This window comes from Rhizobium sp. WYJ-E13 (assembly GCF_018987265.1).
Classification (GTDB): Bacteria; Pseudomonadota; Alphaproteobacteria; order Rhizobiales; family Rhizobiaceae; genus Rhizobium.
In genome coordinates this window covers 1,036,995-1,152,025 of record NZ_CP076854.1, presented here as the reverse complement: position 1 = coordinate 1,152,025, position 115,031 = coordinate 1,036,995, and the positions used below count along the sequence as shown (strand labels likewise).

Here is a 115,031-nt window from a genome sequence, read left to right as displayed (position 1 = left end):
CGACGACGCGCTGAATCGGCGTGGCCGTGATAATGCCGAAGAGCCGCTGGCCTGCCTGATGATCGATATCGATCATTTCAAGCGCTTCAACGACCAGTTCGGCCACGATGCCGGTGACTTGGTCATGCAATATGTCGGGCAAATCTTGCGAAGTGCCGCGGCCGAATACGGCAACGCATTTCGTTTCGGCGGTGAGGAATTCACGATCCTGCTGCCTGACCACAGCGAAGAGGACGGATTCCGATTCGCCGAGATGCTGCGTGCGCAGATCGGCGCAGCCGCGCTCTCCCACTCAGGTCACATTCTCGGCGCCGTGTCGGTGTCGATCGGTGTGGCAGTGTCACCTGGGGAAGGTACTGTCGATACATTGGTAAGCCGCGCCGATGCGGCTCTTTTGGATGCCAAGGCCAAAGGCCGTAATCGAACGGTGCTGGCAAGCAGCCTTAGCAGGCCGGCGCAGGAAACGCTGCGCGCCTGATGCCTGCAAGCAGGAAGTCAGTTGATTAATTGCCGACTGCGCCATGAGGCGCAAGTTCGCTGATCTCGCGGATCGCGCCGTAATCGCGCTCATGGGCGGAGCGGAAACGGCTTTCCTTGCGCCCCGTCAGATCACGATGGTAGCGGTCGGTCATGCCATCGGCATAGGTGCCGGTATCGGCGTCGAAGTCTTCATTCGACCGCTTGATCGAGAAAAATTTGAACATCTTCAGGCTCCTCCACAGCGTGTCTTCAACACTCGGACGTGTCGTTCTGTTCCTTCTCTCAAATGATTATAATGAAAAAATTAACCATGTTTAAACAAACGGCATATGTTTGGGCGCATGCCACCTGATTGCTTAAGATTTTCATGCTTGATGTAAAAGCAGCGCCAGCAATTGTTGCAGTGAAACGCCGCCCAGCGGCCGGCCCTCATGCGATATGACTGTGGCGGAGGAGACGTTGCCGCGCGACATTTCCCGCAATGCTCCTTCGAGATCCATATCTTCGGCAAGTCGCAGCTGGCTTTCGACCGAGATCTGTTTCGCGACGGCACCGATCTTGATGACCCGACCGCGATTGACCTCCTTGACGAAGGCAGCGATGTAATCGTTGGCCGGGTTGAGGACGATCTCAGCCGCCGAACCCTGCTGGATGACTTCACCGTCGCGCAGGATGGCGATTTTCTCCCCGAGCCGGAGAGCTTCGTCGAGATCGTGGGTGATGAAGACGACCGTTTTCTTCAGGTCCTTCTGTAGATCGAGGAGGACGGTCTGCATGTCGACACGGATCAGCGGATCGAGCGCCGAATAGGCCTCGTCCATCAGCAGGATTTCGGCATCATTGGTGAGCGCCCGCGCCAGGCCGACGCGCTGCTGCATGCCACCGGAAAGCTGGTTCGGATAGTGCCCATCAAAGCCCTCCAGACCAACACGCTTGATCCAGGCATTGGCCCGTTCCTCACGCTCCGCCTTTGCGACGCCCTGGATTTCCAGACCATAGACGGTGTTCTGCAGAACGTTGCGATGCGGCAGCAGGCCGAAGCGCTGGAAGACCATGGCAGTCTTCCGGCGGCGGAATTCGCGAAGCTGCAGGGCGTCCATGCGACAGACATCCTCGCCGCCATAGAGCACTTCCCCCGACGTCGGGTCGATCAGCCGGTTGATATGGCGGATCAGCGTTGACTTGCCGGAGCCGGAAAGGCCCATGATGACGGTGATCCTGCCGCCGGGGATGGTGATGTTGATATCTTTCAGACCCAGAACATGGCCATGTTCTCTGTTGAGCTCGGTCTTCGACATGCCGTTGCTGACCGCTTCCACATAGTCGCCGCCGCGCGGGCCGAAGATCTTGAAGAGGCTCCGGATTTCAATCGAATTGCTAGCCATGCACGATCTCCCGGTGCTTCTGGAGCCGCAGCCCATAGGCCTGACTGATGCGGTCAAAGATGATGGCAATGCCGACGATGGCGAGACCGTTGAAGACGCCGAGGGTGAAGTACTGGTTGGAGATAGCCTTGAGAACCGGTTGGCCGAGCCCCTGAACGCCGATCATCGAGGCGATGACCACCATGGCGAGCGCCATCATGATCGTCTGGTTGATGCCGGCCATGATGGTCGGCAGCGCCAGTGGCAGCTGGACGTTGCGAAGTTTCTGCCAGCTCGATGAACCGAAGGCATCGGCCGCCTCCAGCACATTCTCATCGACCATGCGGATACCAAGATTGGTGAGACGGATCATCGGTGGCAAGGCATAAATGACGACGGCAATGACGCCGGGCACTCGGCCGATGCCCAGAAGCATGACGACGGGGATCAGGTAGACGAAGCTCGGCATCGTCTGCATGACGTCGAGAATGGGGTTGACGATCCTCTGCATCGTATTCGACCGCGCCATCAGGATGCCGAGGGGCAGGCCGATCACGATAGAGAGCACAGTGCAGACGAAGATCATCGACACGGTCTTCATCGTATCCTGCCACATGTCGAAATAGCCGATGACAACAAGCGTCAGCACACAGCCGATGACCACCTTCCAGTTGCGGCTGGCAAACCAGGCAATGGCAGCAAAGACGATCAGCACGATTGGCCAGGGCGTGCCGGTCAGCAACCGTTCTGCCCAGATAAGAAAACTTTGCAGCGGGCTGAAGGCAGCCTCGATGCTGTCGCCGTAGGCGCGGGTGAAAGCGCGAAACCCTTCGTCGACGCTCTTCTTCAGCGCGCGCAGCGTCTCGTCGTTCATGGTCGGAAATTTCCAGAGCCAATCCATATCGGTTCCCCAAAATAGATAGTGGCGGCGGCCGATTGTTGTTTTGGCCGTCGCGCCGAAGGATTGTCTGGGCAGCGATAAGCTGCCCATGTCATGTCCGAATGATTAGAGCGAAGCCTTGATCTTTTCGGCGGCTTCCGGCGAGACCCAGTCCTTCCAGAGGGGCTCGTTGTTCTTCAGGAAGTATTTGGCGCCGTCTTCACCGGTTGCTTGGTTGTCGGTCATCCAGGCGATCAGCTTGTTGACGGTGTCATTGGTCCAGGCGCGCTTCTTGAGGTAATCAATGGCCGGGCCGCCGCGATCGGCGAAGGTCTTGCTGATCAGCGTCTGCACGTCGTCGGACGGCCAGGCATTCGGCTTGGGATCGGCGCAATCGGCATCCGAGGTGCAGCGCTTCCATTCGGCTGCGTCGTATTCCGTTCCGTATCCTAGCTTGACCATCTCGTATTTGCCGAGCAGCGAGGTCGGTGCCCAATAATAGCCGACCCAAGCCTGCTTGCCCTCGTAGGCCTTGGCGATCGAGCCATCGAGGCCCGCGGCAGAACCGGTATCAACGAGCGTAAAGCCCGCTTTCTCAGCATCATAGGCCTTGAAGAGCTGTGCGGTGACGACAGTGCCACCCCAGCCCTGCGGGCCGTTGAAGACGGCGCCCTTGCTCTTGTCTTCCGGCGCCGGGAAGAGTTCTGGATGTTTCAGGAGGTCCGGAATGGTCTTGATGTCGGGATGAGCGTCGGCGATGTATTTGGGGATCCACCAGCCCTGTATTGCGCCGTCCGAGAGGATCTTGGCGCCCTCGACGACCTTGCCGCCTTCAAGGCCGCGCTTGACCAGTTCCGGCTGCAGGCTGACCCAGGCTTCCGGTGCAACGTCCGGCTCTCCCTTTTCCGCCATGGAGGTCAGCGTCGGGACGGTATCGCCGCTGACGATTTCCGCCGTGCAGCCATAACCTTCCTCGAGGATTAACTTATCGAGGCTCGCAGCCACTTCTGCCGACTGCCAGTTCATGCTTGCGATGGTGATATTGCCGCAATCGGCGGCAGAAGCGCTGCCGCCCGCGAGCATGGCGCCAGCTGTGAGAATGGTGGATGCCAAAAGTACTTTCATTTTTTTGTTCCCTCTGGTCGCGGTGCATCCTGAACCCGGGCGCCGGCGGCACCGCGCGCCGACCCCTGCATTGAGCCTGCTTTAGGGCTGCAACGGCCATTCTGTTTACGTCAAAAAATGGCGCATTAGAGCCTTCTTTCAATGCTGTCTTAAATACGGCGTCGCTGACGGCACGGTGGTCAGACGTGATCGCGCTGTGGTTGTTTCCGCGGCGGCGTCATGTCATTCGGCTGAACGGCGGGTCGCGCCTATCGATCGTCGAAAACGAGCGCATCAATCGCTGTCCCCATTCACGGGTCAACTTTTCACAAGGCGATTTTCAATCATTTCCAGGAACGAAGGATGCGCTTGTCAGAAGTTGGATACTAATATATTACTTATTTGGTCGGGCTGCAGGGAGGCGGTTGTCGGTGGTTTCGGATGCTCGATTTTCGAATCTTGCCGGTGAAGGAACGCGATGAATTCGCCAACCGGAATCATGCGCAAAAAGCGCTCTCTTCAAGGCGTCACCGTACTTTCGCATCAGCGCGCAGCCGCACCGCGAGCGGCCACGCTGGTCTACAATGCGCTTCTCGATGACATCGTGTCGTTGCGCCGCAAGCCGATGGAGTTGTTGAACGAGAAGGAGCTCGAAGCGCAGTTCGGCGTCAGTCGCACACCGATCCGCGAGGCGATCATCCGCCTTTCCGATGACGGTCTGGTTGACGTCTTCCCGCAGTCGGGTACGTTTGTTTCCCGTATTCCGCGCCGGGCGCTTTGCGAAGCGATGCTCGTGCGCAAGGCGCTAGAGGATACAACGGTTTCGATCGCGGTCGAGAAAATGACGCCGGCGGGTCTCAGGGCGCTGGAACGCAATCTTGCCGATCTCGACGCCTGTCACCGCGAAGGTGATGTCGCGACCTTCCATGTCATCGACAATGATTTCCACCAGCTCATCAGCAATATCGCCGGCTTTCCCGGCATCTGGACGATCATCCAGCAAGTCAAGGTTCACAGTGATCGCTATCGCCTGCTGACGCTGCCGCAGCAGGGCCGTCTGAAGCGCGTCATCGAGGAACATGCCGCCGTCATCGATTGCATGCGAGCGGGCGACAAGGCCGGTGCGAAGGCGGCCATGGAATTCCATCTCGGCAACCTCCTGCGCGAAGTCGAAAAGGCCGAGATGCTCGACCCCGCTTATTTCATTGAGGATGCCCCGTCGATGGCGGCATCCGGAGGAGAGAAGGATCATTCCAATGCAGATTGACGTACGGCACGCCTCCCATCCCGAAGCGGTGCGCGGTTTCGATACGGAAACGCTGCGGCGTCACTTTCTGGTCGAGACGGTGTTTATATCAGGCGAAATCAGGCTCACCTATTCACACTATGACCGCATGGTCATCGGCGGTGCAGCGCCGCTCGGCGCGGCCCTGGCGCTGACGGCGCCGAAGGCCATCGGCCAGGAGACGTTTCTGGCGGAGCGCGAACTTGGCGTGCTGAACGTCGGTCATGCGGGCCGTATCGTCGTTGACGGCAGGGCCTGCGAACTGGCGAAATATGATTGCCTCTATATCGGCAGGGGCGCCGTCGATGTCAGCTTCGAAAGTGCTGATGCCGGCAATTGCGCGAAATTCTACCTCGTGTCGACGCCCGCCCATGCAAGCCACCCGACCGTGCTCCTGACGCGCGACAAGGCGCGGCATCTGACGCCGGGCGAGGCGGCGACCGCCAACAAGCGTTCGATCTACCAGTATATTCATCCGGAAGTCTGCCAGTCGTGCCAGCTCACGATGGGCTTCACCAGCCTGGAGACCGGCAGCATCTGGAATACGATGCCGAGCCATACGCATGACCGGCGCATGGAGGCCTATCTCTATTTCGACCTCGAAGCCGATCAGCGTGTCTTCCATTTCATGGGCGAACCGCGTCAGACGCGCCACATGCTCGTTGCCAACGAGCAGGCGATCATCTCGCCGCCCTGGTCGATCCATTCGGGTGCGGGCACCAAGAACTACAGCTTCATCTGGGCGATGGCCGGCGACAACAAGAGCTTCACCGACATGGACCATATCGCAATCGGCGATCTGAGGTGATGGCGATGCAGGCTCTTTTCGATCTCTCTGGCAAGATCGCCGTGGTCACCGGCGCCAATACCGGCATCGGGCAGGGGATCGCCGTCGCACTGGCTGAGGCCGGTGCGTCGATCGTCGCCGTCGGCCGTTCGTCGATGGATGAGACGGAAGCACTGGTGGCAGGCGCCGGCACGAAATTCCACGTGATCAAGGCCGATCTCGGCACGATCGAACCGGTCAAGCTGATCGTCGCGGAGGCGCTGGAGCGCTTTGGTGGTCTCGATATCCTCGTCAACAATGCCGGCATCATCCGCCGCGCCGACGCGATCGATTTCACCGAGGAAGACTGGGACGCGGTGATGAATGTCAACCTGAAGACGGCCTTCTTTCTGTCTCAGGCGGCGGCCCGTCACATGCTTGAAAAGGGTCGCGGCAAGATCATCAACATCGCTTCGCTGCTCTCCTTCCAGGGCGGCATCCGCATTCCGTCCTACACGGCCTCGAAGAGCGGCCTTGCGGGGCTGACGCGGCTGCTCGCCTGCGAATGGGCGGGCAAGGGCGTCAACGTCAACGCCATCGCGCCCGGCTATTTCGTCACCAACAACACGACGGCGCTGCGCGAAGATGCCGATCGCAATGCGAGCATCCTTGCCCGCATTCCGGCGGGGCGCTGGGGTGAGCCAGGGGATATCGGCGGTGCATCTGTGTTCCTGGCTTCGTCAGCATCCGACTACGTGCATGGCGCCGTGCTGCCGGTCGACGGTGGCTGGCTAGCGCGCTGACGCAATAGCATGCCTGTTCCGGCCAATAGCGGCGTCTTGGAGCGCCGGTCACGATAATCCCAATCTTATCGCCGCGGTCTCCCAGGTCGCGGCGTTCGTTTTGGTGCACAACAAATCCGGGCTGTGTTGCATATCTCTGCCAGCAAAAACGTTGACGATTTATCGATAATTTCTTAGTGATGTCGGAAACGATTGGCGGAGGCGATTTTGTCGGGCATTGCGGCTGGTAGTTGGGACTTCTGGATCGATCGTGGCGGCACCTTCACGGATGTCGTCGGGCGTGACCCATCGGGCGCGCTTCACGCTCGAAAAGTGCTCTCCGAAAACCTCGAAGCCTATCGTGATGCCGCCGTCCACGGCATCAGGCAGCATCTGGGTCTCACGGCCGGCGAAGCGATACCGGCCGGACTGATCGGCGAGGTGCGCATGGGAACCACGGTCGCCACCAATGCGCTATTGGAGCGCAAGGGTGAACGCCTCGCGCTGATCACCACAAAGGGTTTCCGCGACGCGCTGCGCATCGGCTACCAGGAGCGCAAGAACATCTTCGCGACGGAGATCATAAAGCCGGAAGCGCTTTATCAGGATGTGGTCGAGCTCGACGAACGCGTGCTGGCGGACGGTACGGTCGAGCTTCATCTCGATGAAGCATCGACGGAAGCGGCACTGCGCGATCTGCGCACCAAGGGCTATCGCGCTGTCGCCATCGTTTTCATGCATGCCTATAAATATCCGGAGCATGAGGCAGCAGCGGCGCGCATTGCCCGCGCCATCGGTTTCGAGCAGGTTTCCGTCAGTCATGAGGTCTCGCCGCTGATCAAGCTGGTCGGCCGGGGCGATACGACCGTTGTCGATGCCTATCTTTCTCCGGTGCTCGGTCGCTATGTGCGCCAGGTTTCGGATGAGCTCGATGTAGCGCACACCGGCGCGCGCGTCATGTTCATGATGTCCTCCGGCGGTCTGACGGCGGCCGACATGTTTCAGGGCAAGGACGCTATCCTGTCCGGCCCGGCCGGCGGTGTCGTTGGTCTTGCCAAGACCGGTGAGCAGGCAGGTTTCGGCCATGTCATCGGCTTTGATATGGGCGGCACCTCGACGGACGTTGCGCATTTCGACGGCGAATATGAGCGCGCTTTCGAAACGGAAGTCGCCGGCGTGCGCGTTCGCGCGCCGATGATGCTTATTCATACGGTCGCGGCAGGCGGTGGTTCGATCCTGCATTTCGACGGCGGCCGCTTCCGTGTCGGACCGGATTCCGCCGGCGCCTATCCGGGACCGGCCTGTTATCGCAACGGCGGACCGCTTGCGGTCACCGATGCCAATGTCATGGCGGGCAAACTGTTGCCGGAGTTTTTCCCGGCGATCTTCGGCCCGAACCAGGACCAGCCTCTCGATGCCGAGACGGTGCGGCAGAAATTTGCCGAACTGGCCACCGAGATCGGCGATGGGCGCAGCCCCGAAGAGGTGGCGGATGGTTTCATCCGCATCGCCGTTGCCAATATGGTCGAGGCGATCAAGAAGATTTCCGTCCAGCGCGGTTATGACGTCACGCGTTACGCATTAAACTGTTTTGGCGGCGCTGGCGGCCAGCATGCCTGCCTTGTGGCAGATGCGCTCGGCATGAAGAGCATTCTGCTGCACCCGATGTCGGGGCTGCTGTCAGCCTATGGCATGGGGCTTGCCGATATCCGCTCCACCCGCCAGAAGGCGCTCGGCGTGCCGCTTGATGAGGCGGCACCTGCTGCGATCGTTGCACTCGGACGCGAGTTGCAGGGCGAATGCCTGCCGGAACTGGTGGCGCAGGGCGTGGATGCCGAGAAGATCAAGACGGTGGTTCGCGCCCATATCCGTTATGCCGGCACCGATACGCTGCTCGCGGTCGAGGCGCTGTTTCCACAAGGGGACGATGCGGCCCGGCTTCGTCAGGAATTCGAGGTGCTGCACAAGCGCCGCTTCGGTTTCGTTGCGGAGGATAAACCGCTGGTCGTTGAAGCGGCCGAGGTCGAATGCATCGGCGGTGCGGCCGCTGAGATCGATGTCGAGCGTGGCGAGGCGGGCCGTGGCGAAGCCTCGGCCATCCGCCATACCCGCTTCCATTCGCAGGGCGAGAGCCATAATGCGGCAGTCGTTCTGCGCGACAGTATTATCCCCGGCCAGACGGTGACAGGCCCCGCGATCATCATCGAGCCGAACCAGACGACCGTCGTGGAAGATGGCTGGCAGGCGAAGTTGACGGCACGTGATCATATCGTGCTGACGCGTATCGAGGCCCTGCCGGAGCGCACGGCGATCGGCACCAAGGCCGATCCGGTCATGCTCGAGATCTTCAACAATCTCTTCATGTCGATTGCCGAGCAGATGGGTGTGACGCTGCAGAACACGGCCTATTCCGTCAACATCAAGGAGCGGCTCGATTTCTCCTGCGCGGTCTTCGATGCGGACGGCAATCTCGTCGCCAATGCACCGCATATGCCGGTGCATCTCGGCTCCATGGATGCGTCGGTCGCGACTGCCATCCGTGAAAACCCGGTCATTCATCCGGGCGATGTTTTCCTGATCAATGCGCCCTATAATGGCGGAACGCATCTGCCTGACCTCACCGTCTGCACGCCTGTCTTCGACGATGCCGGTGCACGCATCCGCTTCTGGGTGGCGAGCCGTGGCCATCACGCCGATATCGGCGGTATTTCGCCCGGCTCGATGTCACCGCTTGCGACCCATATCGAGGAAGAAGGCGTCTATATCGACAATTTCAAGCTGCTCGATCGTGGTCGTTTCCGGGAAGGCGCCCTTGCCGATCTCCTCACCGGCGCACGCTATCCGGTGCGTACGCTGGCGCAGAATGTCAATGATCTGAAGGCGCAGGTCGCTGCCAACGAAAAAGGCGTGGCCGAGCTTAAAAAGATGATCGGGTACTTCGGCGAGGATGTGGTCGATGCCTACATGGGCCATGTGCAGGATAACGCCGCCGAGAGCGTGCGCCGCGTGCTCGACCGGCTGCCGGACGGCGAATTTTCCTATGAGATGGATCAGGGCTGCAAGATCGTCGTCAAGATCGCCATCGATCGCAAGAAGCGCGAGGCAACGGTCGACTTTACCGGCACGTCGGCGCAGCGGCCCGACAATTTCAATGCGCCGGCACCGGTCACGCGGGCTGCCGTACTTTATGTCTTCCGCGTGCTGGTCGAGGCGGATATTCCGATGAATGCCGGCTGCCTGCGGCCGATCCGTATCGTTATCCCCGAAGGTACGATGCTGACGCCGGCCTATCCCGCAGCGGTCGTCGCCGGCAATGTCGAGGTCAGTCAGGCCGTTACAAACTGCCTGATCGGTGCGGTAGGCGCCATGGCCGCGGCGCAAGGGACGATGAACAACCTGACCTTCGGCAACGACATCTACCAATATTACGAGACCATCTGCTCTGGTGCCCCCGCCGGCCCCGGCTTCAATGGTGCGGACGCGGTGCACACGCATATGACCAATTCGCGTCTGACCGATCCTGAAATCCTGGAGAGCCGTTTCCCGGTCGTGCTCGAAGATTTCCACATCCGTCCGAATTCCGGTGGTCGCGGCCAGTGGCATGCCGGCAACGGCACGCAGCGCACGATCCGCACGCTCGAGAAGCTCGAATTTGCCGTTCTCTCCGGCCATCGCCGTGTCGCACCTTTCGGCTCGAAGGGCGGCGAGCCCGGACAGACCGGTCGCAACTATGTTCGTCGCAACGACGGTACGATCGATGAACTGAGCGGTGCTGCTCATACAGTGCTGGAAGCGGGCGAAGCCTTTACGGTCGTGACCCCGACAGGCGGCGGATACGGGCCACCCGATGCCTGAAGCGTGATCAGTTAAAATGATTTAGAATCAATGCAATAGAGCCGCGTTCCTAAATGTCGAACGCATGTAGGAACGGGGCAGGAGAAACGACGGCAGAATAGAGAAATCTTAGCGATAATTTGTTGACAAATTATCGCTTCCGGCTAACCTGCTTAACGTACTTCAGTTCTGAGATGAGAGAGTTCATTGGATAAACCGAAGGAACGAAAAGCCCCCCGCGAATTGATCGTGTCGTCCGCCCATCTGGCGCTCGGCAGTTCTCCGGCCCTCTCCGAACTTGAATACGGATCCATCCTTTTTTCTCACGCTTTCAATCGCTGGATGGTGCGATGCATGGCTGCAGCCGGGGTGCCGAGCCTGTCGCCGGTGGAAATCCTCATCATCCATTCCGTCCGTCATCGCGGCCGGCCGAAGACGCTTTCCGATCTCTGTCTCGTGCTCGATATTGAGGATACGCATATCGCCAATTACGCGGTGAAGAAGCTCGATGCGGCTGGGCTCGTCAAGACCGGAAAATCCGGAAAGGAAAAGGTGATCCAGGTCACCGACAAGGGCCTGGAGGCGCTGACACGCTATTCCGATATCCGCGAGCGTCTGCTGGTGGAGGCGACCAAGCTCTCAGGCCTTTCACAGGATGAACTCTCCGACATTGCCTCCCATCTGAGAGCCCTGTCGGGATATTACGAGCAGGCAGCGAGGTCAGCGGCAACCTTATGAGTAGATCGACCGAGAGCAACAGCGCTTCCGCTTCCGCCATTCTCTCGGTTCGCTCACTGTCCGTCGACTTCAGGTCCGGCCAGTTTCGGGCCGTCAAATCGCTGAGTTTCGATGTCAGGCCAGGCAAGACGCTCGCCATTGTCGGTGAATCCGGCTCGGGGAAGTCGGTAACGTCGAGGGCCATCATGCGCCTCACCGATTTTTCCGGCGGCCGCATCAGCGGCGGCGAGATCCTCTTCCAGAGCCGCAACGGGCCGGTCGATCTGGTGACCGCGAGCCCCGACCGCATCCGGCAGATCCGGGGAGGGGAGATCGCCATGATCTTCCAGGAGCCGATGACCTCGCTCGATCCGGTTTTTTCGATCGGCGACCAGATTGTCGAAGCCATCCTCCTGCATCAGAAGACCACGCGCGCTGAGGCCAACCGTATCGCGCGGGACATGCTGGAGAAGGTTCGCATTCCCGACGCCGATGCGATGATGAAACGTTATCCGCATCAGCTCTCCGGCGGCATGCGCCAGCGCGTGATGATTGCCATGGCGTTGTCCTGCCGTCCCAAGCTGCTGATCGCCGACGAGCCAACGACTGCGCTTGACGTGACAATCCAGGCGCAGATCCTCAATACAATCCGCGAACTGCAGCGTGAGCTCGGCATGGCCGTGATCTTCATCACCCATGACATGGGTGTTGTTGCCGAGATGGCTGATGACGTGATCGTGCTGCGCCATGGCGAAAAGCTGGAGGATGCCCCGGTCCGGGCGCTGTTTTCCAATCCGCAGCATCCTTACACGCAAGCCCTGCTTGCGGCCGTGCCGCGTCTCGGCAGTATGTCGGGCAAGGCGCCGCCGAATAGTGAGGCACTGGAAGCGGCCCGCTTCGACAGCAAGTTGCCGCTGCTGCAGGTCGATGGTCTGACGGCGCGCTTTGCTGCGCGCAGAAGCCTGTTCGGCCGCCTGACGCATCGCATCCATGCGGTTGAAGGCATTTCCTTCGAGATTGCCGCCGGTGAGACGCTGGCACTTGTCGGCGAATCCGGCAGCGGCAAATCGACGACCGGCCGCATGCTGCAGCAGATCATGGAGCCGACTGGCGGCAAGATCCGCTTCCGTGGTCGCGATGTCGCCGAAATGGATCCGCGCGAGAAGCGTTCCCTGCTGCAGAGGATCCAGTATATTTTCCAGGATCCTTACGCGGCACTTGATCCACGCCAGCGGGTAGCTGCCAGCATCGCCGAGCCTATGATCGTGCACAAATTGCAGCCGAACAAGGCAGCGGTCGAGGCTCGCACGCTCGCCCTGCTCGATCGCGTCGGCCTGCCGCGCGAATACAGAACGCGTTTTCCGCATGAACTCTCTGGTGGCCAGCGCCAACGTGTCTGCATCGCCCGTGCGCTCGCCAGCGATCCGGAACTGATCATAGCGGATGAATCGGTCTCCGCGCTCGACGTTTCGATCCAGGCACAGATCCTCGATCTGCTTCTGGAGCTGCAGCGGGAGCGTGGGCTTTCCTATCTCTTCATCACCCATGACATGGCTGTGGTCGAGAAAATCAGCCACCGCGTCGCGGTCATGTATCTCGGCCAGATCGTCGAGATCGGCTCCCGGCAGGAAATCTTCGAGAACCCGCAGCATCCCTATACGCGCAAGCTGCTGTCGGCCATTCCTGTCCCCGATCCCGATCGCAACATCGACACCACGCTTCTGACCGGCGCGATACCGAGCCCGGTTCGGAAAATCGGCGATGAACCGGCGCTTCTGCAGTACAGCCGATTCTCGTCCTCCCACTTCGTTGCGGCCGAGCCGCAGAAGCTGTCCGAAACCATCCCATAGGACAGGCCGCACCAGAACAGTCACCGAAAAAGAAAAATGGGGAACTGAAAATGCGATATAAAAATCTCTTTCTTGCCGCCGCAATGTCGGTCCTGCCGCTTGCTGCAACCATCAATGCCGCCCACGCTGCCGGAACACTGACCGTCGCGCTCGAACGCGATGACGGCAGCTGGGATCCGATCGATACGTTCACGCTGACCTGGGGCCGTATCGGCAGCAATATTTTTGACGGTCTCGTCCAGCGCAGCACGGACCTGAAGCTGCAGCCCGGCCTCGCCACAGCCTGGGAATTCCTTGACGACAACAAGCGCATCCGTTTCACGCTGCGCAAGGGCGTGAAATTCCACGACGGTGAGGACTTCAACGCCGCAGCCGTCAAGTTCACCTTCGACCGTCTCCTCGGGCCGGAAGGTGCCAAGGGGCCACAGCAGGCCAATTACACCTCGATCGGCGAGGTCAAGGTCATCGACGATTACACCGTCGATTTCATCCTGAAGAGCCCCGATCCGGTACTGATCACCAAGCTTGCCGGTTATGGCGGCATGATCGTGCCGCCGAAATATATCCAGGAGAAGGGTGACGAATATTTCAACCTGCATCCGGTCGGCACCGGCCCGTTCAAATTCGCCGACTACAAGCCGAAGATCAGCCTGACGCTGGAAGCCAACGCCGATTACTGGGGCGGCGCACCGAAGCTGTCTGGCCTCGTCTACCGCTTCATTTCCGAAGCCGCGACCCAGGTCTCCGAGCTGCAGTCGGGTGGCATCGATATTGCAACGCTCGTGCCGATCAGCCTGATCGATACGATCAAGGGTGATCCCAAGCTGGAAGTGGAAAGCATCACCGGTCCTGACGTCGCCATGCTGCGCTTCAACAATACCGACGGTATCACCAAGGATCCGGCGGTGCGCAAGGCGCTGATCCAGGCGGTCGACCGCGAGGCTATCATCGAGCAGATCCTGCAGGGTAATGGCAACCCGATTGCAAGCCTTCAGAGCTCGCTGTCGCTTGGCTATGATCCCAATCTGAAGCCGATACCCTTTGATCCCGCAGCCGCAAAGGCAGCCCTCGACAAGGCTGGCGTGAAACCCGGCACCAGCCTGGAGCTTTCCTTCGTCGGCACCGACGCGACCTTCCGCGAAGTGTCCCAGACGGTCGCCGCCTATCTTCAGGCCGTCGGCATCAATGCCTCGCTGAAGTCCTATGAGACCAACGTCTATTACACCGATATCATCGCGCACGGCAAAACCGGTTCACTCTACCAGTTCCAGTGGGGCGGCTGGACCTTCGACTTCGACAATACGGCCTATCTGCTCTATCACAGCGGCCAGTTCTGGAATCCCTACATCAAGGACGCCAAGCTGGATCAACTGCTCGAAGCGCAGCGCTCGACCTATAATGTCGATGAGCGCAAGAAGATCCTGGGCGAGGTCGCAGCTTATGCAGCCGACCAGGCCTTCGAGATGCCCCTCTACAACGGCAATACGCTCTACGCGATCAACAAGCGCGTGAAGAACCTGGCGCCGACCCCGGACGTGCGTTTCCGCTTTGTAGACGTATCGGTCGACTAAACAACCCCGCTCGACTGCCTGTCTTGCGGCAGGCAGCCATTTCCTCCGCAGGGTCACGCCATGCCAGCCTATATTGCCAAACGCCTCTTGCAGGCACTTTTCGTCGTGATCGTCGTCACGCTACTCGTTTCCTATGCGATCCGGCTGTCCGGTGATCCGACAGCCATGCTCGTCAGCGGCGGCGCTGCCGTCACCGAGCAGGATCTGCAGAATATTCGTGTCGGCCTTGGTCTCGACCAACCGTTCCACATGCAATATTTGAATTTCATCTCCGGCGTCATCAAAGGCGACTTCGGCAAGAGCTTCTTCGGTGGCACGCCGGTCTGGAGCCTGATTGCGCAGGCCTTGCCGGCAACGCTGCTCTTGTCCTTCCTGTCGCTCATCCTGTCCTTCGTCATTTCGATCCCGCTCGGCATTCATGCTGCGGTCAAGTCGGGCTCGTGGGCGGATCAGATCGTCCGCATCCTGTCGCTCGTCGGGCTATCATTCCCGAATTTCTGGCTGGCGATCATGCTGGTGCTGATCTTCTCAATCAAGCTGGAATGGCTGCCGTCCAGCGGCTTCCTGGCCTATTCGGGCCTGATTCTACCCTGCCTGACGCTGGCGCTCATCCTCTCGGCGGTCAATGTGCGCATCGTGCGCTCGGCCATGCTCGAGACCCTGTCGGCACAATTCATTCTCGTCTCCCGCGCCAAGGGGCTCAAGGACAGGGTCGTGCTCTACAAGCACGCACTGCGCAACTGCCTCATTCCGCTGCTCACCTTCGTCGGTCTGCAATTCGGTGATCTGCTCGGCGGGGTGGTTATCGTCGAGCGCGTCTTCAATTGGCCGGGCATGGGCAGCCTTGCCTTCGATGCCATCTCGTCGCGCGACTATCCCGTGCTGCAAGGCACGATCACCGTGCTGGCGCTGCTGATCGTGCTGACCAACCTGGTGATCGACATTGCCTATGGCATCATCGATCCGCGCATCGGGAGGAAGTGAGCCATGGTATCCTCTCAGACAAAGTCCCGATCCCTCTTCCGCCATACGCCGCTGGAACTCATCCTCGGCATCCTGCTCACCGCCGGGATGGTTCTGCTTGTCGTCTTCTCCGATGTGATATTCGGAACCAAGGCGGACATGATGGATCTTCGCGCCCGACTGTTGCCGCCATTCGTCAGCCTCAATCATATTTTCGGTACCGATCCCCTCGGCCGCGACGTGCTGGCGCGCATTGCCGCCGGCGGCAAGATTTCTCTGATCGTCGGATTACTGTCGGTCACCGGCGCGACCATCGTCGGCACGATCGCCGGGCTGATTGCCGGCTATTTTCGCGGCGTCGCCGACATGATCCTCATGCGCATTGCCGACGTGCAGCTGGCCATGCCTTTCATGCTGATGGCGCTGACCTTCATCGCCATCGTCGGGCCGGGCCTGCCGATCCTCATTTCGCTGATGATCATCGCCCAGTGGGTGCAATATGCCCGTCTGGTGCGCGGCCTCGTGCTCTCCCTGCGCGATCGCGAATTCATCCAGTCGGCGCGAGCGATCGGCGTCGGTCGCATGCGGATCATTCTCGTACATATCCTGCCGAACATCATCGGCCCTATCATCGTGCTGATGACGCTGAACGTCGCCAACAACATCCTGCTGGAAAGCAGCCTGACCTTTGTCGGCCTCGGCGTCGACGCCTCCATTCCAAGCTGGGGCGGTATGCTCGCTGACGGGCGCACCTATGTGCAGTCGGCATGGTGGGTCAGCGTCTTCCCGGGCTTTGCCATCATGTTCACCGTTCTCGGGCTCAATCTGCTCGGTGACTGGCTTCGTGACTATCTCGATCCGACGAGGGAAAAATGAGCACTATTCTCGATCTCGACGTTCCGCGCACGCTCGACGTGCTTGTTTCCGAGCTGATCGCCAATCCGCCGGGCATCCCGGTTGAAGCGTGGGTCTTCGACGATGCGCCCTCGCGGCAGGCTGCAGAAGAAAAGCTGGCCGCCGTCGGCATTACGGCGCGCATCCGCAGCTCCTACAAGCCGCTCGTCTATTTCTTCCTTGAGGAATTGCATATCGCGTCTCTTGCCAAGGTGGAGATCGGTTATCCCGTTCATTCTGCCGCCGACCCGCAACGCTTCCTGATCGAGGCCTATCCGCTGGCGGCTCTCGTTGGCGATGCCAAAATTGCCTTTCACGCCAACACGCTCGATCTCACCTACGATGTCACGCTGACCACCAAGGCGGGAGAGATGAAGACCTATACAGTCTTTGCCCCCAACGTCGTGGAGGATGACCATGTCGGCAGGCCGGTGCTGCGCTGCTGCGGCTGGCATAGAGGCGAACGGTTGAAGACTGATTTCGAGACGATGTTCCTGGCGGCCGTCGATGCCGTCAAGCAGCAGACATGGGGGCGCAAGCAACCCTATTTCGACCGGCTGCGCATTGCAGTCGACCTGCCGGCCAGGGATCTCGATCTCGATTTCTGCAGCGAGAGCATCAGCCTGCGCGAAGCCATGCATGAAGACCTGTTCTTCAGTCTGCGCGAATGCCTGGATGCCGAAATGGGCGCGATGGCGGGGCAGGGCGGCGCAAGACCAGGCCAGGTCGTTCCCGATATCAGCGGCACCGACGGCAATCCACGCATCGTCATGACCGTCGAGGACTTCGGCGAGCACGAGGAGACCGCAGGCGAGGATATCGATATCGCCACGGCAACGAGGCCCCTTAAGATCGGTCAGATCCGCCGCGAACTCGCGAAGATCGAAGGCGAGCCGATCAAGGCCATTTCGCGTGAGGGGCGTGAAGTGCTCGGCCGCTACCACAAGGGGCCGGGACCGGCCGTGCTCATCTCCTCGGGCCAGCATGCCAATGAGACCAGCGGTCCGGTCGGGGCGTTGCGCGCCGCGCAAATGCTCGCTGCTGATCCCAGCCAGCACTTTGCCATCGTTCCGGTGGAGAATGTCGATGGATATGAGCTGCATCAGCGACTGATCGTCGAGAACCCCTTCCATATGCATCACGCTGCCCGCTACACAGCCTTCGGTGACGACCTCTCTTTCACCGTTCCGCCGCCGATCTACGAGCGCGAGGCACGCGGCAAGGCCCTTGAGCTGTCATCCGCCAAGCTGCATCTCAATCTGCACGGCTATCCCTCCCATGAGTGGACCCGGCCTATGTCGGGCTACCTGCCGCGCGGCTTCGAACTCTGGACCATCCCTAAAGGCTTCTTCCTGATTGTCTGCACTCATCCGGGCTGGGAGGCGATCGGCGAGACGATCCTTGAAGAGGTGACCAAACGTCTTGCCGAGGACAAGAGCCTCGTCGAATTCAATGCCAGGCAGATCGATTGCGTCCGCCTCCACATGCCGAATGCTCCCTTCGAGGTGCGCTACGGCATTCCGGTTCTCAAGCAGGTCGGTTCGCTCTATCAGGCTCCGGTAACGATCATCACCGAAGCGACCGACGAGACGGTTTACGAGCAGGTCTTCGTCGATTGCCACGAGGCGCAGACGCGCACCGTGCTCTATGCCGTTGAGGTCTATCGCCGATTGGCGGCCAACAGCGATTTTCCGTCGGTGTGACGGGAAGCGGAGTGGTCTAGAGAACTGCCGCAGGGGATGGCCTGCGGTAAGCATCGAGTGCGGCCTCGATACCGAGCGCGATCTGCAGCAGTTTCCCGTCGCTACCGATCGGGCCGGTCAATTGCAGTCCAAGCGGCAGATGCCCGTCCATGCCTGATGGCAGGCTGAGGGATGGCTGACCGGTCATGTTGGCGAAGCCGCTGGAGAGCATTTCGCCTTCCTCGCCGTCCTCGGTGAATTCCGGATCCGTAATCGGCGCGGGGAAGGGTACGCTCGGTCCGAGAAGCACGTCGATGTCGCTGAATATCGCTTCGACGGCATTGCGAAGCTTGACGCGGAATTCCTGTGCTCTGATGTAATCCACCGCCTTCGCTTCGAAACCAGCCTCCACCTGCGATCGCGTGCGTGGCGCATACCCCGCAGGATTTTCGGCGTGGAGCGGAGCGTGGATGACGGAGGCCTCGGGCAGGATGATCCGGCGCAGTTCCGAATTGGCGAGCGTAAGCTCCGGAATGTCGATGCGCTTGACGACTGCCCCCGCTGTCTCGAGCCGCTCGAGTGTTTCGGCGAGATTGGCGGCGACTGCCGGCGTCAGCTCGGGACTGTCGCAATGGAATTGCACCGCGCCGATTCTGACGCCTTGCAGCGAAGGCGCAGAAAGTGGAAATGCCTTGCCGGCCAGCACTTCGAGCAACAGCGCCGTATCCGTAACGTTGCGCGCCAGAGGGCCAGCATGATCGAGGCTCCAGGAGAGCGGGAAGACGCCGTTAAGAGGCACCAGTCCGAATGTCGGCTTCAGTCCGACGATGCCGCAATAGGAGGCGGGGATGCGGATCGAGCCGCCCGTATCCGTGCCGATCGCAAGCGGCAGTATGCCGGCGGCGACGAGAGCGGCCGAGCCACCGCTGGAGCCGCCGGACGTGCGCCCGACATCATGGGGATTGTTCGTCTGGCCGACGTCAGGATGGGCAATGCCATAGGCATATTCGAGCAGGTTGGACTTGCAGAGGATGATCGCACCAGCCTCCCGCAGCCACTGCACCAGCAGGCTGTCCTCGCTTGCCATGGCAGGTGGCCGCACCCTGCTGCCATAGCCGGTCGGAGCGCCCTTGACCTCGATCAGATCCTTGATGGCGACCGGAATGCCGTGCAACGCTCCGCGATCCCTGCCGGACCGCAGCTCCTCGCCTGCCTGTTCGGCGTTTGCATGCGCCGTCTCATCCAGTCTCTGCGCGACGGCATTCAGGGCAGGTTCCAGCCTCTCCAGCCGTTGAATGCTGGCACGTACGACATCGACAGGGGAAAGCGAACCGTTTCTATAGGCTCGCCCAAGCTCGGCTACGCTCATGAATGCGATTTCGTCCGCCGTCATCACCGCCTCCGTCATCGGAATACTCCGCCGCACGTCGAGCGGCGGAGTATGATCGCAAATCCGCAATTTGTCAGTTCTTGACCGTGTCTTCCAGGAAGAAGCGGCCAAGCGGGTTCTGGTAGAAGTTGTCGATGTTCTTGCGAGCCACATTGATATAGGGGCTATAGTAGAGGTCGATCCAGTTGACGTCGTCCTTCGCCATCTTCTGCAGGTCGATGTACATTTGCTCGCGCTTCTTCGGATCGAGTTCCAGGCGGGCCTTGGCGACCAGCTCTTTCACCGCCTCGTTCTTGTAGTTGGTCGAGTAGTTGTTGTTGGAGTCATGGCCGAGCACGAAGGTCGTCTTCTGGTCCGGGTCGAGAATGTCGTTCGTCCAGTAGTTGACGGAGATGTCGTAGTCGCCGGCAACGGTCATGTCCCATTCCTGGCTGGGGTCGACCTTCTGCAAATTGGCAGTGATGCCGGCCTTGGCGAGCTGCTGCTGCACCAGCACGGCCGTCTGCTCATCCACTTCGTCACCGGCGCGGATCAGGTAGTTCAATGTTAGATTGGAAACGCCGGCATCGGCCAGCATCTGCTTGGCCTCTTTCGGATCATAAGGGCGCTGCAGATTGTCGGCGTAGTGGTAGAGGGCACCCTTCGGAATGTAGGAATTGGCGACCGTGCCCTGGCCGAAGGTGACGGCCTCGACGATTGCCTTCTTGTCGATCGCCAGGTCGAGGGCCTGGCGCACTTCCTTCTTGCCGAGATCGCCATGCGCATGGTTGATCAGGAGATGATCTTCACGCGTCGAAGGATCGATCAGCACGTTGAGGTTTGCATCCTTCTTCAGCTCCTCGACGCGCGAGAAGGGCACGAAGATGGCCGCATCGAGCTGGCCAGCCTGCACGTTCAGCATGCGGGTATTGTCGTCAGGCACCGAGATCCACTCGACCCCATCGAGTTTCACCCGGTCCGCCTGCCAGAAATTCGGGTTCTTCTTCAGGATGATACGGTCGCCGCGACGCCATTCCTCGACGGTAAAGGCACCCGACGCGACCGGCTTTTCGCCATAGGCGTCCGCGCCCATAGTTTCCATGCCGGCCTTGGAGATGACGGAGGCATTCGGCAGGGCCAGCGTCGACAGGAAGGGCGCGGAGGGGTTCTTGAGCTTGATTGTCAGCGTATGCGGGTCAGTGGCGACAGCCGTATCGATCACCTTGTAGGAATCACTCCAGAGCGAGCCCTCGTCATTGCGGATGCGCAGCAGGCTATAGGCGGCGTCTTCGGCCGTCAGCGGCGAACCGTCGGAGAATTTTGCGTCGCGGATCTTGAAAACATAGGTCAGGCCGTCGTCGGAGACCGTCCAGCTTTCGGCAAGGCCGGGCTCCAGCTTGGTTCCGGTCTTGTCGACGCGGATCAGTACGTCATAGACGTTGGAGAAGACCCAGTTGTCGATGTTCTGCGCCGTCTTGATCGGATCGAATGTGGTTGAATCCTCGCGGCGGCCGATGGTAAGCACGCCGGCGGCCTCGGCGTAAGATGCGCTGAGTGTCAGGCCTGCAAGAAGCGCTGCAAGCCCGATTGATTTCCATCTGGTGATCATGTTCGTTCCCTTCGTTGTTATGGCATGCGTTTAACGGGTAGAGCCGACATCGACTGCAGTTCGTCTTCCGGGCCCGCTCCTGCGAGAAGCGGCTTGTCCGGATCGATGTCGGGGATGGCGGCAATCAGCGCCGCGGTATAGGGGTGCTTCGGTCGAGCGAAAACCTCATCCGAACGGCCTTCCTCGACGATCTCGCCGCGATACATGACGACGACGCGTTCGCAGAGATTGCGCACGATCGCGAGATCATGGGCGATGAACATCAGCGTCAGGTTCATCTTCGCGGTCAGTTCGCGGAAAAGCGCGATGATCTGTGCCTGGATGGTCACGTCGAGGGCTGCGACGCATTCGTCTGCAATGATGAGCTTCGGATCGACGGCGAGCGCCCGGGCGATGCCGGCACGCTGACATTGGCCGCCGCTCATGCTGCGAGGCCTGCGGTTGGCGAATTCCCGCTCCAACCCGACGAGATCGAGCAGTTCGCCGATCCGAGCCGGAATGGCAGATGCTGGAACCTTGCCTTGCACCTTCAGCACTTCGGCAAGCATCTGGCCGATGGTGAGCCGCGGATTGAGAGCGTTATAGGGATCCTGGAAGACCATGGCCGTCTCGCGCCGCAGCTTTGCGAGGCCGGCTGCCCGTTGCTGTGCAAGATCGATGCCGTCGAAAGAGACATGGCCAGAAGAAATCGGGGTCAGGCCGAGGACGGCGCGTGCGAGCGTGCTCTTGCCGCTGCCGGATTCGCCGACAATGCCGATGGTCTCACCCGGCATGACCTGAAGGCTGACGCCGGAAACCGCACTTACCGTCTTCGTGCTACCCTTAAAGAGACTGCCACCGGCCTTGAACCGCACATGGAGGTCGTCGATTTCGAGGAGAGGTTTGGCCGATGCGGCGGGAGGGGCGACTTCCGCAACGGGTACAGTCATCTCATCCGGCATGGAAGGATGGCTGTTGATCAGATTGATCGTATAGGGGTCCTGAGGCCGCGAGAGGATCGCGCGCTTCGGTCCCTGTTCGAGCAGCCTGCCGCTGTGCATGACCGCGATGCGGTCGCAGGTCTGCGCGACGATGCCGAGGTCATGGGTGATGAGGATGATCGACAGGCCGCGCTTGTCGCGGATCTCCAGCAAGAGCTTCAGGATCTGTGCCTGGATGGTTACGTCGAGCGCCGTTGTCGGCTCGTCGGCAATCAGGATTTTCGGATTGCAGGAGAGGGCCACGCCGATCATCGCGCGTTGGCGCATACCGCCCGAAAATTCGTGCGGATAGCTGTCATACTGGCGCATGGGATCGGGAAAGCCGACCTGCGTCAGGATCTCGATGGCGGCGGCCCGCGCTTCCTTCGCTCCCAGGTCCTGGTGATAGCGGATGCCCTCGGAAATCTGGTCGCCGATGCGCATGACCGGGTCGAGATGGCTTGTCGGGTTCTGGAAGATCATGCCGATCTCGCCGCCACGGACATCGAGCATCTCGGCATCGCTTGCCGTCGTCAGGTCGCGTCCTTCAAGCAGGACGGTGCCGCCCTCGATCTTGATCAGCGAGGAGGGCAGCAGCCGGACGAGCGAACGGCAGAGCAGGCTCTTGCCCGACCCGCTCTCGCCGACGAGGCCGAGGATTTCGCCCTTGGCGAGATCCAAGGAAACATGATCGATCAGCGTGCGCACACCACCATCAAGATGAACCTTGACCGTCAGATCGCGGACGGAAAGCACTGATGCACTCATTCGTGAACTCCGAGAAGTTCGCCGAGCGCATCACCCAGCATGCTGAAACCGAAGGCAAGGCAGACGATGGAGAGGCCGGGGAAAAGCGTGATCCACCAGGCCGTGGTGATGAAGCTCTGCCCTTCCGCGACCATGACGCCCCATTCGGCAAGCGGCGGCTGCACACCGAGGCCGAGATAGCTGACCGCTGCGCCGCTGAGCAGCACCAGCGTGGCGTCCGACATGGAAAAGACGATGGAGCCGGCAATCGCATTCGGCAGCAGATGGCGGAACATGATGCGGGTGCGGCTGAAGCCGAGACTGACGGCTGCGACCGCGTAGTCGCTGCTCTTCAGAACCAGCATCTGCGCGCGGATGAGACGCGCATAGGAGACCCAGCCGACCAAAGCGATGGCGATATAAAAGCTGCCGAGGCCCGGGCCGAGAATGGCGATGATCGACAGCATCAGCACGAGGAACGGGAAGGCGAGAATGATATCGACGAGGCGCATGAAAATCGCATCGACGAGGCCGCCGAAGAAGCCGGCGATCGTGCCGACGGTCGTGCCGATCAGGAAAGGGAAGAGGACGCCGATGACGGCGATCTGCAGATCGATGCGGGCGCCCCAGATGACGCGGGACAGGATGTCACGGCCGAAATTATCCGTGCCGAAGAGATGGGCGAGTGACGGTCCCTGCAGTCGGGCATCGGCATTCTGCAGGATCGGATCATAGGGAGCCACCAGTGGAGCCGCTATCGCCAGAAGCAGGAAGAACAGCAGAATGGCCGAGCCGAACACGAGCGTCAGCCGGCGGCCGAGGAAACGGCGCCAGGCGACCGGATGGGGAGCAATGGCTTCGACACTCATAGCTTCACCCTCGGATCAACAGCGACGGTGACGATGTCGGCGATGAAATTGACGAGTACGGTGGCGCAGGCAAATGTCATGGCAACGCCCTGCACGACCATGTAATCCCGCGAGAAGATGGCGCGTACCAGCAACTGCCCCATGCCGGGCAGGGCAAAGACGCTTTCGACGACGACCGTGCCGCCGATCAGCCAGCCGATGTTGACGGCGAGAAGATTGATGGTCGGTACGAGCGAATTCGGCAGCACGTGACGCCAGAAAACGATGCTCTCAGGCATGCCGCGTGCGCGCGCCGCCGTCGCCACATCGGATTTCAAGGATTCGATCATGGCGGAGCGCAGGCTGCGGGTGAGAACCGTCGACAGCGACAATGCCACTGTCAGGCTTGGCAGCATGAGATGGGAGAGCTTGTCGCCCAGTGTCGTGCCGTAGCCGGAGACCGGCAGGATGCCGAGTTCCACGCTGAAGAGAATGATCAGCATCAGGCCGAGCCAGAAGGGCGGAAAGCCAATCCCGAAAGTGGAGACGATACGCACCGCATGATCCGGCGCCCGGCCGGAATTGCGCGCGGCAATCGCCGCCATCGGCACGGCGATCAGGATCGACAGAATGACGCTGGTCAGCACCAGCGCGATCGTCGGCTCGATGCGGGTTGCGATCAGCGGCAGCACATCGATCTTGTAGAGGATCGACTTGCCCATCTCGCCATTTGCGAGGTTCTTGAGGAAGTAGAAATATTGCAGCCACATCGGCTGATCGAGGCCATATTGGGCTCGGATATTGGCAAGTGCGGTCGGTGTGGCGCGCGTGCCGAGAATATTGCGGGCGGGATCACCGGGGATCAGCCGCACCAGAATGAAGGTGATGACACTGATGCCGAAGATAACGGGCAGAAACTGAACCGGCCGGGTCAGTATGAACTTATAACGATGCATGGCGGCGCTCGCCCCCCTGTCTTCGTCGGGTACCGATCACCTTACCCTGCATCAGCTTGCCCTGTGCCGCGATAGAAAATCGACCAGCGCCGGATAATAATCATGCGGATTTTCATAGAAGGGCATGTGGCTGGCATTGGCGAAGACCTTGAGTTCGACGTTCGGCAAGGCAAGCTTCATCCGCAGCGCGCAGGCCGGTGTCAGTTCGTCATGCTCGCCAGTCGTGATCAGCACCGGCGTCGTCACACGCGGCAGGTCGGGAATCCGGTTCCAGTCCTTCAGATTGCCGATATAGAGGAACTCGTTCGGCCCCTGCATGGTCTCGTACGGACCCATGTTCCAGTCGTCCAGCGAGCGACGCACGGGGGCCGGCCATTCCGGCAAACGGCAGACATGACGGTAATTGAGAATCGTCACCGCCGCCAGATATTCCGGATGATTGTAGGTGCCCTGCGCCTCGTGTTTCTGCATCATCGCCACCGTCTCCGGACCGAGGGCCGCGCGCAGCCGCTCCAGTTCGGAAATCAGATGCGGCATGTCGGCGACAGTGTCTTCGAGAATTAGCGTCTGCAGGTTTTCCGGATAGGTCAGCGCATAGTCGATCGCCAGCCACCCGCCCCAGGAATGACCAAGCATATGCACTTTGCCGAGGCCGAGCGCCTTGCGCACCGTCTCCGTCTCCTCGACATAGCGGCCGATGGTCCAAAGCGATCGGTCCGTAGGCCGGTCGGAGGCGCCGGTGCCGAGCTGATCGAAAGCCACCACGCGGTAGCCCTTATCGATTAGGCAGGAATGAGCCTCACGCAGGTAGTCGCAGGGCAGGCCGGGTCCGCCATTCAGGCATAAAACGGTCTCGCTGCCGCTTCCAAAGCTGTAGGCGACCACCTTATAGCCGTCGACTTCGATTTTATGTCGCGCCTCGGGCTCGATTTCACGCCACATAGACCACTCCGGCAAAAGATTTCGCTTGCTCAATAATTGGGCATGGCTAAATTTTTACCTTAAACCTCAGCCTTCGCCAGCTATAAGAAGTGATAGGGTGTGGAACCACCGACCGGGAGCCTGCCATGATTGACGAAATCGGAACGATCAGACGGCAATTCGCCATCCATCAGACCCTTGATGGCCGTATCGATCAGGTTTTCGAAGCGATGAAAGAGATCGGCTTCGAGGCCCTGATCTACGACTACACGCCGGTGCCTTACGACCTTGACGGCGGGATCATGGTCCCTTCGCTCTTGAAGCTGCGCAATATTTCCGAGGACATGAGGGAATACTGGTTTGATCGCGGCTATTTCCGCATTGATCCCGTACAGCAAGTGGCGTTGCGCACCTCAGCCCCTTTCTTCTGGAATTACGACAGGGATGCAGACACACTCATCAACCGTTTCATGAGCGACGATACGGTGCCGGTGACGCGCTATCTCAGCGAGCGCGACATGTCGACGGGTGTGACTGTCCCCGTCCATATGCCCCGCGGCGACTACGCGACCGTGACCGGCATTCGCTTCGGCGCCAACAGCGATTTCGAGCGTCATGCGCTGCGCTACATTGCCGATTTCAACCTGCTGGCCCACGTCTTCCACGAGGCTGCCTATTCGCTTTTCGATGCCAAGGCGCTGAGCGTCGGGAAGATCCGCCTGACGGAGCGGGAGCGCGAGTGTCTGCGCCATTCCGCCGATGGCCTTTCGGCCAAGGAGATTTCCCGCATCATCGACCGCTCGGTGCCGACCGTCGTCATGCATCTCAATGCCGCAGCCAAGAAGCTCGGCGCCCGCAACCGCACACAGGCCGTGGTGCGCGCCACGCATTACCGTCTGCTGGAAGATCGGCCATCCTATAACTTCTGATAGCTGCCTTTACCGTCTCGGCGACGCTATGGTTTTTCATCGTTGCATTTAGGATGGAGAGACTTGTGGCCGCAGTTCCGACGAAGGAAGCCTATCTGCCATTTCGCGAATACCAGACATGGTATCGCATCACCGGTTCACTGGATTCTCAAAAACTGCCGCTTGTCGTTGCCCATGGCGGCCCCGGCTGCACGCATGACTACGTCGATTCCCTCAAGGGCATCGCCGAGCTCGACGGCCGGGCGATCATTCATTACGATCAGCTCGGCAACGGTAACTCCACGCGGCTGCCTGAAAAGGGACCGGATTTCTGGACGCCGGCGCTCTTTCTCGAAGAGCTCGACGCGCTGCTGAACCATCTCGGCATTCAGAACCGCTACGCTTTCCTCGGCCAGTCCTGGGGCGGCATGCTCGGTGCCGAACATGCCGTGCGCCAGCCGAAAGGCCTGAAGGCGCTCGTCATCGCCAATTCGCCGGCCAACATGCACACCTGGGTGGCGGAGGCAAACCGCCTGCGCGAGGAGCTGCCGCAGGACGTGCAGGATACGCTGCTGAGGCATGAGGAAGCCGGCACCATCACCGATCCCGAATATATCGCCGCCTCGCGTGTCTTCTACGATCGGCATGTCTGCCGCGTCGTCCCTTGGCCGCCGGAGGTCGCGCGCACCTTCGCGATCATGGACGAAGACAATACCGTCTATCGCAACATGAACGGCCCGACCGAATTCCATGTCATCGGCACGATGAAGGACTGGACGATCGAGGATCGCCTGCCGCTCATCGAGGCGCCAACGCTTTTGATCTCCGGCAAATATGATGAGGCGACGCCGCTGGTCGTCAAACCCTATGTCGATCGCGTCAAGGGCTGCGAATGGGTGCTCTTCGAGCAATCCAGCCACATGCCGCATGTCGAGGAAAAGGAGCTTTGCCTTGACGTCGTCTCGGCCTTCTTAAGCAGGCACGATTGATCGCTCAGCGGCCTGCGCCGTTGGCGCTGCCCGCATCTTCTTCACCGCTCGAACGGCTCGCCGAGTGAGGCGACGCCGTTGAGCTTCAGCAGTCGGCGATCTGCCGAAATGATGCCGAGCACGATGATCGTTACCAGGTAGGGCAGGCAGGCCAGCAGTTGCGAGGGCACATCAAGCCCGGTTGCCTGGGCAGCAAGCCCCATTAGCGATACGGCACCGAAGAGGCAAGCTCCGAGGAAGATCCGGCCGGTCAGCCAGGTTCCGAAGACGACGAGCGCAATGGCGATCCAGCCGCGGCCGGCGATCATTCCATCCGCCCAGAGCGGCGTATAGATCGTCGATGCATAGGCGCCGGCAAAGCCCGCCATCATGCCGCCGAATGCCACCGCGGCGAAACGAACGGTGATAACAGGATAACCGATGGCGTGGGCGGCTTTCGGGTTTTCGCCGACGGCGCGAATGACCAGTCCAACCTTGCTATAGGCAAAACTCGCCCAGATCGCGACGGTCACCAAGAGCGAAAGCCAGACGACGATATCCTGGGTGAAGAGGCCGCCGATGACGGGAATGTCCGAAAGGCCGGGGATGGATATCTTCGGCAATGCCTTGACCGTCAGGCTTTCATAGCTCTTGCCGAACAGCGCCGACAGACCCTGGCCGAGAATGCCGATCGCAAGCCCTGTCGCGACCTGGTTTGCGTTGAAGCCAAGGATGATCCCCGCAAAGATCAGCGACAGCAGGATGCCACCGAGCCCGGCCGCGAGGAACGCGAGAATGTGGCCGCCGCCATGATATACGATGATGAAGGCGATGACGGCGCCGAATGCCATCAAGCCCTCCACACCGAGATTAAGCACTCCGGCGCGTTCGACCACCAATTCGCCGAGTGCTGCCAGCAGAAAGGGTGCCGCGGCTGCCAGCATGCCGGCCAGGATGAACTCGATGGCATTCATGTCGGGCTCCTGATGGCGGTCTGCCGCCAGACAAGGCGGTAGCGTACAAAGGCGATGGCGATGAGGTAAATGAGAAGCAGGCTGCCCTGGAAGACGCGGACGGCGGCGATCGGCAGGTTGGCGGACACCATGGCATTGTCACCGCCAATGTAAAGGGCGGCCATGACGACCGAGGAGATGACGATGCCGATCGGATGCAGGCCTCCGAGATAGGCGACGATGATCGCCGCATAACCGTAACCTGTCGAGATCGAGCGCTGCAGCTGGCCGAGCGGGCCTGCAACTTCGGCTGCACCCGCAAGACCAGCGGCCGCGCCACCGATCAGCAGCGAAAGCCAGATCGCCCAACCCTCTTTGAAGCCGGCATAGCTTGCCGCACGCGGCGCCAGCCCACCGACCTGCAATTTATAGCCGCTGAAACTCTTCTGCATGAAGACCCATGCGGCGATCGACAGCAGAACGGCAAGGATCAGCGAGACGTTGACGCGCGTTCCCTCTATCAGGATCGGCACCATGGCATCGTATTGGAACATGACCGACTGCGGGAAATTGAAGCCGTTTGGATCCTTCCAGGGGCCGAGAAGCAGATAGTTGAGAAGCTGCGTCGCGACGAAGCTTAGCATCAGCGAGACGAGGATTTCATTGGCGTTGAGCCGGACGCGCCAGAAGGCGGTGAGGGATGCCCAGAGCGCGCCGCCTATCGTCCCGAGCAGCAGCATTGCCGGCCAGATCCACTGTCCGGCGGCCTCAGGCCACCAGATCGGAATGGCGGAGGCAAAGATCGCCCCGAGCACGAATTGCCCTTCAGCGCCGATGTTGAAAACCTTGGCGCGGAACCCGATCGCCAGCCCTTGCGCGATGAGCAGCAGCGGTCCGGTCTTCAAAAGCACTTCGGAGAAGGACGCCCAGGAGAAGAAGGGCTCGATCAGCATCGCATAGATGACCGCGGCTGGATCGCGCCCCATGACGATATAGAGGCTGAGATTGAGAGTAATGGTAACAATCAGCGCGATCGGCGGGGCAAGCAGGGCGGCGGCAAGCGAGGCGCGCTCGCGGCGCACCAGTATGATGGGCAGGGCCGCGAAAAAGGGTCTGCTCATGCGGGGGCCTTCTCGCGCTGTAACTGTGCTCCGATCATGTATCGGCCGATCTCCTCGGGTTTGGTGTCGCGCGTGACGAGCGGCGGGCTCAGCGTGCCGTGATGCAGGACCTGTATGAAATCGCTGAGCTCGAACAGTTCCTCGAGCTCCTCGGAAATGACGAGGATCGCCATGCCTTCATTGCGAAGGGTGATGAGCCGCTTGCGGATCGCCGAGGCCGCACCAATATCGACGCCCCAGGTGGGCTGGGCGAGGAAAAGAAGCTTTGGCGCCAGCATGATTTCGCGCCCGACGATGAATTTCTGCAGGTTGCCGCCGGAAAGCGAACCGGCTTCCGCTTCGGGACCGCGCGTGCGCACGTCATAATCCCGGATACAGTTATTGGTGAAGTCGATCGCCTGCGCCTTATCGAGAAGGCCGCGCTTGACGAGGTTCAAGGGGTGGGCCGTCAGCAGGCTGTTGAGGGTGAGCGACATTTCGGGAACCGCACCGTGCCCGAGCCGATCCTCCGGAACGAAGGCGAAGCCCAGCTGACGACGCGCAGCAGAATCGAGCGTGCCAACATCCTTGCCCATCATGAAAATCTGGTCGCGTTGAACTCGCGGCAGGATGGTTTCGCCCGAAATCAGCCCCGCGAGTTCGCTCTGACCATTTCCCGAAATTCCAGCAATGCCGAGGATCTGGCCGGCGCGCACGGTCAAGCTGACATTGTCGAGCGGCACGGCGAAAGGATCGTCCGGCCTATAATTGAGGCCGATAAGCTCCAGACGCTTCTCTCCTTCGATCAATGGCAGTGCCGCCATGGGCTCTGGCATGTCACGGCCGATCATCATGCGCGCAAGCTCGTGAGCGTCATGTTCGCGCGGATCGACATGGCCGGTCACGCGCCCGCCGCGCAGGATCGTCGCGCGGTCGCAAAGCGACTGGATTTCCTCCAGCTTGTGAGAGATGAAGAGGATGGAGACGCCGCCGTCACGCAGCCGGCGCAAGGTCTCGAACAGCTTCTCCACGGCCTGCGGCGGCAGCACCGATGTCGGCTCGTCGAGGATCAGCAGTTTCGGGTCGGTCATCAGGCATCGGATGATCTCCACCCGTTGCCGTTCGCCGACTGAAAGCGAATGCACATCTGCGAGCGGATCAACTTCGAGGCCGAATTCATTCCCGAGGTTGCGAATGCGCTCCGCAAGCTCGCGCTTGTTGCCGGACACGATAAGCCGGATGTTCTCGACGACCGTCAGGCTTTCGAACAGCGAGAAGTGCTGAAAGACCATGCCGATGCCGGCACGCCTTGCCTCTGCGGGAGAGGCAAGGCTGAGGTTCTGCCCGTTCCTGGCGACGGTCCCGCTGTCCGGCTGTTCAACGCCGTAGATCAGCTTCATCAGGGTCGATTTGCCAGCCCCGTTTTCTCCGAGGATGGCATGGATCGAGCGGGGAGCGACGTCGAGGTCGATCTGCTGGTTGGCATGGACCTGGCCGTAGCTCTTGGAAATGCCGCGCAGCGACAGGAGCGGGCTCACCATGGTTTACTTCGGCAACGGCGTCGTGACACCCTTGACGTGCCAATCCATCGCGACGATCTGGGCGTCCGTCAGCGTCGCACCCGAAGCAGCACCTTCGCTGCCGTCGGCCTTGGTGATTGGGCCGGTGAAGGGCGAGAAGCTGCCATCGGCGATCTTGGCTTCCACTTCCTTGATCTTCGTCATCGCATCGGCCGGGATGGCCGGGTTCCAATCGACGACCTCGACCACCTTGTCGGCAACGCCGAGGAATGTGTTGGCGCCCTTGAAAGTGCCGGCGAGATGGGCATCGACCGAAGCCTTGAAGAAGGGCGACCAGTCGGTGGCAACGCAGCCGAGATAGGTCTTTTCGGCATATTTCTTCATCGAGGAATTGAGGTTGAAGGCATAGACACCGGCCTCCTCGCAGGCGGAAATCACCGAAGGCGTATCCTGCGCATTCGAGAAGATCACATCGCAGCCCTGCGCAATCAGCGCTTTGGCGGCTTCCTGCTCCTTTGCCGGATCGAACCAGGAATTGACCCAGACGACCGACACTTCGATGTCAGGCTTGACGGACTGTGCGCCGAGCGTGAAGGCGTTGATTGAGGTAATCAGTTCGGGAATGGCGAAGGCCGAAACCGAGCCGAGCTTGCCGGACTTGGACAAGGCTGCTGCGGCCATGCCGAGCAGATAGGTTCCCTGGAAATATTTGGCGGCGAAGGGTGAGAAGTTCGGCGCGACCTGGAAGCCGGAGGCATGCAGGACCGTTACCTTCGGATTGCGACGGGCGATCTGCAGCGCACCGTTCTGATAGCCGAAGGAGCCGGCGATCAGGAAATGGTTTCCGTCGGCAACCGTCTTGTTCATGATGCGGTCCGCATCCGGTCCTTCGGCGATGTTTTCGAGGATGGTGACCTTCACCTTGTCGCCATAGGCGGCCTTGATGGGATCGAGGCCGGCGGCAAGGGCATGGCCCCAGCCGACGTCGCCGATTGGGGAGGGAACGACGAGGGCGATGCCGAGCGGTTCGTCGGCCGCAAGTGCGGAGCGGCCGGCAAAGGCCGTGGCAAGGCCGGCGGCAGCCGCGCTCTTCATCAGTGTTCTGCGGGTCAGATTGTTGGACATGTCAGTTCCCCTCTTTGGTTGTTCAGAATTCCACAGTCGCGAGCGCGGCTTCGGCGTCCGCGAAAAGCTTGAATTCGTCGAGGCCGGCGAATTCACCGGCCTGCCAGACGATCCGTCCATTGATCATGGTGAGATCGGTCGGCATGCCGATGCCGACCTTGGCGATCAGGCTCAGCGGGTCATGCCGCGTGCCGACATAGTCCATCCGCCGCGTATCGATTGCAAAGAGGTCGGCGGCCATGCCGGGGGCAAGGCGCCCGATATCGCTGCGGCCTAGAAGGCTTGCGCCACCCGCCGTCGCATAGTTTAGAAAGTCGATGGGTGCCGGGACCGGATGGGCACGCGTCGATGCTGTCAGGCATTGCAGCATGTAGGCGGAATGGATGCAGTGCATGAGGTTCGAATTGTCATTCGAGGCAGCGCCATCGCAGCCGAGCCCGATACGCAGGCCAAAGGCGGACATTGCCGGAATATCGGTCACCTCTGCGCCGACAAGATAGACCGGCTCGGGGCAATGGGAGACACCCGTGCCGCTTGCCGCCATCGTTCGCAATTCGTCGTGTGTCAGCTCCCAGCAATGGGCATAGAAGGCGTCGGGGCCCGCAAAACCGAGTTCGGTGCAATAGTCGACCGTGCGCATGCCGTGCCGTGCCTCGATCACGGGGCTTTCGCCCTCGCCGACATGCGTGTGCATCTGCACGCCGCGATCGCGGGCCAGTGCGACCGATTCAACGAAGGTTTCGCGATAACAATTGACTGGCTGGCAAGGCGCGACGACCACCTGCCGCATGCTGAAGGAACCGGCATCGTGGTAGCTGTCGATCAGCCGGGCGCAATCGGCGATGAACTCATCGGTCGATTCCAGCATGGCATCCGGGATCGTCGAGCCCTCGGATTTCGGCAGCGTATTGCCGCCACGCCCCGCGTGGAAACGCATGCCAAGAAGCTCGGCCGCCTCGAACTGGCGATCGATCAGGCGCTTGCCGGCGTGCCGGGGAAAGCAATATTGATGATCGAAGGCCGTGGTGCAGCCATGCTTGATCATCTCGGCCATGGCCGTGACTGACGAATGGTAGAAGCAATCCTCAGTTAGCCGCGAGAAGATCGGGTAGATCCGATCAAGCCATTCGATGACCGACAGCTTCGTCCAGTCGAGATCGGCCCGGTTGCGCACGAAGCACTGGAAGAAGTGATGGTGCGTGTTGACGAGCCCCGGATAGACGAACCAGCCGGTCGCGTCCTGGACGATCGTGCCGGCGGGCAGTGTTTCGGCCGGCAGGTTTTCTCCGATCGCCTGGATCGCCGGACCATCAGTGAGCAGATCGACATTCCGACGTACGGCCGGGCCACTGCCCTCGTCGACGATGACGGCTGCACAATTTTTCAGGAGGTAGCCGGCCATCTCACCTCTCCTCCTTCGCGGGATGAGGATCAGGTTTCAGCTCGTGCAACCTGTGAATGCCGGGCATTTCGATGAAACCGTCGATGCTGCGGATGGCACGCAGCCAGAGCCGGATCGTTGGGTATGGATCGAGCGAGATGCCGCCATCGGGCGCGAGCGCCACATAGGGGAAGCAGGCGATATCGGCGATCGTGGCGCGGTTCGACGCTAGGAAGCGCATGCCGCGAAGCTGCTGTTCGAAGAGACCGGCTTCCAGCTCGCGCAGCGCCGAGATGCCCTGCGCCTGCAGGATCTCGATATTGCCGGGGCGCAGAAGCATTTCATGCAGTCGCGCACCGCCGAGATTGGCCGTCAGCCGATGCGAGAAGGAGAGCCACTGCTGCACCCGCGCCGTCTCTTCAGGCGTGCTACTGCCCAGCCATTCCGGCGCGCTTCCGGCGGCGAGATAGGCGAGAATCGCGGAGGATTCCGTCAGGACGAGATCGCCGTCCTCAAGGATCGGAAGCGAACCTGCCGGGTTGAGCGCCAGGAGTTCTGGTCCGCGATGTTCCGCGCCGGGATGAAAATCGACCGGTCGGATATCCAGCTTGATGCCGAGGATCGCCGCCATCAGGCGGATCTTGTAGCAGCTCGGCGAGAGAATGTAGTCGTAGAGCTTCATTGCGCGACCAGCTGTGCACCATAGGTATAGTTGTGACGCTTCAGCCAGCGCCGGTAAGCAACCGATGTGAGATCGGCCCGGGTCGGGATTTCCATGCCGGGATCGAGCGGCAGCAGGGCTGGGATCTGGTTTTCAAGGATCGAGCGATCCTGCAGGAAAATCATCTGTTGAAAATGGATGAGGTCTGTCATGGGCGTTTCGTCATCGAAAAGGGCCATCCATGGCCATACGTCACAGAGGTCCTCCGCAAGCGGCTGGACGAAGAGGGTAATGACATCCCATTCGCCTGGCCGGGGAGGGCAGGTCTTGTAGAGCACTGAGCAGGTCGGTGCTGGCACGCGGTACATATATTCGGTGGTAATGCCGCCAGTTGCCGACTTGGCTGCCTGCGGCTGGTAGAATTTCACCTGCGTCGCCCAGACCTCATCCTCATCTTCGCGGATTTCTACCTTGTAGTTTTCGACCTCCGTATGCGGCTCGGCGCCGAGGATGTCGGTATGGACGAAGGGGAAATGGGCAATGTCGAGGAAGTTCTCCACCGCCCGTAGCGGCGAGCAGCGCACCCGCACCACGCCGACATCGACAAAACGGCGGCCGGGCTGATCCGCCTCGGGAATAGCAAAAAGCTCCTTGACGGGATTGCCGAGGGAAGACCAGACGTGGCCGTAGCGAACACGGACAGGGAGTGGGCGTCCGTCGCCGGATGTTACCCGCGCCGATCCGTCCTGCGCGCGTGCCACCTCGATCGGTTCGCCCATCAGCGCGGTCTTGTTTCCCGTCTCGGTGAGCCGGCTGAAAAGGCCGACCGGATACCATTCGTCGATCATCGCGCCGGCCTTCATCATGCAGCTTCCTTCTGGCGTGCTTCCGCCCGGCGGCGCAAAGCTTCGGCAATGCGGGACGCGGCAACCCGATCCTCAATGCTGCGACTTTGCTCGATCATGACATGAACCAGCGTGCGATCCCCCTGTGGCGTCGGCAACAGCCGGACCCATGGATATTCCGCGACGTTGATAAGTCCGTCTGCATTCGCCTTTGCGCCGGCCACAGCTTCGATTTCCGCGATGCCGGCCTCGGCCGTCAGCGAGCGCAACGGAATAAGGTTGCCCAGGCGCGGCGGCTGCGATGTCGGCTTGCCAGCAGCGACCCAGATGACGCCATCCAATTCTTCGACTGTCTGGACGGCGACGCGGATCGTTTCTGGCGGCACGAGGTCGGGATGGGCCGGGATGCGAACGCATCCCCCCGCCGGAGAGTAGCTCCAGCCATGATAGATGCAGGAGAGCGTCTCGCCACGCACGAAGCCGTGGGACAATCGCATCCCGCGATGCGGACAGCGATCCGACGATGCCGATGCGCGCCCCGATTGACTGCGCCAAAGGGCTATCGATCCTGCTGGCGTTAAGGCCGGTATGACGGTTGCCGGCGGCAGATCAGCAGAAAGGGCGACAGGCGTCCAGGAGCCGGCCGTATCAGATGGCATAACTTTCAGTTCCTCAATTTTACCAATACTTTAGCGCCGCTGGCCGCGCACTGTTGCCGAGCTCGCGACCTCAGTTGTCTGAGGCTTGCATAAAAAAATCGCATTAGCAACAATGATTAAATTAAAGGCAACAGATCAATGTTGCCGCATTACGGTGCATCGGCCGGATCTACAATCTTGCGCTGAATCTCGTCCACCCAGACATCGATCGGGCCAAGCGAACATCCCATTTCAAGCATGTCGATCAGTTCGACAGGTCCCGCGACCTCAAGTTCGATTCGGTCGGCCCCGGTGTAAAAGAAATCCTGGGACAGTCCGAGCTTGTCAGCATGGCGACGGATCCACGGGACGAATGAGGCAGAATTGACATCGCCTAGGATCGTCATCCGCTCGCGCAACTCCCCCTGCCGTGCCTGCATCATTGAATTATCCATCCTTCAGTCTGCGATGACAGCATAGCGGCTCGGCACGTTTGTGAAAGGGGCATGCGAAGCCAAACGGTCTTATGGCCCTCATGAGCTCGTGGATAATTGGAACGGCAAACAGTGATATCACACGCGACGCAGGCTACGTCGGTAACTATGGTGGCCGGCAATAGAAAGATGCAGAACAAAGGACATGAACATGACGACCACTTCCTGGCAGACAGATCCACTCGTTTGGGGTTCCGGACAGCGCGCTTTCGAGGCATTCCTGGAGCCGACCTGCCCCTATTCCGTCAGGACGTTCAACAAGCTGGACAGGCTTCTGGAGCAAGCCGGCGAGAACAGGATCACAGTGAAAATCCGCCTGCAGTCGCAGCCCTGGCATATGTATTCCGGCGTGGTCGTGCGCTGCATCCTCGCCGCGTCGACCTTGAGCGGTGGCAAGGAAACGGCAAAGAAGGTCATGGCGGCCGTTGCTGCCCATCGCGAAGAATTCGAGTTCGAGCGGCATGCCGGCGGTGCCAATATGGATGTCACGCCGAACCAGATCATCGAACGCCTGGAACGCTACAGCGGTGTCGAGCTGAAAGACGCTTTCGCGATGCCTGATCTCGACCGCGAGATCAAATGGCACTGCAAATATGCGCGTCAGAACGGCATTCATGTCTCGCCGACATTCATGATCGACGGGCTGGTGCGGCCAGACATGAGCAGTGGCGACGAGGTTGAAGCCTGGGTCAAGCTGCTGGTCGGCTGATTCCTGCCTCAGGCGGTGAGGTCTACGACCTTGCGCTTGAGATCGTTGACATAGGCGGAGACGGAAAGGTCTTCGCCTGTCGCATCCGCCAGCAATTGGCTGGCGCTCTTCGAGCGTCCGTATTGATGAACATGGTCATTGAGCCAGGTTTTCAGCGGCAGGTAATCGCCATTCTCCAACCCGCGTTCGATGGCCGTCTCCTTGCAGGCCGCTGCGAAGAACTGCGACGACATGATGTTGCCGATCGTATAAGTCGGGAAAGAGCCGACCATGCCGGATGACCAGTGGACATCCTGCAGGACGCCGAGCGTATCGTTTGGCACATCGAGCCCAAGATAGGCCTTCACCTTGTCGCGCCAGATGCCAGGCAGATCGGCAACCCGAACTTCGCCTGATATCAGACCCGCTTCGATCTCCGAACGCAGCATGATGTGCAGATCATAGGTCAACTCGTCGGCTTCCACACGAATGAAGCCGGGCCGGGCAGCATTGACGGCCCGCCAGAAATCCTCCGGCGTGACATCGCTAAGCTGGTCGGGGAAGGTCTTTTGCAGATCGGCGAAATTCAGCTCCCAAAAGCGGCGGGAGCGGCCGACGCGGTTTTCCCAAAGGCGCGATTGGGATTCATGCGTGCCGAAGCTCGTGCCGCCGACGGCATAGAGATTGACGAAATCCGTGGTGAATGTCGAACGGCTGAAAGCGTCGGAAATACCCTGCTCGTAGATGCCGTGGCCCGCTTCATGCCACACGGCGAAGAGGCCGCCGGGCAGCCAGGTTTCGCGGAACCGGCCGGTGATGCGCACATCGGATCGTGTGAAGGAAATCTCGAAGGGATGAACCGTGTCGTCGAGACGGCCGCGGTTGAAATCATAGCCGAAACGGGCGGAGATCAGGCTTGAAAATGCCCGCTGCTTGTCGACCGGGTAGGCCCGATCGAGAATTTCCGCGCGGACATTGGCTTCTTTCGCCTGGGCGAGCAACGGCAGCAGGCCGTCGCGCAGCTCACCATAGAGCCTGCGCAGCCGCGACCAGTTCATGCCCGGTTCGTAGGTTGCAACCAGCGCGTCGTAGGGATGCTCCCTATAGCCGATGGCAGCGGCGATCTCGCGCTGCATTTCCATCGTGCGTTCGAGGAACGGCGCGAAAGCGGCAAAATCATTGGCGGCGCGCGCGCTGCTCCAGGCCGCCTGGGCGACGGTTTTCAGCTCCGCCGCAGCGCTGACGAGGGAGGCGGGAATGCGTGAGAGGGTGTCGATCGCCTCTGCTGCCTTTTCGAGCGCGAGCTTACGGCGGTCACCGACATCGATCCCTGATAGTTCCGACCGCGCGCCTTCGATGGCGCGTTGAAGTTTGTCACTCGTCGCAAGATCGCGCGCGAGCCCGGCGAGTGTGGCAATCTGCTTGCCGCGTGCATCGACACCGCCTGGCGGCATCATGGTGCGCGCATCCCAGGTAAGCAGGTTTACGGCGCAGAGGATGTCGTTGATCTTGGCGATCTCGTTTTCAAAAGCGGCAAAACTCATGGTTCTCTGATCCTCTTAGCGCACAGGTGCCCCGAAATCCTCAAGGTGGCAGGCCGCGAGCTGGCCATGGCCACGCGGCGTCAGAAGCGGCCGCTCTATCCTGCAACGATCGAAGGCATGCGGGCAGCGGCTGGCAAAGGCGCATCCCGGCGGAACTTCGAGCGGGCTCGGCAATTCGCCGCGCGCTGCGATCGTTCGGCTGCGGCGAGACGGATCGAGCTCCGGTGCCGCGTCGAGCAGCGCCTTGGAATAGGGGTGACGCGGGGCGGTGAAGAGGCCTTCCGACGTGTTCACCTCAACCACCTGGCCGAGATACATGACCGCGACTCGATGCGAGATATGGCGAACCAGCCGCAGGTCGTGGGCGACGAAAATGACGGTCAGATGCAATTGTTCCTGCAGTTGCAGGAGTAGATTGACGACCTGGGCCTGCACCGAAACATCGAGCGCCGAGACCAGTTCGTCAGCGACGATGACATTGGGCTCGACGGCGAGCGCTCTCGCAATGCCGATGCGTTGGCGCTGGCCACCGGAGAATTCATGCGGATAGCGGCCTGCCGCATCCTGCGGCAGGCGAACGAGCTCCAAGAGTTCCGCAATCCGATGGGGGATTTCGACCTTGGCCCGCATTTTGTGAACGGAGAGCGCCTCGCCGAGAATCTGCGAAACGGTCATGCGCGGGTTGAGCGAGCCGTAGGGATCCTGGAAGATCATCTGCACCCGCCTGTTGAAGGCGCGCCGCTCGCCGCCGCGAAACCGGCCGATATCCTTGCCTTCGAAGCGGATTGCCCCGCCATCCGGCTCGTGCAGGCGCACCAGACACCGCGCGAGGGTGGACTTGCCGCAGCCGGATTCGCCGACGATGCCAAGCGTTTCGCCGCGATGAATTTCGAGCGTCACGTCGCGAAGCGCATGCACGGCGAGCTGCGGTATTCCCTGCAGTCGTCGCGTCAGGGAGTGCGGGCCGGCAAAGCGTTTCGAGATGCCGTCGATCGAAAGAATGGGAATATTCGCGTTCAAATGATCGCCTCCGCCTTGGCTACGAGCTCATGGTGGAAACAAGCAACCATCCGCGCCTCGGAGGTGATGGACACTAGTGGCGGCCGCTCTCCCAGACAGTGTTCGGTTGCAAATTTGCAGCGCGGGTGGAAGGCGCATCCCACCGGCAGATTGGTGAGGCTCGGCGGTGTGCCCTCGATCGATTGCAGCACAGTGCGGGATGCGCCTGAGCGCGGCACCGAACCGAGCAAGCCCCGCGTATAAGGATGGCGCGGCTTGCTGAAGACATCAGTCACCTTTCCGGTCTCGACGATGCGGCCGGCATACATGACCGCCATGCGATCACAGGTGGCGGCGACCACGCCGAGATCGTGGGTCACGAGCACGACGCTCATCGACAGCCGGTCGCGCAGGTCGAGCAGCAATTTCAGGATCTGATCCTGGATCGTGACGTCGAGTGCGGTCGTCGGCTCGTCGGCAAGCAGGAGTTTCGGCGAACAGGCGAGCGCGATGGCGATCATCGCGCGCTGGCGCATGCCGCCGGAAAACTGGTGCGGATATTCCTGCAGTCGTCTCTCGGCGGCCGGAATGCCGACGATGTTCATCAGTTCCAAGGCGCGCGCCTTGCGCTCCCTGGCATTCAGCGTCGTATGGGCGGCGAGGTTCTCCTCGATCTGCACGCCGACCGGCAGGACAGGGTTCAGCGCCGTCATCGGTTCCTGGAAGATCATCGCGATCTCGCGGCCGCGAACCCTGCGGAGTTCTTCCGCCGTCATGACGACGAGATCGCGACCGCGCCATTCGACACGGCCGCTGACATGTCCTGGTTCGCGGACCAACCGCATGATGGAGCGCAGCGTCACACTCTTGCCGGAGCCGGATTCGCCGACAAGGCCGACGACTTCGCCCGGCGCAACGTCGAAATCGACATCGGCAGCTGCAATTGCCTGCCCGTGGGGCGTATCGAAGGTTGTCGTCAGGCCGCGCACGATCAGCCCGCCATTTTCGCTTGGCATGCCCGTCATCGTCTGACCCTCAACAATTCGGCAACACCGTCACCTGCCAGGCTGAAGCCGAGGCCGGTGATGACGATTGCGACACCCGGAAAGACCGAGATCCACCAGGCGGTATTCATGAAATTCTTGCCGTCGGCGATCTGCACGCCCCATTCGGCGGCCGGCGGCTGGGCGCCGAGACCGAGATAACCGAGGCTGGAACCGAGCAGAATGGCGAGCGCCATATCGGTCATCCAGTAGACGATCGCCGGCGTGATCGCATTCGGCAGCAGGTGACGGAAGATGATGCGCAGCGGCGCATAACCCATCACCTTGCCGGCATCGGCATAATCGAGCCGCTTTTGCACCTTGATTTCGGCAGCAACCAGCCGCGCATAGAAGACCCAGCCGACGACGCTGACGGCGACATACATGTTGCCGAGGCCGGGGCCGAGCACGGAGACGATGGCGATGACCAGCACCAGGAAGGGGAAGGTGATCGTGGCATCGACGATACGGCCGAAGATCGCCTCCCAGAAACCGCCGACATAGCCGACGAAGGCGCCGACTAGCGTACCGAAGATGAAGGGGCCGATCGTCGCGAAGATCGCGATCTGCATGTCGATCGTATAGGCATGGATGACGCGCGAGAGCACATCGCGACCGAAACTGTCGGTGCCGAAGGGATGCGCCCAACTCGGTGGCTTCAGCAGTGCATTGTAGTCGAAGGCTGTCGGATCATAGGGGGCAAAGAGCGACGGCCAGATCGCGACGATGAGGCTGAGGCCGAGAATAATGCCGCCCGAACTCAGCGAACGAGGCAGCGTGCGCCAACGGGACGCGTGACGCGCGGCCCTGGTGGCGAGACCGGTCATCGGGCAATCCTCGGATCAAGCCAGGCCTGCACGATATCGGTGACCAGAAAGGTCAGCGAGACGAGGACAGCAAGCACGATGGTCAGCCCCTGGAGAACCGGATAGTCGCGGCCATAAATGCTATCGATCAACAGGCGGCCGGCGCCGGGGACGGCAAAGACGGTTTCGGTGATGACGGCGCCACCGAAGAGCGTGCCCGTCTGCAGGCCGAACAATGTGACGGTCGAAATCAGCGCGTTGCGCAGAATGTGGCGCATGAGGATGACGCGCGAGCGCAGGCCCTTGGCGATGGCGAAATCCACATATTCGGCATTCATAACGCCAATGATGGAGGAGCGGAGATTGCGCATCAGCACGGCGGCAAAGCTCAGTGCCAGGGTCAGCGCCGGCAGAAAAAGATGGTAGATGCGGTCACCAAACGTATCGCCATAACCGCCGACGGGGAAGATCTTCAGCTGCGCCGCAAAAACGGTCAGTAGCACGATGCCGACATAGAAGACCGGCATCGACAGCCCGACCTGGAACGTACCGCGAATGATGCTGTCAGGAAGCTGTTCCCGCTTCAGCGCAGCGACGAAGGCGAGCGGCACGGCAAGAACCAAAGCAATAAGCGCTGACATGACCGTCAACATCAGCGTGACCGGCAGGCGCTGCAGGATCAGCGACATGACAGGCACTTTGAGGCCGATGGAATTGCCGAGGTCGCCGGTCAGGATACGCTCGACATAATAGAGGAATTGCACGGGGACAGGCCGATCGAGGCCAAGCTGGTGATTGATGCGCTCGACATCGGCATCGATGGCGCGGTCGCCAAGCATGGCGCTGGCGGGATCGCCGGGCAGCAGGCGCACGAGAACGAAGGTGACGATGAGGATGAAAATCACCGTCGGGATCATCTGCAGCACGCGGCGGATTATGAAATTGAAAAGGGGCAACAGCCGCTCCCGATCTTCCTCCAGCGCGCCGTGCGTCCATTTGGACGCACTAAGGACGCACTAACTCTTTTGAATCTACGCATCAGGCTTTCCGAAAATCGGTCCCGAATTTCGGGCCGATGCTGTAGTCGAAAAAGGCCGCGGGCCTTGGTAAGAGGCCCGCGCAGCAGGCTGGGTCACGTATTACTTGTCTTTCCAGGTCTTGGCGAAAATGTTGTTGCCAAGCGGGATCTGCAGGAAGCCGTGGACCTTCTTGCTGAGAGCAACCGGGTAGGGCGTCTCATAGAGCGGCACGGTCGGGCCTTCGGTGTTATAGATTTCCTGCATCTTCGCATATTGCTCAGCGCGCTTCTTTGGATCCATTTCCTTCTGGGAGTCTTCGAAGAGCTTGTCTGCCTCGTCGTTCTTCCAGCCGCTGTGCAGCGCATCGATCGTCTTGGAATAGACGAAATAGGAGGTGATCTCGTTTGGATCGGCGATATCGTCGGTCCAGGCGGCGTTGCGCATCACGAAGGTGCCGTCGCGATATTGCTGGGTGCGGGTCGGGTTATCGACCTGCTGCAGCTCGAGCTTGATGCCGATCTGCGCCCACATCTGCTGCAGGGCGGTCGAGATGCCGACCTCGTCCTGATTGCCGGCGAGCACGAGGATGCTGGTCGAGAAGCCGTTCTCGAATCCGGCTTCCTTCATCAGGCTCTTCGCCTTTTCCAGGTCGTAGGGATAGAGCGGCTTGTCGCCGACATGCAGCGGCGTTGCCGACGACATGTAGGACGTCTGCGGTGTGCCGACGCCGTGGGTGACGATCTGGATGATCGCATCCTTGTTGACGGCATAGTTCATCGCCTGGCGGACCTTGGCGTTGGACAGAGGATTGTCCTTGCCGCCAAGCTGCGGACGGACATTCAGCGTAATGTATTCGACGCGTGTCGATGGGTAGAGTTCCATATTGAGACTACCGGACGACTTCAGTTCGTCGACACGGGCATAGGGAATGAACTCGGCGCCATCGATCTCACCGGATGTGAGCTTCAGGATGCGGGTCGCATCGTCGGGGATCAGCTCGAAGTCTAGACCGTCCAGATAGGGCAGTGGTTTGCCGTCCTCGCCCTTGCCCCAGTAATATTCGTTGCGCACCAGCTTCATGCTGGAGCCGCGGTCCCAGGACTTCAGCACGAAGGGGCCGGAACCAACAGGATGTTCCGCAAAAGCCTTGGCCTTTTCCTCGTCGGTCGCGCCCGGCGATGCTTCAAAGGCTTTTTCCGGCAGGATGCCGGTATTGAAGACGGTCAAGGCCGCAAGAATGGCCGGATCCGGATGCTTGAGCTTGATCGTAACGGTCTTGTCGCCTTCCGTCGTCACGTCGTCGATGGATTCGATCATGAAGCCCCAGATGCCGTTGTCTTTCTTGGAGGCGCGCTTCAGCGACCAGGCGACGTCGCCGGGGGTGATCGGAGAACCATCGGAGAATTTGATGCCGTCGCGCAGGGTCAGCGTTACGCTTTTGCCGTCGTCGGCCACCTTGTAGTCGCTGGCGAGGCCAGGCTGTACGCCCTTGCCATCATCGGTCGGCAGGAGCAGAGTGTCGTAGAGATTGGACAGGATCCAGATATCGACGTTGGCGTCGTTCAGCACGGGATCCAGGAAAAGGCTGTCGGCATAGCGACCGTAGACCAGTGTGCCGCCCCGCTCCAGGGCGAATGCTGAAACACTGGTGCCGAGTAAAACTGCAGCGGCCACGGCCGCACGAGCGATCGTCCTCATATCATTCCCCTTTTTATGCATATTAAGTGTTATTATTGACTATAACGATTTCACGCAGAAAAAAGCCTGTCAACTGATTTTTGTCCAAGCCTACTGAGACGCTTGACTTGTCAATGCGCCATTTTCGCGATAACCGTTATATCCATCTATAACAGATAGCGCTGAACGGGTTTCATGGATTTCTTCGTCGACCGGGAGTTGCCGGTGCCTCTGCGCACGCAGCTTCAGGGCCTTATCGAATATGGCATCGCCTGCGGCGAGTTGGCGCCTGGGGAAGCCCTTCCATCGGTGCGGGAACTGGCCGAGAAGGTGGGCGTCGCCCCGATGACGGTCAGCCAGGTCTATTCCGACTTGAAGGCGGCTGGCCTGATCGACACGCGTCCGGGCTCCGGCACGTTCGTCAGCGACAGCCATCAGGCGCGGCTCGCAGGGCGGGCAGATGTGAGCGAGTTGCATCGGCAGATCGACCACCTGATCGATGAGAGCCGCCGCTTGGGTATTCGTTCGTCAGACCTTGTCTCCCTCGTTAATGCTCGGGCCTTTTATCGTGACAGTATCGGTCCACGGCTGCGCATCGTTATGATCGGCATCTTTCAGGATGCGACTGCCAGCTATGCCAAGTTCATCGCGGCCCGCCTCGGTCGCGATGTGACGGTCGAACCGATGACGGTCTCCTCGATCGAGCGCAACCCTGCCGCCATGGCGCGCGCCAATTCCGCCGATCTTGCCATCACCTTCGCCAATCGCCACCGCGAGGTCGCGACCCTTGTGCCGAATACCAAGGTGGTGACAATCAGCTTCACGCCATCGGAGGAGACGCGCAGGGCACTTGCCTCGCTCGACTCGCTGGCCTCGATCGCCGTCGTCTCGCGCTTTCCGGATTTCCTGCCGATCATGAAGAGCGGCGTGCAGCGCTTTGCGCCGCATGTCAGCGAAATTACCGCAACCACGCTCGAGGCGCCGGGGCTGGAGACACTCCTCGCCAATGTCTCCGTGGTGATCTACGCATCGGGCGCGGAAAGCGTGACCGATCTTCTTCCCGAGGGCATGCAGGCAATCGAATACCGCCATGCGCCAGATACAGCCGACATCGAAAGAGTGATCGTACCGATCATTCGTGCTGCCGGCGTTGTTTCGCAGGCAGACGACACATCCAAACGAGACGCTATCGACGCAAAGGTCTAGGAAAGGCAGACGAGATGAGAGTATCTGGCTCAAACTGGCAGCAGATCGAAACCTATCTGAAAACCGATGACCGGGCGATCCTGCCCCTCGGCAGCACCGAGCAGCATGCCGGCCTGTCGCTTTCGGTCGACTCCATCCTGTCGGAGAAGGTCGCCGCCGACGCCGCCGCGCCGCTCGGCATTCCGGTCTTTCCGGTCGTTGCCTATGGCATCACGCCCTATTTCCTCTCCTACCCCGGCACGATCAGCATCCGCCAGGAGACCTATATCAGCTTGATTCGCGATATCCTCGACGGCTTGAGGCGGCAGGGCTTCCGCCGCATCCTCATCGTCAACGGCCATGGCGGCAACCAGCCAGCCGGCAGCATGGCGATCGAATGGATGGCGGATAACCCAGACACGGCGGTGAAGTTCCACAATTGGTGGAATGCGCCGAAAACCCACGCCAAGGTCCAGGAGATCGACACCATTGCCTCGCACGCTTCCTGGATGGAGAACTTCCCCTGGACACGTCTTGAGGGTGTCAAACAGCCGACCCAGCAGAAGCCGATGATCGATCTTGCCCGCATGCGGGTCATGTCGCCGGATGCCGTCAAAGCCTATCTCGGAGACGGCAATTTCGGCGGCTACTACGAGCGACCCGATGAGGAAATGCAGGCAATCTGGGATGTGGCGGTCGACGAAACCCGTGCGCTGCTCGAGGGAGGCTGGGCATGAGCGAACCGATCCTGATCTGGGGTGCCGGTGCGATCGGCGGTACGCTGGGTGCTGCCTTCATCCGGGCCGGCAACGAGGTGATCTTCGTCGACAGCGTTAGGGAACATGTCGATGCCATCAACGAGAAGGGCCTGCAGATCGTCGGTCCGATCTTCGAGGATGTCCTCAGGGCCAGGGCCTATCTGCCGGAAGACCTCGAAGGCACCTATGCGCGCACCTTCCTCTGCGTGAAGGCGCATCATACGGAAGCCGCAACACATATGCTTGTCGAGCATCTCGCCTCGGACGGATATGTCGTCTCGGCGCAGAACGGTCTCAATGAGCGCGTCATCTCCCGCATTGTCGGTGAGAACCGCGTGATTGGCTGCTTCGTGAATTTTGGAGCCGACTATCTCGAACCTGGCGTCGTGCAATATAGCGGCCGGGGCGCCGTCGTTATCGGCGAACTGGACGGGCGGTTTACAGATCGCGCCGAGGGAATCTACGACCTGATGAAGCAGTTCGAGCCGAAAGCTCTGATCACCAACAACATCTGGGGCTTCCTGTGGGGCAAGCTCATCTATGGCGCGCTGCTCTTCGGAACTGCACTTACCAATGACAGCATTGCCGACGTTCTCGACAATCCGACCGCGCGGCCGGTTTTGCGCAAGCTGGCATTGGAAGTGGCGACTGTCGCCGCCATCAACAATATCAAGCCGGAGGCTTTCGACGGCTTCGATCCGGCAGCCTTTGGACCGCTGGCGACGCCGGAGCAGACGAACAAGTCCTTCGACGACATGTCCGTCCACAATCGCAAATCGGTCAAGTCGCATTCCGGCATCTGGCGCGATCTCGCGGTTCGCAAACGCAAGACAGAGGTCGACGCGCAGGTGCTGCCGGTCGTGGAGATCGGCAGGGAATCGCGCGTTCCGACCCCACTTGCCGCTCGCCTCATCACCATGATCCACGAGATCGAAGACGATAAGCGCCCGCTCGCCATGGCCAATATCGAAGAGCTTGCGAGGGTCGCATGAACATCTCCTTTGACGGAAAGGTCGTCGTCGTCACTGGCGCTGCCCACGGCTTTGGTCGGGCGATATCAGAGGCTTTTGCAAGCCGCGGCGCGCGGGTTCATGCCTGCGATGTCAATGTGGCTGGGCTCGAGGAAACGGTGAAGCTCTGTGGAGCAAAGACCACGGCCCACGTACTCGATGTCGGCAACCGCACCGATGTGCTGGCGCTGGTGCCGACCTTCGGCGAGGTCGATATCCTCGTCAACAATGCCGGCGGCGTGCGCGGTCAGGTTGGGCGGCCGATCGAGGAGATTTCAGAAAGCGACTGGCAGACGATCTTCGATGTTAATCTGTCCGGCGCCTTCTTCATGGCACAGGCGGTTGCCCCCGTCATGAAGAAACGCAAGACCGGGCGCATCGTCAATATCTCGAGCGGCGCCGGCCTCGGCATCTCGCTGACCGGCATCCAGGCCTATGCCAGCGCCAAGGCCGGCCAGATCGGGCTGACGCGCCAGCTCGCCCATGAGCTCGGCCCCTGGGGCATCACGGTCAACAATGTCGCTCCCGGTTTCGTTCGCTCCAACCCGACCACCGAGCGCCAGTGGGATGCGATGGGAGAGGAAGGACAGGCGCGGCTTCTGCAGAACATCGCATTGAAACGTCTCGGCCGGCCTGACGATATCGCCGCCATGGTCATGTTCTTCGCTTCCGATTATGCCGGCTGGATCTCCGGCCAGGTCATCAGCGTGGACGGCGGTAAATGAGCGTCGAGACCTATCTGGAGGAGAATTATCCGGCGGCGCTTGATGATCTCAAGGCTTTTTGCCGGATACCGAGCGTCAGCACCGACCCGGCCTTTGCCGAGGGCATCCGCCAGGCCGCGGCCTTCGTGGCGGATCGTCTGCGCAGGGCTGGTTTTGCCGCCGTTGAAACGCTTGATACCGGCGGGCACCGTGCCATCTATGGCGAAATTCTCTCCGATCCCACACTGCCGACCTATCTCGTTTATGGCCATTACGACGTCCAGCCGCCCGATCCGCTTGAGAAGTGGGAGACGCCGCCTTTCGAGCCAGATGAGCGCGATGGCAGGCTCTATGCCCGCGGCGTGTCCGACGACAAGGGGCCGCTGCTGATCCCGATCCTTGTCGCCGAAGCCTTCATGCGCGTCGAAGGCCGTTTGCCCGTCAATCTGAAGGTACTGATCGAGGGCGAGGAGGAATCCGGCAGCCCCCATTTTGCGCCGACGCTGGAGAAATACCGCGACAAGCTCCGCTGCGACCTCGTGCTTTCGGCCGATGGTGCCATGTGGCGTCCGGACAAGCCGTCGATCACGGTGGCGAGCCGTGGCCTCGTGGCCCTCGATGTCACCATAACCGGTGCCGCCAAGGACCTGCATTCCGGTCGCCACGGCGGCAGTGCGCCCAACCCGATCGCAGCACTTGCGGGCCTGCTCGCTTCCATGCACGGCCCGGATGGTCGCGTCAGCGTCGGGGGTTTTCTGGATGGCGCGACACCTCCCGATCCGAAGATCATCACGGCAATCGAGGCATCGCAATTCGACAGCGCTGCCTATTACCGGGAGATCGGTGTGTCCGGCGGCGATCCGATCGATAGCGGTCGCGAATTGCTGATCCGGCAATGGCTGGAGCCGACACTGGAGTTCAACGGCATTTGGGGCGGATACCAGGCCAAGGGGACCAAGACGGTCATTCCGAATACGGCGAGCGCCAAGATCACCTGTCGCCTCATTGCCGGACAAAAACCGGATACCGTGATTGCGGCGATTGTCCGCCATTTGCAGCAGCGTTTGCCAAAGGGCTTTCAGCTTGAGGTTCATCGTCACGGGCCGGGCAGCGAGGCGGATTTCGTTGATCCTGATCTGCCGGCCTTGAAAATTTCCGAAGAGGTCCTCGGCGACTTGCTCGGCGAAAAGCCGCTGCGGGTCGCCATGGGCGCCACGGTCCCGATCGGTAGTGCCTTTCGCCAGCATCTCGGCTGCGCCTCGATCTTCTTCTCCTTTTCCACCGCTGACGAGGATTATCACGCGCCCAACGAATTCTTGCGGCTCGGGAATTTCAAGCTCGGCATGCGGGCCTGGACAATGTTGCTGAGGCGACTTGCCGCCTCCGCCTGAGGAGAATCACAACGACGCCGGCGCAAACGGCGCTTTTCATGGAGGAATGCTCGATGACCGCCTTGCCCGCCCTGCGCACCGGAAAGCCCCGCTCGGAATTCGGCCATGTCCGCGTGACGAAAGAGCTCGAAATTCCCTTCGCTGTTATCGAAGGAGCCGAGGAGGGACCGTGCCTGCTCGTCACCGCCGGCGTGCATGGTTCGGAATTCTGCTCGATCGAGGCGGCTGTCCGGCTGATGAAAACGCGGCCGGAAGAGATCAAGGGCACACTTGTCGTTCTGCCTATCCTGAACGTTGAAGCCTTCCAGCGGCGCAACATCTATATCGTGCCGCAGGACGGCAAAAACCTGAACCGCATGTTTCCTGGCAAGCCTGATGGAACGACCAGCGAACAGCTGGCGCATTGGCTGGTGACGGAAGTGTTTTCGAAGGCCGATGCCTATATCGATTGCCATGGCGGCGACCTGGACGAGAGCCTTGCACCATTCACCATTTTCCCCGCCGCTTGCGAGAAGTCGAAAGCGCTTGCGGCTGCCTTCGGCATCAAGGTTGCTGTTGCAGCCGGCGGCTCCGGCTATACGGTCGATGCATCCCACAAGCTCGGCATTCCAAGCATCCTGCCCGAGGTCAGCGGTAACGGCCTGTGGGGCGAGGCGACCGTGGCACAGATGACAGACGGCATTCGACGTGTCATGCAGCATATTGGCATGCTGCCGGGTAAAGCGCCGGTAACATCGCTTGATGTCGTCACCATGTGGGTTCCCACTGCGCCGGTAACCGGGCTCTGGTATCCAAAAAAGGATCTCGGTGAGCCTGTGGCAGTTGGCGAATTGCTGGGCGAGATCAAGAGTGTTTTCGGCGAGGCGCTGGCGAGCATCCACTCCGAGAAGACGGGCTTCATCCTTTATCGGCTGACGAGCCTGTCAGTAAACGAGAAGGAAGCCTTGCTTGGTGTCGGCACGCCGGCATGAGTTTCGTTCAAGAGAATCTGAATACGCCTCTGACGGAGATCGCAGCAGCAGACATCATCCAGGAGCTTGCCCCAACGGGTCGGTTGCGTCTCGGCATCGTCGTTGCACCCGCTGCGTCGGCCTTTTTTGCCGTGATGGAGAATGGCAGTCATCGCGGCGTGACCGTCGATATCGGTTGGGCGCTTGCTGCGACGCTCGGCCTTGACGCGGAGATTGTTGCTTTCCCGAATTCCGGCGCCTGCACCGAGGCGCTCGAAGCCGGTGCAATCGATGTCAGCTTCATGCCGGTCGACGACGAGAGGCGCAAACGTGTTGCCTTCGGTCCGGCCTATTACATCATCGAGAGCACCTATCTCGTCACCGCTGCATCCGGCATCGCGAGCCTGGCCGAGGTCGACCGCGCCGATGTGCGCGTCGTCGGCATTGCCAACACCACGACGATCCGAAGTGCTGCCCGTTCGCTGACGGTAATCAGACCGGAACCGGTGGAAACGGTCGCTGAAGGCGTCAATCGTTTGCTGGAGTGCCGAGCGGATGCTCTGGCCCTTTCACGCGACGCCTTCCGCTCGCTGCTGCCGCAACTGCCGGGCGCGCGGGTCCTCGATGGTGGCTTTCAACAGACAGGCATCGCCATCGCGACAGGCAAGGACAAGCCGGCTGGACTGGCCTTGCTGACCGAATTCATGGAACGGGCGAAGGCATCCGGTCTCGTGCGCAGCGCGCTGGATGCTGCCGGTTTTGCCGATGAGCCGATGGCGCCGCCTCATGCCTGAGCGGATGGCCGTTGGCCGCGTTGAGATTGCGAGCCTACGCGCTCAGCGCTTGTTCGTACGGGGCCGTATTCCTGCGTCCGCTCTTGCGTTCTCCGGCGGCAGTTCCCAGCCGAAGACGCTACGTCCGCCGAAGGTGGAGGATTGCTGGAATTCGCCGGCGACAATTTCTTTGAGATCAGGACCGGTGGCGTAACGCTCCATGCTGCGTGACTGCTCGTCGAGCCGGCGTAGTGCCTGTAATTCCTCTTCGCGACCGAGTTTCCCCCTCATCACGGCTGATTTCATGACGTTGATCGTCTCGTCATAGACCTTGAGCGGTACGGGGAAGGGATACCTGTCCTTGCCGCCGTGGGCGATGGAAAAACGGGCGGGATCGGAAAATCGGCAGGGCGCGCCATGCACGACTTCGGCGACGAGGGCCAGCGCCTTGACCGTACGGGCGCCAACGCCTGGTACGAGAAGCAGGTCCTCGAAATCGACCGGTCCGCGATCGGCAGCTGCGGCAAGGTTGCCGTGCAGACGCCTCATGTTGACGTCGCTTTCGCGCACGTCGTGATGGGCGGGCATGATGAGATGGGGCAGCATCGGCTGTTCGACTGGCTCCGGCGCGGGCGCAGGATCGGCGGCCAGGGCAAGGGCTGCCGCCTCACGGACAATGCGGTCTGGCCCAAGCGCTACGAGAAGATCGAGTTGGTCATGTCGGGATTTTTCCGCCCGCCGGTCGGCGAGATTGACGATCTCGCCCTGCGATCGGCCTTCGATCGCCGCGTGCGGGGAATTGACGAAGCTCTCCAGTCCTTCCGAGAGCCAGTGATATCGCCGTGCCTGGCGCTTGTCGCCGTTCATGCCCTGCTGGACGATCACCCAATGCCCGTCATCGGCAACGATGAAGCCGTGCAGATAGAGATCGAAACCGTCCTGCACCGCCGCGCTGTCCACCTTGGCGACCAGGCGACTTGTCTTTGCAAGGCCGGCACCGTCAAGGCCGGTGCGATCGCCGATCGCCATCAGTTCGTCCGGCGTCTTGCGCGATTGCGCACCGCGCCCGCCGCAGACATGCAGGCCGAGTTCTTTCGATAGTGGCTTTAGTCCGCGCTTCAGTGCGCCGAGCACGCTGGTCGTGATGCCAGAAGAATGCCAGTCCATGCCCATGACGGCGCCGAAGGACTGGAACCAGAAGGGATGGGCGAGCCGTTGCAGAAACTCGTCACGCCCGTAATGGTGAACGATCGCCTCGGTAATCAGCACGCCGAGCGTGGTCATGCGGTTGCCCAGCCATGGTGGCACGCGCCCTCCGTGAAGGGGGAGGTCGGCGCTGCCCGCTCTTTGCGACATGCTTCCTCTTTCTGCTGGCGATCTGTTACGACGGATCCGATCACCCGATAAAACAGCTATCCGTCAAAATCGGGGCGATGGCAATAAATTCCTATCCGTTGCGGGTGCCTTCCGGAAATTGCGGCCGAGGGGATCGCGTCGCACGGGCAGGAACGTCCCACCGTCGCAAAACAAGCGCAAAAAAGCGCATTTTTTTGAGCCCGTCACGGAACCCGAGCCGGCATTGCCGATTTCTATGTGGGGCAGGAATGTGAGATCGCGTGATGAAGTCGCTTGTTGCATCATCCATTGGTCTGGCGGTGCTTGGTGCCATTCTGATTGGCGGCTTTGCTTCCTATGCCTTGCGTGATTCGGAACCACATCACTTCGCCAATCTCGACGCGCCGCTCTGGACGACGACACCGATGCGCGTCGACCCCAGGGCTCAAAATTACGAGCGCCTTCCGCCGCAGCAGGGCGTTGTCGACAATAACCAATCCTTGAAACCTGCCAATTTGGTTGGCGTATTGGCCATTGCGCCACCTGACGCAACCGTGACAGGGGCGATTGAGCCGCCGAAGCAGGAATGGACGGCCGATAGCCGCCATCTCAGCCTATGCCGGCAGCGCTACCGGTCCTACAACGTCACTGACAATACGTACCAGCCTTTTGACGGTGGCCCCCGAAAACCTTGCGTGACGGCTGAAAGGAAGCTTTCCAGGGCAGCCGGAAGCCGATACGAGGTCCGACCCACATATTTCATGGGACGCCGCCCGCTATGATTCCTATCGCGCTTCGGACAATACCTATCGGCCGTTCAGCGGGCCGAGACGCCAGCGCATTTATCCCGTTGTTTGACGGACATGGATGATAAGGCCGCTTTCTTCTGCAGCGACCGTCGCTCATCTTGATCAGAGAGCCGGGACCAAAGTCCTATCCGCCTTGGTACCTATGTCTGACCGTCTTGCAATTTCGGAGCAAGCGGTCAATCTCATTCCTGTTTTCAAGTTGACACTCAAGGAAAAACGACAAGGCTAGGGACTATGGTGATCTCCAAGCGCAATTTCCTGAAAGGCTGCGGCGCGAGTGTTCTTGCCGTTGTGCCGCTGAAGGTCGATGTGGCGGGTTCATTTCCTTCGTTGGCCAGTCCGACCGCATTCGCAAAGAACGAAAATGGCAACGGCGGAGGGAATGGAAACGGCAACGGCGGGAATGGTGGGGGAAATGGAAACGGCAGTGGCGGAGGGAATGGCAACGGCGGCAATAGCGGGGGGAATGGAAATGGTAATGGCGGCAGCGGTGGGGGTAATGGTAACGGAAATTCGGGCGGCAACGGCAGCGGGAACAGCCGATCTAGCTCGAATGGAGCCGGTCGTGCGGATCGTGTGCCCTCAACACCAGGCGTACGCGCGACCGAAGATACGGATGGCTCGATCGATGTCCGGCATACGAATGGAATAACCGAAACTCTTCGTGCAGGACGCTACATCATGAAGGACTCGAAAGGCCGCACGATCATCAATAGGCGGGCGACATCGGCTGACAGCACGCGGCTCGCGCGCCTGCTGCGTTAGCGTTTTTCGCGCCACCGCAAGGCAGCTTCCGTCCTGTTCGTGACGCCGAGCTTTGTCAGGATCTGGGTCATATGATGCTTGACCGTTTTCTCCTGTAGATCGAGACGCAGGCCGATGTGTTTGTTTGAGAGACCTTGGGCAACAAGGTCCATCACCTCGCGCTCCCGAGGGGTGAGCGTGTCTCTGTCGGATGCCTGCCCGCTCAATGAATATTCCATGACCTTCGCCGACATCGCCGGGGAGACGTAGCGGGCTCCCTTGAAGACGGTGCGGATCGCTTCCGCCAGACCGCGGGAACCAACACCTTTGAGAATGTAACCTTTCGCTCCGCGTTGGAGCGCTTCGACGAGCGTATCGACTTCCTCGGAGGCCGTCAGCATGAGGATTTTGGTATCCGGGCTTATGGAAAGGATCTCCTCGATCACCGAAAGCCCGTCTCCGGGCATCGACACATCGAGGAGCAGCACGTCCGGATGGGCATCGGCAGCGATCATTGCGGCGTCGGATGTATTGGCGCCTTCTCCGACAACGGCAAAGTCACTGACCTCGGAGAGACTGCGGGTCACCCCCTCGCGAAACAGGGGATGATCGTCTACGACGGCGACCTTGATGGATGTCATCCTATTCCTCCACTTCCATAGGCGCGAAAGTCATGATGACAGTCGTTCCGCCTTCGCCGGTCTTTATGTTGAATTCCCCGCCAAGGCTATCGATCCGTTCCTTGAGCCCCGCAAGGCCGAGGCTCGCCGGCCTCACCTGCGTTGGATCAAAACCCTCGCCGCGATCGCTGACTTCGACGCGGACGGCGCCGCCTTTCGATGTTGCCCTGACGGCCTGCTCGACACCGCCGCCATGTCGATAGGCATTGTTGAGCGCCTCTTGAATGAAACGGTAAATACAAATCTTGAGAGCGGGAGCAAGTTCCGGATCGTCCTCATCGATTGTGGTATCGACGGTCGTGTTGGTCTTCTGCTGATGGGCCTCGACAACGCGTTTTACGATTTCCGTAATCGAAGCCTTTTCGATTTGCGGCAGCACCAGTCCCTTGCAGATATCCCGGATTTCCTTCATCGCCTCGGCAAGGCTCGAGCGGATCCAGGCAAGTTCCTCCTCGCGTACCTCCGGCGCGGTGCCGGCATCGACCAGCAGGTCACTGTCGAGACGCAACGAAGCATAAGCGATGTGCTGGGCAGGCCCGTCATGCAGATCGGCGCCTATGCTGCGCAAATATGTTTCGTTCAAGGCCGCAGCGCGCTGCGAGGACAGTTGAAGCCGGCGTTGCAGGCCGCGATTTTCGGCGAGGAGTGCGGAAAGTTGATCCACTCGGGCCTTTAGCGCTTCGCGCTGAACCTCGATCGTATGGCTGCCGCGAAAGACGACAATGGAAAGAGCGAGGAAGAAGATCGTAGTCAAGCCGGCCACGGCCAGCCAGCTCCGGAGCCGCGCCCGTGCGAGGCTGTCTTCTAGCCCTTCGGCCGTCTCGTAGAATTCAAGGACGGCGACAGCCTCCCCCGACCAAGGCTGCAAAACAGGATTGTAAATTTCCATGAGCGCTTTGCCGAGATTGCGCTCCTCGGCGCTTTCGGGGTCGCTTGGGACTTCGTAACGTGCGACCAGCGAGCCCGCAAACGCCTGAGCGAGCTTGGCATTGACCGGAAACGTCTTCCCCACGAGTTCCTTTTGATTGGAGTAGAGGATCGTGCCGTCACTGCGCCACAGCTTGAACGATACGAGACGGCGGCCAAGCGCGCCCTGTCCGAGCGTTTCGTCGAGTGCTCGGGCGCTTGCCTCATCAAGCAGCGATTCCTTCTGCATGTCCGGAAGTAAGGGCGCGACGACGCTATCGACGTAGAGCGCTGTCGCCGCGCCCGAATTGTGAATGACGGCGTCCTCGATGAGATGGGTGACGATGAGCCCGATGACGAACATTGCGCCAAGGGCAACAAGCCCTCCCATGATGAGGAATTGGGAGGCGAGGGAGCGGGCATTCCAGCGTATGGGCCAGTTCATTTCCAACCTGAATTGCGATGGTCCATTCAAACTACCGCATTGGCCGGACTTTTCCAGTTCACCTGACCTCGATGAGGTCGGTGCCCTGGACTGTGGTGGTCAACTGGCTCGGCTCGCCCGACATAGCCATGCCGAAGACATAGAGCATGGCGGCAAGGAAGATGACGAGCGCTAACAAGGATGCGTTCCAGGCACTGGAAATTTCTGGAATCTCATTCCTGTCGTCCATGATTGAACTCCTCTTTCGATGCCAAACGGGTGGGGAGACGGTGCGTTCCGGATCTCGGACTTCAGTCCGAGTGTCATCGGACAAAGGTCCGAAGCGGTTCCGACTGAAGTCCGAGATCAGGAACAGTGAGGAATGCAGGTCGTTCGTCTGGCAGCGGTCAAGCAGGCCGCATTGACACCAAAGGAGGAAAAAATGCTCTCGAAGCTTTTCATAGGCACGGCAATGGCCGCGTCTCTTATGTCGGGCGCGGCACTTGCCCAATCTTCGACCGTCAATGGAGCCGCTGGTGGCGCCGTTACCGGCGCGATCGTTGGCGGCCCGGTCGGCGCCGCAGTTGGTGGTGTAACCGGTGCTATTATCGGCACGGCCATCGATCCGCCGCCGCAGAAAGTTGTGACCTATGTTCGCGAGGCTCCGGCTCCGGAGGCCCGCGTGGTTGTCAAGGAAAAGATCGTTGTCGGTCAGCCCCTTCCGCAAACCGTTGTCGTAACACCCGTTCCCGATAATCCGAAATATGCCTATGCGGTCGTCAACGATGAACGTGTCATCGTCGAGCCGTCTTCCCGTAAGGTGATCCAGGTTCTCAACTGACCAGGCACCGGGCGCGGCAAATGCCGCGTCCCGTTCAATCCAGGCACAGGCGTTAAAGTCGCCGCCCAAATGGCGGCGATGGTCTTGTGCGACTTGCAACCACAGAGAGATTGTCATGAAAACCAAGACGATTGCCGTCCTGATGACGGCATTGTCGATTGGCGTTTCGCCCGTCGGCATCATTTCCGCTTCGGCTCAGGATGCACCGATCCTGCCCAAGAAGGGTGCGGCGCAGAATGGCGCCCCATCCGGTGGCGAAACACAGCAACAGCCAGATTCGGATGCGACAACCGGCGGCAGTTCTTCCGGTTCGGATACGGGTGGTGGTGCAACGACCGGTCAGCAGCCTTCCAGCGGTGCTGGATCGTCAACCGGAGGAACCCCGGGTCAATCGACCGCTGAGCCGCAGGTTAAGCCACAATCGGGTACGTCTGAGGGCGCTTCGCAGACTGGCAATGCGAAGAATTCGAGCGGCGCGGATGCCTCAGGCGGACAAAGCTCGAACGGCGCGAAGGCCCCAAAAACGGGCCAGTCTCCGACGGATACGCGAAACTCAAGTGGCAATCAGCCTTCCGGTTCTTCGAACACAAATGCTTCGCAAAAGTCAGGCAGCGGCGCAACACCGACCGATGGTTCGGCAGATACCAAGCCGAACGACAAAACGACGGTCAACAGCAAAGCCAATAGCACCACCAAGGCCGAAACAAACAATACCGCCAATGTGAACATCTCGGTCGAGCAGCAGACGGAGATCCACCAGGTGGTCAAGGAAGTCCATGTCGAGCCGGTCCGCGAGACCGACTTTACCGTGTCGGTGGGGACAACCATTCCGAAGAAGATCAGGCTTGAGCCGCTTCCGCCGCGGATCGTGGAGATTGTGCCGCAATATGAGGCCTACCGCTTCTTCGTTCTCGCGGATGGCCGGATCGTCATCGTCGATCCGAATAGCTACACGATCGTCTACATCATCTCGGCCTGACCGTTGGCCATCCCGGCGGCGACATCGTCGTCGGGTTGAGGGAGGTTACCAATGATCTACCCCTGGAAAGATCCAGCGGCTTTGCAATGCGTGTCATCGCGATCTTGTTTGCGATGGCAGGACTTATTACGGCGCTCGTGGTCTGGGACAATCGGGACGACCATCACACCGCTCGAATATGGGGTCCTCCGCAAGGCGACGTGAATGTCTCCGACAACGGCTGCCAAATGCCAGCATCAATTGGTGCGCGACCTGGCAACATCCAGGCGCGCCCATAGCACAGCATGGTTATCACCGTGACGAGGCTTGCCAGGGCGAAAGTTTTCCAAAGACATTAGCGATAGCAGATAGCGAGGCAGCGCGTATGCGCAGCAGTCTTTGCCGCCGGAGGGCATCGACACGTGTGCCCGGCGCTTTCGTCAGAGCCGCACGGGCAGCCCTGACAGGGTCCACTAGACTGGCAGCAATCTCCGGCAAGGCATCCACTTCCGCTTCGAGGCGTTCGAGATAGGCATTCAGTCCATCCGCAGCGGCCTGCCGCAAGCGGCGGGTCGGAGCGTTGCGAAGTCTGCGCGTCGCCCAGCGCAGATGTTCCTCGGCGTGCCGGTGCAGCGCCTGCGGATGCTTGTAGGCCCTGTGGTCGCCAAGCATGTCGGCGACAAACGCCACTTCTCCGAGTTCGCCGCAGCGCCACCAAAGCTCCATATCCTGCAGATACTGCCAGGCCGGGTCCCAGCGGCCGGCCTTGAAGAACACGTCCGTGCGGATGGTCGCACCCGGCATCGCGACCATATTGTTGAGCAGCAGCAGTTCCCGAAACGCCTCGCCGCTGTTGCTGTAACTCCACCCGAAGCGGTGGCCGGGGATGGGGTCTCCCTCATAGGTGATCTGCCGGAAACGGCCGTGGATCAGGGCAGGGTGGCGCATTGCCGCGCGCCCGATGGCGCGCAACGCCCCCGGCGCGAGACGGTCGTCGGCATGCAGGGTGACGAGGTAATCCGCATTCGCGCCGGCAGTATAGGCGCGGTTCCAGTTGTCCGTGCGCGGCACAGTGTCCCTGTGCAGGGCCGGCTTCAGCAGTGGAGATGAGTAGGAAGCGATCATTTCCCGACTGCCGTCCGTGGAGCCGTTGTCACAGACATGCACCTCGAAATCCGGATAATCCTGCGCCAGAGCACTGTCGAGCGCTTCGGCAAGTGTCTCAGCATTGTTGAAGCAGGGTATGATAACGGCGAGAGAGGGTAATTTGCTCGATGTCCCAGCTGTCATGATGAACTCCCATCCGGTTTGCTAGGTCCCTGATCCACCGCGAACGCATGTCGAGCGGATCTTTGGCAAGGCTCCGATGGCTCCTTTCAAAGCGGAACGGCGCCAGTATTTTCCTCATCTTTGACGCTAGCCGGCGAGGGCCGCGTCTGCGATCTTGACATCGAACACGTCACGCGCCGGCAGCGCCCGGACATCGAAACCGTGTGCGACGACGCCGTTCAGCATCGGGCACACAAAAAGCAGGCCGTTATGCGCGAGGCTCGCCCGGTTCTGCAGGCTATGCGCCAGAGCCAGATGAAAAACGGCGACGTTGCGGAAGGCATAGACGCCTGCCGATGCATTGTCGGAAATAACGATCTTCTCCCTCGCTTCCAGCATACGGCCATCATCTCCAAGCCTGATATAGCTGTATTGCGGATGGCGGGAGCCAAATGTGAGCGCCAAGCCGCCGAGATTGGGATCGGCGGCAAAGATTGCAGCAATGTCAGCATCGCTGTCGAAGATGATGTCGCAGAGATCGACGACGACGGGTGCATCCGGAAACGCGACAAGTGCGGCACCGGCCGCAGCGCTCCAGGCCGCACCGCCGCTCATTTCTGACAGCCACACGATCCGCGCGGTCGGATAGCGCGTCAGTAATGTTTCCCGCGCATAGCGCCGCGATCCGGGCTGATCCCGCAGCACGAAAACAGGAACTGCTGCTGTGGTCCACCACGAGCGCGCTTCCAGCGTGGCGCCAAGCAATGTCGTCTTTCCAACCGGTATTTCCGCCTTCACCGAGCTGTCAGGCCGTTCAAAATCATTCCCGGCCATGGGAATGATGATGTTCAGCGGTGCTGTCGCCCCCGGTCTGATGCCGACGTCACGCATAGGCAGGCTCGCGGCCCTGCAGGTACTCCGCGAGATCCTCAGGCGTGCCAAGCCCATGCATGTTCCTGACATCGATCTCGTAGACACCGATGCGTGCGCCGTTGCGGATGGCGTAATTGTAGACGGGGCAGACATAGAACTCGTTGTTGGTGCGATCATTGTGCACCATCATGTCGAGCGCACCTTTCATGAAGTCGCCGGCGCGGCGGAAGAAGTAGATGCCGACTGTCGCCAGTTCGGAGATCGGCTGCTTTTCGGCAACTCTAAGCACGAAACCCGCCGCATCGGTTTCGGCGAAGGACCATTTCGGATCGCGCTTCGGATCGCGGAAAACGAGGATCGATCCGTCGAGATCGCGCGCCATACAGTCGTCGATGAAATCGACGATACGCATATCCACGACCTGGTCGGAATTGGCGATGAGAAGCGGAGCCTCTTCGTCGAGTTGCTGGCGCGCCAGAAGAACGGTGCAGGCCGTGCCCTCGGTCAACTGGTCGACCGAGACGATGCCGACACCCTGCGAGCGCAGGTCCGCCACCGCGTCCGCCTGGCTCTCCAGATGCTCGCGCAGCAGCAGGACTGTCGGCTGTCCGCCCGGCGGCAAGGTGTTTTCCAGCACATGCTGGATCATCGGCCGGCCAAGCACGTCGATGAACGGTTTCGGACGCGTGAAGCCAACCTTGGCAAAGCGGCTGCCGCGACCGGCAGCGGGCACCACCAATTGCACCGGCGGATTGGCGTGTGCGGCCGACAGGCGACGTACGCCGTTCACCTCGAAATTCTCGATCATCTTCGGATTGTAGAAGCTGTGATAACGGTCGGCAGCGATACTCTCGGAGACAACACGGCCGCCATCGAGGATCACTTCATTCAGCGCGGAGCTCACAAAATAGCGGCCTTCGACGGTGACGCCATGCCGCAACGCGGCAGTCGCCGCTTTAAAGAAAATCTGAGCCTCGCGGAAATAGTAGAATCCGGCGATTGCCTTGTTGCTGATCACTTCCTTCTCGGAGGTGCGGTTCACGAGACCGTCGTCGCCAAGCGTCGCGTAGGACCAACGCGGGTGGATCGTCTCGAAGGTGATGACACCGGCATCTGCATCGGCTGCCTCAAATTCTGCAATCACGGATGCAAGGCGGGTGTCGATAATCTGGTCGCTGTTTGCGATGACCAGTGGCTCGGTGGGATCGATCCTGTCAACTGCCATCAGACAGGTGCAGAGCGCACCGGCTGTCGGGCCTTTCAACGTCACCACTTCAGAGCGGCCATTGGTGCTAAGGTCGAAAATCCGCTCGTAGGAATATTTGACCGCGTCCTGCTGATCGACGACGAAAAGGAAATGCGTATCGCCGCCGAGCGACTTCATGTTCTCTATGGCCCACAGGATCATCGGCTTTCCGGCCACTTCGATGAGCGGGCGCGGATAAGCATAGTCTTCCGGGCTGAAATGGGGGCTTGCGCCCGTGGTGGGGAACAGGACGATCATGCCATCACCTCCGATACACGCTTGATCTCCGATACGATCCGGCCGTGGATGACGTCGGCCGGTGTGCCGATCTGCATGACGTAAGCTCCGCTGTCGCGTGCGGCTTTCAGGCCATATTCGTTGTCCTCAAGGATCAGGCACTCATCCGGCCTCAGGCCGAAGCGCTCCATTGTCGTCACATACATTTCCGGATCCGGCTTGGCGCGGGTGACGTCCTCGTTGGAGACGATGAGGTCGATATATTCCATCAATCCGGCGCGCCGCATCATGGATTCGATCGTGACACGGATCGAATTCGAGCAGACGGCGATCTTGTAGCCGTCATGCTTGAGGCGGCTCAACGCGTACTGATGAGCAAACACCGGCTTGCAGCGGGTGTAGATCAGCTCCATCGTATAGTCCTGCTTCAACTCGTGGATCAGCTCGTTGAGCCCCTTCGGCAGGCCATTGGAACGGGAGAGGATCTCCAGCTTGCGACGGGTCGGCAGGCCATCGAACGTGGTCAGATGCGCCTGGCGATCGATCGGCATGCCGAAAAGATCGAGCGCCCGGTTCAGCGCTTCGTAGTGCCATTCCTTGGCATCGATCAGCACGCCATCCATGTCGAACAAAACAGCACGGATCATGTGACTTCCTCCTCAACCATCCAAGCAAAACTCTGCTCGGCTGCATCGGGCAGATCGGTGCAGATCATCAGCCGCTCAAGTGGAACACCGCTCTTCGCAGCCTGTCGCAATGCGCCAGACCAGGCGGCCCAGACCGCCTCATACGGGCGCTTGTGCAGCTCCGGCGAGACCATCGCGACATATTTGCCGTGTCTGAGATCATCGATCGCCCGTTCGATAGAGGCCGGCTTCTCGGTGAAGGAATCCACCCAGACACCCTGGCAGCGTTCGTAGAAGGACGGATAGAGCTCGACCTCGCTGAAGCGAGTGAAGACAGGGATATCGCTATCGAGATAAGGCCTGAGATCGGGAACGGAGGCATCGAAAACGAAGGAGCGTTTCGTCACGCCATATTGTTCCAGCATCGGCACGAGAACCGGGCAGAGACCGTCCGCCTTGATATTGATGGCCAGCCGTCCAGGGGCGCCATTTTTCGCATAGCACTCAAGAACACGCTCGAAAGGCAGCGCTCCGGTTGTGGGAGGATCGTGTGAAATAACCAGTTCGCCATTCAGATCCCGGACATCAAGTTCAACACCGTGTCCGGCTGCAAATGCCTTCTCGAATGCCCCTAAGCTATTCCGCTCATGGGGCGCCTGCCACCAGCCACGATGTGCGAGTATCATCATGATCATGCCCTTCCGGCCCTATCGGCCAGTAAACGATTTTGGGTCGCTGCAAACAGCCGGATAAAATCCATGCATCTGCCGACCAATCTTCATATGCATGATTGTAATTTCATTTTAACTATGCAGAAGTGAGTATAAGTCGTCAACATAGAATATACGCCAAAGTTGTTACTTTGGTAACACATGCAAAGCGCGTAGAAATAAGAAAATTAACCCGGTTTTAACTAAAAAGAACATGTGACCATGGGCACATCTAGTGTTGCGTCAACTGCAGTTTCCGGAGAGGGTGAAGATCACAAGGCACGCAGTGCGTCTACGTCACGGGATGCACTGTGGGTTTCGGGCGCGCGCCTTGTAAGCCAGCTCTGCGGCATCGGCACGTTGCTGGTCGCCGCTCGCGTCCTTTCACCGGCCGAGGTCGGTATTTTTGCCATGGTCTCCTCGACCGTATTGCTGCAATCAAAGATTGCGGAAGCCGGATGGAGCGAATACGTTATCGCTGCGCCGCACGATAGGGAACTGCCTGGTACGGTTCTCTATTGTGCGCTTGCAAGCGGGCTCACCTTCACCATCCTCGGCTTCCTCGGGCTTGCCATTTCCCTTATTTGGCTGCAGCCCAGCGGATCGATTTTCCTCACCCTTCTGCTGCTGATGGCCACAATCGTTCCCGGCACCTTCATCATCTGCCAAAGCGGCGTGCTGGTGAGGGAGCGGCGGCTCCGTGAACTTGCCTGCTACCAGGCGGTTTCGGAATTTTCGGGCCTTCTCGTGACCGCCGGAGGGTTGTTGCTCGGCTGGGGCATCGTCGCGCTTGCGGCAGGACGATGTTGCGTCGTGCTCGTTGCGCTTCTGATATCCACGGGCTTTGCGCGCTGGCTTCCGCGCTTCGAATTCAAGCTCACCACTGCCCGCGCGGCGCTGGCTTACTCCACGCGGCTGCTGGCATCGCGCCTGATGCAATTTGCGCAAAGTTACGGCGCGGAGTTCCTGATCGTCTTCTTCATTGGCGCGACGGAAGTCGGCCTCTACAGAATGGCAAGCCGCATCGTCGGCGCCGTCACCGAGCTGATCTCCGAACCCGTGCGGATGCTGGCATGGAGCTACTTCTCCCGCCAGCAGGGTGAAGCAGGCGGCGGTGTGGAAGGCCTCAGCCGTCTGACGGGATTGATCATGGCTGCGACGGCTTTCGCAGCGCTTCCGGTCTTCGTGGGTCTCGCCGTGATATCGAAACAGCTCGTCAGCGTGCTGCTCGGCGCGCAATGGCTCGCAGCGGCGCCGGTCCTCATCCTGTTGGCCGCCGCGCGTGGCATTGCCGTCATCCAGATGCTCAACGAGCCTGTGCTCAGCATCATCGGCCGGGTTGCCATGCTGCCGCGCCTGAACATGCTGTTTACGGCGACCAGCCTCGCCTGCCTAGCGGTCGCAGGCTGGATTGGGCCGGAGCTGCTCAACATCGCCGTCGCGCAAGTGGTGGCCGCGGCATTGACGACTGCCGTATCCCTGCATTTCCTGCAGCGCGGCACGGGATTTCGCTGGCCATCGCTGTTGCGGAGGATCTTTCCCGCCGGTCTGGGCGCCTGTATCATGGTCGGCACCGTCGGTTTGGCTCTCCATATGGCAGGCGACAGCCTGCATCTCCCGTTTGTGGATTTGTTTATGGGCGTTGCGGTGGGGGGGCTTGCCTATGCCGTCATTGTCTGGTCCAGCGGTCGCGCCTTGATGGCGGAGCTCAATCATGTGACGGGTGCATGATAGCGGCATTGAGGCGGCCGTCCGTAAAAGTCGAGCCTGCGTTGATTGCCGTCGATCAGCGCCCGAAAGCTGCTGGGCCATGCAACCATATCCTTGTGAGGCTTTCGGGCCAAAAACCTTAGTGAAGGCGCAGCCAATAGTAACCATAGGGCTGGAAGGTCAGCCGGTAGTCGGTTTCGGAAATCTCGGGAAATGCCTCGCCATTGATGAGTTCAACGGGAGTGCGGCCCCTCAACCCGGCGAGTTGCACGTCGGCGGCCACGGACGCGTCCGACAGGTTGGCGGCGCAGAGCAATTTCTCCTCACCATATTCCCTCAGATAGGCGATGACAGCCGGGTTATCACTTTCGAGGAAGCGGATCGCTCCCCTCCCAAAGGCCTGGTGCCCTGTGCGCAGCTGCAGGATGCGGCGAAGCCAGTTGAGCAGCGAATGCGGATCGCTATCCTGCTCCCTGACATTGATCGCTCTGAAGCCATATTGCGGATCGTCGATCAGCGGCAGCGTGAGCTTCTCTTCAGGCCCAGTCGAAAACCCGGCGTTTCTGTCTGGCGCCCATTGCATCGGCGTGCGCACCCCGTTCCTGTCTCCGAGGTCGATATTGTCACCCATCCCCAGTTCGTCGCCGTAATAGAGCACCGGGCTGCCTGGCAACGATAAGAGCAGGATGTGCAGGAGCTCTATGCGCCTGCGGTCCTGGCCCATCAACGGCGCAAGCCTTCGCCGGATGCCGAGGTTCAATCTTGCCCGTTTGTCTGCGGCATAGGTGTCCCAGAGGAAATTGCGTTCCTCTTCGCTGACCATCTCCAGCGACAGTTCATCGTGATTTCTTAGGAAGATCGCCCATTGGCAGCTATTCGGGATATCGTATGTCTGACCGATGATGGTGACGATTGGTTGCTTGTCAGCTTTGGCAATCGCTGTGAATATCCGCGGCATCAGCGGAAAGTGAAAAGCCATATGGCATTCGTCGCCATTGCCGAAATATTGGCGCGCTTCCTCCGGCCATTGATTGGCTTCGGCAAGGAGCACCTTGCCGGGATAGCTGGCATCCAATGTCTTTCGAAGATGCTTGAGAAGAGCATGGGTTTCGGGCAGGTTTTCGTTGCGCGTCTCGTCGCGCTCGACAAGATGCGGAATGGCATCAAGCCGGAAACCGTCGACGCCGAGATCCAGCCAGAAGCGCATGGTGTTCAGCAGGGCTTCGACAACAGCCGGGTTTCGATAGTTGAGATCCGGCTGATGGCTGTAAAAGCGATGCCAGAAATAGGATTTCGCCACAGGGTCCCAAGTCCAGTTGGACCTCTCGGTATCGACGAAAATGATGCGGGTTTCTTTAAATTTCTTGTCCGTATGCGACCAGACGTAGAACGCGCGCTCGGGCGAACCGGGAGGCGCCTGTCTTGCCCGCTGAAACCAAGGGTGCTGATCGGACGTGTGGTTGATGACAAGCTCGGCGATGACCCGGATCGACCGCGCATGGGCTTCCGCGACAAACCGGCTGAAGTCATCGACTGTCCCAAATTCCGGCCGGATGCCCGTGTAGTCGGAAATATCGTACCCGTCATCCTTGTCCGGTGACGGGTAAAATGGCTGTAGCCAGATGGTATTGATGCCGAGCTGTGCCAGATAATCCAGCTTCTGCGTCAATCCCTCAAAATCGCCGACCCCGTCGCCATTGGCATCAAAAAAAGATTTGACGTGCAATTGATAAATGATTGCATCTTTGTGCCAAAGAGGATGCTGCAGCCCATTATCCGACATCGAAATCCCTTGGTCTTCGTCTGACTCAGCTGGTGTCCTGGATTGCCGAACTTCGACATCGAACACCTATCAAATTCGATCCTCCACGAACTGTTCCGCACCCTCGACTGGCCGCAGCCAAGGTTCGCGCCGCTTGATCCAGAGCTCGTAGGTGGGCTTGAGGCTGGTTGGCGCATCCTGCAGGGTTCCGAGTTTGATCTCGGCCTCGTCTTCGTCGTAGGCAAAGACACGTGAACCGCAAGCGGGACAGAAACGGCGGCCTTGATGATCAGCGGTTTCCCCCGTGGTTTTGAAGGCGGACCTCGGCCAGATCGCGTAATAGGTAAATGCTGCGCCGCTCTCCTGCCGGCAATCGGTGCAGTGGCAAAGCCCGACGCGTTTGGGTTCGCCCTCCACCTGATAGCGCACCTTACCGCAATTGCAGCTTCCGTGCCGTATGGTCATCCAAGGCCCTCCCTCAATGTTTCACCACGAAAGGCGGTTGATCGTGGTCGAAATTGCCGTTGCTCAAACTGTCGTAGCGATTGAGGCTTGGCTCGCCACCTCGGGTACCGAAGGGCGTCAGCTGCACCATCATTTTCCTGGCGCGATCGATTGCGTCTTCTTCACTCAGCGCCGCCGCCTCGGGAAGGCGCACCGTCAGCTGCTCACCGGCGTCGCCGAAGAAATCGACATGCCAGGCCTTCTGCCGATGCGTCACTTTTGCTCCGTTCAGATGCATTGAAACCTTCCTCCTGCCATTCTGCTGGTTTGGCTTGTCTCGTGGCATGGAGATCAGTGTATCAACCGATATGCTGGCGATTGGTTCCAGAGGTTCTGCACTGCCGGCTTACCGGACGGTTCACCACGGAATTCGCTCTGCCGGCATTTCGCCGAAGAACATATGCGTTCTTGAAGAGCGGTGGTCGACACAGCTGTGGCCCGGCGTCCGCGCATCGAGACGATCGACGCATCTATTTGCGGTCGACTGCGTTCACTTTAAGCACCACATCTTGTTCGAACCCTCGAAAGGAACGGATATGAATTTCCCAGTTCCGACAAGCAATGATCCCACGCGTCGTTTTCAGGAAGCGACCGATGCTGCCCGCGTTGCCCTGGAGGCGCTTATCGCCGATGCCAATGCCGCGGGTTGGGGCACGGATGAAATGGCCGTGGCGCTCGTTGAGGCGGCGCGGTCTGTCAAAGATGCAAACACCAGTGACCCGGATCCCGCCGACGATCCGGCAATCAGCGATATCGATGCGAAGCAAGGACAGATTGGACGAGGTGAATTATTTGATTGAGCGACGGTCCGGCGGTCGCTCAAAACAGGACGGGCGGCAGGACGTTGAATCGCTGGCGCGACATTGCTCGTCAGATCCTGATCTGCAGTAGACCCCTTCGCGCCACCTGTCTGCCGTGGCACCAAAATGGATGGAGCATGTCGCTGATGCTCAGGACGTCTGCACATGGAACAAGCGGCGACCATCCTTCATTGGCGTCGAGTCCGATGAAAGCCAGTCTTGTCAGGGATCTTGTCTCTGCGAGCAGATCTTCGTCGTCGATGGTAATGTCCACCAGCAGCACCTCCGGCGCCCGCACGGAGCAATCGACGGCTTCCCGTGCGATTGCCGCTACCGACGTGCTTGCTCCGATATAGAAGGCCATGATCGTATTGTTGTCGAAGTCGGCGATGGCGGGAACGAGCAGATTTGCGGGCAGGGCCGTGAGCGTATCGCGTGTACCGTCGAACCGATGCCCGGCCGAATCCCCGCCTTCGAGACCACGACTTCCCGAAAACTGATAGAAGATCTCGCGTCGAGTCAGATATTCGACCGTCCAGCGACCGGAATGGTCTGTTGCACTCGAAGTCGCGAGCGCCTCGATTTCCGAGATGACTTCGTGGAAGGTGGTGCGAGCGTTGGCCATGGCAATTCTCCTTGAGGAGACAAAGGCGGGCGGCGGGTGAATGTTCCTGCCAAAAGAGAATAACGTCCTATGCGGCGTGATGACCAATGGCCGCGATCACGACGCGGTTTTTTCTGAATGGTATCGCTGAAAGGCGCAAATGGTGCCATCATATTGACGCAGTGCGCGTTAACTTTTGAAGGCGAAGGGAGATGAGCATGGCTGGACACGATAGCTACTATATCGAGATCACCACGCGTCTTCGATCGGTGCGATCCTTCTGCGACTTCCTCTCGAGCGGCGGTACTGTCGGCGTCGCTCCGGCGGATGGCTTACGCTACGGTGATGTCACCACCGATCTGCTTGCAAGAACGCGCAAGGAAGCAGAGGCCCTCGATCGCATGCGCCGTCAACTTTTTCCGGATCGTGCGGACGAAGAGGTTTCGCCAGCACTCTATACGTGTGGACTTACCGGCTCCCGCCAGTCGCGTAAGGCAGGTCGAGCTCAATCATGACGGGGGCATGATCGCTCGTATGGTCCCAGCCCCGCGGGTTGCGCCGGACGCTGGCAGAGCGAAGATGCGCAGCGACGTCGGAACTGAGAAGGACATGGTCGATCCGCAGTCCCGCGTCCCGTTCGAATGAGTTTCTCCAGTACTTCCAGAAGGTGTAGATTCGCTCGTTCGGATGGAGGTGGCGAAGTGCATCCGTCCATCCTTGTTGAACCAGCCTGGCATAGGCTTTTTTGACCTCGGGCCTGAACAAGGCATCATCGCGCCATCGTTCCGGGGAATAGACATCCATGTCTGTCGGCATGACATTGAAGTCGCCGATGAGCAGGGTCGGCACTTTGAGGTCTAAGAGCTCTCCGGCATAGTGATACAGTCGATCAAACCAGCGCAGCTTGTAATCGAATTTCGGGCCAGGCGCCGGATTTCCGTTTGGGAGGTAAAGGCAGCCGATCAACAGCCCGTTTATGGCAGCCTCGATGTAACGGCTGTGGCTGTCGTCCGGATCGCCCGGCAGGCCACGGCGCGTTAGCACCGGCAAAGCGTCTCTCGCAAGGATCGCCACGCCATTCCAGCTTTTTTGGCCATGCCAAACGGCGCGATAACCCGAATGTTCGATCTCCCGTTGCGGCAATTTATCATCGGAAGTCTTCAGTTCCTGAAGACAGACGACGTCTGGAGCATCTTCTTCCAGCCATCGCAGGAGTATCGTAAGGCGGCCAATGATTCCGTTGATATTATAGGTGGCTATTTTCAATAGACCTCCAGACGGCGAGGCGGACCGGACAGGTTGGGTGCTCGTCTGCCATTTCGTTAGCCATGGCGGGTAACCGGAAAAATCGCCATGTTCACCATCCCAGTCGCGTCCGGTTGACACGGCCCGCACTCGGCGAATGGAATGTGCGTAGCTTCAGAAAGTTCCCTTTGGCCTGCGGTTGAAGCGGACCGCGCTGCCTTGCATGACCACCATATCGCTCCTACTTACCTGAGATCGTCCGTGTCGGCTGGGCAGGGACCCACAGGACGACAGGATCTCCTCTTGAGGGTGCGCGGTCGGCCAGGACTTGAAGACGCCGACAAAGCGGTTGTCGCCTCTTGAGATGGCAGATTTTATATCTGTGGTCCGAAGCCATTCCTCCGGGCAATCGTCGGTGATCTGCTGAACCTTGGCGTTTCCCGCGATCGTATCCACAACGAACTCTTCGGACCGACCGATGAGGCACTGGCCGCCTAAAGCTGCCTGCTCGGCCGGTTAGATCCCACACGTCTCCAGATTCGCGACCAGGCGAAGCCGGTTACGACTTCGCCTGGTCGATTCGCTATAAAGGCCGTCTTGACACGATAAATTGGATGGAGGGCCGCCACTTATTGGACGAGGAATCCGTCTTCGCGGTCGGTTGCTGCTCCCCGATGGGGCCATTTTGGCCGGTGAGCAACCCGATTAATCGCCCGTTCATTTTGTGGTCGCTATTGACCACTATCCGCCATTTCGAACAATCCCAGTTTGAATGTAAACTTCCTTTCAAAAGCGATGAAGATGCCTAATTCGAAACGCTCGTGCTCCTGCTCGCATCCCGTTCCGCAAGAATGCAATCGTTGGACACGAACCCAGTAGAAGAGAAAACACTATGACCTCTCAAAATATTGTGGGTGCTTCGAGCGCGCATGTTCAAGCATCGTCCACGGATCCCGATTTCGGCATCCGCGCGCCCCTGCTGTCGAATGACCAGCTGAGGGTGCGGGCCGCGCAGTTTGCGGAGAGCCGTGCGCTTAATGTTACAAGCTTCACGAATTTCGACTTCTTCCAGCGGCACCGGGAGAACGAGGCCGAGATCCTGAGGGTCTATCGCGCCGCCGCTGCAGATGTCGATGCGGGCGAGAGCATCACGCCGGCCACCGAATGGCTGCTCGACAACCACTACATTGTGGAGGAAGCGATCCAGGAAGTGCGTCGCGACTTTCCGAAAAAATTCTATCGCGAGCTGCGCAAGATCAAACTTGACGGGACGGAGGTGCCGCGCACGCTGGCGCTCGCCTGGCTCTACATGGCGCATGCACACAGCAATATCAGCAATGCCGGCATGGCGGCTGTCACGGAAGGGTTCCAGGACAAGGAGACGCTGCGCATCGGCGAGCTCTGGGCGCTGCCTTCGCTCGTTCGCTACGTGCTGATCGACAATCTTCGTCGTGTGGCGACGCGGATCGACAAAAGCCGCGAGATGCGGTCGAGCGCAAATGCGGCGGCCACCCAGGCGATTACGCTTGGCGATGCCGGATCCGCCGGATTCCTGGAGACGCTGACTGCCAATCTCGATGACACGACCTTCGTCACTCAGTTGCACTATCGCCTTCGCAATGCGCTGGAGCCGACCGAGGCCGCGCTGAACTGGCTCGAAAGCAAGCTTTCCGCAAAGGGTACCGATGCGGAAGCGGTAATGTCGGCAGAGCAGATCCGTCTCGGCGCGGCCAATGCGCTGATGGGCAGCATCATCAAGAGCCTGCGCGAGATCAACGATACCGACTGGTCCGAATGGGTCGAAGAGGTCAGCACCATCGACAAGCTGCTCTGGCAGCAGACGGATTATGCCGAGCTCGATTCCGGCTCCCGCAACAGCTATCGCCGCCAGATCGAAAAGCTTGCCAAGCGCTCCGACAAGACGGAGATGGATATCGCCGAAGCGGCCGTCCGTCTGGCCGACCGCGCGAAGGCAGGCAGCCAGGATCTCGCTGCGTCAGCCGGCAATGTCGGCTATTACTTCGTCGGCAATGGTCGCCCGGCGCTGGAAACGGAAATCGGCTTCCGGCCGACGCTCGGTCTGCGGTTCATGCGCGCGATCCGCAAGCTGAACTGGCTGGCGATCGCCATACCAGTGCTGCTCCTGACGTTGCTGGCACTAATCGTGGTCGACCGCGTTTTCGTGGACGCCGGCATGCCTCTTTTCGCAACGGTCGTGCTGCTGCTGATGTTTGCCCTTCCGGCCTCCGAAGGTGCGACCGGTCTCTTCAATTTCTTTGCCACCTTCTTCATCACGCCTGACCGGCTGGTCGGCTACGAATTCAAGAAGGGCCTGCCTGCGGAAGCCCGCACGCTCGTCACCATTCCCTGCCTGATCGGCAGGCGCGAACATGTCGATGAGCTCGTCCGCAACCTTGAGGTCCATTACCTCGCCAATGCGCGTGGAGAGATCTACTACGCGCTTTTGAGCGACTGGCCGGATGCCCAGGAGGAGCAGAACGCCCGTGATCTTGAAGTCCTCGATTATGCGCTGAGCCAGATCGCCGATCTGGAAGCACGCTATGCCGAGGATGGCAAGCAGCGCTTCTATCTCCTGCATCGCCGCCGGCAATATAACCCGGCCGAAGGCGCCTGGATGGGCTGGGAGCGCAAGCGCGGCAAGCTGCACGAACTCAACATGCTGCTGCGCGGCGGTTCCAACACGAGCTTCCTGCCCGGCGCCAACGTCGTGCCGCAGGACGTCAAATATGTCATGACGCTGGACAGCGACACGCGCGTCGTACGCGACACCGTGACCAAGCTCGTCGGCAAGCTGCATCATCCGATCAACCGTCCGGTCTTCGACGAAAAGAAACAGCGTGTCGTCGATGGCTACGGCGTACTTCAGCCCCGTGTGACGCCGTCGCTGACGACAGGCAAGGACGCATCGACCTTCCAGCGTGTCTTCTCGGTCAACCGCGGCCTGGACCCTTACGTCTTCGCCGTCTCCGACGTCTATCAGGACATTACCGGCGAAGGCACGTTCACCGGCAAGGGCCTCTACCATGTTGATGCCTTCGAGGCCTCGCTGAAGGGCCGGATCAAGGAAAACTCGGTGCTGAGCCACGATCTGCTCGAAGGTTCGATGGCGCGCTGCGCGCTGGTGACGGATTGCGAACTGGTCGAGGATTTCCCGATCCGCTACGAGGTCGAAGTCTCGCGTCAACATCGCTGGGCGCGCGGCGACTGGCAGCTTCTCCCCTATATTTTCGATGACCGTCGCGGCGTCACCGCGCTCGGCTGCTGGAAGATGTTCGACAACCTGCGCCGCTCGCTGACGCCGATCGCCTGGTTCCTGGCATCCGTGCTCGGCTGGTACTGGATGGACCCGCTCGGCGCGCTCATCTGGCAGATCCTGCTGATCTTCAGCCTGTTCGTCGCGCCGACCCTGTCGCTGATCAATGGCATCATTCCGCGCACCAGCGACATCATCCTGCAGGCGCATCTGCACACGGTCTGGAAAGACATCGAGAATGCCAACGCCCAGGTGGCGATGCGCATCGTCTTCATTGCCGATATCGCCTGCGTCATGGCTGATGCCATCATTCGCTCGCTTTACCGCCTCTTCGTCAGCCGCAGGCTGATGCTGCAATGGCGCACCGCCGCCAGCGCCCAGGCCATGGCGCAGACCACGATCTTCGGCCATTACAAGGTCATGTGGCGGGCGCCGGTTCTGGCCATTCTGGCGCTGATCTTTACGGTCTCCTCCGGTGACAGCGCCTGGATGGTCGGCCTTCCCTTCGTCATTCTCTGGGTGCTCTCGCCGGCTATCGCCTGGACGGTCAGCCAGACGGCGGAAACCGAAGACCGGCTCGATGTGCCGGACAATGTCCGCAACGAGCTGCGCAAGATCGCAAGGCGCACATGGCGCTACTTCGACCACTTCGTGGTTCCCGGCCAGCACTACCTTCCGCCGGACAATGTCCAGCAGACGCCGCACGCCGTCGTCGCCATGCGTACTTCGCCGACCAATATCGGCGTCTATCTGTTGTCGGTCATTTCGGCGCGTCGTTTCGGCTGGATTTCGTTCGAAGATGCAGTTAAGCGCATCGAACAGACGATCGAGACGGTTGATAAGCTCGAGAAATATCGCGGCCATCTCTTCAACTGGTATCATACGGATACGCTGAAGCCGCTCGGCCGCAGATATGTGTCGTCGGTCGACAGCGGCAATTTTGCCGGTCACTTGATTGCCGTATCGTCGGCTTGCCGCATCTGGGCCAAGTCTCCTCTTTCCCACATTCACACCGACCTCGATGGTATTGGCGATGTCGCGGCCATTCTTCGCGAGGTGCTTGCCGAGCTTGGGCAAGACAACAAATCTGTCCGCCCTCTGCACGACCGGCTCGATGGCCGAATTGCCGACCTTGAAGCGGCAGTCGCTACCGGCAAGCGTGAGAAAGAATTCTCTTCGGGGCTGATCGAGCGATTTGCTGGGCAGGCGCGGGAAATCCGTGAACTTGCCGGCAGCCTCGACCGAGAGGTGAAGACGGCGCAAAGCGACGAGGTTGTCCATTGGGCCGAAAAGCTCGTAGAGACCTGCGAACTTCATCAGACCGACAAGGCCTTCGATCATTCGCAGGTGGATGCCATCAGCGAAAGACTGAGCCGTGTCGGCAATCGCGCCCGCGAAATCGCTTTCGATATGGATTTCAGCTTCCTTTACCGTCCCGAGCGTCGGTTGCTGTCGATCGGCTTCCGGGTCGAGACGGAGGAAGTCGATGCGGCCTGCTACGACCTGCTTGCCTCGGAGGCCCGTCTGACGAGCCTCTTCTCCGTCGCCAAGGGCGATCTGCCGACCGAGCATTGGTATAAGCTCGGCCGTCATGTCGTTCCGGTTGGATCGCGCGGCGCGCTGGTCTCCTGGTCCGGCTCGATGTTCGAATATCTGATGCCGCCGCTCGTGATGCAGGAGCGCAGCGGGGGCATTCTCAATCAGACCAACAATCTGATCGTTCTCGAGCAGATGAACTATGCGCGCAGCCTCGGCACGCCATGGGGCATCTCGGAAGCGGCCTTCAACGCCCGCGACCACCAGATGAACTATCAGTACAGCAATTTCGGCGTGCCGACACTCGGCCTGAAGCGCGGTCTCGGCCAGAACGCCGTTATCGCGCCCTATGCCTCGCTTCTGGCGAGCCAGTATCACCCTGTTGCGGCGCTTGAAAACCTCAACAGGCTGAGGGCGGTCGGCGCGCTCGGCATGTATGGTTTCCATGATGCCGTCGACTTCACGGCAAGCCGCGTGCCCGAGGGCAAGCAGTGCGCTGTCGTCTACAACTATTATGCGCACCATCACGGCATGTCGATTGCTGCCGTCGCCAACGTCGCCTTCGACGGACTGCTGCGCGAGCTCTTCCATGCCGATCCTGTGATCGAAGCTGCCGAACTCCTGCTGCAGGAAAAGGCGCCGCGCGACATTCCGGTCATGGCCTCCAAGCACGAGACAGATGCGCCGGCGACCATTCAGGGTGACCTGATGCGTCCGGAAGTCCGCCGCCTGGAAGACCCGGCATCGCGTGAACGCGAATTGCTGCTGTTGTCGAACGGCCGCTATTCGACCATGCTGACGGCGACGGGCTCCGGCTACAGCCGCTGGAAAAACCTCTCCATCAACCGGTGGCGAGCCGATCCAGCCGAGGATCGCTGGGGTTCCTTCATCTTCCTGCGGGATACCGCGTCGAACGAGTGGTGGTCTGCGACTGCAGAGCCGCGCTCGATCGCCAACGAGCATGTCCGCGTCAGCTTCAGCGACGACAAGGCGGAATTCATCAAGACCGTCGGCGAGCTGACGAGCGAAATGGAAGTCTTCGTCGCGAGCAATTATGATGCGGAAGGTCGCCGCCTGACGATCACCAACACCGGTACGGAAGACCGTGTCATCGAAGTGACCTCCTATATGGAGCCGGTCGCAACGCTCGATATCGTCGACACCGGCCATCCGGTCTTTGCCCGCATGTTCCTGAAGACCGAGATCGCCAACCGCGGCGATGCGATCTTCGTCGAACGCCAGAAGCGCGGCCTGACCGATCCCGATGTCGCGATTGCCCAGCTCATCGTCGACACGTCCGGCGAAGATGGCCCGACGCAATATGAAACCGATCGTATGCGCTTCCTTGGCCGTGGACGGACATTGACCGAGGCAGCGGCCTTCGATGCTGGTGCGGAACTCTCGGGCACCGACGGTTTCACCATGGACACTTGCGTATCGCTGCGCCGGACGCTTCGTGTGCCGGCCGGCGAGAAGGTCAGCGTGACCTTCTGGACGATTGCAGGTGCGGATCGTGCCGAACTCGAGGCGGCGCTGGAGCACTATCGCCAGCCGGAGAGCTTCGCCCAGGGCCTCGTTCAGGCCTGGACGAGAACGCAGAGCCAGTTGCGCCAGATCGGTGTCAACTCGAAGGAAGCGGCCGCCTACCAGCGCTTTGCGCGCTATATCATCTATCCCGACATGGCGCTGCGTGCCGACAGCAAGGCGGTGCGCGAAGGCCTCAAGTCCCAGTCCGTCCTTTGGGGCGCGACGCTGTCAGGCGATGCGCCGCTGATGACGCTGCGCATCACCGACGAGCTTGGCACGGATCTCGTCAAGGAGTTGCTGCGCGCCCAGGGATTGCTGCAATCGCGCGGCGTCGAGGTCGATCTCGTGATCTTCAACGAGCGCGCCGGCGAGGCTGCAGCCGAGATGCAGCGCACCATCGACCAGCTTTGCGACGCGGCGCGCCACGCCAGCGAAGTGGCGGGCATCCAGCGCAACATCTATGTCCTGCGCAAGGATCTCACGACACCGGAAGCCTATGAGGCCATCATTGCCGCTTCGCGCGTCGTGCTGCGCGGCCGCGACGGCAGCCTCATCGACCAGCTGCAGAAGGCGCGTTCCGTTTCCGGCTCACCGGCGCTGCTCGGCCAATGGGGCGATTCCACTCTCGTACCGAGAATGGATCGCAGCATCGGCGCCCCGGCGCCAGCCGAAGGCGGCGATCTCGCCTTCTGGAACGGTTATGGCGGATTTGCAGCCGAAGGCAGCGAATATGTCATGCGCCTGTCGGGCGGTGAACAGACGCCGCATCCGTGGGTCAATATCATCGCCAATGAGAGCTTTGGCTTCCATGTCTCGGCTGAAGGCGCGGCTTTCACCTGGAGCCAGAACTCCCGTGACCACCAACTGACGCCCTGGACCAATGACATGGTTGCCAACCGACCGGGCGAAGCCTTCTATCTGAGGGATCTCGACCGCGGCTCCGTCATCGTGCCCTATGCGTCTCTGGCGCAGCGCTCCGACACGCGCTTTGAAGCGCGACATGGCCTCGGCTACTCGGTCTTTTCGACAGTTCAGGATGAAATCGCCCTGGAGGTCACGCAGACCCTCCATATGGAGAAATCGGTGAAGCTGACGCAGCTGCGCATCCGCAATGATGCGGGCGAGGCACGCAAGCTTCGGCTCTACGGTTATGCCGAATGGATCCTCGGCAACAACCCGACGAAGAGTAAACCCTTCATTATCTCCAGCTTCGATCGCGAGAGCGGAGCGATCTTCGCGAGCAATCCGTTCAGCGTAAATTTCGGAACGCGTGTCGCAGCCTTTGCGGCAAGCGAAACGCCGTCGAGCGTTTCCACCAGCCGCCGCGAATTCATCGGCCGCCACGGAACGATCCAGCAGCCACGGACCGTCTCGGCGGGCTCGCGCCTCTCTAATGCCATGGATCTCGACGGCGATCCGGCAGCCGCCATGGCCTTCGATCTGACGATCGAGCCCGGCGAAGTGCGTGATATCTGCTTCTATATGGGCGATGGGGCCTCGCAGGAGGAAGCGTCGGCTCTCATTGCCGAGATCCGCGCCGTCAGCTTCGAGGACGTTCTCGGCCAGACGCGCGGTTTCTGGAAGAGCTTCACCGGCCGGACGCGCGTATCGACGCCGGATCAGCGGCTCGACTTCATGGTCAACAACTGGCTGCCCTATCAGACCTATGGCTGCCGCATCATGGCCCGCACCGCCTTCTACCAGTCGAGCGGCGCGTGGAACTTGCGCGACCAGTTGCAGGATTCACTGGCCTTCCTGCTGCATTCACCTGAGATCGCCCGCAAGCAGATCCTCAATACCGGCCGACGCCAGTTCCCGGAAGGCGACTTCCAGCACTGGTGGCTGGCAGACAGCGGCGCCGGCGTGCGCACGAACATTTCCGACGATCCGGTCTGGCTAGCCTATGCGGTCGATCAATATTGCACGGCGACCGGCGATGCCGCGATCATGGATGAAATGCTGCCCTTCATCGAAGGCGCGCAGCTCAGCCCCGGCCAATATGATGCTTTCCTGCAGCCGCGCGTTTCCGACGAGACCGCGTCGCTCTACGAGCATGCCGCACTCGGCCTCGATCTCGCGATCAAGCGCACCGGCGTCAACGGCCTGCCGTTGATGATGAGCGGCGACTGGTGCGATAAGATGGATCGTGTCGGCATGGCCGGCCGCGGCGAGAGCGTCTGGCTCGGCTGGTTCCTGGCCGGTGCACTGCGCCGCTTCATCGCCTACGCCGAAACCCGTGGTGACACCCATCGTGTCGGCCGCTGGTCGGACCATCTGGCAAAGCTCAGGAACGCGATCGAAACGGCCGGCTGGGACGGCGAATATTATCGCCGCGGCTATTACGACAATGGCGCGCCGCTTGGCTCCAGCCAGTCTGAAGAGGACAAGATCGACTCGATCGCCCAGTCCTGGAGTGTGCTGTCGGGCGAGGGTAGTCCTGAACGCAGCGAAATGGCGATGAAGGCCGTCCTCGACAAGCTCGTCGATGAAGAGGGCAAATTCATCCGTCTGCTGACGCCGCCTTTCGTCAAACCGGTCAACGACCCCGGTGTCATCAGGGCCTATCCGCCGGGTGTCCGTGAAAACGGCGGCCAATATACCCATGCCGCCACCTGGGCAGTCCTTGCTCTCGCCCGAATGGGGCGCGGGGAAGACGCTTGGCGCGCCTTCGAAATGCTGAACCCGATCAATCACTCGCTCGATAAAGCCTCCGCGGATGTCTATCGCATCGAGCCCTATGTGATTGCCGGCGACGTTTATGGCGAAGGCAACCTCAAGGGCCGCGGTGGCTGGAGCTGGTATACGGGCTCGGCCGGCTGGTTCTACCGCGTGGCAATCGAGGGCATCCTCGGCATCCGCTCGGAGAACGGCCGCCTGCATGTCAAACCGGTTCTGCCGGCCGGATGGGACGGCTTCTCGGCTGAGCTTGAACTGCCGAGCGGTAAATACCAGGTTTCCGTTTCGAAGGTGGACGCGGGTCGCTGCTCTGTGACCATCAACGGCGCGGCGCTCGATGAGCTGAGCGAGGGGTATCTGCTGGAAGCCAATTGAGACCTCCCTGCGGGGCAGATTGACCGGTGTCACTGCCCCCAGCGATTGCCGCGCCTGCTTCGTTCAATCCGTTGGCAGAGTGAAGACGGCGCAGGGATCGGCGATGCCGCGTAACCGGTGTTCCCCCAGGGGGGCCAGTTGTATCGTAATCTGCGCGGCGAGTGCGCCTGATATCAGCACACGGTGCCCAAGGGACTTGCAGAGCCCCTCCAGCCGGCTGACCAGATTGACTGCGGGGCCGATGGCGGTGAAGTCGAGCCGGTCGGCGGCACCGACATTGCCCCAGAGCATCTCGCCGAAATGCAGTGCCACGCCGAACGGCAGCGGTGGCAGGCCTTGTGCTTGCCGCGCGGCATCGAGATGGGCCATGCCGGCACGGGCGGCCGCGACGGCGCGCAAGGAGGCCTCGCAGGCCTCACCAGGCGTGCCGGTAACGGGAAAGATCGCCAGAACACCGTCGCCAATGAACTTCAGCACCTCGCCGCCGAAAGCGTGGACCGCTCCGGCAATACGATCGAACCACGCATCGAGAGTGGCGATCATAAGGGAGGGCTCCGTCGCTTCGGAGAGGGCCGTGAAGTCGCGCAGATCAGCACAAAGCAAAGCGGCATGGATGGTTTCGCTGCTGCTGCGGCCGAGCATTCCGGCCTGCACCTGCGCGGCACTGCGCCGCCCGAGATAAGCCTCCAGTAGCGTTGTCAGCGCCGTTCGCGCGGTCAGAGCTGCCAGGGGTGCCGCCGCAAAGCGCGCGGCCTGGCATAGCCGATCCGCCTCAGCCGGATCAAACGATCGGGTTCCGGCCCAGCCTAACATCGGACTGCGGGAGCCGCGGCCGATCTCTCCTTCGTGTATAGGCCCCAGCCCGGCAAGCCAGTCGCCTGCGGCCCTGTTGAGCGAGCTGCCGGCAAAGTCGAGCGCTTCGATGACTGCATCGTTTTCTGCCCGCCACAACCAGGTACGGCGCGCAATGATCGGATGCGGAACGGCAAGAGTTAGGGCTCCGCCCGCAAGCGGCAGACCATCGGCAAGCAACTGCCGGCCAAGCTCGGCTATAAAGTGTTCGGGGCTGGACGAGGCGCTGGCCTCATCGATCAGCCAGGCGAGGTGGGCGGGCAAATCCATGCCTCGATCATGCCATAGCGCTCAATTGATGTCAGCCAGGCGGCGGCCACAGCCAGACGTCGCCTCCCTCATGAATTCGACTTCTCTTCAAATGAGAAGCCTGGTCATTTCCTGCCATGAAAGGAATCTGGCCCCGGGTCGCGTCCGGCCGCAACCGTGCTCAATCGGCCAAGGTAGTGAGCCCAGCCCTCGGCATGGCCGGCGCATTGCTCGGCATTGGGCAAGCCGGTATGCGTCAAACGCAAGAGCGTTCCGTCCGGCTGCTCAATCAGATCGATTTCGACTAGGCTCGACCCCGGCGGCACCACCTCGCTGCCATCCCAGCCGAAGCTATAGGCCAGGCGATGGACCGGCACCACTTCGCGAAAAGAACCGCGAGCGAAACGCGCACCGGTCACGTTGACGAGATAGAGTCCTCCCGGCTGTGCCTCGATCTCGGCTTCTGTTCCCATCCAGCGCAGGATCTTTTCCGGATCCGTCAGCAGGGCGAATACTGCGGCAGGCGGCGCGGAAAGATGCGTTTCGCGGCGAACGACGAGGGCGTCTTGCATCGCTTTCTCCCAGTTTGGTCTGCACCGGCCGAGGGTACGACGCGGTATCCCGAATTAGTTTAGGGGGAGGATCCTTCGCAGCAAGGGTGTCTTGCGTTGCCAGCGCTTGAATCGTGGAGGCTGTCGTCCTGAGATTTCACGTGGAGAAGGCGGCCGACCGACCTCATATATGCCTGCCGCAGTTGGCCGCCGACGCTAAGACGGATTTGCCTTCAGGAAGGCGATAAGGTCGTCGATTTCGAAGCTCCAGAGTCCCCAGAAGCGCATCTTTGTGCCCGGAATTTTTTTGCTCGGGCTTGCCAGAAACTCCGCAAGTTCATGCTCGTTCCAGACAAGCCCGTCTTCGCCGGCTTTCTTCAGGGCGGGAGAGTAGACGTAGTCGTCCTTGATCGCTGCCCGCCGTCCCACGACACCCTTCAGAGAGGGGCCGAAGGTACTTCTGGTGTCATCGACAATGTGACATGAAGAACAGGCCCGGAATATTCTCGCGCCACGATCTACGTCGGCCGCAAAACTGCTGCCCGCTACTGCTGCCGTGATCGCCCATACTATTGTTCTCAACATCGTCCTAGGTCTGGGAGGCGATCTTCGTGAGTTTGAAGAAGAACCGTCTTTCGTCATCACGCACGCACATCATGCCAGCCAAGGTGTCATCGGCTACTCGTCTGAAGTGGTCGACGATCGGTTGCGCGTCGTAGATCATCGCAGCGCTTGCGATCTGCCCGGATGTCCGAACCTCCAGGGCGGCTGTCGTGCCCTTTGCGCGGAACGCCTTCTGAAGATGTGAAAACAGGTTCCGGGCAAGGGATGTTCGTCCCAGCGGCGCGAGCCTGATCGCCAACCCGATAGGGGCGAAGCGCGGATCGATGGCCACGAGCCGTCCCGGACGCCACTGAAAGAGCAGGGGGTCCGCCCGCCTGTCGGGATGGAAGCGCTTGCCGAACCATCCCAAATTCTCGAGAACGCCGTCCAGTGGGTGTCCTGACGGAATGCCGGCACCTCTCCAAAGTCCGATCATCTCTATGGGATCGACAGGTTCGAGCGACTGGAACCAAGCCGCCATGTCTTTCTGGAGGTCGGTCTGCACGAGTTCACCTTTTCTCATGATCATGCAGGAACCACATAGCGCTTGGCTGCGGAGATTCCGAGGGCCAATTCTCCGTTTCTATCCGGAACATTCGAGGTCCGTGCTGGTTGGACCTAATATGAGGGACAAGACGGTGTCCGCACCATGGCGTTCATTGTCGCTTTCTCGCTCTGGCGTTGGCGGTAACAACCCGCGTTCATGTCCGAGAAGCCGTCGCGGGATACCCGGCCCGAGACGCGATTGATCCGATAGAAGGAGGCGCTTATGAGCAAACTCGACAAGCAACATCGCGAACATTTGCAGACACCTCCCGATGCTCCGGAAAACAAGGTCGAGCGCGGGCCGCCGGTCAAGGAGTCAAGCGAGCAGGATGCCATAAGGCCAGGCATCAATGATCCTCGGCTGATGCCGATTGGCAAGCCAGGCATTCGCGTTCGTGAGGGGAAGCGATGACCTCTGTGTCGCTCGCAGCAGTTTGGCCTCTCGGGAGCGGGGAGTGCCACCAATGTGGACTTTGCGGCCAATATCCCTGACCAGGCTTTCGATGCATCGCCTTTCCGGTAAGTCTCTCTTGTTTGGACTTGCCTTCTGGTTGCTTGTTGCCGGATCTCAGGCTGCCATGAGCCAGGCCGACAGCAAGGAACAGCAACCGGAGTGTCAGGCGGATAGCCAGTCGTCATCCGAGAAGGATCGGCGGGCGGAGAATGGCAGATCGGAAAGCGAAATATCTCGGTGCAAAGGCGTGCTGACGCCTCCACCAACTGGCGATCGCGGGTTGGTCGAACCGGTCCCATCCACAGGCAACATGCCGGTCATCCGACCGGGCGACATCCCTCAACAGGTGCCTGGACCAAGAGAGCAGTAGAGGAACGTATCTGCAATTTGGATTCCCATAGGATGTCGTCGCCACTTTCGATCATCAGCGCCGACCCGTTCTACGCTCGCTGCAAGAGGTCGTTGCCTTTTACAGCATTGCGGGAGACTCGGATTTCCTACTGCAGGTCGTCTCGCCCGATCTCGATTCCTATGCCGATTTCGCCATCTCTGTTGTGCGCCGCCTGCCGCGCATCAAGGAAATGCAGACCACCTTCGTTCTTAAGGAAATCAAGCCGTTCGAAGGTTTTCCTGTAGGACTTTAGGAAGTTGATCTGAACCCCGACTGTCGTTGGAATAGCCGCCCAGCAGATGCTGGACGGCTGATCGTGCTGAAAAACAAGCCGTCATGGCTTCAACATAGGCCGGATCAAAATAACGACATTTCAACGAACTCAGTCTGACGGGTCGCGCTTGCGCCAAGCTTTTCGCAGCGCACAATAAGTATGACAATTTATTTTCTCGACGCATCCTCAGTTGGCCGCCAACGCGTGTGCCGAAGCAAATCAGGTTCAGATGTTGGAAGCCGAAATTTTTGGTTTCCACCCGATTGACCGGATCGGAAATCTTGCGTTAGCTTGATTAAATCAATTTGATTGACTCTTAAAATAACAAACAGGGGAACGTAAAAATGGGACTGGACAAGAGCGCAAGCCGCAGTGTTTCCGCGCGTGCCGGCTGGGCGGCAGCGACCGCCCTGACGGCGGTCATGGCGTTTGGTGCATCGGCTGCTTCGGCTGCGGAAGCGGTGCTGACGATGCATATCGAAGAACAGTCGAGCTGGGTGCAGAACTTCAATCCGTTCGACCTTGCCGGCCGTCGGCAGAGCACAATGGACTTCATCTATGAGCCGCTCGTCATATTCAACGCGCAGGACGGTGGCAAGCCGGTCTGGCGCCTTGCCACGAACTACAAGTTTTCCGACGACATGAAGTCGATCACCTATGAACTGCGCCCGGGCGTGAAATGGTCGGACGGCAAGCCGCTCACATCGGCCGACGTCAAATATACTGTTGATCTGATGCTGAAGAACGCCGCCCTCGACACAGTCGGTCTCGGCGAGACCGTGGCATCTGTCGAGGCGCCGTCGCCGACCGAGGTCACGATCAACCTCAAGGCTGTGAACTCCGACTTCCCGGAATCGCTCGCCGATCTCGCCGTCGTTCCCGAACATGTCTGGAAGGATGTCTCCGATCCCGTCGCCTTCAAGAATGAAAAGCCGGTCGGGTCGGGACCAATGACGGAGGTGCGCCGTTTCACGCCGCAGGTCTACGAGCAATGCCGCAACCCGAACTATTGGGATGCCGCCTCGCTGCATGTCGATTGCCTGAGGCTGCCGCAGATTTCCGGCAATGACCAGATGCTCGCCATCCTGCCCGAGGGCAACATGGACTGGATCGGCTCCTTCATTCCTGAAATCGACAAGACCTTCGTTGCGCTCGACGCCGACCATAACGGCTATTGGCAACCGCCAGCCGAAACCGTCGCCTTCCAGATGAACTTCAAGACCAAAGATGACGGCAATCTGGAGGCCTACAAGGACCTGAACTTCCGCCACGCCTTCAGCCTTGCCATGGACCGCAAGTCGATGGTCGACATTGCCGGCTTCGGCTATCCTGTCGTCAACGAGCATGCCTCCGGCCTGCCGCCGCGCTTTGAAAGCTGGCGCAACAAGGAGGCCGAAGGCGAGAAGGACGCCTTCATGGGCTTTGACACCGACAAGGCCAACAAGATCCTTGACGATGCCGGCTACAAGAAAGGTTCCGACGGTTTCCGCACGACCCCGAACGGCAAGCCGATCACCTTCCCGATCATCGTTCCCAATGGCTGGACCGACTGGATCGACGCCGTACAGATCGCCGTTGAGGGCCTGCGCGCGGCCGGCATCAATGCATCCGTCGCCACGCCCGAATACGAACAATGGCGCAAGCAGATCCTCGATGGCAGTTTCGAGGTGGTCATGAACTCGCGTGCCGATGGGGCGACGCCATTCCGCGGCTACTACCAGAGCCTCTCGACGGCCTATGCCGGGCGCGTCACCGGAGCCCCCTCGCGCTATCAGAATCCGAAGCTCGATGCGCTCTTCGATCAGTATCTGAAGGCGACGTCGGATGATGATCACAAGAAGATCTTCAACGACATCCAGCTTCTGGTTGCCGACGATTTCCCAGTCGTACCTGTCTTCAACGGCCCGACCTGGTACCAGTTCTCCAGCAAACGCTTCACCGGCTGGGTAACCGACAAGGACCCGATCATGAACCCGGAAGATCACGACAACAACCGGATGCGCCTGATGCATCTCCTGCGCTTGAAGCCGGTCCAATAAGACCTCGAGGGCAGGGACATGCGTGTTTCCAGACGACGCCTTGGCGTCTATGCGGTCGCCCTGGTGTTCGCCATCGTGATGAATTTCATACTTCCCCGGCTCATGCCGGGGACCCCCGTCGACGCCATGGTCGCCCAACTCGGCCCGCGGGCGACGCCCGCCGCCGTCGAGGCGATCAAGGCGCGCTTCGGCGTTGTCGACCAACCGATGCTCTTTCAGTTCGTCGACTATCTGAAAGGTCTTGCGACCCTCGATCTTGGCGTCTCGGTCAAATACTATCCCCAGACCGTCGTGCAGGTTCTCAGTCGCTCGACGATCTGGACCATCTTCCTGGTTGTGACCGCCATCATCTTTTCGCTCTGCATCGGTGTCGGGCTTGGAGCGGTTTCGGCCTGGCGGCGTGGCGGACGCTTTGACACGATCGTCTCGCCCCTCTCCGTCATCATGATCTCGGTGCCGCCCGTGATCATCGCGCTAACGACGCTTTTCGTGTTCGGGGTTTCACTTCGCTGGTTCCCGGTGGGGTACGCCTATGATCCGAATCTCGATCCTGCTTTCAACTTCACATTTGCCGGCAGCGTCTTCATGCATGCTATTCTGCCGGTGCTGACGCTCTCGCCTTTTCTGATCGGCGAATTCCAGACGACCATGCGTTCGTCGATGATCTCGATCCTCGGCGAGGACTATGTGACGATGGCCCGTGCCAAAGGGCTCAGCCATCTGAATGTCATGTTCGGTTATGGTGCGCGCAATGCCATGCTGCCGGTCCTGACGAATCTTGCGCTGATGCTCGGCGCCGTCTTTGGCGGCTCGATCGTCACCGAGATTGTCTTCAATTATCCGGGGCTCGGTCTGACGCTCTATACCGCGAGCATCGCCCGCGATTATCCGGTCATCCAGGGGCAGCTGTTGCTGATGACGCTCGCAACACTCGGCGCCAACTTCCTCGTCGACATCATCTACGGGTTCATCGACCCCAGACTGCGGGATGCCGTGTAATGAGCTTCACGCTGAGATCCATCCTTCGCCAGAAGAAGGCCGTCGCCGGCCTCGTCATCGTCGTCGGCCTCTGGCTAATGGCCCTTTGTGCGCCCGTCATAGCCCCTGGAGAGCCCGGCGCGCGTGTCGGTCGCTCGCACCAACCGCCATCCGCCGAACATGTGCTCGGCACGACGAAAATGGGCCGCGACGTCTATCGCCAGTTCGTCTGGGGTGCGCGCAGTTCCCTTTCGGTCGGTTTTGCGACCGGTATTGCCATCACGGTGATCGGCACCGCGATCGGCCTCGTCGCCGGTTATATCGGCGGCAAGACGGATGCGGCGCTCGATCTTGCGACGAATGCAGTCCTGGTCATCCCGAATATGCCGCTACTGATACTGCTCGCGTCTTTTGCCGGCACGGTCGGCCCGATGACGATCATGACGATCATCGCGCTGACCTCCTGGCCATGGGGCGCCCGAATGACGCGCTCTCAAACCATGGCGCTGCGCAATCGTGATTTCGTTACTGCGTCAAAAATGATCGGCGAGCCGGCCTGGCGCATCATCTTCGTGGAGATCCTGCCGAACCTGACGCCGCTGATCGGCATCAATCTGGTCGGCAGCATCATCTACGCCATCGTCGCGCAGACGACACTTGAATATCTCGGCTTCGGCGATCCCCTGAAAGTTACCTGGGGCACGATGCTCTACAATGCCCAGAACGCCTCGGCGATCATGGTCGGCGCATGGTGGGATGTCGGTGTTCCCGCAATCGGCATTGCACTGACGGGGCTCGGTCTCGCACTGCTCAACTTCACTTTCGACGAAATTGCCAATCCGCAGCTCCGCTCCGGTCCGGCCTTGACGCGCTGGTTCCGTCTCAGTCGTGCCCGCAACCGTCAATTGGAGGCAGGCCGATGAGCGACAATCTCCTGGAAATCGAAAAACTCAATGTCGACTATCTGCTCGACAAGGGTGAGTTTCGCGCCGTCAAGGACGTCTCGTTCAATATCGGGCGGGGCGAGATCTTCGGTCTGGCCGGCGAATCCGGCTGCGGCAAGAGCACGATTGCCTATGCTATCACGCGGCTTTCCAAGGCTCCGGCCTGGATCAGCGGCGGCAGCATCCGCATGGACGGCCAGGATCTGCTCAAGATGCCGGAGCGCGAGTTGCAGAAAATTCGCTGGAAACGCATCGGCATGGTCTTCCAGAGCGCGATGAACTCGCTCAATCCGCTGATGCGGGTCGAGGCACAATTCCATGACGTGCTTTACCGGCATACCGGCTGCTCGCGGCAGGAGTCGCGGGCACGGGGCGAGGAGATGTTCCGGCTCGTCGGCATCCCACCGCAGCGCATCGGCGACTATCCGCATCAGTTTTCCGGCGGCATGCGCCAGCGTATCGTCATCGCCATCTGCCTGGCGCTGAGGCCGGAACTCATCATCATGGACGAGCCGACGACGGCGCTTGATGTCGTCGTGCAGCGCGAAATCCTCGAACAGGTCGTCGATCTGCAGCGGACATACGGTTTCTCGCTGCTGTTCATTACTCACGACCTGCATCTGATGGCGCAGCTCTGCCAACGCATCGGTATCATGCTGAAGGGCGAGCTCGTCGAAGTCGGCGACGTGCGCCAGGTTAGTCAGACGCCGCTGCACGACTATACGCGTAAGCTCTGGAACGCCATTCCCCAGCTTCCAACCCAGTCCCATCTTTCAGGAGCGTTCGCATGAAGCCCGAGGCACATCCGTCCCCAGCCGGAGCCGTCATACGGCTTGAGGAGATCAGGCGTCAGTTCGGCCCCGTGCACGCGCTGAAGGGTGTTTCCTTCTCGCTGTTTCCCGGCCGCGCGCTGGCGCTCGTCGGTGAATCAGGCTGCGGCAAGACGACCTGCGCCCGCATCATTGCGCGCCTCGACAGGCCGACGGGTGGCAAGCTGTTCTTTCGCGGGCATGATCTGACAGCGCAGAAGACGGCCAAGGATGAGCGTCTTTATCGCAAGGACGTGCAGATGGTCTTTCAGGATCCATTCTCGTCACTCAATCCTGCCTTTACCGTCAGCCATCATCTTTCCCGGCCGCTGCAACTCCACCGGCAGAACACATCACGCTCAGCCCTCGAGGAGGATATTGCCGGACTGCTGGCAAGCGTCGGTCTCGATCCGGCCGTGTCGAAGCAGAGGTTTCCGCATGAACTTTCCGGCGGCCAGCGCCAGCGCGTCAATATCGCCCGGGCACTTGCGGTGGAGCCAAGCGTGCTGGTCGCTGACGAGCCGACCTCGATGCTCGATGTTTCCATCCGCAAGGACATTCTCGATCTGCTCGCCCGGGTGAAGCAGGAGAATGGACTGGCGATGCTGTATATCACCCACGACATCGCGACCGCTGCACATGTGGCCGAGGAAATCGTCGTGATGTTCGCCGGCCAGACGGTCGAATGGGGTGATACCGAAACGGTGCTCTCCAATCCGCGTCATCCTTATACCCAGCTGCTGCTCTCCGCGGTGCCTGATGGCAGGCGCCCCTTCGTGACCGGCGGCAGCGCACGTTTCCTCGAACAGGCAGAGCGCGTCCGGTCACTCAGCCGCCCGGAATCCACCGTCATCGAGCAGATCGGTCCCAATCACTTCACGCGTGCGCTCGGCACGCAGAGCTAACAGGGCATCTCCATGGATTATCTCGTCAACCTGTCGACCCTCCCGCAGGACACAAAGTCACCCGATGCCATGGCAAAGGCAGGCGTCACTATCCGCCGTGCACTGCCGCCTGAACTCAAGCTGATTGTCCGCTGGATCGACGAGCAGTTCGGCAAAGCCTGGGCAAGCGAGGCGACAGTTGCGATCTCGCACCAGCCGCCCACTTGTTTCATCGCCACGCGCGAAGGCAAGCTCGTCGGCTTTTCCTGTCATGAAGCGACCGCACCCGACTTCTTCGGGCCGACCGGCGTGGACGAGAGCCTGCGCGGGCTTGGCATCGGCCGGGCGCTGCTCTTTGCCAGTCTCAATGACTTGAAGGCCATGGGCTACGGCTATGCGATCATCGGCGACGTCGGCCCATCCGCCTTCTACGAAAAGGCCGTCGGCGCCATTCCCATCCCCGATTCCGCTCCTGGCATCTACGCCGGCATGCTCAAGACCTGATTTCCATAGTCCGAACAGAAAGAAACGACCATGTCCACACCGCGACACCATGCCTTGCGGCTCGAGACCCTTTGGAACCCGCCAGCTGATGGCAAGGATTTTTCCTATGTCCTGAACCTCAAGAATCTGACCGCCGAACCGCTTTCCGGCTTCTCGCTCTGCATCAGCGGACCGGGGCGTGTCGATCCTGCCGGAAGCGTCGAAGGAGCTACGGTCTCCAGGAGACTGTCGAACTTCACCGAATTCCAGCCGCCGGAGGGCTTCGTTCTCGGCATTGGCGAGACCTGGACGATTTCGGTCCATGCGCTGAGCTGGCAGTTCCGCCATTGGACGGATGGTGCAACAAGCGGCTATCTCGCTTTTGCGGATGGAAGCACCGTTTCGCTCGCGCTCGAACCCACACGTTCATCCGCCAGCAACGCGCCATTGAAGCGCGGTGCCGAGATCTTTCCCGTGCCGGCCAGCGTGCCGGTGCAGGTGTCGATCATTCCCTGGCCGAATTACGTGGCGGTTGCCTCAAGACAGGCTTTGCCAGCGGGTTTCACGTTGCAGGCTGATGATGCGGAAGCAAAGGCTGCAGCCGAAAGCTTCAAAATGCTGGTCGATCATCTCTTCGCCGTCGAAGGCATTATCCGCTCGGCCGCTGAGGGCGCTGCAGCCGTAACCCTCAAGAAGGCTGACGGTTTCGGCCCCGAGGCCTATCGATTGAGCTTCAAAGGGGAGGCGATCACCGTTGAGGCGAGCAGCCGGACCGGCTTCCTCTATGGTCTGATCACGCTCGGCCAGATCTGGCGCGGCGCGCGCCTGCATCCGCGAACCTTCCAGTTCCCGGCCTCCGGCGAGATCGTCGACGAGCCGTCGATGGGCTGGCGCGGTCTGCATCTCGATGTCGCCCGTCAGTTCTATGGCGAGGCGGAAATCAGGAAGCTGATGGCGGTGCTCGCCTGGAACAAGCTCAATCGGTTCCATTGGCATCTCTCCGACGACGAGGCCTGGCGTGTCGAGATCGATGCCTATCCGGCACTGACCGAAATCGGCGCGTGGCGGGGCCATGGCCTTGCCTTGCCGCCACTGCTCGGCTCCAGTCCGGCGCGCACCGGCGGTTACTACACCAAATCCGTGATCCACGAGATCGTCGCTTATGCCAAGGAGCTTGGCATCGAGATCGTGCCGGAGATTGATATACCCGGGCACTGCTACGCCATGCTGCAGGCAATACCGGATCTGCGCGATCCCGAGGAAGCAGGCAGCTACTATTCGGTTCAGGGTTTCCCGGATAATTGCATCAATCCGGCGCGCGAAAAGACCTATCAGGTCATCGAGACCATCTTCTCGGAACTCATCGAGCTTTTCCCCTTCAAAACCATTCATATCGGCGCCGACGAGGTGCCGCTCGGCGCATGGTCCGGCTCGCCGGAAGCACTCGCGCGGCTGCGTACGCTCGCCGGCGACGATATCGTCGATGCGCATGCCAAGCGCTTGAATGTCATCACCAATACGCATGGCGCTGACGACATCCATGGCTCGGGCGCGGCGATCCTGCAGGCGCAATTCCTGAAGCGCATCCAGAGCTTCCTGGCTTCCAAGGGCTGCATTACCGGCGGCTGGGAGGAGGCGGCGCATGGCGACGTCATCGACAAGGCGAAAAGCTACCTCTGCTCATGGCGCAATGTCGAAGTCTCCGCCGAGCTTGCCGACCGCGGCTATGAGATCGTCGTCTGCCCAGGGCAGGTCTATTATCTCGATATGGCACTACGGCCGGACTGGGACGAACCGGGTGCGAGCTGGGCCGGCACGTCGGACGCAGAGAAACTCTATACGTTCGATCCGGTCGGTGGATGGACCGAAACACAGAAACAGAAGCTGCGCGGCATTCAGGCCTGCATCTGGTCCGAGCCGATGACGGACCGCGCCGTCTTCGACCGGCTCGTCTTTCCACGTCTTTCGGCCCTTGCCGAAGCGGGCTGGACGAAGCCATCGTCAAAATCCTGGGAACGCTTCAAGGCGCTCGCCGGGCTGATGCCGCTGCTCTACGGGCTGCAGCAATCCTAGCTACAGCCCGACAGGGATAGCTTGGTCTCCGCCTCGGGAAGCGAGGCGGAACTTAGCCGATCGGCTTCTGCAACACGTCGAAGCGGGGATTGGTTTCCGAGAAGATCGGCAGGGCTGCCGCTCCAAGAATTGCAGTATCCTTGCCGGTCATGCCGATCATGACGCGTGGAATGGTTCTTTCCCCGGTCGGATCAATCGGTAGGTGCAGCGGCTCCAGCCGCTCCGCAAGCCCGCGCATCATGATGGTCGAGATACTGCCGCCGAGTACGATGGTTTGCGGATCGAAGGCAAGCTCAAGGAAATCGATGGTTTGACGCAGGGGCTGGACAGCCTGATCCAGCCATGCGCTGAGGCCTTCTTCACGCCCGGCGATCAGCGCGTCGAGTTCATCCGGCGAAAGCTCCTCGGCATCGGCGATACCCATGAATTCATAGGCCACAGTTGGCGAAACGTAGCGGTCCAGACAGCCTCGCTTGCCGCAGCTGCAGAGCCGGCCGTGGGGCTCGACGATGATGTGGCCGATCTCGCCGGCATTGTGCCGGCTGCCTTTGTAGAGATGCCCGTCGAGAAACATGCCGGCGCCGATCCCGCCGCCGCCGGCAAGGAAGAGATAGACGAAGCTGCTGAAGCCGCGGGCAACACCGTGCAGGCGCTCGCCGATGGCCGCAGCCGTTGCGTCATTCTCGACAAGCACCGGCACCTTCACGCGCCGTTCCAGCTCATAGCCGACCGGGAAGTCCTGCCAGCCGGGTAGGTTCTGCGGGCTGAGTGACGTGATACCTCCGTCTGCATAACGGCCGGGCAGGGCCATGCCGACACCGAGCAGCCTATCGCGATCGAAGGAAAATGCCTGCTGCAGATCCTCGACAATTGAACCGAGCACCGGCATCGCCTGTTCGGGATCCGGATGTTCGATATGGCGTTCGATGCGCGCGCAGACGGCGCCCGAGAGATCGGTCAGCACACCGCTGGCGCGCTGGCGGCCAAGCTCGAGCCCGATGGAATAGGCCCCATGCGGATTGATGGAATAGGGAATAATCGGCTGGCCGCGGGCAAGCTTCTGCGCTTTCGCAGGCACGAGCAGGTGCGAGCGCTGCAATTCTTCGACGATGTTTGAGACCGTCTGCGCCGTCAGCGCCGTAATGCGGGCGATCGCGGCGCGCGACAGCGGACCGTTGGTGCGGATCGCCTCAATCACGACACGCCTGTTGTGTGACTTGGCCTGCTCGAGATTGGTACCTGAAATCGCTTTCATGATGTCTTTACAGAGGTTAAGCCTCACCATTGCCACAAGACGATCACATGGGGAAGGGGGAGAAGTGTTCAGTCTTTTCAATGTGATCGCGGCGACAGTTGATGCCTATTGTTCTGGTCGCTCTTCACATATCACTTTAACGGCTGTGTCGCCGCCATCGACGCGATTGACGACGCCGGACAAGCACGGAATTCCTCTCAGTGATTAGAGTTCTGTCATGAAAATCCTCAGTCAGGAATCGACGATGGCAGGATGAAGTTCTATGGGAGAAAAGAAACCTAACCGATTGGGACGAATCATGAATTTGCGCGTCAGCCGGATCGCGGGAAACGCAGCGCTCTTCGGTGTCCTTCTGATGCTGCTTGGCGATTTGCTGTTTTCGCTGAATGACGCCATGGGCAAATGGCTGGTGGCGAGCTTTGCGGTCGGCCAGGTTCTGGTGATCCGCTCGTTCGGTTCCTTTCTCATCCTTGCTCCGATGATCGCCAGGCAAGGACCTCGCTCGCTGTTTCAGGTCGAGCGTGTGCCCCTGCAGATCCTGCGCGTGATCCTGACGACGGGTGACGTCGCCTTCTTCTACGCCGCAGTTGCCTATCTCCCGCTTGCCGATGTCATGACCTTTTACATGGCCGGTCCCATCTATGTCGCGGCTCTTTCGCACGTCTTCCTCGGCGAGACGATCGGCTGGCGTCGCTGGCTCGCCGTCATCATCGGCTTCATCGGTGTCGTGATTGCACTGAGGCCTTCGACGGCCATGTTGTCCTGGCCATCGATCTTCGGCGTGATCGGCAGCCTTTCCTTCGCGCTGACGCTGATCCTTGGTCGCCGTTTGCGGCAGACGGGCGATGTCACACTCGTCACATGGCAGACGGTCGGTGCGCTGGTCACAGGTCTGATCCTGAGTATTGGCAACTGGCGCGCCGCCTCCGCACTCGACTTCACCGCCATGCTGGCGCTCGGCATCGTCGCGGGTAGCGCGCATATGATGATCACGCGTGCGCTGAAGCTTGCGCCGGCATCCCTGCTTGCGCCGCTCCAATATAGCCTGCTGCTCTGGGCAATCGTCCTTGGCTACATTTTCTTCGGCGAACTGCCCGACAAGCAGATCCTCGTTGGCTCGCTCATCATCGTTCTCGCAGGCCTCTTCATCTTCCATCGCAAGAACATGGTGGACGTCACGTCCAGATCTGACGTGCCGCCTGACGGGCATTAAAGGTCACGTGGTCTTATGGTGATTTCAGCGCCGGGGGAGCTCTTCACTCGGCTCTCTCAGAGATTGAACTCAGCTTGATATCCACGGCAGTCAGCCGCATCAGATGACGTCGTGACCGCACGGTCCCCTCCGGGCATTTGACATGCGAAGGGGTGATCTGCTCGTCGAACCTCGGTTTATTGCATTGCGGCGGATCTTCAACCTTCGCCGCCGTTGTCTTGAGAGTGAGTCGTCGCTTCATGAGGCGCCGGCTAGTTTGCAATGCGAGTCCAAGTATGAAACGTGGATCCTTTTGAAAAATCGCCCAAGCAATCATGAGTGACAGATGCAGGCTCTTGGCTTCTCTATACTGCCGGAATGCATATCTTTGAGTGAGTACGACAGCGCTCCTGGCTGCGTATCTCGGAAGCTGCGGATTTGCGGCTAGTGAGCGCCTGATGACTTCCAAGGCACCCTTGCCCATTCGTACGTGATTGGATGACATATTGCCCGGATACTCTCTGTATCCCACCAGACGTTCGGGCACGACTTCGATGCAATAACGTGCGGCTAGCCTGAGTTCGAAGTCGAGATCTTCGCAGCCTCCGATACCCGCTGCTGCGTAGGAGCTATCAAACCCACCGATCTCGAGTGCAATGTCCCGTCGGACAAGAAGCGCGCTTCCATTGCTTATATATTTGAAAGTCAGATGTCGGGCATAGATATATCCTCGTGCGACATTGGAGCCGCCGGGTCGAATGATCTCGTCGTCATGATTGATGACATAATGCAGCACGTAGACCGCAGCCCACTGCGAGGACAAGCGATTGAGAGCGTTTACCTGCTTCTCGATTTTCGTCGGGTGCCAGAGATCGTCCGCGTCAAGGAATGCCACAAATCGACCTGACGATGCCTCGATTCCGGTATTCCTTGCGGCAGCTACACCGAGGTTTGGGGTGGACAGGAGGCGGATCCGTGAATCCGTCATCGCTATTTGCTCGACCAGTTTTGCCGTGTCGTCAGTGGACCCGTCATTGACGACGATGATCTCCAGTGCCGGATAGGTCTGGCGCGCAGCGGATCGAAGCGTGCGCTCGATATATGTCGAAGCATTGAAGGCCGGAATGACCACGGAAACCAGCGGCAGGGTGGAATAAAAAGCGTCTCCTCGATCCATCGCCTCTTCCTTATGCCAAAGCCGGGACGAGGCAGATTTGATGCTTCATCAGGCTGGCGACGGACGGTCGGTGGCTGACGATAATCAGCGTTCGGCCCTGATATTCCTTAAGCAGGAGAGAAAGCACCCGCGCTTCCGTCGCCTCGTCGAGCGCATTTGTCGCTTCGTCCAGGAGCAGTATCTCAGGCCGGCCGGCAAGCGCCCGCGCCAGGCCAATGCGCTGCCGTTGGCCGCCCGAAAGCCTTATCGCCTCATCGCCCAGCCACTCGTCGAAGCCGTAGGGTAGTTTCTCGATAAACTCAGTCGCGCAGGCCATATCGGCGGCCCAGCGGACAGCAGCTTCGGAGATCTCGCGACGGAAGCGGATATTGTCGAGAACCGTGCCCTCCATCAGTTCGACATCCTGGCCTGAGACTGAAAGCTGCCGCAACCAGCTTGATCGTTCGATGGTCGAAAGATCCTTGCCGTCGAGGGTGATGCGACCCTCCGTCGGCTGGATGAGGTCGAGAAGCATATTGAGGATGGTTGTCTTGCCGGAGCCGCTTGGCCCTGTCAGCGCGGTCGTCTCTCCTGTTCTGATGGAGAAGCTGACGTGGCTGATGGCCGGAACGCTGCTGCCTTCATAAGAGAAGGAAACATCGTGGAAAACGATCTCACCTTGCAGATGTCGCAGCTCTTCTCGGTCGGAGGCTTGTCGCGCATCGTCCGCTTCGGAAATTATCGTAAGAACGTTCTGCAAGGAGGCCTCCAGGGCATGGAGGCCAAGGATCTGCGAGTCGAAGTCCTTGATATGCGGCTGAAGCCTGTAGAGAAGGACGGTGGCCGACAATGCTGCGCGGAAATCCACGGGGAGAAACTGTGAAGACAGGATGATCGTCAGGATCACGCCGAATGTCAGCGCCTCGCTCAACAGCGACGTTGCCGCGCCCAAACGGTCGGAACGGGACCAGGCTTGCCCGACATCTTTGGAAAGGGCATTGAAAATGCTCTCATGGCGTTTTTCCAGGCCGAAGCTTTTCACCGCCTTCAAGGCCTGAAGCGTGGTCCAGGTCAATTGCGTCAAGTCCTCCACCGCCGAAAGGGCGGTCTCGCCGATACGCCGATAGGCATTGGCAAACAGACCGAGCGTCAGATTGTGGACAACGCCGAAGACAAGTCCGAGCAACGCGATCGGCCATGCCATGACAAGCATTCCGGCGCCGAAGATAACGATGGTGCCGAGACTGATCCCGAGGCGAACAAGGCTCGCATGAGCCGAAGCGACGGCATAGGATTCAGTGGCGATCACGTTCATGATGTCGCTGCGCTCGTAACGCTGAAAGCGCTGGAATGGGATCGCCAGGATTTTTGAATAGAGACGGCGCCGGATGCGATCGCTGATCTGATGGCTGACAGTGCTTGCAATGATGGAGTTGGCAAAGCCCAGCGCGATCCTGAGGACGATCGCGCAGATGAGGATGGTGACCAGCATCGGCTTCGAGATTGCGGTATCGAAATCACCGAAAAATGCGGGAAGCCAGCCGACAGCTGTGCCGGAAGCAGAACCCTGCTGGCCGAGGAGAAAAATGAGGCTGACAAGAAAGGTGATCCCGACCATTTCCATCAGACCGCTCAGGATGCCAACTGCGATCATCACTAAGGTCTTCATCCGGAGTCCCGGAACGAGTTGCAGAAGCTCTCGGAAACGGGCCGCGATGACCAGGTTGAAGGCACCTGTTGGCTTGCCGGAAACGGATTTTCGCATCGTCGTCATGCATCACCGGCGTGCGGCTTGATGGGCTCGCCAGCCTGACCGATAGCAGCTGCCTCAAAACCATCAGGGAACAATGTGCCGCTTTCGGGAAATGCGATCCTTATCGCTCCGTCTCGTATCGGCGGGGCAGATGGTATTGGACGCCTTGGCGATCGATTTGCCAGTCGCCGCGCTCGACTTTTGGCCGCATGCCAGACGAGGCGAGCGCCATGGACGGCGAGTCTCATAGGGAACCGTCCGGCAATCATCGGCGCCAGTTTCCTGATCTGATCTTGGTCTGCGCTGGAAATCGCTTTGTTGAGATACCACCGTGCCGTATCGAATTCCGCCGTGGTGGCAGCGGCGGCAAGGCGCGGATAGCGTTTCCTGACCTCTGCCATCACCAGGGTATGAGATTTCAGCATGCGGTAGGCGTTGCTCGACATGTTTCCCTGCGTGAACCGGTATCCGGTCAGAAAACCAGGAACCACAGCAAAAGGCAGCCTTTCGGCAAGTGCGAGATAAAGCTTCAGATCTTCGCATCCCTCGGCCTTTTGATCACGCAACGCCGGATCATAGCCACCGCATGCCAGAACATCCGCGCGAGGCATGAGCGGCGTGCTGCCGTTGCCGATAAAGTTTTCCCGAGCCATGATTTCAAAGACGTTGCCTTTGTACAGCACAGGTCTCGAATGGCTGAAAATCACATCATCAACGTCGATTGCCGCATACCAGTTGTAGGCGACCCCTCGTCCTTCGGGTAAGTTTGCCAAAGCTTGGACTTGCAATTCGATCTTGCGTGGGTGCCAGAGATCATCGGCATCGATCGGCGCGATGTAGCTTCCGGTCGCTTCGTGGATTCCGTGGTTGCGGGCACGTGCCACGCCGCCATTTTCCTGTCGCAGGATTTTGACACGCGGATCTTTGAGGCGATATTCGCTTGCCAGTTCGTAGGTTTTGTCCTGTGCACCATCGTCCACCACGAGGATCTCGAGGCATTCATAGGTCTGGTTCGATACGCTCAGAAGCGTTTCAATAAGGGTTTTCTCGGCATTGTAGGCCGGAATGACGACCGTGACTAAAGGGAGGAAATCGGCGCTCATTGCTTGCTATCCAATGAACGCATCGGGCCGGCCCATCAGCTCGGCAAAGGCCTTGAGCGGTAGGTCGCCGCGAACTTCAAGGCGTGGCAGGGAAAGCGCATGGTCGGCAGAGCTCGCCCTTGAGGGCCTTGTCGAAAAGCCGATCTCGTAACCGACGTGAGCAAGAATGCCAGGGACGCGGAAATCGCTAGAGCCGAAGGGAAGGGCGATGGACGTCACAGCTTCGCCCAGCCGGCTTTCGAGCACATCGCGCGACAGAGCCGCTTCGCCCAGCAATGTAGCGTTGTCGAGTGAACTTGCCGGCCTGTGAGACGCCAAATGGGATCCGAAGCAGATCCCCTGCTGCTGCAGGATCCTGATGTCGGCCCAGGACATCAGCGGGGCCGGCTCCCCGTAGGCGGCATCCCAATCCGACCGGCCGCCGACCTTGTCCGTTACCACGAAGACGTCTGCGCCGAACCCGTTCTCAGCCAGAATGGGGAAGGCGTCGGTGAGAAAGTCGAGATAGGCGTCGTCAAAGGTCAGGACGACGGGACGTCCCTGGATGGGTTTTCCCTCACGCAGCAGCGCGGCCAGGTTCTGGGCTGTCAGCGTATAATAGCCCTGCCGCCGGAGGAACTGCATCTGCTTGCGAAAGACCTCCGGCGCGACTCGAAATCGACTGAGTGCGTCCGGCCCGTCGATCGCAATTCTGTGATACATGAGCACAGGAACCGAAGTCGTAATCTCGTTCGTCCATGCCGCTCCGCGATCGACGCCGGCCGGCCCCCAGATGATGTGCTTGGCCACATCGGCATCGAGAGGGACGCCGTGAGGTTCGACGCGCACGGCCGGTGTTGGCGTCTTGCGCTTTGCGAACCGATGGACCGCGTAAAGCTCGGTCTCGATCGTTTCTTCCAGCACAAGATCAGGCAGGTTCGACAGAACCTTCTTGATCGTGCCCACGCCAAACGGATTATTCCAGTCGAAACCGGTTCTGTCGGGTTCGTCGCGACGGATATGGGCATGCGCCGTGACAAGGCAACCGTCCGGTTTCAAGGCCGTCGCGATCTTCCGGCATACCTGTTCCAGGATCTTCTCGTCGTCCATGTAGTACAGGACCTCCGAACAGACGATCAGATCCTGCTCGGGCGGAAGTTCGCTCCCGACGAAATCCAGGACGCGAAACTCCGCGTTCGGGCAGTCCCGACATCTCTCGGATGCCCTTTCAATGGCGCGGCGGGAAATATCCGTGGCCGTCAGGAAGCCGACCCTCTGTGCAAGCTTTGCCGTGAAAATTCCTTCCGCACAGGCGAGCTCGAGCGCTCTTTCTATACCGTTGGGAATAAGGCTCAGCGTCTGCTCGTATTTGACCTGTTCGTAGACAGAGAGGTAATTCCACGGATCCGGGCGTTCGAAAACACGTTCCCAATATTCCTCTTTCGTCGCTGCTTCCGGCAGAGCCGTTTGCTTGCCTTCCGTTTCGGGAGAGGCGTCGCTCGTCTCACCAACCGGTCCGGTGAATCGCCGCTCGGAACGGGATTCCACCTCCAACAAGCGCGCGTCATTGTCCCCAACTCCCTTCGTCGCGGACTTGACGAACGCATTCCGACGTATCGCGTAGGAAAGCTGTCCGAGCTGCCGCCGTCGCCCCCGCCGCTGACGGACGATTTTGCCTAAAATCCTGGTGTTGCGAATGGCTTCGGCTGCCCAGAAGCGGGCATAGGAAAAGGTCAAAGGCGTGGGCAAGCACTTTCCTGCCCCCAGTTCATCGATGATGAGCCTGAGTTGAGCGCGGACGGAGAGGTTCCCCCACAGGGGGCCGACATAGGATCCGACATGTCGCCCTCCGGAAAAGACGTGCAGCAACAGCGTATCGGCCCCGTCTGCCTTGGCAATAGAGATCAGTTTGCTGACATCGACGGCAGCCACCTGCAGATGGCCAAGCACGAAGGAGCGGGACATGTCGGCCGCGGAGATTGACCAGATAATGAGCTCTTCCAGCCGACGCCCGGTCCCGGGCAGCGAGTGCTGTTCGAGCAATTGAACAATGTCGAGGAATGCTGGTTTCCAGCGTTCCTGCAGATCGACGAGATCGGCGGCATTCGCAACTGCCAGACCTGTTTGCAATCCATGCAGTATCACCGAGGCGAGGAAGCCTTCATAACCCGAGGCGTCGGGCAATTCCGGAAGAAGCTCTGCAAGCGCGGCCAGATCGGCCCCCACGCACAGGTTGGCCGAAGCGGCCCAGGCAAGCATCCGCAATTGCCCGAGAGCCGGCGCCGTCCACCGCGCATCCTTATCGTCCGCCGACTGTTTCCCTTCCATGCCCAGGGCTTGCGCCCTGGTGGTAACACGGACCGCGTCCCTTACCATTTTTTGCGGATCTCCCGAGAGAGAGCCGGCCTTCATGCGATAGAAGGCAAGGCACTGGTCGATCTTCCGGAATGCAGCCCCTGCAAACGCCATGCGAAGCCAGAGATCCCAGTCCTCGCAGGTCTGCAACTCGGCATCCATGCCGCCAAGCCGGACGAAAAGGTCCTTGGGAAAAACCACCGTATGAATGGCCAGGGCGCAAAATGACGAGAATTCCCGCTTTGCTCGATCGCCGGCCAGATTGGGGGGCGTTTCAATCTCCAGCATCCGCCCATCCGGCGTGACGCGGCGATAGCTGCAGCAGGCAATCACCGGCTGAGCACCATTAGCGGCGACCGGCAGCATGCTTTCGATAAAAACAGGGTCCAGCCAGTCATCCGCATCGAGCATGCAAAGAAAAGGGGCGGTCGCAAACCCCGCGGCTGTGTTACGCGCTGCGGATGCGCCGGCATTCGCCTGGCGATGGATCAGAATCCGGCTGTCCGCTTTCGCAAAACCTTCGAGCACATTCCAGGTATCGTCTTTCGAACCGTCATCGACGACTACCGCCTGCCAGTTCGACGCCGACTGTTTTTGCAGGCTGCGCAGGCAATCGGCCAGAGTTTCTGCCGCGTTATAGGCGGGGATGAGGAACGATATGTCCGGCTTCGATGCGGTTACCATGCTGGCTTCTTCCAGCGGCGAAGGAGATACCAGGCGCCGTTCAGGCACCCCAGTATTTCCTCCTTGAGAAAGAAGGTGTCAGAGGTCGCTCCCTTGGGCAGCCGTTTCTTCAACCTCTGGAGATAATATCGCGGCAACGCGACCAGGATGCGCCGCAGATTGCCCCGGTTTCCGGTGTTCTGGTACTGGACCAGCAGGGCTGCCACATGACCGCTCATATATTGGCGGATCTGCTTGGCGAGCCCCTTCATCTCCTTGCGATGGAAATGCCAGGAAACTGCCGTCGGCTCGTAGCGACAGGTACCACCGTGGTGGAGAAGGCGATTCCAGAATTCGGAATCGCCTGAACACCCGGCCGCACCCATATCCAGCCGCACGTCGAACAATCCGATATCGTCGAATACCTGGCGGCGGAATGCCTGGCTTGCGCCCGCGCCAATCAACCAGGCAGGCGCCCCGTATGGTGCGCTTTGGCGATAGAAGTCCTGGCCGAAATCCTGGCGCATATACCCCCTGCCAAATCCCCAATGGGTTTCGAATATCAACTGCGCGGGCGTGGAAAGCTCGCCGGGAAGGACAAGGCCGGTGACGCATCCGATTTCGGGTCGATCGAAGGCCTTCATCAGGTTTTCCAACCAGCGTTCATGCAGGACCACGTCGTCATCGGTGAACGCCACGAACTCGGTCTTTGCCGCGCGCACGGCGGCATTGCGGGCGTAATCCAGCCCGATCCTGTTCTCGCGCACATAGGTCGCGCCGGCCGCCTCCACGACGCGGCGCGTGCTATCGCCGGTTGAGGCGTTGTCGACGACGATGACCGCAGCCGGTGATAGAGACTGCTTGGGGATCGATGCCAGACATCTGGCCAGTTCGTCCGGCCGATCCTTGGTGCAGATCAGGAGGGTGACGTCGCGGTTCCTGATCGGCACCTGCATCACATTCCGAGCGTGTTCAACGGTTTCTGGCAACACGGCGCGCGCCGCCAACGCGGCCGGGTTTTCTGACCCCTCGATATAGACCTGACCGACGGGAAGGCCTTCGGATACGAAGACGACGAGCCCGGTGTCAATGGCCGGGGCATTGGCACCGACGTCATCCGAAAGATCCAGATATCGGATAGGCACAGGAAAGACATTGTCTTTCATGTCACGCGGGATGACGTCGCTCATTGTTACACTCTGCACCAGATGCCGGGACTGTTTAGCGTCCTGCCTTGGCCAACCGGCGGGAGCCCGCCTCGGCCACCTCCGCCGCAGTGACTTTCATGTCCTGCCTGAACCAGTCGAGAGTCTTTGCAACGCCTTCCTCATAGCTAATCGTGCACGACCATTCGGGCATCACGTAGTTTGCATTCGCCAGATCTGGCCGTCTGTTTGTTGGATCGTGCGGCGGTGACGGCTCGAAGACGATCGGAATGCCGCCCATCAGGCGCGAAACATACTGAGCCACTTCCAGGACTGCGATCTCCCGATCGTTCCCGACGTTAAGCGGCCCTCTATAGTCCGTTTCGTTCATCCAGAAATAACGTGCGAAGCCGTCAATGATGTCATCGACATAGCCCCAGCTTCGGGATTGGAGACCATCCCCGAACACCGTAATGGGGCGGCCGGTCAGGGCCTGTGCGACGAAATTGGAGACGGCCCGGCCGTCGTCTGGTCGGGTCCTCGGTCCGTATACGTTGAAGGGTCGAACGATTTTAACGTCCAGGCCTTGTGTGCGCTGCATCTCGAACAGCAAGGACTCCGTGCAGCGTTTACTTTCATCGTAAGATGAGCGTGGCCCGGTGCAATCGACCTGGCCCTTATAGGACTCCGGCTGCGGCGAGACGAGGGGGTCGCCATAGACTTCCGAGGACGAGGTGAAACAGAAGCGTCCTCCTTTTTTCAGAAGGTCTAGAAGACGGAACGCTCCGATAAGGTTTGCCGAAATGGTTCTCTTGGGTTCCTTCATGTACCACGGCGGCGAGGCCGGAGAGGCAAGGTGGTATACTTCGTCAAATTTGTCCGACGTCTGAAGGTTTTCAACATCGGATTGCACAAACTGGAAGCGGGGGTCTCGGATATGGGAAATATTCGCCTCAAGCCCAGTCCAAAGATTGTCGACGACGACAAGCTTTTCGACGTCCGTGCGATTTAAAAGTCTATCGCACAGATGTGATCCGAGAAAACCGGCACCGCCTGCTACAAGCACTTTCTTCATGACTTCTCCTGCGGATCGCATGTTTTATCTTGCTCATATTAGGGTAGTTGTAATTAAGTAAACTCGTCAATAACTGCGGCGTTTTTCAAGAATTCAGGCTTAAGATCTGTCGTTAATGGCAATAATTGTAGTAAATTTGTATTAGAATTACCCAGTCGGTATTTCCGGCCCTTCACCGCGCCGGGCGCGACGATCAACGGCTTAAACGAGGAAAGTTGCCTTCGATGTTGCCGCGCTTTGATCTGCAATCGGAGCGCTAGCGAGGTGAAACTCCATCTAGTCAGCCGTGTTAGAGGATCGCTTTCAACGCACCTACAATGTCCTCGATTACAAGCAACAAGGCTGTTTAGCCTTTTTGTGCGCTGCGGAACACGGACTTTAGTCTGATGTGATATACCTCATCCGAAGTAGGCCGGAGTAATTAAAAACCCAAGATGTGCTTTCCGCGCCGCTCGTAATTCATGGTTGAATCTTTCGGGGAGCGATGTTCGACGTGAGCCACAACTTTTGCCTTATTCATGTCGCTGCAGCAGGGGCAAGTAATTCCGAGGGTGACAACACTGGCAGACGGCGCGCATCGTTTTGTCACTTCATTGGCCACCTATTCCGTTAGTAGCGCGCTTTGATTTTGGATCAAAGATGTTGGCTCCTCTTTCAATGATAAATGTGAAGTCGTCTCAACGGGACGCGGTCTACTCCTTTCCGCCGACGAAGCGACTTTCTCGATTGACAAGGTCACTCCCGTCGATATTCTATTATAAAAATCGATATAACATAATTGCGGAACATTAAACCGGGAGCATGAAATGAAGACTTTTGTCGCATTCCTTCTCGGCACTGCGCTGGTCGCTTTGCCGACAACCCTGATGGCTCAGGAAAAGGGCGGCGTGATCAACGTCGCGACGATCGGCGAGCCGCCGACGCTTGATCCGATGTCCTCTACCGCCGACCTCGTCGGTATCGTCACGCAGCACATTTTCGAAACGCTCTACACGTTCGACAAAAACTGGAACGTCACGCCGCTTCTGGCTGAAAGCCTGCCGGAGATCAGCGCGGATGGTAAGACCTATACGATCAAGCTTCGCACCGGCATCAAGTTCCACGACAACTCCGACATGACCTCGGAAGACGTCGTTGCCTCGCTGAACCGCTGGATGAAGATCGCCTCGCGCGGCAAGCAGGTTGCAGGCTTTATCGACTCCATTACATCAGTCGATCCGGCAACGGTGAAGATCGCGCTGAAGCAGCCCTATGCGCCGCTGACCTCGTTGCTCGCCTTCAACAACTCCGCCGCCATCATCATCCCGTCCGAGAAGCAGGATGAACCGATGAAGGAATTCATCGGCACCGGCCCTTATATGCTGAAGGAACGCAAGGCGGACCAATACATCCAGCTCGTCCGTTTCGACGGCTACAAGTCGCGCGAAGGTGAGAGCGACGGTTATGGCGGTGCCCGCCACCAATATCTCGACGAAATCCGCTTCGTGCCGGTTCCAGATCCGAACACGCGCGTCGAGGCTGCCGTTTCCGGCCAGTATGATTACGTCGACTCGATCCCGGTTGAATCCTTCGACAAGCTGAAAGCTTCGAGCGCATCGCAGCCGGTTATCCTGAAGCCTTTCGGCTATCCGGTCTTTGTCTTCAATACGAAGGAAGGCCTTGCCAAGAACGTCGAGGTCCGCAAGGCCATCCGCCAGGCACTCAGCATGGAAGACATGCTCGCCGCCGCTTTCGGCAGCACGGATTTCTACACGCTCGACGGCGACATCTATCCCAAGCCGTACGTCTGGAATACCAACGCAGGTGTCGAAGGCAATTATAATGTCGCGGACCCCGAAGGCGCCGCCGAAGCGGCCAAGAAGGCCGGCTACAATGGCGAGCCGATCCGCATTCTGACCAGCCGCCAGTACGAATTCCACTACAAGATGGCGCAGGTCGCCGCCGAATACCTGAAGACAGCCGGCTTTGCCGTCGACCTGCAGGTCGTCGACTGGGCAACGCTGACGCAGCGCCGCACCGATCCGAAGCTCTGGGATATCTACATCACCCACAGCCCCTTCCTGCCAGAACCGGCGTTGATCGGTTCTCTGTCTCCGAGCTCGCCCGGCTGGTGGGATACACCGGCACGCAAGACCGTCGTCGATGCCTTCACGTCCGAGGTCGATCCACAGAAGCGCATTGCACTGTGGGCCGACGTTCAAAAGGCCATGTATGACGAGTTGCCCTACATGAAGATCGGCGATTTCAATGCCGTCTCGGCCAAGTCGACCAAGCTTGAAGGCGTCGATCCGGCTCCGTGGCCGTACTTCTGGAACGCGTCCATCAAGAAGTAACGCTCCATTGCGGGATACCGGTGCGCCCGCATCGGTATCCTTCTTCCATTGTGCCCGCCCCGGTACCGGGATAGACTTCATGATACGTTACATTCTCCAGCGCCTGCTTGGCATGATCGTCGTGATGTTCCTCGTCGTCACGATCGTCTTCGTCATCGTGCGCGTCACACCCGGCGATCCGGCAGCCGTCATGCTCGGCCCAGATGCGACGCCGCAGGATATTGCCGATCTGCGCGCCAGCCTTGGTCTCGACCGGTCCATCGGCGTGCAATATCTCTATTATATCAGCCAGTTGCTGAAGGGTGATCTCGGACAGTCGATCTTCCTGAACATGCCGGTGACCTCGGCATTGCTCGATCGCGCCGAACCGACTTTCTTCCTGACGATTTTCTCGCTGGTCATCGCCAGCCTCATCGCGCTGCCGATCGGCATCTATGCCGCCTACCGTCGTGGCTCCTTCGTCGACCAGGCGGCAACGACGCTTGCGATGTTTGCAGCAAGCATTCCGAGTTTCTGGCTCGGTCTCATTCTCATGCAGGTCTTTGCCGTGCGCTTTGGCCTTTTCCCGGTGTCAGGATATGGCGGACCGGGTTCGACCTTTCTCGAGCGCATGTACCACCTGACGCTGCCTGCCTTCGCGCTCGGCATCGTCTCCTCAGCGCTCATCCTGCGCTTTACGCGCGCCTCGATGCTCGATGTTCTCGGCGACGATTATATCCGGACCGCTCGGGCCAAGGGCCTGATCGAGCGCCGGGTAATCCTCAAACATGCCCTGAAAAATGCACTGATACCGATCCTCACGGTTCTCGGTCTGACTGCTGCCGTGCTGATCCCAGGTGCAGTCGTTACCGAGACTGTCTTCGGTCTGCCGGGCGTCGGCAATCTCGTCGTATCAGCCGTTCTGCGCCGCGACTACCCGGTCATTCAAGGGGCGCTTCTGGTGATTGCAGCGCTCTACGTGCTGATCAATTTTGCGATCGACATGCTCTATCTGCTCGTTGATCCGAGGGTGCGCTACTGATGACGGATATCGCGATCAAACCGGCCGAAAGCGAAGGCCGCAAATTCCTGAGCCGCTTCCTGAAGCGCAAGACCGTCGCTATCGGCGTCCTCGTCCTTGTGATTTTCGTGCTGCTGGCGGTCCTCGCGCCATGGGTTGCTCCCTATTCGCCGTCGAAGCTTTCGATCGTCAACCGGCTGAAGCCGCCGAGCGGAACCTACTTCTTCGGTACGGATGAGTTTGGCCGGGACGTGCTGTCGCGCACCATCTTTGCCGGTCGCCTGTCACTGCTGGTCGGAGCTGCGGTCGTGGCACTGTCGGCTGTGATCGGTATCACGCTCGGCCTGCTTGCCGGCTTTTTCAAGAACCTCGATACGCCGATTGCCCGGCTGATCGACGCAATGATGGCTTTCCCCGACATTCTGCTGGCGATCGCACTTGTCGCGGCTCTTGGCCCGTCGCTGACGACAGTCATCATTGCGCTGTCGATCGTCTATGCGCCACGTCTTGCCCGCATCGTTCGGGCCTCGACTCTCGTGATCCGTGAACTGCCCTATGTCGAGGCGGCTCAAGCGCTTGGCATTTCGACCTTCCATATCATGACGCGTCATGTGCTGAGGAACCTGCTCTCGCCGATCCTGGTGCAGGCGACGTTCCTCTTTGCGAGCGCGATGCTCGCCGAGGCCGGCCTGTCTTTCCTCGGCCTCGGCGTCAGCCCGGAAATCCCGACCTGGGGCACTATGATTGCCGCCGGTCGCCAATATATCGGCCAGGCCGACTGGATGACGCTGTTTCCAGGTGTCGCTATCATTCTTTCCGTGCTTTCGCTGCAGATGGTCGGTGACGGTCTGCGTGACATGCTCGATCCCAAACTTCGAAAGGACCTTTGAATGACCGGTGAAACGGCGGGCAAGCCGCTCCTCCTCACCAATGTGAAGCCTGTCGGCTTCGGTGCTGGCACGCCTGATGGGGCGATTGATATCCTTGTGGGTGCCGATGGCAAGATCGCCAGGCTCGGTCCGCAGCTTTCGGTTGCTGACGACGTAGCCCGAATAGACGGCAATGGCGCCTTCGTCTCGCCCGGCTGGATCGACCTGCATGTGCATATCTGGCATGGCGGCACCGATATCTCGATCCGCCCGTCAGAATGTGGTCTTCAACGGGGCGTGACGACGCTGGTCGATGCCGGCTCTGCCGGTGAAGCCAACTTCCACGGCTTCCGTGAATATATCATCGAGCCGTCGAAGGAGCGCATCAAAGCTTTCCTCAATCTCGGTTCCATCGGCCTGGTGGCCTGCAACCGTGTCGCCGAACTGCGTGACATCAGGGATATCGACCTCGACCGCATCCTCGAATGTTATGCAGAAAACAGCGAGCATATCGTCGGCATCAAGGTGCGCGCCAGCCACGTGATCACCGGCTCCTGGGGCGTCACCCCCGTCAAGCTCGGCAAGAAGATCGCCAAGATCCTCAAAGTGCCGATGATGGTGCATGTCGGCGAACCGCCGGCACTTTATGACGAGGTGCTGGAAATCCTCGGTCCCGGCGATGTCGTCACCCATTGCTTCAACGGCAAGGCGGGTTCGAGCATCATGGAGGACGAAGATCTCTTCAATCTCGCCGAACGCTGTGCATCCGAAGGCATCCGTCTCGACATCGGCCATGGCGGCGCCTCCTTTTCCTTCAAGGTGGCGGAAGCGGCAATCGCCCGCGGCCTGCTGCCCTTCTCGATTTCCACCGACCTGCATGGCCATTCGATGAACTTCCCGGTCTGGGATCTGGCAACGACCATGTCGAAGCTGCTCTCGGTCGGCATGCCCTTCGACAAGGTGATCGATGCCGTCACCCATGCACCGGCCTCGGTCATCAAGCTGTCGATGGACGACCGTCTATCCGTCGGCGCACAGGCTGAGTTCACGGTCTTCGATCTCGTCGATTCCGATCTGGAGGCGACCGATTCCAATGGCGACGTCTCGGTGCTGAAGAAGCTCTTCGAGCCGCGTCATGCGGTGATCGGCAACGAGGCCTTCACCTCCAGCCGTTATGTGCCACGCGCCCGCAAGCTGGTGCGCCACAGCCACGGTTATTCTTACCGATAAGCAGAGCATAAAAGAAATCGCATGACAGGAGTTTGCGTGAACCAGTCTCCCGCTACCGCCGGCACCATCAGCATGTCGCCCTATGAGCGGCTTGCTGCGCTTGGCATTACGCTTCCGGCCTCGCCGCCGCCGATTGCCAATTTCGTCACCCATGTGCAGGAGGGTAACATGCTCTACCTGTCGGGGCAGGGGCCGCGCGAGGCTGATGGATTCATGCATGTCGGCAAGGTTGGTGCCGAGGTCGACGTCGAGGCCGCCTACCGCCACGCCCGGATGACCGGCATCAATCTACTTTCCGTCATGCATGAGGCGATCGGCGATCTTTCCCGCGTCAAGCGTGTCGTCAAGCTGCTCGGCATGGTCAATGCCGTGCCGGATTTCCTCGATCATCCCGCCGTCATCAACGGCTGCTCGGATCTCTTGATCGACGTGTTCGGCGAAGAGGTCGGACCTCATGCCCGCTCGGCCGTCGGCTTCGGTTCACTACCAGGAAACATCACCGTCGAGATCGAAGCCATTGTCGCGCTCAGGGATTAATGAGGATGCGGTGATCGTTTCGGCCCAACAGATTGAAATTGGAGACACCCATGTCTGAGGACATCCGCACATCGATCGGTCTTCGCCCGGTCATCAACGTTTCCGGCACCATGACGAGCCTCGGCGCATCGATCGTCGTTCCCGAAGCCGTTGCTGCCATGTCGTCGATCCTGCCGCAGTTTGTCGAGATCAACGATCTGCAGCGCAAGGCGAGCGCCATCATCGCGCGGCTGACGGGCGGCGAAGCCGGCTTTGTGACTGCATCCTGTTCCGCTGGGATTTCGCTTGCTGTGGCCGGCGCGATCACCGGAAACAATCTCCTCGCCATCGAAAAGCTGCCGGATATCGTCCCGGAAAAGAACGAGGTTCTCGTCCAGATGGGCCACGTCGTCAGCTACGGTGCGCCGGTCGATCAGGCGATCCGCCTTGCTGGCGGCAAGGTGGTGCTGGTCGGTCAGGCGACCTCTACGCACCGCTTCCACATGGAGCATGCGATTACCGAAAAGACGGCCGCGGCCATCTATGTCGTATCGCACCATGTCGTCGATTACGGCCTTCTGAACCTCAAGGAATTTGTCGAGATCGCCCATGCCAGGGGCGTCCCCGTCATCGTCGATGCTGCTTCGGAATATGATCTGAAGATCTTCTTGGAGCAGGGCGCCGATGTGGCGCTCTATTCCGGACACAAGTTCCTGGGCGGTCCGACCTCGGGCATCGTCGCCGGCAAGAAGGAACTGGTGCGCAATGCCTTCCTGCAAAACATGGGCATCGGCCGCGGCATGAAAGTCGGCAAGGAAAGCATCTTCGGCGTCATGGCGGCGCTGGAGGCCTGGGAAAAGCGCGACCATGCCGGCATTCGCGAGCGTGAGACGAACTATCTCAATCTGTGGAAACAGACGCTGGACGGGCGCCCCGGCGTGACCGCTTTGATCGAGCCGGACCCGACCAACAACCCACTCGATCGCATGCGCGTGATCATCGACACCGATGAAGCGCACATCACCGCCTGGGATCTCGCCGATGCGCTCGGCCGCGGTTCTCCGCCGATCATCGTGCGCGACCATGAAGTCGAGCACCGCTACTTCTATCTCGATCCCTGCAACCTGCATCCGGGTCAAGAGAAGATCGTCGCAAGCCGTCTGGCCGAAGAACTCGACAAGGCGCGCGCCTCCAACGAGATCATCGCAACGCCGTTTGAAAACCGCAGCAAGCGCCGCTTCGACGGTGTGCTGAAGTGGCCGGATTGATCTGGACGTTCCGGGAAAGTTGAGGAAGCGATCATGACAGGCATCCAGGCACAATCCATCACAACGGCGGAGCCGGTTCTCGCCGTCCGGAATCTGACGACATCGTTTCTGGTCGATGGCGCCTGGAAGCCTGTCGTTTGCAATGTCTCCTTCGACGTAGCACCGGGCGAGACGGTCGCCATCGTCGGTGAAAGCGGCTCCGGCAAGAGTGTAACCTCGCTGTCGATCATGCGTCTGTTGCAGGCGGATTCGAGCCGCATCGAAGGCAAGATCATGCTCGGCGGCCGTGATCTTCTCGGCTTGGCCGAAGATCAGATGCGCAAGGTCCGTGGCAACGACGTCGCGATGATCTTCCAGGAGCCGATGACGAGCCTCAATCCGCTCTTCACGATCGGCGACCAGATTTCCGAGGCCTTGCTCTGCCACAGGTCGATGTCGAAGACCGAAGCCCGGGCCGAGACGATCCGCCTGCTCGAAAAGGTGCGGATCCCCTCGGCCGCCTCCCGCTTTGATGAATATCCTCATCGCTTCTCCGGCGGCATGCGCCAGCGCGTTATGATTGCCATGGCGCTCGCCTCACGGCCGAAGCTTTTGATAGCGGACGAGCCGACGACGGCGCTCGACGTAACGATCCAGGGCCAGATCCTCGATCTGATCAAGATGCTGCAGGAGGAAGAGGGCACGTCGGTCCTGTTCATCACCCATGACATGGGCGTCGTGGCCGAGATCGCCGACCGCACCGTCGTCATGTATCGCGGCGAGCAGGTAGAGACGGGAGCAACGGCGGATATCTTCCATCGCGGCAAGCATCCCTACACCCGCGCCCTGCTGTCGGCCGTGCCGGTTCTCGGTTCCATGCAGGGTTACGAGCGGCCATTGCGCTTTCCCGTGGTCAATACGGCGACCGGGGAATCGAACAGTCCGGTCGAGACGGCCGACACGGTTGCCGCGGCATCCCGTCCCGTGTTGGAGGTCAAGAACCTCACCAAGCGCTTCGACATTCATTCCGGCCTGTTCGGCAAGTTGACCGGTCGTGTCCATGCGGTCGAGAACGTGTCCTTTGATCTCCATGCTGGCGAGACGCTGTCGCTCGTCGGTGAGTCCGGCTGCGGCAAATCGACAACCGGGCGTGCGATCATGCGGTTGATCGAGGCGCAGAGCGGTTCCGTCATTGCCGATGGCAAGGATGTGCTGGCGCTCGACAAGGCGGGTATGCGCGAGATGCGTAAGACCGTGCAAATGATCTTCCAGGATCCCTTCGCCAGCCTCAATCCGCGCATCCGCGTCGGCGATGCCATTGCCGAGCCCTATCTGGAGCACAGGATGGGGACCGGCAAGCAGGCGAAGGAGCGCGTCGCGGACCTCCTTACCAAGGTCGGCCTGACGCCCGACATGGCCTCGCGCTTCCCGCATGAATTCTCCGGCGGCCAGCGTCAGCGTATCTGCATTGCACGTGCGCTTGCATTGGAACCGAAAGTCATCGTGGCAGATGAAAGCGTTTCCGCACTCGACGTGTCGATCAAGGCGCAGGTCATCAACCTGATGCTCGATCTGCAGCAGAGCCTGAACCTCGCCTTCCTGTTCATTTCGCACGATATGGCGGTCGTCGAGCGCGTCAGCCATCGCGTTGCCGTCATGTATCTCGGCGAAATCGTCGAAATCGGCCCACGGGCGGCCGTCTTCGGCAACCCGCAGCATGACTACACCAAGAAGCTGATGTCGGCCGTCCCGGTTCCCGATCCCGATCGCCGCCGCGAAAAGCGGATTGTCGCCAATGACGAGATCAAGAGCCCAATCCGGCCTGTCGATTACAAGATCAAGCCGCTTGAATACCGTGAGATATCACCGGGGCATCTGGTGGCCGTCTAGGCACGCCGATAAGCCGCGGCTGCCGATTTTCGCGGCCGCGGCCAGCGATGTTCTGCGCAGCAAGCCTCAATGCTTCGTATCGTCGGCACGGAGCTGGTCGATTGCGTCAAGCGCTTCGTCTGCCGTCCAGCCGGCACGCAACGCCGCGGCGACGAGCCGAACCTCTGCCTCCATTTCGAGCCTGAGATAAAGTCCCTCCAGGGCCTCTTTGGCCGTAACCACGTGATCGTCATGCGGCACAACATCAACAGTCCGTACGGTCATAGACAGATTCCTTTCCTTCCTCGAAGTGGGTTGTGCTTCTTGTTAGGGCGATAACAGGCTCTTGGGTGTCCAAGAGAAGTATGACGCGGCTGCGGCAATTTTGTTCCATGCATCTTACCTCAATCGACGTGAGTGTCGAATTTTTTGCAACGGCGCCATCCTTGCCTGGGAATGACACGGCCAATGGACCAACGACGAAATTGGAGTAGAAGGACAAACCTCCACAAATTCGGGGACCAAAGGATGTGACCATGCCTCGCTTGCAGGACCTGATCGATTGGATCATCGCCGAAGGACTATCGACGGATACGATCGAGACCATTTTGCAAGGTGTTGCGGAACGGCTGACGGATCTCGGATATCCGATCCTCCGTGCCTCGATCGCGATGCCGTCGATCGACCCCCTGCAACGGGGATTTTCGGTTGCCTGGTATCGCTCTTCCGGCTTCTCGACCGAGGTTCAAGGGTATGATGAGGCGGGTCAGGAATTGTTCCGGCGCTCTCCCATCTCCTATCTCTTGGAGAATAACCTGCAATTTGCCCGCTGGCGATTGCCGCCGGGACCGGATGCTCCGCCGATTCCTCTCCTGACTGAGCTGGCGGAGCTCGGAGCGACCGATTATCTGACGAAGCTCGTTGCATTCCCCGGCGATACTGCGCTGGCGGGCGTCAGCTTCTCGATCGCCGTTGATGTCCCCGGGGGCTTTTCGGACAGGCTTATAGCCGATCTGGAGAGGTTGGTGCCGGCGCTGTCGCTTGCCTGTTGCCGCATCGCCACCACGCGTGTCGCGGCGGATGTGCTGGCCGTTTATACGGGCACCAGGACCAGCAATCGTATCCTGAGCGGTCATATCCGTCGTGGCGACGGTACGGCGGTTTACGCAGCGATCCTTCTCGCCGATCTCAAGAGTTTCACTTCGCTCAATGAAAAACATGCGCCCGAACGTATCGTTGCCTGGCTCAACGAACACTTCGAGGCGATCGGCGCTCCGGTCGAGCAGGAGGGCGGCGAGATCCTGAAATTCATGGGCGACAGTCTGCTTGCCATCTTCCCTGCCGATATCGACAACCCGGCTGAGGCATGCGGCCGCGCTCTATCGGCGGCGCGTGCTGCAATGGATGCCAATGCCGACGTCAATCGCAGGCGGGTGGAAGCGGGGGAGCCGGAGCTGCTTGTCGATATCGTGCTTCACGTCGGCGAAGTCTTTTATGGGAATGTCGGCGCGGCCCGCCGCCTTGACTTCACCGCCATTGGTAGAGCGGTCAATGAGGCGGCGCGCATGGAGAAAGTCGCCGACGAAATCGGCCACAGTCTGCTGGCATCCGCCGATTTCGTTTTGCAGGCGCCGGGCCGTTTCGAGAAAGCCGGCATTTTTCCACTCAAAGGCGTCGCTCGTCCTGCGGTGATTTACGCCTGGCCGGATTGAAGCTCGGCCGTCGCTGCGGCTCTCGCTCGGAGCCATAGAAAAGCTTGTACCGCCGCTGCTCGCACGGTGGCCATCATTTCGCCCCGTCTCGGCCATGGAGCGGTCTGCGGACAAAGATGACAGGTCGACCTCGTAGCGCGCCCGCACGCGCCGCCAGGCCATTGATCAGCAGTCGAACGATGAATTTCACTGCCGTACCCCTCCGATTCAAGCGGCCGATTTGCTGCGCATATAGTTCCGCCAGCCGCCGAGAGCCGTGATCTCCTCGGCTCCGTCGACAGCGTGGGATTCACAGAGAAAGCACGATACGCCCGAACCGTCCTCCAGCGTCACCTTGCCGATACCAAGCGGGGCAGGGATATTTGCAACGAAACGGCCGAAGCCCTCCGGCGGCAACGCCCAGACCTCGATCTCCAGTCCATGCCCGTCATACCCCGGCTCGCGGACGAGGCCGGGCTTTTGCGGCATAGTATTCGGAAGCACGAAGAGACGATAATCGCCTGCGGTGCGGCAAGCCCTTACCAATGTGCCACCCAATGTTGTCAGCTCATGATTGAGCGGCATACCCGTCAGATGCGCGCCGACTACGGCGATGGCGATGGTGTCGTCTGTCAGCGAGGCGACACGGCTCTGCTCAGGCATCGCCGCAGTGCGGTCGACACCCATGCCGGCTGCGGCTGCGCGATGCAGCGCATCGGCAAGGGGAGCCAGCGCATCGTCGGTGAAGGCTGGCGCAACCAGTGTCACGCCGCCCGGCAGGCCGTTGTCGCCGAAGCCGGCCGGAACAGCGATTGCAGCGCAATCGAGCAGATTGACAAAGTTCGTGTAGCGGCCAAGCCGACCGTTGAGCACGATCGGGTCGGCCTGCATGTCGGCGACTTTATAGGTCGTCGGTGCTGTCGGCAGCAGCAGCAGATCGGCCTTTGCCCATTCGTCCTCCGTCTTGCGCCGCAACTCTTCGAGCTTGTAACGGCCATTGAAGGCATCGACAGCGGTTTTGCCTTTCGCGCCTTCGATAATCTTGCGGACCGTGGGATCGAAATCGGCGGCATTGCTCGCCAGGAAATCTTCGACGGCAGCCAGGCGCTCGGCAACCCAAGGGCCATCATAGAGGAGAGAAGCCGCCTCACGGAATGGCGCGTAATCGAAGGGAACGATCGTCGCGCCGAGCGCTCTGGCCCGGTCGATTGCCTGATCGTAGAGCGCCTCGACATTGGCATCGCCGAAGAATTCGCGCTCTGCGCCGTCGAGAACGCCGACGCGCGGGGCGGCGGCCGGAAGCGAAGCCGGCTTGGCACGCCTGGAGAACGCGTCGGCGGCATCGAAGCCCTCGGCAATCTTGCGGATTGCGACGCCGTCGCCGACAACAGCGGCAAAGATGGTGATGCAATCGACGCTCTTGCAGGCCGGCACCGCGCCGGTATTCGACAGCAGGCCCGGAGTCGGCTTGATGCCGACGAGATTGTTGAAAGCGGCCGGCACACGACCTGAACCTGCCGTATCCGTGCCGAGTGCGAAGGTGGCGAGGCCAGATGCCACCGTCACCGCCGAACCGGAGCTCGAACCGCCGGAGATATAGTCGGAGTCAAAGACCGATCGTGGCGCTCCATGGGGTGAGCGCGTACCATTGAGGCCGGTCGCGAACTGATCGAGATTGGTCTTGCCGATCACGATCGCACCTGCCGCCCGCAGTCGTGCAACGACAGTTGCGTCCTTCTCGGGATGATAGGCGAAAGCCGGGCAGGCAGCGGTGGTCGGCAGCCCCGCCACGTCGATGTTGTCCTTCACCGCGAAGGGCATGCCCCAGAGCGGCAGGCTATTTGGCGTTGGCGCTCGCTCCATCAGGGCGCGAGCCTCGGCCCGCAACGTGTCATCAGGCGTCGGCGTGATGAAGATTGCCGGATCCTTCGAGGCGGCACGACGGGCAATCACGGTCTCGATGACATCGAGCGGGGTTGTGCCCGCCTCATAGGCTGCGCGAAGGCTTGTCAGATCAAGAATGGTCGGCAGCATAGGTCAGCATTCCTCCAGAACAACAATGATATCGCCCGCTTTGA

The 115,031-nt window shown here is 60.1% G+C and carries 99 protein-coding genes and 3 pseudogenes (2 of these 102 cut by a window edge); 49 read left to right on the top strand and 53 right to left on the bottom strand.

Annotated features, from left to right (window positions below):
• Positions 1-478: the final stretch of a sensor domain-containing diguanylate cyclase gene (locus KQ933_RS26795; RefSeq protein WP_216759035.1), read on the top strand. The gene continues 1,328 nt to the left of window position 1, outside the view; only the last 478 of its 1,806 coding nucleotides appear in the window; its start codon lies beyond the left edge, outside the window; it ends in the stop codon at positions 476-478.
• A gap of 25 nt (positions 479-503) precedes the next feature.
• On the opposite strand, the gene KQ933_RS26790 is transcribed toward KQ933_RS26795, so the two are convergent.
• The 4 genes from KQ933_RS26790 to KQ933_RS26775 all read right to left on the bottom strand — a co-directional run bounded on the left by KQ933_RS26790 (position 504) and on the right by KQ933_RS26775 (position 3,849).
• Positions 504-704 (bottom strand): hypothetical protein, encoded by a 201-nt coding sequence (locus tag KQ933_RS26790; protein ID WP_216759034.1) that lies wholly within the window; start codon positions 702-704, stop codon positions 504-506.
• A gap of 141 nt (positions 705-845) precedes the next feature.
• On the bottom strand, positions 846-1,865 hold the full coding sequence (locus tag KQ933_RS26785) for a glycine betaine/L-proline ABC transporter ATP-binding protein (protein WP_216759033.1): 1,020 nt from the start codon (positions 1,863-1,865) through the stop codon (positions 846-848).
• Positions 1,858-2,745 carry a proline/glycine betaine ABC transporter permease gene (locus KQ933_RS26780; protein ID WP_216759032.1) on the bottom strand — a complete coding sequence of 296 codons (888 nt, stop codon included), beginning with the start codon at positions 2,743-2,745 and terminating at the stop codon, positions 1,858-1,860. Before KQ933_RS26780 ends, KQ933_RS26785 begins: the two co-directional genes overlap by 8 nt.
• Before the next feature lie 105 nt (positions 2,746-2,850).
• Entirely contained in the window at positions 2,851-3,849 is a 999-nt protein-coding gene (locus KQ933_RS26775; protein WP_216759031.1) for an ABC transporter substrate-binding protein, read from the bottom strand.
• Between the two features lie 478 nt (positions 3,850-4,327).
• On the opposite strand from KQ933_RS26775, the gene KQ933_RS26770 reads away from it, so the two are divergent.
• The 10 genes from KQ933_RS26770 to KQ933_RS26725 all read left to right on the top strand — a co-directional run bounded on the left by KQ933_RS26770 (position 4,328) and on the right by KQ933_RS26725 (position 18,193).
• Positions 4,328-5,095: a GntR family transcriptional regulator gene (locus KQ933_RS26770; RefSeq protein WP_253958347.1), complete on the top strand. Its 768-nt coding sequence runs from the start codon at positions 4,328-4,330 to the stop codon at positions 5,093-5,095.
• Positions 5,085-5,921 (top strand): 5-dehydro-4-deoxy-D-glucuronate isomerase, encoded by an 837-nt coding sequence (gene kduI / locus KQ933_RS26765; protein WP_216759029.1) that lies wholly within the window; start codon positions 5,085-5,087, stop codon positions 5,919-5,921. The genes KQ933_RS26770 and kduI overlap by 11 nt, the downstream gene beginning before the upstream one ends.
• Positions 5,922-5,926: 5 nt before the next feature.
• Positions 5,927-6,682 carry a 2-dehydro-3-deoxy-D-gluconate 5-dehydrogenase KduD gene (gene kduD, locus KQ933_RS26760; protein ID WP_216759028.1) on the top strand — a complete coding sequence of 252 codons (756 nt, stop codon included), beginning with the start codon at positions 5,927-5,929 and terminating at the stop codon, positions 6,680-6,682.
• 207 nt (positions 6,683-6,889) lie between these two features.
• A complete protein-coding gene (locus KQ933_RS26755) occupies positions 6,890-10,516 on the top strand; it encodes a hydantoinase B/oxoprolinase family protein (protein WP_216759027.1) in 3,627 nt (1,208 codons plus the stop codon).
• Between the two features lie 186 nt (positions 10,517-10,702).
• On the top strand, positions 10,703-11,233 hold the full coding sequence (locus tag KQ933_RS26750) for a winged helix DNA-binding protein (protein ID WP_216759026.1): 531 nt from the start codon (positions 10,703-10,705) through the stop codon (positions 11,231-11,233).
• Entirely contained in the window at positions 11,230-13,062 is a 1,833-nt protein-coding gene (locus KQ933_RS26745; protein ID WP_216759025.1) for an ABC transporter ATP-binding protein, read from the top strand. The genes KQ933_RS26750 and KQ933_RS26745 overlap by 4 nt, the downstream gene beginning before the upstream one ends.
• A 50-nt stretch (positions 13,063-13,112) precedes the next feature.
• Positions 13,113-14,633 (top strand): ABC transporter substrate-binding protein, encoded by a 1,521-nt coding sequence (locus KQ933_RS26740; RefSeq protein ID WP_216759024.1) that lies wholly within the window; start codon positions 13,113-13,115, stop codon positions 14,631-14,633.
• A 60-nt stretch (positions 14,634-14,693) separates the two neighbouring features.
• Positions 14,694-15,617, top strand: coding sequence for an ABC transporter permease (locus KQ933_RS26735; protein WP_216759023.1), 924 nt, complete (start codon positions 14,694-14,696; stop codon positions 15,615-15,617).
• Positions 15,618-15,620: 3 nt separating this feature from the next.
• Positions 15,621-16,472, top strand: coding sequence for an ABC transporter permease (locus tag KQ933_RS26730; RefSeq protein WP_216759022.1), 852 nt, complete (start codon positions 15,621-15,623; stop codon positions 16,470-16,472).
• Entirely contained in the window at positions 16,469-18,193 is a 1,725-nt protein-coding gene (locus KQ933_RS26725; RefSeq protein ID WP_216759021.1) for a M14 family zinc carboxypeptidase, read from the top strand. The genes KQ933_RS26730 and KQ933_RS26725 overlap by 4 nt, the downstream gene beginning before the upstream one ends.
• 16 nt (positions 18,194-18,209) lie before the next feature.
• Here KQ933_RS26725 and KQ933_RS26720 read toward each other — a convergent pair whose 3' ends face one another.
• The 6 genes from KQ933_RS26720 to KQ933_RS26695 are packed head-to-tail and all read right to left on the bottom strand — an operon-like array spanning position 18,210 to position 25,602.
• Positions 18,210-19,580: an amidase gene (locus KQ933_RS26720; RefSeq protein WP_216759020.1), complete on the bottom strand. Its 1,371-nt coding sequence runs from the start codon at positions 19,578-19,580 to the stop codon at positions 18,210-18,212.
• A 55-nt stretch (positions 19,581-19,635) separates the two neighbouring features.
• The gene (locus KQ933_RS26715) at positions 19,636-21,150 is read right to left on the bottom strand and encodes an ABC transporter substrate-binding protein (protein ID WP_216759019.1); all 1,515 of its coding nucleotides are present in this window, start codon (positions 21,148-21,150) and stop codon (positions 19,636-19,638) included.
• Positions 21,151-21,167: 17 nt separating this feature from the next.
• Positions 21,168-22,877 (bottom strand): ABC transporter ATP-binding protein, encoded by a 1,710-nt coding sequence (locus KQ933_RS26710; RefSeq protein WP_216759018.1) that lies wholly within the window; start codon positions 22,875-22,877, stop codon positions 21,168-21,170.
• Entirely contained in the window at positions 22,874-23,725 is an 852-nt protein-coding gene (locus KQ933_RS26705) for an ABC transporter permease (protein WP_216759017.1), read from the bottom strand. The genes KQ933_RS26710 and KQ933_RS26705 overlap by 4 nt, the downstream gene beginning before the upstream one ends.
• Positions 23,722-24,660, bottom strand: coding sequence for an ABC transporter permease (locus tag KQ933_RS26700; RefSeq protein ID WP_216759016.1), 939 nt, complete (start codon positions 24,658-24,660; stop codon positions 23,722-23,724). The genes KQ933_RS26705 and KQ933_RS26700 overlap by 4 nt, the downstream gene beginning before the upstream one ends.
• A 51-nt stretch (positions 24,661-24,711) precedes the next feature.
• Positions 24,712-25,602, bottom strand: coding sequence for a proline iminopeptidase-family hydrolase (locus KQ933_RS26695; protein WP_216759015.1), 891 nt, complete (start codon positions 25,600-25,602; stop codon positions 24,712-24,714).
• A 125-nt stretch (positions 25,603-25,727) separates the two neighbouring features.
• Here KQ933_RS26695 and KQ933_RS26690 point away from each other — a divergent pair, with 125 nt between their 5' ends.
• A complete protein-coding gene (locus tag KQ933_RS26690) occupies positions 25,728-26,510 on the top strand; it encodes a LuxR family transcriptional regulator (RefSeq protein ID WP_216759014.1) in 783 nt (260 codons plus the stop codon).
• A gap of 53 nt (positions 26,511-26,563) precedes the next feature.
• On the top strand, positions 26,564-27,478 hold the full coding sequence (locus KQ933_RS26685; RefSeq protein ID WP_216759013.1) for a proline iminopeptidase-family hydrolase: 915 nt from the start codon (positions 26,564-26,566) through the stop codon (positions 27,476-27,478).
• 41 nt (positions 27,479-27,519) lie between these two features.
• On the opposite strand, the gene KQ933_RS26680 is transcribed toward KQ933_RS26685, so the two are convergent.
• From KQ933_RS26680 to KQ933_RS26640, 9 genes are all read right to left on the bottom strand, one after another.
• Entirely contained in the window at positions 27,520-28,431 is a 912-nt protein-coding gene (locus KQ933_RS26680; RefSeq protein ID WP_216759012.1) for an ABC transporter permease, read from the bottom strand.
• Positions 28,428-29,531, bottom strand: coding sequence for an ABC transporter permease (locus tag KQ933_RS26675; RefSeq protein ID WP_216759011.1), 1,104 nt, complete (start codon positions 29,529-29,531; stop codon positions 28,428-28,430). Before KQ933_RS26675 ends, KQ933_RS26680 begins: the two co-directional genes overlap by 4 nt.
• A complete protein-coding gene (locus tag KQ933_RS26670) occupies positions 29,528-31,051 on the bottom strand; it encodes an ABC transporter ATP-binding protein (RefSeq protein WP_216759010.1) in 1,524 nt (507 codons plus the stop codon). Before KQ933_RS26670 ends, KQ933_RS26675 begins: the two co-directional genes overlap by 4 nt.
• Before the next feature lie 3 nt (positions 31,052-31,054).
• Positions 31,055-32,155, bottom strand: coding sequence for a BMP family ABC transporter substrate-binding protein (locus tag KQ933_RS26665; protein WP_216759009.1), 1,101 nt, complete (start codon positions 32,153-32,155; stop codon positions 31,055-31,057).
• Positions 32,156-32,177: 22 nt separating this feature from the next.
• Positions 32,178-33,557, bottom strand: a complete 1,380-nt coding sequence (locus KQ933_RS26660) for an amidohydrolase (protein ID WP_216759008.1) — start codon at positions 33,555-33,557, stop codon at positions 32,178-32,180.
• A 1-nt stretch (position 33,558) separates the two neighbouring features.
• On the bottom strand, positions 33,559-34,218 hold the full coding sequence (locus tag KQ933_RS26655) for a glutathione S-transferase family protein (protein WP_216759007.1): 660 nt from the start codon (positions 34,216-34,218) through the stop codon (positions 33,559-33,561).
• Complete coding sequence (locus KQ933_RS26650) at positions 34,215-35,060, bottom strand: aromatic ring-hydroxylating dioxygenase subunit alpha (protein ID WP_216760827.1); 846 nt, start codon at positions 35,058-35,060, stop codon at positions 34,215-34,217. The genes KQ933_RS26655 and KQ933_RS26650 overlap by 4 nt, the downstream gene beginning before the upstream one ends.
• Positions 35,060-35,701 carry a Rieske 2Fe-2S domain-containing protein gene (locus tag KQ933_RS26645; protein ID WP_216759006.1) on the bottom strand — a complete coding sequence of 214 codons (642 nt, stop codon included), beginning with the start codon at positions 35,699-35,701 and terminating at the stop codon, positions 35,060-35,062. The genes KQ933_RS26650 and KQ933_RS26645 overlap by 1 nt, the downstream gene beginning before the upstream one ends.
• A gap of 149 nt (positions 35,702-35,850) precedes the next feature.
• A complete protein-coding gene (locus tag KQ933_RS26640) occupies positions 35,851-36,123 on the bottom strand; it encodes an acylphosphatase (RefSeq protein WP_216759005.1) in 273 nt (90 codons plus the stop codon).
• A 202-nt stretch (positions 36,124-36,325) separates the two neighbouring features.
• Between KQ933_RS26640 and KQ933_RS26635 the strand changes: the two genes are divergently transcribed.
• Complete coding sequence (locus tag KQ933_RS26635; protein WP_216759004.1) at positions 36,326-36,883, top strand: thioredoxin domain-containing protein; 558 nt, start codon at positions 36,326-36,328, stop codon at positions 36,881-36,883.
• A gap of 8 nt (positions 36,884-36,891) precedes the next feature.
• Here KQ933_RS26635 and KQ933_RS26630 read toward each other — a convergent pair whose 3' ends face one another.
• From KQ933_RS26630 to KQ933_RS26605, 6 genes are all read right to left on the bottom strand, one after another.
• Positions 36,892-38,406, bottom strand: coding sequence for a carboxypeptidase M32 (locus KQ933_RS26630; protein WP_216759003.1), 1,515 nt, complete (start codon positions 38,404-38,406; stop codon positions 36,892-36,894).
• A 15-nt stretch (positions 38,407-38,421) separates the two neighbouring features.
• Positions 38,422-39,426, bottom strand: coding sequence for an ABC transporter ATP-binding protein (locus KQ933_RS26625; protein WP_216759002.1), 1,005 nt, complete (start codon positions 39,424-39,426; stop codon positions 38,422-38,424).
• Positions 39,423-40,430: an ABC transporter ATP-binding protein gene (locus KQ933_RS26620; RefSeq protein ID WP_216759001.1), complete on the bottom strand. Its 1,008-nt coding sequence runs from the start codon at positions 40,428-40,430 to the stop codon at positions 39,423-39,425. The genes KQ933_RS26625 and KQ933_RS26620 overlap by 4 nt, the downstream gene beginning before the upstream one ends.
• Positions 40,427-41,275 carry an ABC transporter permease gene (locus tag KQ933_RS26615; RefSeq protein ID WP_216759000.1) on the bottom strand — a complete coding sequence of 283 codons (849 nt, stop codon included), beginning with the start codon at positions 41,273-41,275 and terminating at the stop codon, positions 40,427-40,429. The genes KQ933_RS26620 and KQ933_RS26615 overlap by 4 nt, the downstream gene beginning before the upstream one ends.
• Positions 41,272-42,210: an ABC transporter permease gene (locus KQ933_RS26610; RefSeq protein WP_216758999.1), complete on the bottom strand. Its 939-nt coding sequence runs from the start codon at positions 42,208-42,210 to the stop codon at positions 41,272-41,274. Before KQ933_RS26610 ends, KQ933_RS26615 begins: the two co-directional genes overlap by 4 nt.
• Before the next feature lie 183 nt (positions 42,211-42,393).
• Complete coding sequence (locus KQ933_RS26605; RefSeq protein WP_216758998.1) at positions 42,394-43,971, bottom strand: ABC transporter substrate-binding protein; 1,578 nt, start codon at positions 43,969-43,971, stop codon at positions 42,394-42,396.
• A gap of 174 nt (positions 43,972-44,145) precedes the next feature.
• Here KQ933_RS26605 and KQ933_RS26600 point away from each other — a divergent pair, with 174 nt between their 5' ends.
• The 7 genes from KQ933_RS26600 to KQ933_RS26570 are packed head-to-tail and all read left to right on the top strand — an operon-like array spanning position 44,146 to position 50,742.
• Positions 44,146-45,156 (top strand): GntR family transcriptional regulator, encoded by a 1,011-nt coding sequence (locus tag KQ933_RS26600; RefSeq protein ID WP_216758997.1) that lies wholly within the window; start codon positions 44,146-44,148, stop codon positions 45,154-45,156.
• A gap of 14 nt (positions 45,157-45,170) precedes the next feature.
• Positions 45,171-45,872, top strand: a complete 702-nt coding sequence (locus KQ933_RS26595; RefSeq protein ID WP_216758996.1) for a creatininase family protein — start codon at positions 45,171-45,173, stop codon at positions 45,870-45,872.
• The gene (locus tag KQ933_RS26590; protein ID WP_216758995.1) at positions 45,869-46,885 is read left to right on the top strand and encodes a ketopantoate reductase family protein; all 1,017 of its coding nucleotides are present in this window, start codon (positions 45,869-45,871) and stop codon (positions 46,883-46,885) included. Before KQ933_RS26595 ends, KQ933_RS26590 begins: the two co-directional genes overlap by 4 nt.
• Positions 46,882-47,628 carry an SDR family NAD(P)-dependent oxidoreductase gene (locus KQ933_RS26585; RefSeq protein WP_216758994.1) on the top strand — a complete coding sequence of 249 codons (747 nt, stop codon included), beginning with the start codon at positions 46,882-46,884 and terminating at the stop codon, positions 47,626-47,628. Before KQ933_RS26590 ends, KQ933_RS26585 begins: the two co-directional genes overlap by 4 nt.
• On the top strand, positions 47,625-48,998 hold the full coding sequence (locus tag KQ933_RS26580; RefSeq protein ID WP_216758993.1) for a dipeptidase: 1,374 nt from the start codon (positions 47,625-47,627) through the stop codon (positions 48,996-48,998). The genes KQ933_RS26585 and KQ933_RS26580 overlap by 4 nt, the downstream gene beginning before the upstream one ends.
• A 53-nt stretch (positions 48,999-49,051) precedes the next feature.
• Positions 49,052-49,969, top strand: coding sequence for a succinylglutamate desuccinylase/aspartoacylase family protein (locus tag KQ933_RS26575; RefSeq protein WP_216758992.1), 918 nt, complete (start codon positions 49,052-49,054; stop codon positions 49,967-49,969).
• Entirely contained in the window at positions 49,966-50,742 is a 777-nt protein-coding gene (locus KQ933_RS26570; protein ID WP_216758991.1) for a transporter substrate-binding domain-containing protein, read from the top strand. Before KQ933_RS26575 ends, KQ933_RS26570 begins: the two co-directional genes overlap by 4 nt.
• Positions 50,743-50,784: 42 nt before the next feature.
• Here the strand turns inward: KQ933_RS26570 and KQ933_RS26565 are convergent, their stop codons facing one another.
• Positions 50,785-52,077, bottom strand: a complete 1,293-nt coding sequence (locus tag KQ933_RS26565) for a DUF763 domain-containing protein (RefSeq protein WP_216758990.1) — start codon at positions 52,075-52,077, stop codon at positions 50,785-50,787.
• A 263-nt stretch (positions 52,078-52,340) separates the two neighbouring features.
• Between KQ933_RS26565 and KQ933_RS33590 the strand changes: the two genes are divergently transcribed.
• The 3 genes from KQ933_RS33590 to KQ933_RS26555 all read left to right on the top strand — a co-directional run bounded on the left by KQ933_RS33590 (position 52,341) and on the right by KQ933_RS26555 (position 53,630).
• On the top strand, positions 52,341-52,838 hold the full coding sequence (locus KQ933_RS33590) for a BA14K family protein (protein WP_253958346.1): 498 nt from the start codon (positions 52,341-52,343) through the stop codon (positions 52,836-52,838).
• Positions 52,813-52,914 (top strand): BA14K family protein, encoded by a 102-nt coding sequence (locus KQ933_RS26560; RefSeq protein WP_253958431.1) that lies wholly within the window; start codon positions 52,813-52,815, stop codon positions 52,912-52,914. Before KQ933_RS33590 ends, KQ933_RS26560 begins: the two co-directional genes overlap by 26 nt.
• A gap of 185 nt (positions 52,915-53,099) precedes the next feature.
• Positions 53,100-53,630, top strand: coding sequence for a hypothetical protein (locus KQ933_RS26555; RefSeq protein WP_216758989.1), 531 nt, complete (start codon positions 53,100-53,102; stop codon positions 53,628-53,630).
• Here KQ933_RS26555 and KQ933_RS26550 read toward each other — a convergent pair.
• The 3 genes from KQ933_RS26550 to KQ933_RS26540 are packed head-to-tail and all read right to left on the bottom strand — an operon-like array spanning position 53,627 to position 55,869.
• Complete coding sequence (locus KQ933_RS26550; RefSeq protein ID WP_216758988.1) at positions 53,627-54,250, bottom strand: response regulator transcription factor; 624 nt, start codon at positions 54,248-54,250, stop codon at positions 53,627-53,629. The genes KQ933_RS26555 and KQ933_RS26550 overlap by 4 nt on opposite strands.
• Before the next feature lies 1 nt (position 54,251).
• Positions 54,252-55,640, bottom strand: coding sequence for a sensor histidine kinase (locus KQ933_RS26545; protein WP_216758987.1), 1,389 nt, complete (start codon positions 55,638-55,640; stop codon positions 54,252-54,254).
• Between the two features lie 58 nt (positions 55,641-55,698).
• Positions 55,699-55,869, bottom strand: a complete 171-nt coding sequence (locus tag KQ933_RS26540) for a hypothetical protein (RefSeq protein WP_216758986.1) — start codon at positions 55,867-55,869, stop codon at positions 55,699-55,701.
• Positions 55,870-56,061: 192 nt separating this feature from the next.
• Here KQ933_RS26540 and KQ933_RS26535 point away from each other — a divergent pair, with 192 nt between their 5' ends.
• Together KQ933_RS26535 and KQ933_RS26530 are read left to right on the top strand one after the other, a co-directional pair.
• The gene (locus KQ933_RS26535; protein ID WP_216758985.1) at positions 56,062-56,460 is read left to right on the top strand and encodes a DUF1236 domain-containing protein; all 399 of its coding nucleotides are present in this window, start codon (positions 56,062-56,064) and stop codon (positions 56,458-56,460) included.
• 115 nt (positions 56,461-56,575) lie between these two features.
• Positions 56,576-57,439, top strand: coding sequence for a DUF1236 domain-containing protein (locus KQ933_RS26530; protein ID WP_216758984.1), 864 nt, complete (start codon positions 56,576-56,578; stop codon positions 57,437-57,439).
• 291 nt (positions 57,440-57,730) lie between these two features.
• Here KQ933_RS26530 and KQ933_RS26525 read toward each other — a convergent pair whose 3' ends face one another.
• The 5 genes from KQ933_RS26525 to KQ933_RS26505 form a co-directional block, all read right to left on the bottom strand.
• Positions 57,731-58,708 carry a glycosyltransferase gene (locus KQ933_RS26525; protein ID WP_216758983.1) on the bottom strand — a complete coding sequence of 326 codons (978 nt, stop codon included), beginning with the start codon at positions 58,706-58,708 and terminating at the stop codon, positions 57,731-57,733.
• 126 nt (positions 58,709-58,834) lie between these two features.
• The gene (locus KQ933_RS26520; RefSeq protein ID WP_253958345.1) at positions 58,835-59,578 is read right to left on the bottom strand and encodes a hypothetical protein; all 744 of its coding nucleotides are present in this window, start codon (positions 59,576-59,578) and stop codon (positions 58,835-58,837) included.
• Positions 59,571-61,064, bottom strand: a complete 1,494-nt coding sequence (locus KQ933_RS26515) for a glycosyltransferase family 2 protein (RefSeq protein ID WP_216758982.1) — start codon at positions 61,062-61,064, stop codon at positions 59,571-59,573. Before KQ933_RS26515 ends, KQ933_RS26520 begins: the two co-directional genes overlap by 8 nt.
• Positions 61,061-61,690, bottom strand: coding sequence for an HAD family phosphatase (locus KQ933_RS26510; protein ID WP_113296316.1), 630 nt, complete (start codon positions 61,688-61,690; stop codon positions 61,061-61,063). Before KQ933_RS26510 ends, KQ933_RS26515 begins: the two co-directional genes overlap by 4 nt.
• The gene (locus tag KQ933_RS26505; protein ID WP_253958344.1) at positions 61,687-62,358 is read right to left on the bottom strand and encodes a hypothetical protein; all 672 of its coding nucleotides are present in this window, start codon (positions 62,356-62,358) and stop codon (positions 61,687-61,689) included. The genes KQ933_RS26510 and KQ933_RS26505 overlap by 4 nt, the downstream gene beginning before the upstream one ends.
• Before the next feature lie 243 nt (positions 62,359-62,601).
• Here KQ933_RS26505 and KQ933_RS26500 point away from each other — a divergent pair, with 243 nt between their 5' ends.
• Positions 62,602-64,110, top strand: coding sequence for an oligosaccharide flippase family protein (locus KQ933_RS26500; RefSeq protein ID WP_216758980.1), 1,509 nt, complete (start codon positions 62,602-62,604; stop codon positions 64,108-64,110).
• Positions 64,111-64,234: 124 nt separating this feature from the next.
• On the opposite strand, the pseudogene treS reads toward KQ933_RS26500, so the two are convergent.
• From treS to KQ933_RS26485, 3 genes and pseudogenes are all read right to left on the bottom strand, one after another.
• Positions 64,235-65,872 (bottom strand): annotated as a pseudogene (gene treS, locus KQ933_RS26495) (maltose alpha-D-glucosyltransferase); the annotation flags it as partial.
• Between the two features lie 69 nt (positions 65,873-65,941).
• On the bottom strand, positions 65,942-66,316 hold the full coding sequence (locus tag KQ933_RS26490; protein ID WP_216758978.1) for a GFA family protein: 375 nt from the start codon (positions 66,314-66,316) through the stop codon (positions 65,942-65,944).
• 13 nt (positions 66,317-66,329) lie between these two features.
• Positions 66,330-66,593 carry a hypothetical protein gene (locus KQ933_RS26485; RefSeq protein ID WP_216758977.1) on the bottom strand — a complete coding sequence of 88 codons (264 nt, stop codon included), beginning with the start codon at positions 66,591-66,593 and terminating at the stop codon, positions 66,330-66,332.
• Between the two features lie 298 nt (positions 66,594-66,891).
• Here KQ933_RS26485 and KQ933_RS26480 point away from each other — a divergent pair, with 298 nt between their 5' ends.
• Positions 66,892-67,155, top strand: coding sequence for a hypothetical protein (locus KQ933_RS26480; RefSeq protein WP_216760822.1), 264 nt, complete (start codon positions 66,892-66,894; stop codon positions 67,153-67,155).
• Between the two features lie 70 nt (positions 67,156-67,225).
• On the opposite strand, the gene KQ933_RS26475 is transcribed toward KQ933_RS26480, so the two are convergent.
• On the bottom strand, positions 67,226-67,780 hold the full coding sequence (locus KQ933_RS26475; RefSeq protein WP_216758976.1) for a hypothetical protein: 555 nt from the start codon (positions 67,778-67,780) through the stop codon (positions 67,226-67,228).
• A gap of 197 nt (positions 67,781-67,977) precedes the next feature.
• Between KQ933_RS26475 and KQ933_RS26470 the strand changes: the two genes are divergently transcribed.
• Positions 67,978-68,274, top strand: coding sequence for a hypothetical protein (locus KQ933_RS26470; protein ID WP_216758975.1), 297 nt, complete (start codon positions 67,978-67,980; stop codon positions 68,272-68,274).
• Here the strand turns inward: KQ933_RS26470 and xth are convergent.
• Positions 68,228-69,025: an exodeoxyribonuclease III gene (xth, locus tag KQ933_RS26465; RefSeq protein WP_216758974.1), complete on the bottom strand. Its 798-nt coding sequence runs from the start codon at positions 69,023-69,025 to the stop codon at positions 68,228-68,230. The two genes, KQ933_RS26470 and xth, sit on opposite strands and share 47 nt — an antisense overlap.
• A 351-nt stretch (positions 69,026-69,376) precedes the next feature.
• Here xth and KQ933_RS33585 point away from each other — a divergent pair.
• Both KQ933_RS33585 and KQ933_RS26460 read left to right on the top strand, forming a co-directional pair.
• A pseudogene (locus KQ933_RS33585) lies at positions 69,377-69,502 on the top strand (nitric oxide dioxygenase); the annotation flags it as partial.
• 394 nt (positions 69,503-69,896) lie between these two features.
• Positions 69,897-78,392: a glucoamylase family protein gene (locus tag KQ933_RS26460; RefSeq protein ID WP_216760758.1), complete on the top strand. Its 8,496-nt coding sequence runs from the start codon at positions 69,897-69,899 to the stop codon at positions 78,390-78,392.
• Between the two features lie 63 nt (positions 78,393-78,455).
• Here the strand turns inward: KQ933_RS26460 and KQ933_RS26455 are convergent, their stop codons facing one another.
• From KQ933_RS26455 to KQ933_RS26440, 4 genes are all read right to left on the bottom strand, one after another.
• A complete protein-coding gene (locus tag KQ933_RS26455; RefSeq protein WP_216760757.1) occupies positions 78,456-79,514 on the bottom strand; it encodes an adenylate/guanylate cyclase domain-containing protein in 1,059 nt (352 codons plus the stop codon).
• Between the two features lie 104 nt (positions 79,515-79,618).
• On the bottom strand, positions 79,619-80,065 hold the full coding sequence (locus tag KQ933_RS26450) for an SRPBCC domain-containing protein (protein ID WP_216760756.1): 447 nt from the start codon (positions 80,063-80,065) through the stop codon (positions 79,619-79,621).
• A gap of 195 nt (positions 80,066-80,260) precedes the next feature.
• Positions 80,261-80,629, bottom strand: coding sequence for a cytochrome c family protein (locus KQ933_RS26445; RefSeq protein ID WP_216760755.1), 369 nt, complete (start codon positions 80,627-80,629; stop codon positions 80,261-80,263).
• 4 nt (positions 80,630-80,633) lie between these two features.
• On the bottom strand, positions 80,634-81,176 hold the full coding sequence (locus tag KQ933_RS26440) for a GXWXG domain-containing protein (RefSeq protein ID WP_216760754.1): 543 nt from the start codon (positions 81,174-81,176) through the stop codon (positions 80,634-80,636).
• Between the two features lie 240 nt (positions 81,177-81,416).
• Between KQ933_RS26440 and KQ933_RS26435 the strand changes: the two genes are divergently transcribed.
• The 9 genes and pseudogenes from KQ933_RS26435 to KQ933_RS26395 all read left to right on the top strand — a co-directional run bounded on the left by KQ933_RS26435 (position 81,417) and on the right by KQ933_RS26395 (position 90,522).
• Complete coding sequence (locus KQ933_RS26435; RefSeq protein WP_216760924.1) at positions 81,417-81,605, top strand: hypothetical protein; 189 nt, start codon at positions 81,417-81,419, stop codon at positions 81,603-81,605.
• Positions 81,606-82,096: 491 nt separating this feature from the next.
• Positions 82,097-82,291 (top strand): annotated as a pseudogene (locus KQ933_RS26430) (Lrp/AsnC ligand binding domain-containing protein); the annotation flags it as partial.
• A 365-nt stretch (positions 82,292-82,656) separates the two neighbouring features.
• Positions 82,657-84,351, top strand: a complete 1,695-nt coding sequence (locus KQ933_RS26425) for an ABC transporter substrate-binding protein (RefSeq protein ID WP_216760753.1) — start codon at positions 82,657-82,659, stop codon at positions 84,349-84,351.
• An 18-nt stretch (positions 84,352-84,369) separates the two neighbouring features.
• Positions 84,370-85,350, top strand: a complete 981-nt coding sequence (locus tag KQ933_RS26420; protein ID WP_216760752.1) for an ABC transporter permease — start codon at positions 84,370-84,372, stop codon at positions 85,348-85,350.
• Positions 85,350-86,252, top strand: coding sequence for an ABC transporter permease (locus KQ933_RS26415; protein ID WP_216760751.1), 903 nt, complete (start codon positions 85,350-85,352; stop codon positions 86,250-86,252). Before KQ933_RS26420 ends, KQ933_RS26415 begins: the two co-directional genes overlap by 1 nt.
• Positions 86,249-87,064 (top strand): ABC transporter ATP-binding protein, encoded by an 816-nt coding sequence (locus tag KQ933_RS26410; RefSeq protein WP_216760750.1) that lies wholly within the window; start codon positions 86,249-86,251, stop codon positions 87,062-87,064. Before KQ933_RS26415 ends, KQ933_RS26410 begins: the two co-directional genes overlap by 4 nt.
• On the top strand, positions 87,061-87,987 hold the full coding sequence (locus KQ933_RS26405; protein ID WP_216760749.1) for an ABC transporter ATP-binding protein: 927 nt from the start codon (positions 87,061-87,063) through the stop codon (positions 87,985-87,987). The genes KQ933_RS26410 and KQ933_RS26405 overlap by 4 nt, the downstream gene beginning before the upstream one ends.
• Before the next feature lie 12 nt (positions 87,988-87,999).
• Entirely contained in the window at positions 88,000-88,470 is a 471-nt protein-coding gene (locus tag KQ933_RS26400) for a GNAT family N-acetyltransferase (protein WP_216760748.1), read from the top strand.
• Positions 88,471-88,500: 30 nt separating this feature from the next.
• Positions 88,501-90,522: a beta-N-acetylhexosaminidase gene (locus KQ933_RS26395; protein ID WP_216760747.1), complete on the top strand. Its 2,022-nt coding sequence runs from the start codon at positions 88,501-88,503 to the stop codon at positions 90,520-90,522.
• A gap of 52 nt (positions 90,523-90,574) precedes the next feature.
• On the opposite strand, the gene KQ933_RS26390 is transcribed toward KQ933_RS26395, so the two are convergent.
• Entirely contained in the window at positions 90,575-91,777 is a 1,203-nt protein-coding gene (locus tag KQ933_RS26390) for an ROK family transcriptional regulator (protein ID WP_216760746.1), read from the bottom strand.
• A gap of 298 nt (positions 91,778-92,075) precedes the next feature.
• Between KQ933_RS26390 and KQ933_RS26385 the strand changes: the two genes are divergently transcribed.
• Complete coding sequence (locus KQ933_RS26385) at positions 92,076-92,990, top strand: DMT family transporter (protein ID WP_216760745.1); 915 nt, start codon at positions 92,076-92,078, stop codon at positions 92,988-92,990.
• A 43-nt stretch (positions 92,991-93,033) separates the two neighbouring features.
• On the opposite strand, the gene KQ933_RS26380 is transcribed toward KQ933_RS26385, so the two are convergent.
• From KQ933_RS26380 to KQ933_RS26355, 6 genes are read right to left on the bottom strand one after another with little or no spacing between them, the layout of a single operon-like run.
• Entirely contained in the window at positions 93,034-94,146 is a 1,113-nt protein-coding gene (locus KQ933_RS26380) for a glycosyltransferase family A protein (protein WP_216760744.1), read from the bottom strand.
• Between the two features lie 10 nt (positions 94,147-94,156).
• Positions 94,157-95,899 carry an ABC transporter ATP-binding protein gene (locus KQ933_RS26375; protein ID WP_216760743.1) on the bottom strand — a complete coding sequence of 581 codons (1,743 nt, stop codon included), beginning with the start codon at positions 95,897-95,899 and terminating at the stop codon, positions 94,157-94,159.
• The gene (locus KQ933_RS26370) at positions 95,896-96,981 is read right to left on the bottom strand and encodes a glycosyltransferase (protein WP_216760742.1); all 1,086 of its coding nucleotides are present in this window, start codon (positions 96,979-96,981) and stop codon (positions 95,896-95,898) included. Before KQ933_RS26370 ends, KQ933_RS26375 begins: the two co-directional genes overlap by 4 nt.
• Positions 96,982-96,987: 6 nt before the next feature.
• Positions 96,988-99,999, bottom strand: coding sequence for a trifunctional glycosyltransferase/class I SAM-dependent methyltransferase/polysaccharide deacetylase (locus tag KQ933_RS26365; protein ID WP_216760820.1), 3,012 nt, complete (start codon positions 99,997-99,999; stop codon positions 96,988-96,990).
• Positions 99,993-101,168 (bottom strand): glycosyltransferase family 2 protein, encoded by a 1,176-nt coding sequence (locus tag KQ933_RS26360; RefSeq protein WP_216760741.1) that lies wholly within the window; start codon positions 101,166-101,168, stop codon positions 99,993-99,995. Before KQ933_RS26360 ends, KQ933_RS26365 begins: the two co-directional genes overlap by 7 nt.
• Positions 101,169-101,199: 31 nt before the next feature.
• Positions 101,200-102,198 carry an NAD-dependent epimerase/dehydratase family protein gene (locus KQ933_RS26355; RefSeq protein WP_216760740.1) on the bottom strand — a complete coding sequence of 333 codons (999 nt, stop codon included), beginning with the start codon at positions 102,196-102,198 and terminating at the stop codon, positions 101,200-101,202.
• 806 nt (positions 102,199-103,004) lie between these two features.
• Between KQ933_RS26355 and KQ933_RS26350 the strand changes: the two genes are divergently transcribed.
• The 7 genes from KQ933_RS26350 to KQ933_RS26320 all read left to right on the top strand — a co-directional run bounded on the left by KQ933_RS26350 (position 103,005) and on the right by KQ933_RS26320 (position 111,283).
• A complete protein-coding gene (locus KQ933_RS26350) occupies positions 103,005-104,531 on the top strand; it encodes an ABC transporter substrate-binding protein (RefSeq protein ID WP_216760739.1) in 1,527 nt (508 codons plus the stop codon).
• 79 nt (positions 104,532-104,610) lie between these two features.
• On the top strand, positions 104,611-105,552 hold the full coding sequence (locus KQ933_RS26345; RefSeq protein ID WP_216760738.1) for an ABC transporter permease: 942 nt from the start codon (positions 104,611-104,613) through the stop codon (positions 105,550-105,552).
• On the top strand, positions 105,552-106,421 hold the full coding sequence (locus tag KQ933_RS26340; protein WP_216760737.1) for an ABC transporter permease: 870 nt from the start codon (positions 105,552-105,554) through the stop codon (positions 106,419-106,421). The genes KQ933_RS26345 and KQ933_RS26340 overlap by 1 nt, the downstream gene beginning before the upstream one ends.
• The gene (locus tag KQ933_RS26335) at positions 106,422-107,630 is read left to right on the top strand and encodes an amidohydrolase/deacetylase family metallohydrolase (RefSeq protein WP_216760736.1); all 1,209 of its coding nucleotides are present in this window, start codon (positions 106,422-106,424) and stop codon (positions 107,628-107,630) included.
• Positions 107,631-107,651: 21 nt separating this feature from the next.
• On the top strand, positions 107,652-108,167 hold the full coding sequence (locus KQ933_RS26330; protein WP_216760735.1) for a RidA family protein: 516 nt from the start codon (positions 107,652-107,654) through the stop codon (positions 108,165-108,167).
• A gap of 50 nt (positions 108,168-108,217) precedes the next feature.
• Positions 108,218-109,414 carry an aminotransferase class V-fold PLP-dependent enzyme gene (locus KQ933_RS26325; protein ID WP_216760734.1) on the top strand — a complete coding sequence of 399 codons (1,197 nt, stop codon included), beginning with the start codon at positions 108,218-108,220 and terminating at the stop codon, positions 109,412-109,414.
• Positions 109,415-109,447: 33 nt separating this feature from the next.
• The gene (locus KQ933_RS26320) at positions 109,448-111,283 is read left to right on the top strand and encodes an ABC transporter ATP-binding protein (protein ID WP_216760733.1); all 1,836 of its coding nucleotides are present in this window, start codon (positions 109,448-109,450) and stop codon (positions 111,281-111,283) included.
• A 66-nt stretch (positions 111,284-111,349) separates the two neighbouring features.
• On the opposite strand, the gene KQ933_RS26315 is transcribed toward KQ933_RS26320, so the two are convergent.
• The gene (locus KQ933_RS26315) at positions 111,350-111,547 is read right to left on the bottom strand and encodes a hypothetical protein (RefSeq protein WP_183799326.1); all 198 of its coding nucleotides are present in this window, start codon (positions 111,545-111,547) and stop codon (positions 111,350-111,352) included.
• Positions 111,548-111,798: 251 nt separating this feature from the next.
• On the opposite strand from KQ933_RS26315, the gene KQ933_RS26310 reads away from it, so the two are divergent.
• A complete protein-coding gene (locus KQ933_RS26310) occupies positions 111,799-112,974 on the top strand; it encodes an adenylate/guanylate cyclase domain-containing protein (RefSeq protein ID WP_216760732.1) in 1,176 nt (391 codons plus the stop codon).
• Positions 112,975-113,181: 207 nt separating this feature from the next.
• Here KQ933_RS26310 and atzF read toward each other — a convergent pair whose 3' ends face one another.
• Both atzF and uca read right to left on the bottom strand, forming a co-directional pair.
• A complete protein-coding gene (gene atzF / locus KQ933_RS26305) occupies positions 113,182-114,987 on the bottom strand; it encodes an allophanate hydrolase (protein ID WP_216760731.1) in 1,806 nt (601 codons plus the stop codon).
• Between the two features lie 3 nt (positions 114,988-114,990).
• Positions 114,991-115,031, bottom strand: partial view of an urea carboxylase gene (gene uca, locus KQ933_RS26300; RefSeq protein WP_216760730.1) — the 3' end only. Its footprint extends 3,499 nt past the window's final position; only the last 41 of its 3,540 coding nucleotides appear in the window; the start codon falls outside the window, past its right edge; the stop codon is at positions 114,991-114,993.

What these genes read in the sequence shown, in the direction of transcription:
- KQ933_RS26570 (WP_216758991.1), top strand. Translation starts at nt 49,966, where the DNA reads ATGAGTTTCGTTCAAGAGAATCTGAATACGCCTCTGACGGAGATCGCA.
- KQ933_RS26475 (WP_216758976.1), bottom strand. Translation starts at nt 67,780, where the DNA reads ATGGCCAACGCTCGCACCACCTTCCACGAAGTCATCTCGGAAATCGAG.
- KQ933_RS26775 (WP_216759031.1), bottom strand. Translation starts at nt 3,849, where the DNA reads ATGAAAGTACTTTTGGCATCCACCATTCTCACAGCTGGCGCCATGCTC.
- KQ933_RS26425 (WP_216760753.1), top strand. Translation starts at nt 82,657, where the DNA reads ATGGGACTGGACAAGAGCGCAAGCCGCAGTGTTTCCGCGCGTGCCGGC.
- KQ933_RS26550 (WP_216758988.1), bottom strand. Translation starts at nt 54,250, where the DNA reads ATGACATCCATCAAGGTCGCCGTCGTAGACGATCATCCCCTGTTTCGC.
- KQ933_RS26630 (WP_216759003.1), bottom strand. Translation starts at nt 38,406, where the DNA reads ATGAGTTTTGCCGCTTTTGAAAACGAGATCGCCAAGATCAACGACATC.
- KQ933_RS26420 (WP_216760752.1), top strand. Translation starts at nt 84,370, where the DNA reads ATGCGTGTTTCCAGACGACGCCTTGGCGTCTATGCGGTCGCCCTGGTG.
- KQ933_RS26470 (WP_216758975.1), top strand. Translation starts at nt 67,978, where the DNA reads ATGGCTGGACACGATAGCTACTATATCGAGATCACCACGCGTCTTCGA.
- KQ933_RS26685 (WP_216759013.1), top strand. Translation starts at nt 26,564, where the DNA reads ATGGAGAGACTTGTGGCCGCAGTTCCGACGAAGGAAGCCTATCTGCCA.
- KQ933_RS26650 (WP_216760827.1), bottom strand. Translation starts at nt 35,060, where the DNA reads ATGAAGGCCGGCGCGATGATCGACGAATGGTATCCGGTCGGCCTTTTC.
- KQ933_RS26535 (WP_216758985.1), top strand. Translation starts at nt 56,062, where the DNA reads ATGCTCTCGAAGCTTTTCATAGGCACGGCAATGGCCGCGTCTCTTATG.
- KQ933_RS26590 (WP_216758995.1), top strand. Translation starts at nt 45,869, where the DNA reads ATGAGCGAACCGATCCTGATCTGGGGTGCCGGTGCGATCGGCGGTACG.
- KQ933_RS26595 (WP_216758996.1), top strand. Translation starts at nt 45,171, where the DNA reads ATGAGAGTATCTGGCTCAAACTGGCAGCAGATCGAAACCTATCTGAAA.
- KQ933_RS26645 (WP_216759006.1), bottom strand. Translation starts at nt 35,701, where the DNA reads ATGCCATCTGATACGGCCGGCTCCTGGACGCCTGTCGCCCTTTCTGCT.
- KQ933_RS26660 (WP_216759008.1), bottom strand. Translation starts at nt 33,557, where the DNA reads ATGGCCGGCTACCTCCTGAAAAATTGTGCAGCCGTCATCGTCGACGAG.
- KQ933_RS26735 (WP_216759023.1), top strand. Translation starts at nt 14,694, where the DNA reads ATGCCAGCCTATATTGCCAAACGCCTCTTGCAGGCACTTTTCGTCGTG.
- KQ933_RS26730 (WP_216759022.1), top strand. Translation starts at nt 15,621, where the DNA reads ATGGTATCCTCTCAGACAAAGTCCCGATCCCTCTTCCGCCATACGCCG.
- KQ933_RS26345 (WP_216760738.1), top strand. Translation starts at nt 104,611, where the DNA reads ATGATACGTTACATTCTCCAGCGCCTGCTTGGCATGATCGTCGTGATG.
- KQ933_RS26565 (WP_216758990.1), bottom strand. Translation starts at nt 52,077, where the DNA reads ATGTCGCAAAGAGCGGGCAGCGCCGACCTCCCCCTTCACGGAGGGCGC.
- KQ933_RS26515 (WP_216758982.1), bottom strand. Translation starts at nt 61,064, where the DNA reads ATGATCGTCCTGTTCCCCACCACGGGCGCAAGCCCCCATTTCAGCCCG.
- KQ933_RS26655 (WP_216759007.1), bottom strand. Translation starts at nt 34,218, where the DNA reads ATGAAGCTCTACGACTACATTCTCTCGCCGAGCTGCTACAAGATCCGC.
- KQ933_RS26335 (WP_216760736.1), top strand. Translation starts at nt 106,422, where the DNA reads ATGACCGGTGAAACGGCGGGCAAGCCGCTCCTCCTCACCAATGTGAAG.
- KQ933_RS26665 (WP_216759009.1), bottom strand. Translation starts at nt 32,155, where the DNA reads ATGTCCAACAATCTGACCCGCAGAACACTGATGAAGAGCGCGGCTGCC.
- KQ933_RS26540 (WP_216758986.1), bottom strand. Translation starts at nt 55,869, where the DNA reads ATGGACGACAGGAATGAGATTCCAGAAATTTCCAGTGCCTGGAACGCA.
- KQ933_RS26710 (WP_216759018.1), bottom strand. Translation starts at nt 22,877, where the DNA reads ATGAGTGCATCAGTGCTTTCCGTCCGCGATCTGACGGTCAAGGTTCAT.
- KQ933_RS26385 (WP_216760745.1), top strand. Translation starts at nt 92,076, where the DNA reads ATGAATTTGCGCGTCAGCCGGATCGCGGGAAACGCAGCGCTCTTCGGT.
- KQ933_RS26615 (WP_216759000.1), bottom strand. Translation starts at nt 41,275, where the DNA reads ATGACCGGTCTCGCCACCAGGGCCGCGCGTCACGCGTCCCGTTGGCGC.
- KQ933_RS26725 (WP_216759021.1), top strand. Translation starts at nt 16,469, where the DNA reads ATGAGCACTATTCTCGATCTCGACGTTCCGCGCACGCTCGACGTGCTT.
- KQ933_RS26310 (WP_216760732.1), top strand. Translation starts at nt 111,799, where the DNA reads ATGCCTCGCTTGCAGGACCTGATCGATTGGATCATCGCCGAAGGACTA.
- KQ933_RS26720 (WP_216759020.1), bottom strand. Translation starts at nt 19,580, where the DNA reads ATGACGGAGGCGGTGATGACGGCGGACGAAATCGCATTCATGAGCGTA.
- KQ933_RS26675 (WP_216759011.1), bottom strand. Translation starts at nt 29,531, where the DNA reads ATGAGCAGACCCTTTTTCGCGGCCCTGCCCATCATACTGGTGCGCCGC.
- KQ933_RS26580 (WP_216758993.1), top strand. Translation starts at nt 47,625, where the DNA reads ATGAGCGTCGAGACCTATCTGGAGGAGAATTATCCGGCGGCGCTTGAT.
- KQ933_RS26390 (WP_216760746.1), bottom strand. Translation starts at nt 91,777, where the DNA reads ATGAAAGCGATTTCAGGTACCAATCTCGAGCAGGCCAAGTCACACAAC.
- KQ933_RS26340 (WP_216760737.1), top strand. Translation starts at nt 105,552, where the DNA reads ATGACGGATATCGCGATCAAACCGGCCGAAAGCGAAGGCCGCAAATTC.
- KQ933_RS26780 (WP_216759032.1), bottom strand. Translation starts at nt 2,745, where the DNA reads ATGGATTGGCTCTGGAAATTTCCGACCATGAACGACGAGACGCTGCGC.
- KQ933_RS26370 (WP_216760742.1), bottom strand. Translation starts at nt 96,981, where the DNA reads ATGAGCGCCGATTTCCTCCCTTTAGTCACGGTCGTCATTCCGGCCTAC.
- KQ933_RS26600 (WP_216758997.1), top strand. Translation starts at nt 44,146, where the DNA reads ATGGATTTCTTCGTCGACCGGGAGTTGCCGGTGCCTCTGCGCACGCAG.
- KQ933_RS26740 (WP_216759024.1), top strand. Translation starts at nt 13,113, where the DNA reads ATGCGATATAAAAATCTCTTTCTTGCCGCCGCAATGTCGGTCCTGCCG.
- KQ933_RS26530 (WP_216758984.1), top strand. Translation starts at nt 56,576, where the DNA reads ATGAAAACCAAGACGATTGCCGTCCTGATGACGGCATTGTCGATTGGC.
- KQ933_RS26605 (WP_216758998.1), bottom strand. Translation starts at nt 43,971, where the DNA reads ATGAGGACGATCGCTCGTGCGGCCGTGGCCGCTGCAGTTTTACTCGGC.
- KQ933_RS26360 (WP_216760741.1), bottom strand. Translation starts at nt 101,168, where the DNA reads ATGAGCGACGTCATCCCGCGTGACATGAAAGACAATGTCTTTCCTGTG.
- KQ933_RS26325 (WP_216760734.1), top strand. Translation starts at nt 108,218, where the DNA reads ATGTCTGAGGACATCCGCACATCGATCGGTCTTCGCCCGGTCATCAAC.
- KQ933_RS26770 (WP_253958347.1), top strand. Translation starts at nt 4,328, where the DNA reads ATGCGCAAAAAGCGCTCTCTTCAAGGCGTCACCGTACTTTCGCATCAG.
- KQ933_RS26585 (WP_216758994.1), top strand. Translation starts at nt 46,882, where the DNA reads ATGAACATCTCCTTTGACGGAAAGGTCGTCGTCGTCACTGGCGCTGCC.
- KQ933_RS26350 (WP_216760739.1), top strand. Translation starts at nt 103,005, where the DNA reads ATGAAGACTTTTGTCGCATTCCTTCTCGGCACTGCGCTGGTCGCTTTG.
- KQ933_RS26640 (WP_216759005.1), bottom strand. Translation starts at nt 36,123, where the DNA reads ATGATGCAGGCACGGCAGGGGGAGTTGCGCGAGCGGATGACGATCCTA.
- KQ933_RS26315 (WP_183799326.1), bottom strand. Translation starts at nt 111,547, where the DNA reads ATGACCGTACGGACTGTTGATGTTGTGCCGCATGACGATCACGTGGTT.
- KQ933_RS26555 (WP_216758989.1), top strand. Translation starts at nt 53,100, where the DNA reads ATGGTGATCTCCAAGCGCAATTTCCTGAAAGGCTGCGGCGCGAGTGTT.
- kduD (WP_216759028.1), top strand. Translation starts at nt 5,927, where the DNA reads ATGCAGGCTCTTTTCGATCTCTCTGGCAAGATCGCCGTGGTCACCGGC.
- KQ933_RS26410 (WP_216760750.1), top strand. Translation starts at nt 86,249, where the DNA reads ATGAGCGACAATCTCCTGGAAATCGAAAAACTCAATGTCGACTATCTG.
- KQ933_RS26715 (WP_216759019.1), bottom strand. Translation starts at nt 21,150, where the DNA reads ATGATCACCAGATGGAAATCAATCGGGCTTGCAGCGCTTCTTGCAGGC.
- KQ933_RS26695 (WP_216759015.1), bottom strand. Translation starts at nt 25,602, where the DNA reads ATGTGGCGTGAAATCGAGCCCGAGGCGCGACATAAAATCGAAGTCGAC.
- KQ933_RS26460 (WP_216760758.1), top strand. Translation starts at nt 69,897, where the DNA reads ATGACCTCTCAAAATATTGTGGGTGCTTCGAGCGCGCATGTTCAAGCA.
- KQ933_RS26435 (WP_216760924.1), top strand. Translation starts at nt 81,417, where the DNA reads ATGAGCAAACTCGACAAGCAACATCGCGAACATTTGCAGACACCTCCC.
- KQ933_RS26480 (WP_216760822.1), top strand. Translation starts at nt 66,892, where the DNA reads ATGAATTTCCCAGTTCCGACAAGCAATGATCCCACGCGTCGTTTTCAG.
- KQ933_RS26355 (WP_216760740.1), bottom strand. Translation starts at nt 102,198, where the DNA reads ATGAAGAAAGTGCTTGTAGCAGGCGGTGCCGGTTTTCTCGGATCACAT.
- KQ933_RS33590 (WP_253958346.1), top strand. Translation starts at nt 52,341, where the DNA reads ATGAAGTCGCTTGTTGCATCATCCATTGGTCTGGCGGTGCTTGGTGCC.
- KQ933_RS26745 (WP_216759025.1), top strand. Translation starts at nt 11,230, where the DNA reads ATGAGTAGATCGACCGAGAGCAACAGCGCTTCCGCTTCCGCCATTCTC.
- KQ933_RS26785 (WP_216759033.1), bottom strand. Translation starts at nt 1,865, where the DNA reads ATGGCTAGCAATTCGATTGAAATCCGGAGCCTCTTCAAGATCTTCGGC.
- KQ933_RS26680 (WP_216759012.1), bottom strand. Translation starts at nt 28,431, where the DNA reads ATGAATGCCATCGAGTTCATCCTGGCCGGCATGCTGGCAGCCGCGGCA.
- KQ933_RS26380 (WP_216760744.1), bottom strand. Translation starts at nt 94,146, where the DNA reads ATGGATCGAGGAGACGCTTTTTATTCCACCCTGCCGCTGGTTTCCGTG.
- KQ933_RS26700 (WP_216759016.1), bottom strand. Translation starts at nt 24,660, where the DNA reads ATGCATCGTTATAAGTTCATACTGACCCGGCCGGTTCAGTTTCTGCCC.
- KQ933_RS26330 (WP_216760735.1), top strand. Translation starts at nt 107,652, where the DNA reads ATGACAGGAGTTTGCGTGAACCAGTCTCCCGCTACCGCCGGCACCATC.
- KQ933_RS26485 (WP_216758977.1), bottom strand. Translation starts at nt 66,593, where the DNA reads ATGCATCTGAACGGAGCAAAAGTGACGCATCGGCAGAAGGCCTGGCAT.
- KQ933_RS26500 (WP_216758980.1), top strand. Translation starts at nt 62,602, where the DNA reads ATGGGCACATCTAGTGTTGCGTCAACTGCAGTTTCCGGAGAGGGTGAA.
- KQ933_RS26365 (WP_216760820.1), bottom strand. Translation starts at nt 99,999, where the DNA reads ATGGTAACCGCATCGAAGCCGGACATATCGTTCCTCATCCCCGCCTAT.
- KQ933_RS26415 (WP_216760751.1), top strand. Translation starts at nt 85,350, where the DNA reads ATGAGCTTCACGCTGAGATCCATCCTTCGCCAGAAGAAGGCCGTCGCC.
- KQ933_RS26520 (WP_253958345.1), bottom strand. Translation starts at nt 59,578, where the DNA reads ATGCGTGACGTCGGCATCAGACCGGGGGCGACAGCACCGCTGAACATC.
- KQ933_RS26545 (WP_216758987.1), bottom strand. Translation starts at nt 55,640, where the DNA reads ATGAACTGGCCCATACGCTGGAATGCCCGCTCCCTCGCCTCCCAATTC.
- KQ933_RS26395 (WP_216760747.1), top strand. Translation starts at nt 88,501, where the DNA reads ATGTCCACACCGCGACACCATGCCTTGCGGCTCGAGACCCTTTGGAAC.
- KQ933_RS26790 (WP_216759034.1), bottom strand. Translation starts at nt 704, where the DNA reads ATGTTCAAATTTTTCTCGATCAAGCGGTCGAATGAAGACTTCGACGCC.
- KQ933_RS26635 (WP_216759004.1), top strand. Translation starts at nt 36,326, where the DNA reads ATGACGACCACTTCCTGGCAGACAGATCCACTCGTTTGGGGTTCCGGA.
- KQ933_RS26405 (WP_216760749.1), top strand. Translation starts at nt 87,061, where the DNA reads ATGAAGCCCGAGGCACATCCGTCCCCAGCCGGAGCCGTCATACGGCTT.
- KQ933_RS26440 (WP_216760754.1), bottom strand. Translation starts at nt 81,176, where the DNA reads ATGATCATGAGAAAAGGTGAACTCGTGCAGACCGACCTCCAGAAAGAC.
- kduI (WP_216759029.1), top strand. Translation starts at nt 5,085, where the DNA reads ATGCAGATTGACGTACGGCACGCCTCCCATCCCGAAGCGGTGCGCGGT.
- KQ933_RS26375 (WP_216760743.1), bottom strand. Translation starts at nt 95,899, where the DNA reads ATGACGACGATGCGAAAATCCGTTTCCGGCAAGCCAACAGGTGCCTTC.
- KQ933_RS26400 (WP_216760748.1), top strand. Translation starts at nt 88,000, where the DNA reads ATGGATTATCTCGTCAACCTGTCGACCCTCCCGCAGGACACAAAGTCA.
- KQ933_RS26320 (WP_216760733.1), top strand. Translation starts at nt 109,448, where the DNA reads ATGACAGGCATCCAGGCACAATCCATCACAACGGCGGAGCCGGTTCTC.
- atzF (WP_216760731.1), bottom strand. Translation starts at nt 114,987, where the DNA reads ATGCTGCCGACCATTCTTGATCTGACAAGCCTTCGCGCAGCCTATGAG.
- KQ933_RS26505 (WP_253958344.1), bottom strand. Translation starts at nt 62,358, where the DNA reads ATGATGATACTCGCACATCGTGGCTGGTGGCAGGCGCCCCATGAGCGG.
- KQ933_RS26670 (WP_216759010.1), bottom strand. Translation starts at nt 31,051, where the DNA reads ATGGTGAGCCCGCTCCTGTCGCTGCGCGGCATTTCCAAGAGCTACGGC.
- KQ933_RS26445 (WP_216760755.1), bottom strand. Translation starts at nt 80,629, where the DNA reads ATGTTGAGAACAATAGTATGGGCGATCACGGCAGCAGTAGCGGGCAGC.
- KQ933_RS26620 (WP_216759001.1), bottom strand. Translation starts at nt 40,430, where the DNA reads ATGACGGGCATGCCAAGCGAAAATGGCGGGCTGATCGTGCGCGGCCTG.
- KQ933_RS26690 (WP_216759014.1), top strand. Translation starts at nt 25,728, where the DNA reads ATGATTGACGAAATCGGAACGATCAGACGGCAATTCGCCATCCATCAG.
- KQ933_RS26450 (WP_216760756.1), bottom strand. Translation starts at nt 80,065, where the DNA reads ATGCAAGACGCCCTCGTCGTTCGCCGCGAAACGCATCTTTCCGCGCCG.
- KQ933_RS26490 (WP_216758978.1), bottom strand. Translation starts at nt 66,316, where the DNA reads ATGACCATACGGCACGGAAGCTGCAATTGCGGTAAGGTGCGCTATCAG.
- KQ933_RS26510 (WP_113296316.1), bottom strand. Translation starts at nt 61,690, where the DNA reads ATGATCCGTGCTGTTTTGTTCGACATGGATGGCGTGCTGATCGATGCC.
- KQ933_RS26525 (WP_216758983.1), bottom strand. Translation starts at nt 58,708, where the DNA reads ATGACAGCTGGGACATCGAGCAAATTACCCTCTCTCGCCGTTATCATA.
- KQ933_RS26575 (WP_216758992.1), top strand. Translation starts at nt 49,052, where the DNA reads ATGACCGCCTTGCCCGCCCTGCGCACCGGAAAGCCCCGCTCGGAATTC.
- KQ933_RS26455 (WP_216760757.1), bottom strand. Translation starts at nt 79,514, where the DNA reads ATGGATTTGCCCGCCCACCTCGCCTGGCTGATCGATGAGGCCAGCGCC.
- KQ933_RS26705 (WP_216759017.1), bottom strand. Translation starts at nt 23,725, where the DNA reads ATGAGTGTCGAAGCCATTGCTCCCCATCCGGTCGCCTGGCGCCGTTTC.